104 protein-coding genes (1 of these 104 cut by a window edge) are annotated in these 113128 nt (G+C 73.2%); 42 read left to right on the top strand and 62 right to left on the bottom strand.

Features of this window, described 5'->3' with window-relative positions; all coding sequences use genetic code 11:
• Together dinB and J2X64_RS14885 are read right to left on the bottom strand one after the other, a co-directional pair.
• Positions 1 to 282 carry the beginning of a DNA polymerase IV gene (dinB, locus tag J2X64_RS14890; RefSeq protein ID WP_310156197.1) on the bottom strand. The gene continues 981 nt to the left of window position 1, outside the view, so the window shows 282 of its 1263 coding nt (coding positions 1–282); it begins with the start codon at positions 280 to 282; its stop codon lies beyond the left edge, outside the window.
• Positions 283 to 372: 90 nt separating this feature from the next.
• Positions 373 to 1146, bottom strand: coding sequence for a methyltransferase domain-containing protein (locus J2X64_RS14885; RefSeq protein ID WP_310156195.1), 774 nt, complete (start codon positions 1144 to 1146; stop codon positions 373 to 375).
• A 256-nt stretch (positions 1147 to 1402) separates the two neighbouring features.
• Between J2X64_RS14885 and J2X64_RS14880 the strand changes: the two genes are divergently transcribed.
• Positions 1403 to 2497 (top strand): HNH endonuclease family protein, encoded by a 1095-nt coding sequence (locus tag J2X64_RS14880; protein ID WP_310156192.1) that lies wholly within the window; start codon positions 1403 to 1405, stop codon positions 2495 to 2497.
• Between the two features lie 25 nt (positions 2498 to 2522).
• Here J2X64_RS14880 and J2X64_RS14875 read toward each other — a convergent pair whose 3' ends face one another.
• Genes J2X64_RS14875 through J2X64_RS14865 form a run of 3 tightly spaced genes read right to left on the bottom strand, consistent with a single transcriptional unit; the run spans position 2523 to position 7339 of the window.
• A complete protein-coding gene (locus J2X64_RS14875) occupies positions 2523 to 6548 on the bottom strand; it encodes a DNA polymerase III subunit alpha (RefSeq protein WP_310156190.1) in 4026 nt (1341 codons plus the stop codon).
• Positions 6545 to 7012, bottom strand: coding sequence for an SAV_6107 family HEPN domain-containing protein (locus tag J2X64_RS14870; RefSeq protein ID WP_310156183.1), 468 nt, complete (start codon positions 7010 to 7012; stop codon positions 6545 to 6547). The genes J2X64_RS14875 and J2X64_RS14870 overlap by 4 nt, the downstream gene beginning before the upstream one ends.
• Before the next feature lie 12 nt (positions 7013 to 7024).
• Complete coding sequence (locus J2X64_RS14865; protein ID WP_310156180.1) at positions 7025 to 7339, bottom strand: DUF6504 family protein; 315 nt, start codon at positions 7337 to 7339, stop codon at positions 7025 to 7027.
• 309 nt (positions 7340 to 7648) lie between these two features.
• On the opposite strand from J2X64_RS14865, the gene J2X64_RS14860 reads away from it, so the two are divergent.
• Positions 7649 to 8209: a YbaK/EbsC family protein gene (locus tag J2X64_RS14860; protein WP_310156177.1), complete on the top strand. Its 561-nt coding sequence runs from the start codon at positions 7649 to 7651 to the stop codon at positions 8207 to 8209.
• A gap of 72 nt (positions 8210 to 8281) precedes the next feature.
• Here the strand turns inward: J2X64_RS14860 and J2X64_RS14855 are convergent, their stop codons facing one another.
• From J2X64_RS14855 to J2X64_RS14845, 3 genes are all read right to left on the bottom strand, one after another.
• Positions 8282 to 8512: a DivIVA domain-containing protein gene (locus J2X64_RS14855; protein WP_310157555.1), complete on the bottom strand. Its 231-nt coding sequence runs from the start codon at positions 8510 to 8512 to the stop codon at positions 8282 to 8284.
• Positions 8513 to 8709: 197 nt separating this feature from the next.
• A complete protein-coding gene (cysM, locus tag J2X64_RS14850) occupies positions 8710 to 9597 on the bottom strand; it encodes a cysteine synthase CysM (protein WP_397444083.1) in 888 nt (295 codons plus the stop codon).
• Between the two features lie 71 nt (positions 9598 to 9668).
• A complete protein-coding gene (locus J2X64_RS14845; RefSeq protein ID WP_310156169.1) occupies positions 9669 to 10058 on the bottom strand; it encodes a VOC family protein in 390 nt (129 codons plus the stop codon).
• A 118-nt stretch (positions 10059 to 10176) separates the two neighbouring features.
• Between J2X64_RS14845 and J2X64_RS14840 the strand changes: the two genes are divergently transcribed.
• Positions 10177 to 10989: an HAD-IIA family hydrolase gene (locus J2X64_RS14840; protein WP_310156166.1), complete on the top strand. Its 813-nt coding sequence runs from the start codon at positions 10177 to 10179 to the stop codon at positions 10987 to 10989.
• Positions 10990 to 11079: 90 nt separating this feature from the next.
• Here J2X64_RS14840 and J2X64_RS14835 read toward each other — a convergent pair whose 3' ends face one another.
• The gene (locus J2X64_RS14835; protein ID WP_310156164.1) at positions 11080 to 11418 is read right to left on the bottom strand and encodes a helix-turn-helix domain-containing protein; all 339 of its coding nucleotides are present in this window, start codon (positions 11416 to 11418) and stop codon (positions 11080 to 11082) included.
• Positions 11419 to 11560: 142 nt separating this feature from the next.
• Here J2X64_RS14835 and J2X64_RS14830 point away from each other — a divergent pair, with 142 nt between their 5' ends.
• On the top strand, positions 11561 to 12793 hold the full coding sequence (locus tag J2X64_RS14830) for an MFS transporter (RefSeq protein WP_310156162.1): 1233 nt from the start codon (positions 11561 to 11563) through the stop codon (positions 12791 to 12793).
• A 261-nt stretch (positions 12794 to 13054) separates the two neighbouring features.
• On the opposite strand, the gene metF is transcribed toward J2X64_RS14830, so the two are convergent.
• A complete protein-coding gene (gene metF, locus J2X64_RS14825) occupies positions 13055 to 13966 on the bottom strand; it encodes a methylenetetrahydrofolate reductase [NAD(P)H] (RefSeq protein ID WP_310156158.1) in 912 nt (303 codons plus the stop codon).
• Between the two features lie 89 nt (positions 13967 to 14055).
• Here metF and J2X64_RS14820 point away from each other — a divergent pair, with 89 nt between their 5' ends.
• Positions 14056 to 15144, top strand: a complete 1089-nt coding sequence (locus J2X64_RS14820; RefSeq protein WP_310156155.1) for a polyprenyl synthetase family protein — start codon at positions 14056 to 14058, stop codon at positions 15142 to 15144.
• Positions 15145 to 15188: 44 nt separating this feature from the next.
• On the opposite strand, the gene J2X64_RS14815 is transcribed toward J2X64_RS14820, so the two are convergent.
• The gene (locus J2X64_RS14815; RefSeq protein ID WP_310156153.1) at positions 15189 to 15593 is read right to left on the bottom strand and encodes an Rv2175c family DNA-binding protein; all 405 of its coding nucleotides are present in this window, start codon (positions 15591 to 15593) and stop codon (positions 15189 to 15191) included.
• A 167-nt stretch (positions 15594 to 15760) separates the two neighbouring features.
• Between J2X64_RS14815 and J2X64_RS14810 the strand changes: the two genes are divergently transcribed.
• The 3 genes from J2X64_RS14810 to J2X64_RS14800 all read left to right on the top strand — a co-directional run bounded on the left by J2X64_RS14810 (position 15761) and on the right by J2X64_RS14800 (position 20167).
• On the top strand, positions 15761 to 17080 hold the full coding sequence (locus J2X64_RS14810) for a LysM peptidoglycan-binding domain-containing protein (RefSeq protein ID WP_310156150.1): 1320 nt from the start codon (positions 15761 to 15763) through the stop codon (positions 17078 to 17080).
• A 91-nt stretch (positions 17081 to 17171) separates the two neighbouring features.
• On the top strand, positions 17172 to 19172 hold the full coding sequence (pknB, locus tag J2X64_RS14805) for a Stk1 family PASTA domain-containing Ser/Thr kinase (RefSeq protein ID WP_310156147.1): 2001 nt from the start codon (positions 17172 to 17174) through the stop codon (positions 19170 to 19172).
• Between the two features lie 38 nt (positions 19173 to 19210).
• Positions 19211 to 20167, top strand: coding sequence for a DMT family transporter (locus tag J2X64_RS14800; protein WP_310157552.1), 957 nt, complete (start codon positions 19211 to 19213; stop codon positions 20165 to 20167).
• 87 nt (positions 20168 to 20254) lie between these two features.
• Here J2X64_RS14800 and J2X64_RS14795 read toward each other — a convergent pair whose 3' ends face one another.
• From J2X64_RS14795 to J2X64_RS14775, 5 genes are all read right to left on the bottom strand, one after another.
• On the bottom strand, positions 20255 to 21316 hold the full coding sequence (locus tag J2X64_RS14795) for a GntG family PLP-dependent aldolase (RefSeq protein ID WP_310156145.1): 1062 nt from the start codon (positions 21314 to 21316) through the stop codon (positions 20255 to 20257).
• Positions 21317 to 21444: 128 nt separating this feature from the next.
• Positions 21445 to 22794, bottom strand: a complete 1350-nt coding sequence (locus tag J2X64_RS14790) for a class II 3-deoxy-7-phosphoheptulonate synthase (protein ID WP_310156141.1) — start codon at positions 22792 to 22794, stop codon at positions 21445 to 21447.
• A gap of 85 nt (positions 22795 to 22879) precedes the next feature.
• A complete protein-coding gene (locus J2X64_RS14785) occupies positions 22880 to 23557 on the bottom strand; it encodes a response regulator transcription factor (RefSeq protein WP_310156138.1) in 678 nt (225 codons plus the stop codon).
• Complete coding sequence (gene macS / locus J2X64_RS14780; RefSeq protein ID WP_310156135.1) at positions 23554 to 24729, bottom strand: MacS family sensor histidine kinase; 1176 nt, start codon at positions 24727 to 24729, stop codon at positions 23554 to 23556. Before macS ends, J2X64_RS14785 begins: the two co-directional genes overlap by 4 nt.
• Before the next feature lie 13 nt (positions 24730 to 24742).
• Positions 24743 to 25714 carry a lysophospholipid acyltransferase family protein gene (locus J2X64_RS14775; RefSeq protein WP_310156132.1) on the bottom strand — a complete coding sequence of 324 codons (972 nt, stop codon included), beginning with the start codon at positions 25712 to 25714 and terminating at the stop codon, positions 24743 to 24745.
• Between the two features lie 191 nt (positions 25715 to 25905).
• Here J2X64_RS14775 and J2X64_RS14770 point away from each other — a divergent pair, with 191 nt between their 5' ends.
• Together J2X64_RS14770 and J2X64_RS14765 are read left to right on the top strand one after the other, a co-directional pair.
• Positions 25906 to 26505 carry a hypothetical protein gene (locus J2X64_RS14770; protein ID WP_310156131.1) on the top strand — a complete coding sequence of 200 codons (600 nt, stop codon included), beginning with the start codon at positions 25906 to 25908 and terminating at the stop codon, positions 26503 to 26505.
• 93 nt (positions 26506 to 26598) lie between these two features.
• Complete coding sequence (locus J2X64_RS14765) at positions 26599 to 27420, top strand: hypothetical protein (RefSeq protein WP_310156128.1); 822 nt, start codon at positions 26599 to 26601, stop codon at positions 27418 to 27420.
• A gap of 25 nt (positions 27421 to 27445) precedes the next feature.
• On the opposite strand, the gene J2X64_RS14760 is transcribed toward J2X64_RS14765, so the two are convergent.
• The 6 genes from J2X64_RS14760 to J2X64_RS14735 are packed head-to-tail and all read right to left on the bottom strand — an operon-like array spanning position 27446 to position 31719.
• Positions 27446 to 28207: an endonuclease/exonuclease/phosphatase family protein gene (locus tag J2X64_RS14760; protein WP_310157550.1), complete on the bottom strand. Its 762-nt coding sequence runs from the start codon at positions 28205 to 28207 to the stop codon at positions 27446 to 27448.
• 5 nt (positions 28208 to 28212) lie between these two features.
• The gene (locus J2X64_RS14755) at positions 28213 to 29184 is read right to left on the bottom strand and encodes an ROK family glucokinase (protein ID WP_310156124.1); all 972 of its coding nucleotides are present in this window, start codon (positions 29182 to 29184) and stop codon (positions 28213 to 28215) included.
• Positions 29181 to 29687 carry a hypothetical protein gene (locus tag J2X64_RS14750; protein ID WP_310156121.1) on the bottom strand — a complete coding sequence of 169 codons (507 nt, stop codon included), beginning with the start codon at positions 29685 to 29687 and terminating at the stop codon, positions 29181 to 29183. Before J2X64_RS14750 ends, J2X64_RS14755 begins: the two co-directional genes overlap by 4 nt.
• Complete coding sequence (locus tag J2X64_RS14745; protein WP_310156119.1) at positions 29680 to 30894, bottom strand: ArsA family ATPase; 1215 nt, start codon at positions 30892 to 30894, stop codon at positions 29680 to 29682. Before J2X64_RS14745 ends, J2X64_RS14750 begins: the two co-directional genes overlap by 8 nt.
• 17 nt (positions 30895 to 30911) lie before the next feature.
• Complete coding sequence (locus J2X64_RS14740) at positions 30912 to 31358, bottom strand: SRPBCC family protein (RefSeq protein ID WP_310156117.1); 447 nt, start codon at positions 31356 to 31358, stop codon at positions 30912 to 30914.
• 10 nt (positions 31359 to 31368) lie between these two features.
• Positions 31369 to 31719: a hypothetical protein gene (locus J2X64_RS14735; RefSeq protein ID WP_310156114.1), complete on the bottom strand. Its 351-nt coding sequence runs from the start codon at positions 31717 to 31719 to the stop codon at positions 31369 to 31371.
• A gap of 155 nt (positions 31720 to 31874) precedes the next feature.
• Here J2X64_RS14735 and J2X64_RS14730 point away from each other — a divergent pair, with 155 nt between their 5' ends.
• Positions 31875 to 33677 carry an AMP-dependent synthetase/ligase gene (locus J2X64_RS14730; RefSeq protein WP_310156109.1) on the top strand — a complete coding sequence of 601 codons (1803 nt, stop codon included), beginning with the start codon at positions 31875 to 31877 and terminating at the stop codon, positions 33675 to 33677.
• A 27-nt stretch (positions 33678 to 33704) separates the two neighbouring features.
• Positions 33705 to 35120, top strand: a complete 1416-nt coding sequence (locus J2X64_RS14725) for a glycosyltransferase 87 family protein (protein ID WP_310156106.1) — start codon at positions 33705 to 33707, stop codon at positions 35118 to 35120.
• Here J2X64_RS14725 and J2X64_RS14720 read toward each other — a convergent pair.
• From J2X64_RS14720 to J2X64_RS14710, 3 genes are read right to left on the bottom strand one after another with little or no spacing between them, the layout of a single operon-like run.
• Positions 35006 to 35506, bottom strand: coding sequence for an NUDIX domain-containing protein (locus tag J2X64_RS14720; RefSeq protein WP_310156103.1), 501 nt, complete (start codon positions 35504 to 35506; stop codon positions 35006 to 35008). The two genes, J2X64_RS14725 and J2X64_RS14720, sit on opposite strands and share 115 nt — an antisense overlap.
• Positions 35503 to 36819, bottom strand: a complete 1317-nt coding sequence (locus tag J2X64_RS14715; protein WP_310156101.1) for a hypothetical protein — start codon at positions 36817 to 36819, stop codon at positions 35503 to 35505. The genes J2X64_RS14720 and J2X64_RS14715 overlap by 4 nt, the downstream gene beginning before the upstream one ends.
• Before the next feature lie 38 nt (positions 36820 to 36857).
• Positions 36858 to 37088 carry a hypothetical protein gene (locus J2X64_RS14710; RefSeq protein WP_310156100.1) on the bottom strand — a complete coding sequence of 77 codons (231 nt, stop codon included), beginning with the start codon at positions 37086 to 37088 and terminating at the stop codon, positions 36858 to 36860.
• A 238-nt stretch (positions 37089 to 37326) separates the two neighbouring features.
• Between J2X64_RS14710 and J2X64_RS14705 the strand changes: the two genes are divergently transcribed.
• A complete protein-coding gene (locus tag J2X64_RS14705; RefSeq protein WP_310156098.1) occupies positions 37327 to 39045 on the top strand; it encodes a DEDD exonuclease domain-containing protein in 1719 nt (572 codons plus the stop codon).
• Here J2X64_RS14705 and J2X64_RS14700 read toward each other — a convergent pair.
• On the bottom strand, positions 39042 to 39587 hold the full coding sequence (locus J2X64_RS14700) for a hypothetical protein (protein ID WP_310156096.1): 546 nt from the start codon (positions 39585 to 39587) through the stop codon (positions 39042 to 39044). The genes J2X64_RS14705 and J2X64_RS14700 overlap by 4 nt on opposite strands.
• A 45-nt stretch (positions 39588 to 39632) precedes the next feature.
• On the opposite strand from J2X64_RS14700, the gene J2X64_RS14695 reads away from it, so the two are divergent.
• The 3 genes from J2X64_RS14695 (at position 39633) to J2X64_RS14685 (ending at position 44009) form a co-directional block, all read left to right on the top strand.
• Positions 39633 to 39917, top strand: a complete 285-nt coding sequence (locus J2X64_RS14695) for an Lrp/AsnC ligand binding domain-containing protein (protein ID WP_310156095.1) — start codon at positions 39633 to 39635, stop codon at positions 39915 to 39917.
• A gap of 111 nt (positions 39918 to 40028) precedes the next feature.
• Positions 40029 to 42539: a zinc ribbon domain-containing protein gene (locus tag J2X64_RS14690; RefSeq protein WP_310156092.1), complete on the top strand. Its 2511-nt coding sequence runs from the start codon at positions 40029 to 40031 to the stop codon at positions 42537 to 42539.
• Between the two features lie 93 nt (positions 42540 to 42632).
• Complete coding sequence (locus tag J2X64_RS14685; protein ID WP_310156089.1) at positions 42633 to 44009, top strand: pyridoxal-dependent decarboxylase; 1377 nt, start codon at positions 42633 to 42635, stop codon at positions 44007 to 44009.
• Between the two features lie 123 nt (positions 44010 to 44132).
• On the opposite strand, the gene trpD is transcribed toward J2X64_RS14685, so the two are convergent.
• Both trpD and J2X64_RS14675 read right to left on the bottom strand, forming a co-directional pair.
• On the bottom strand, positions 44133 to 45191 hold the full coding sequence (gene trpD, locus J2X64_RS14680; protein ID WP_310156086.1) for an anthranilate phosphoribosyltransferase: 1059 nt from the start codon (positions 45189 to 45191) through the stop codon (positions 44133 to 44135).
• A 2-nt stretch (positions 45192 to 45193) separates the two neighbouring features.
• On the bottom strand, positions 45194 to 45646 hold the full coding sequence (locus J2X64_RS14675) for a hypothetical protein (protein ID WP_310156083.1): 453 nt from the start codon (positions 45644 to 45646) through the stop codon (positions 45194 to 45196).
• Positions 45647 to 45755: 109 nt separating this feature from the next.
• Here J2X64_RS14675 and J2X64_RS14670 point away from each other — a divergent pair, with 109 nt between their 5' ends.
• From J2X64_RS14670 to J2X64_RS14650, 5 genes are all read left to right on the top strand, one after another.
• Entirely contained in the window at positions 45756 to 46427 is a 672-nt protein-coding gene (locus tag J2X64_RS14670) for a heme-copper oxidase subunit III (RefSeq protein WP_310156080.1), read from the top strand.
• A gap of 55 nt (positions 46428 to 46482) precedes the next feature.
• On the top strand, positions 46483 to 47265 hold the full coding sequence (locus tag J2X64_RS14665; RefSeq protein ID WP_310156077.1) for a cytochrome c: 783 nt from the start codon (positions 46483 to 46485) through the stop codon (positions 47263 to 47265).
• A 67-nt stretch (positions 47266 to 47332) separates the two neighbouring features.
• Positions 47333 to 48427: a Rieske 2Fe-2S domain-containing protein gene (locus J2X64_RS14660; protein ID WP_310156074.1), complete on the top strand. Its 1095-nt coding sequence runs from the start codon at positions 47333 to 47335 to the stop codon at positions 48425 to 48427.
• Positions 48424 to 50181 carry a ubiquinol-cytochrome c reductase cytochrome b subunit gene (locus J2X64_RS14655; protein ID WP_310156071.1) on the top strand — a complete coding sequence of 586 codons (1758 nt, stop codon included), beginning with the start codon at positions 48424 to 48426 and terminating at the stop codon, positions 50179 to 50181. Before J2X64_RS14660 ends, J2X64_RS14655 begins: the two co-directional genes overlap by 4 nt.
• 110 nt (positions 50182 to 50291) lie before the next feature.
• Positions 50292 to 50645, top strand: coding sequence for a metallopeptidase family protein (locus J2X64_RS14650; protein ID WP_310156068.1), 354 nt, complete (start codon positions 50292 to 50294; stop codon positions 50643 to 50645).
• A 55-nt stretch (positions 50646 to 50700) separates the two neighbouring features.
• Here J2X64_RS14650 and J2X64_RS14645 read toward each other — a convergent pair whose 3' ends face one another.
• The 5 genes from J2X64_RS14645 to coxB all read right to left on the bottom strand — a co-directional run bounded on the left by J2X64_RS14645 (position 50701) and on the right by coxB (position 56354).
• Entirely contained in the window at positions 50701 to 51768 is a 1068-nt protein-coding gene (locus J2X64_RS14645) for an alkaline phosphatase family protein (protein WP_310156065.1), read from the bottom strand.
• A 10-nt stretch (positions 51769 to 51778) separates the two neighbouring features.
• The gene (locus J2X64_RS14640; protein WP_310156063.1) at positions 51779 to 53008 is read right to left on the bottom strand and encodes an Ig-like domain-containing protein; all 1230 of its coding nucleotides are present in this window, start codon (positions 53006 to 53008) and stop codon (positions 51779 to 51781) included.
• Between the two features lie 321 nt (positions 53009 to 53329).
• Positions 53330 to 53731 carry a cytochrome c oxidase subunit 4 gene (locus tag J2X64_RS14635; protein WP_310156060.1) on the bottom strand — a complete coding sequence of 134 codons (402 nt, stop codon included), beginning with the start codon at positions 53729 to 53731 and terminating at the stop codon, positions 53330 to 53332.
• A 2-nt stretch (positions 53732 to 53733) separates the two neighbouring features.
• The gene (gene ctaD / locus J2X64_RS14630) at positions 53734 to 55533 is read right to left on the bottom strand and encodes a cytochrome c oxidase subunit I (RefSeq protein WP_310156058.1); all 1800 of its coding nucleotides are present in this window, start codon (positions 55531 to 55533) and stop codon (positions 53734 to 53736) included.
• Positions 55533 to 56354 (bottom strand): cytochrome c oxidase subunit II, encoded by an 822-nt coding sequence (gene coxB, locus J2X64_RS14625; RefSeq protein ID WP_310156054.1) that lies wholly within the window; start codon positions 56352 to 56354, stop codon positions 55533 to 55535. Before coxB ends, ctaD begins: the two co-directional genes overlap by 1 nt.
• 171 nt (positions 56355 to 56525) lie before the next feature.
• On the opposite strand from coxB, the gene J2X64_RS14620 reads away from it, so the two are divergent.
• Both J2X64_RS14620 and J2X64_RS14615 read left to right on the top strand, forming a co-directional pair.
• Complete coding sequence (locus J2X64_RS14620; RefSeq protein WP_310156051.1) at positions 56526 to 57707, top strand: aminotransferase class V-fold PLP-dependent enzyme; 1182 nt, start codon at positions 56526 to 56528, stop codon at positions 57705 to 57707.
• A gap of 14 nt (positions 57708 to 57721) precedes the next feature.
• Positions 57722 to 57988 (top strand): sulfurtransferase TusA family protein, encoded by a 267-nt coding sequence (locus J2X64_RS14615; protein WP_310156046.1) that lies wholly within the window; start codon positions 57722 to 57724, stop codon positions 57986 to 57988.
• Here the strand turns inward: J2X64_RS14615 and aat are convergent.
• Positions 57981 to 58670, bottom strand: a complete 690-nt coding sequence (aat, locus tag J2X64_RS14610; RefSeq protein ID WP_397444065.1) for a leucyl/phenylalanyl-tRNA--protein transferase — start codon at positions 58668 to 58670, stop codon at positions 57981 to 57983. The two genes, J2X64_RS14615 and aat, sit on opposite strands and share 8 nt — an antisense overlap.
• Before the next feature lie 3 nt (positions 58671 to 58673).
• The gene (locus J2X64_RS14605) at positions 58674 to 59660 is read right to left on the bottom strand and encodes a carbohydrate kinase family protein (protein ID WP_310156043.1); all 987 of its coding nucleotides are present in this window, start codon (positions 59658 to 59660) and stop codon (positions 58674 to 58676) included.
• Positions 59661 to 59820: 160 nt separating this feature from the next.
• Here J2X64_RS14605 and J2X64_RS14600 point away from each other — a divergent pair, with 160 nt between their 5' ends.
• The 3 genes from J2X64_RS14600 (at position 59821) to J2X64_RS14590 (ending at position 61525) form a co-directional block, all read left to right on the top strand.
• Positions 59821 to 60531 (top strand): flavodoxin family protein, encoded by a 711-nt coding sequence (locus J2X64_RS14600; RefSeq protein ID WP_310157544.1) that lies wholly within the window; start codon positions 59821 to 59823, stop codon positions 60529 to 60531.
• A gap of 116 nt (positions 60532 to 60647) precedes the next feature.
• Positions 60648 to 60998 carry a PadR family transcriptional regulator gene (locus J2X64_RS14595; protein WP_310156040.1) on the top strand — a complete coding sequence of 117 codons (351 nt, stop codon included), beginning with the start codon at positions 60648 to 60650 and terminating at the stop codon, positions 60996 to 60998.
• Positions 60995 to 61525, top strand: a complete 531-nt coding sequence (locus J2X64_RS14590) for a hypothetical protein (protein WP_310156037.1) — start codon at positions 60995 to 60997, stop codon at positions 61523 to 61525. The genes J2X64_RS14595 and J2X64_RS14590 overlap by 4 nt, the downstream gene beginning before the upstream one ends.
• Before the next feature lie 91 nt (positions 61526 to 61616).
• Here J2X64_RS14590 and J2X64_RS14585 read toward each other — a convergent pair whose 3' ends face one another.
• The 3 genes from J2X64_RS14585 to J2X64_RS14575 all read right to left on the bottom strand — a co-directional run bounded on the left by J2X64_RS14585 (position 61617) and on the right by J2X64_RS14575 (position 65043).
• A complete protein-coding gene (locus J2X64_RS14585; RefSeq protein ID WP_310156033.1) occupies positions 61617 to 61997 on the bottom strand; it encodes an iron-sulfur cluster assembly accessory protein in 381 nt (126 codons plus the stop codon).
• Positions 61998 to 62092: 95 nt separating this feature from the next.
• Positions 62093 to 63259: a glycerate kinase gene (locus J2X64_RS14580; protein WP_310156030.1), complete on the bottom strand. Its 1167-nt coding sequence runs from the start codon at positions 63257 to 63259 to the stop codon at positions 62093 to 62095.
• A 158-nt stretch (positions 63260 to 63417) separates the two neighbouring features.
• Positions 63418 to 65043 (bottom strand): DEAD/DEAH box helicase, encoded by a 1626-nt coding sequence (locus tag J2X64_RS14575; RefSeq protein WP_310156027.1) that lies wholly within the window; start codon positions 65041 to 65043, stop codon positions 63418 to 63420.
• Between the two features lie 198 nt (positions 65044 to 65241).
• On the opposite strand from J2X64_RS14575, the gene J2X64_RS14570 reads away from it, so the two are divergent.
• Entirely contained in the window at positions 65242 to 65466 is a 225-nt protein-coding gene (locus J2X64_RS14570) for a hypothetical protein (RefSeq protein WP_310156024.1), read from the top strand.
• Positions 65467 to 65491: 25 nt separating this feature from the next.
• Here the strand turns inward: J2X64_RS14570 and J2X64_RS14565 are convergent, their stop codons facing one another.
• Entirely contained in the window at positions 65492 to 66601 is a 1110-nt protein-coding gene (locus J2X64_RS14565; protein ID WP_310156021.1) for an alpha/beta hydrolase-fold protein, read from the bottom strand.
• A 153-nt stretch (positions 66602 to 66754) separates the two neighbouring features.
• Between J2X64_RS14565 and nadA the strand changes: the two genes are divergently transcribed.
• Entirely contained in the window at positions 66755 to 67951 is a 1197-nt protein-coding gene (nadA, locus tag J2X64_RS14560) for a quinolinate synthase NadA (protein WP_310156018.1), read from the top strand.
• 50 nt (positions 67952 to 68001) lie between these two features.
• On the opposite strand, the gene J2X64_RS14555 is transcribed toward nadA, so the two are convergent.
• The 4 genes from J2X64_RS14555 to J2X64_RS14540 form a co-directional block, all read right to left on the bottom strand.
• Positions 68002 to 69255, bottom strand: coding sequence for a saccharopine dehydrogenase NADP-binding domain-containing protein (locus tag J2X64_RS14555; protein ID WP_310156015.1), 1254 nt, complete (start codon positions 69253 to 69255; stop codon positions 68002 to 68004).
• The gene (locus J2X64_RS14550) at positions 69252 to 70274 is read right to left on the bottom strand and encodes a glutathione S-transferase C-terminal domain-containing protein (protein ID WP_310156012.1); all 1023 of its coding nucleotides are present in this window, start codon (positions 70272 to 70274) and stop codon (positions 69252 to 69254) included. The genes J2X64_RS14555 and J2X64_RS14550 overlap by 4 nt, the downstream gene beginning before the upstream one ends.
• Before the next feature lie 88 nt (positions 70275 to 70362).
• Positions 70363 to 71811, bottom strand: coding sequence for a beta-glucosidase (locus J2X64_RS14545; protein ID WP_310156008.1), 1449 nt, complete (start codon positions 71809 to 71811; stop codon positions 70363 to 70365).
• On the bottom strand, positions 71808 to 73172 hold the full coding sequence (locus tag J2X64_RS14540; RefSeq protein WP_310156005.1) for a dipeptidase: 1365 nt from the start codon (positions 73170 to 73172) through the stop codon (positions 71808 to 71810). Before J2X64_RS14540 ends, J2X64_RS14545 begins: the two co-directional genes overlap by 4 nt.
• Positions 73173 to 73256: 84 nt before the next feature.
• Here J2X64_RS14540 and J2X64_RS14535 point away from each other — a divergent pair, with 84 nt between their 5' ends.
• On the top strand, positions 73257 to 73838 hold the full coding sequence (locus J2X64_RS14535; RefSeq protein ID WP_310156002.1) for a DUF3043 domain-containing protein: 582 nt from the start codon (positions 73257 to 73259) through the stop codon (positions 73836 to 73838).
• Between the two features lie 11 nt (positions 73839 to 73849).
• On the opposite strand, the gene J2X64_RS14530 is transcribed toward J2X64_RS14535, so the two are convergent.
• A complete protein-coding gene (locus J2X64_RS14530) occupies positions 73850 to 74065 on the bottom strand; it encodes a hypothetical protein (protein ID WP_310155999.1) in 216 nt (71 codons plus the stop codon).
• A 71-nt stretch (positions 74066 to 74136) separates the two neighbouring features.
• On the opposite strand from J2X64_RS14530, the gene J2X64_RS14525 reads away from it, so the two are divergent.
• Positions 74137 to 75768 (top strand): ATP-binding cassette domain-containing protein, encoded by a 1632-nt coding sequence (locus J2X64_RS14525; RefSeq protein WP_310155996.1) that lies wholly within the window; start codon positions 74137 to 74139, stop codon positions 75766 to 75768.
• 45 nt (positions 75769 to 75813) lie between these two features.
• Here J2X64_RS14525 and J2X64_RS14520 read toward each other — a convergent pair whose 3' ends face one another.
• The 3 genes from J2X64_RS14520 to gcvT form a co-directional block, all read right to left on the bottom strand.
• The gene (locus J2X64_RS14520; protein WP_310155993.1) at positions 75814 to 76677 is read right to left on the bottom strand and encodes an LLM class flavin-dependent oxidoreductase; all 864 of its coding nucleotides are present in this window, start codon (positions 76675 to 76677) and stop codon (positions 75814 to 75816) included.
• 127 nt (positions 76678 to 76804) lie between these two features.
• A complete protein-coding gene (locus J2X64_RS14515) occupies positions 76805 to 77284 on the bottom strand; it encodes an OsmC family protein (RefSeq protein ID WP_310155992.1) in 480 nt (159 codons plus the stop codon).
• Between the two features lie 3 nt (positions 77285 to 77287).
• Positions 77288 to 78394 carry a glycine cleavage system aminomethyltransferase GcvT gene (gene gcvT, locus J2X64_RS14510; RefSeq protein WP_310155989.1) on the bottom strand — a complete coding sequence of 369 codons (1107 nt, stop codon included), beginning with the start codon at positions 78392 to 78394 and terminating at the stop codon, positions 77288 to 77290.
• A gap of 123 nt (positions 78395 to 78517) precedes the next feature.
• Here gcvT and J2X64_RS14505 point away from each other — a divergent pair, with 123 nt between their 5' ends.
• Positions 78518 to 80035: a leucyl aminopeptidase gene (locus tag J2X64_RS14505; RefSeq protein WP_310155986.1), complete on the top strand. Its 1518-nt coding sequence runs from the start codon at positions 78518 to 78520 to the stop codon at positions 80033 to 80035.
• A gap of 69 nt (positions 80036 to 80104) precedes the next feature.
• Here the strand turns inward: J2X64_RS14505 and J2X64_RS14500 are convergent, their stop codons facing one another.
• Together J2X64_RS14500 and J2X64_RS14495 are read right to left on the bottom strand one after the other, a co-directional pair.
• Positions 80105 to 80293 carry a DUF5302 domain-containing protein gene (locus tag J2X64_RS14500; RefSeq protein WP_310155982.1) on the bottom strand — a complete coding sequence of 63 codons (189 nt, stop codon included), beginning with the start codon at positions 80291 to 80293 and terminating at the stop codon, positions 80105 to 80107.
• An 82-nt stretch (positions 80294 to 80375) separates the two neighbouring features.
• A complete protein-coding gene (locus tag J2X64_RS14495) occupies positions 80376 to 80651 on the bottom strand; it encodes a hypothetical protein (protein WP_310155979.1) in 276 nt (91 codons plus the stop codon).
• A gap of 263 nt (positions 80652 to 80914) precedes the next feature.
• Between J2X64_RS14495 and lpdA the strand changes: the two genes are divergently transcribed.
• The 3 genes from lpdA (at position 80915) to J2X64_RS14480 (ending at position 85262) form a co-directional block, all read left to right on the top strand.
• Complete coding sequence (lpdA, locus tag J2X64_RS14490; RefSeq protein ID WP_310155976.1) at positions 80915 to 82294, top strand: dihydrolipoyl dehydrogenase; 1380 nt, start codon at positions 80915 to 80917, stop codon at positions 82292 to 82294.
• A gap of 37 nt (positions 82295 to 82331) precedes the next feature.
• Positions 82332 to 84242 (top strand): 2-oxoglutarate dehydrogenase, E2 component, dihydrolipoamide succinyltransferase, encoded by a 1911-nt coding sequence (gene sucB / locus J2X64_RS14485; protein ID WP_310155974.1) that lies wholly within the window; start codon positions 82332 to 82334, stop codon positions 84240 to 84242.
• Positions 84243 to 84362: 120 nt separating this feature from the next.
• Positions 84363 to 85262, top strand: a complete 900-nt coding sequence (locus J2X64_RS14480; RefSeq protein ID WP_310155971.1) for a TIGR01777 family oxidoreductase — start codon at positions 84363 to 84365, stop codon at positions 85260 to 85262.
• Between the two features lie 13 nt (positions 85263 to 85275).
• Here the strand turns inward: J2X64_RS14480 and J2X64_RS14475 are convergent, their stop codons facing one another.
• Positions 85276 to 87003, bottom strand: coding sequence for a serine/threonine-protein kinase (locus tag J2X64_RS14475; RefSeq protein ID WP_310155968.1), 1728 nt, complete (start codon positions 87001 to 87003; stop codon positions 85276 to 85278).
• Positions 87004 to 87071: 68 nt separating this feature from the next.
• On the opposite strand from J2X64_RS14475, the gene J2X64_RS14470 reads away from it, so the two are divergent.
• The 5 genes from J2X64_RS14470 to J2X64_RS14450 all read left to right on the top strand — a co-directional run bounded on the left by J2X64_RS14470 (position 87072) and on the right by J2X64_RS14450 (position 90940).
• Positions 87072 to 87806, top strand: a complete 735-nt coding sequence (locus J2X64_RS14470; RefSeq protein WP_310155965.1) for a peptidase E — start codon at positions 87072 to 87074, stop codon at positions 87804 to 87806.
• 25 nt (positions 87807 to 87831) lie between these two features.
• Positions 87832 to 88473 carry a lipoyl(octanoyl) transferase LipB gene (gene lipB, locus J2X64_RS14465; RefSeq protein WP_310157542.1) on the top strand — a complete coding sequence of 214 codons (642 nt, stop codon included), beginning with the start codon at positions 87832 to 87834 and terminating at the stop codon, positions 88471 to 88473.
• Positions 88474 to 88552: 79 nt separating this feature from the next.
• On the top strand, positions 88553 to 88963 hold the full coding sequence (locus J2X64_RS14460) for a hypothetical protein (protein WP_310155962.1): 411 nt from the start codon (positions 88553 to 88555) through the stop codon (positions 88961 to 88963).
• 188 nt (positions 88964 to 89151) lie between these two features.
• Positions 89152 to 90189: a lipoyl synthase gene (lipA, locus tag J2X64_RS14455; RefSeq protein ID WP_310155960.1), complete on the top strand. Its 1038-nt coding sequence runs from the start codon at positions 89152 to 89154 to the stop codon at positions 90187 to 90189.
• A gap of 16 nt (positions 90190 to 90205) precedes the next feature.
• Positions 90206 to 90940 carry a DUF4191 family protein gene (locus J2X64_RS14450; protein ID WP_310155956.1) on the top strand — a complete coding sequence of 245 codons (735 nt, stop codon included), beginning with the start codon at positions 90206 to 90208 and terminating at the stop codon, positions 90938 to 90940.
• 33 nt (positions 90941 to 90973) lie between these two features.
• On the opposite strand, the gene J2X64_RS14445 is transcribed toward J2X64_RS14450, so the two are convergent.
• The 5 genes from J2X64_RS14445 to J2X64_RS14425 form a co-directional block, all read right to left on the bottom strand.
• Positions 90974 to 91999 (bottom strand): LacI family DNA-binding transcriptional regulator, encoded by a 1026-nt coding sequence (locus J2X64_RS14445; RefSeq protein WP_310155953.1) that lies wholly within the window; start codon positions 91997 to 91999, stop codon positions 90974 to 90976.
• A 5-nt stretch (positions 92000 to 92004) separates the two neighbouring features.
• Positions 92005 to 93360, bottom strand: a complete 1356-nt coding sequence (locus J2X64_RS14440; RefSeq protein WP_310155950.1) for a GH1 family beta-glucosidase — start codon at positions 93358 to 93360, stop codon at positions 92005 to 92007.
• Positions 93361 to 93362: 2 nt separating this feature from the next.
• Complete coding sequence (locus tag J2X64_RS14435) at positions 93363 to 94316, bottom strand: carbohydrate ABC transporter permease (protein WP_310155947.1); 954 nt, start codon at positions 94314 to 94316, stop codon at positions 93363 to 93365.
• A 7-nt stretch (positions 94317 to 94323) separates the two neighbouring features.
• Positions 94324 to 95286: a sugar ABC transporter permease gene (locus J2X64_RS14430; protein WP_310155943.1), complete on the bottom strand. Its 963-nt coding sequence runs from the start codon at positions 95284 to 95286 to the stop codon at positions 94324 to 94326.
• 115 nt (positions 95287 to 95401) lie between these two features.
• Entirely contained in the window at positions 95402 to 96703 is a 1302-nt protein-coding gene (locus tag J2X64_RS14425; RefSeq protein ID WP_310155939.1) for an extracellular solute-binding protein, read from the bottom strand.
• A gap of 331 nt (positions 96704 to 97034) precedes the next feature.
• On the opposite strand from J2X64_RS14425, the gene J2X64_RS14420 reads away from it, so the two are divergent.
• Both J2X64_RS14420 and J2X64_RS14415 read left to right on the top strand, forming a co-directional pair.
• The gene (locus tag J2X64_RS14420; protein WP_310155936.1) at positions 97035 to 97880 is read left to right on the top strand and encodes a DUF4097 family beta strand repeat-containing protein; all 846 of its coding nucleotides are present in this window, start codon (positions 97035 to 97037) and stop codon (positions 97878 to 97880) included.
• A complete protein-coding gene (locus J2X64_RS14415) occupies positions 97877 to 98482 on the top strand; it encodes a PadR family transcriptional regulator (RefSeq protein ID WP_310155933.1) in 606 nt (201 codons plus the stop codon). Before J2X64_RS14420 ends, J2X64_RS14415 begins: the two co-directional genes overlap by 4 nt.
• Positions 98483 to 98575: 93 nt before the next feature.
• On the opposite strand, the gene J2X64_RS14410 is transcribed toward J2X64_RS14415, so the two are convergent.
• Complete coding sequence (locus J2X64_RS14410; protein WP_310155930.1) at positions 98576 to 99052, bottom strand: RDD family protein; 477 nt, start codon at positions 99050 to 99052, stop codon at positions 98576 to 98578.
• A 126-nt stretch (positions 99053 to 99178) separates the two neighbouring features.
• Here J2X64_RS14410 and glnA point away from each other — a divergent pair, with 126 nt between their 5' ends.
• A complete protein-coding gene (gene glnA, locus J2X64_RS14405) occupies positions 99179 to 100603 on the top strand; it encodes a type I glutamate--ammonia ligase (protein ID WP_310155926.1) in 1425 nt (474 codons plus the stop codon).
• 171 nt (positions 100604 to 100774) lie between these two features.
• Here glnA and J2X64_RS14400 read toward each other — a convergent pair whose 3' ends face one another.
• The 6 genes from J2X64_RS14400 to dnaE all read right to left on the bottom strand — a co-directional run bounded on the left by J2X64_RS14400 (position 100775) and on the right by dnaE (position 112870).
• Positions 100775 to 101617, bottom strand: a complete 843-nt coding sequence (locus J2X64_RS14400) for an SDR family oxidoreductase (protein ID WP_310155923.1) — start codon at positions 101615 to 101617, stop codon at positions 100775 to 100777.
• A gap of 71 nt (positions 101618 to 101688) precedes the next feature.
• Positions 101689 to 104259 carry an ATP-binding protein gene (locus J2X64_RS14395; RefSeq protein WP_310155920.1) on the bottom strand — a complete coding sequence of 857 codons (2571 nt, stop codon included), beginning with the start codon at positions 104257 to 104259 and terminating at the stop codon, positions 101689 to 101691.
• Between the two features lie 213 nt (positions 104260 to 104472).
• On the bottom strand, positions 104473 to 104616 hold the full coding sequence (locus tag J2X64_RS14390; protein WP_310155918.1) for a hypothetical protein: 144 nt from the start codon (positions 104614 to 104616) through the stop codon (positions 104473 to 104475).
• 214 nt (positions 104617 to 104830) lie between these two features.
• Entirely contained in the window at positions 104831 to 106954 is a 2124-nt protein-coding gene (locus J2X64_RS14385) for a serine/threonine-protein phosphatase (protein ID WP_310155915.1), read from the bottom strand.
• A gap of 81 nt (positions 106955 to 107035) precedes the next feature.
• On the bottom strand, positions 107036 to 109186 hold the full coding sequence (locus J2X64_RS14380; RefSeq protein ID WP_310155912.1) for a S9 family peptidase: 2151 nt from the start codon (positions 109184 to 109186) through the stop codon (positions 107036 to 107038).
• A gap of 96 nt (positions 109187 to 109282) precedes the next feature.
• The gene (dnaE, locus tag J2X64_RS14375; RefSeq protein ID WP_310155909.1) at positions 109283 to 112870 is read right to left on the bottom strand and encodes a DNA polymerase III subunit alpha; all 3588 of its coding nucleotides are present in this window, start codon (positions 112868 to 112870) and stop codon (positions 109283 to 109285) included.
• Positions 112871 to 113128 lie beyond the last annotated feature (258 nt).

Below are 113128 nucleotides of genomic sequence, written 5' to 3'. Positions count from 1 at the left end.
GTGGTCGGGGGCGATGACGGTCGCCTGCGGGCACAGGCGCCGGGCCCGCGACATGGGCATGGCCGAGGCCACCCCGAACCGCCGGGCCTCGTAGGTCGCCGAGAGCACCACGCCGCGGTTGCCGCCGCCGATGATGACGGGGGTGCCGACGAGCTCGGGCCGGCTCAGCAGCGAGGCCGAGGCGTAGAAGGCGTCCATGTCGACGTGCAGGACGGTGCAGCCGGTGTCGTCGGGCGGCCCGGCATCCCCGCGCTGCGGCAGGGCGTACTGCCGCCGGCTCACGGGGCGGTCCCTGCGGTGGGCCGCCGACCGGTGGGGTCGGGGGCTGGGTGCGCCGCGTGTGTCGGCGCGTGCGCTGGCATCGGCAGCCCGCTAGCGATGGGCGAGGAGGTGCACGGCTGATCCGAGCTGTCCGAGGAAGGCGAACTGCGGTGAGTCGGCGACGGCCTGCTCGAGGCGCAGCAGCGCCACCCGGTCGGCGTCGGTGTCGACCAGGGCCGAGGGCACGAGGTCGCTGAACGTGCGGACGCCGTGCACGGCGTCGACGACGAGCCCGGTCTGCTCGACCATGGCCCGCAGCGCGTCGGCGTCGAAGCGGCGGGGCAGCGGGTCCTGGCTCCCCCAGCGCCCGTCGGCGCTGGTGAGGGCCTGCTCGGCCTGGGCGAACTGGCCGGCGAGCGCGCGCGCCAGCACGACGGCGAGCCGCTGGGCGGCGACGAGGCTGAGCGAGCCGCCGGGCGCGAGGACGTCGGCGAGGGCGGAGAGGGTGGTCTGCGGGTCGTCGACGACCTCGAGGGTGCCGTGGCAGCAGACGAGGTCGACCGGGTCGGAGCCCACGACGGCGGCGAGGCTGTCGGCGTCGCCCTGGACGGCGTGCACCCGGGCCGCGACCCCGCGCTCGCCGCTGCGGCGCGAGAGGGAGGCGAGGGCGTCCGGGCTCGGGTCCACCACGGTGACGTCGTGGCCCAGCTCGGCGATCGGGACGGCGAGGCCGCCGGTGCCACCGCCGAGGTCGAGCACCCGCAGCGGCCGGCCGATCTCGGCGGCGCGGCGCTCGACGATGTCGTGGACCGCGGCCCAGACCGCCGAGGTGCGCAGCGAGGTCTCGACGCCGCCACGACGGGTGCGCCACTGCTCGTCGACCACGCGGTCCTCCTCCACAGACATCGGGACGGGGCAGCGCGGCGGCCTGGGGCGCCACGGGTCTGCCTCGACGGCCAGCCTAGTCGGCGGGGCTGACGGTGGTCGGCACGTCCGGGCCCGCGGCACCCTCGACGAACGTCCGCTGCCGGGCATCGTCCGTCCGGTCCGTGTCGTCCGGAACCTCCCACTCCGGGCGCCTCCACGCGGCTAGCGTTCACGCGCTCCGTCACCGTCCGATCCCCCGAGGACCCGCCACACCGTGCCCCCGCTCCGCCTGCATCCCACCGCCTCCGGCCTCCGCGCCCGGGGCGGCCTCGCCGTGGCGGCCGTGGTCGCCGCGCTGGTCGCCGGCTGCGGGCCGGCGACGACCTCGACGGCTCCCTCGGGCTCGGTGCGCCCGACCGGCAGCTCGACGGCGACCGGGTCCGGCGGGTCTGCCGGGAGCGCGGCGACCGCCACGAGCGTCGCCCCGGCTGCGGCCTCGGCCCCGTCCACCCGCTCGACGGGCGGCGCCGCACCCCAGGCGCCCCCGGGGACGGCACTGGCGCTGCTCGGCACCCTGGTCGTCAAGGGACGCGGGCCGATGACGGGGTACGCGCGGGACCAGTTCGGCGCCGCGTGGACCGACACCGACCGCAACGGGTGCGACCAGCGCAACGACGTGCTGCGGCGCGACCTGCGCGGGATCCGCCTCAAGGCCGGCACGCACGGCTGTGTCGTCCTGTCCGGGACGCTGCTCGACCCGTACACCGGGCGCACGATCGCGTTCACCCGCGGACCCGGCACGTCGGCGGCGGTGCAGATCGACCACGTCGTGCCCCTCGCCGACGCTTGGGTCAAGGGAGCGGCGCGGTGGGACGTCGGCACCCGGACCGCCTTCGCCAACGACCCGCTCAACCTGCTCGCCGTGGACGGTCCGGTCAACGCCGCCAAGGGCGCCGGGGACGCCGCGACCTGGCTGCCGCCGGCCAAGGGGTACCGGTGCGCGTACGCCGCACGGCAGGTCGCCGTGAAGGCGAGGTATGCCGTCGCCGTCACCGCGGCCGAGCGCGCCGCGCTGGCGCGCATCCTCGGCACGTGCCCCGGGACCCCGGTGCCGACCGCAGCACCGGTGGCCCTCGGGGGCTGGCCGGTCGCTGCCGCCTCGTCCCCGACGCCGCGTCCGACCGCGTCGATCAGCACGAGCACGTCGTCGCCGAAGCCGTCGGGCACGTCCACCTCCGCCGTGGTGCAGGGGGTGCACCCGGGCGCCTTCTGCTCCCCCGAGGGCGCCCTCGGCCGCACGAGCGCCGGGACGCTGATGCGGTGCAGCACGACCGCGACGGACCCCCGCGCCCGGTGGCGCAGGGCCTGACCTCCCCAGCCGTCGTGCGCCGGCGTCAGTGGCCGGAGCTGCCGGGGCTCGAGTGCCACAGCTTGCGCGGCGGGTCGAGCCGGTCGGCACCCGGACCGCCGGGCACCGCGGCGCCGCGCGCGAGCCGGTGCGAGCCACGGACGTCCTCGCCGGGCGGCTTGGTGTCGGCGTAGGGCGACTGCCGGAACCCCGAGGCGTGGACGAGCACCCGCCGTCCGCCCCGCAGCGCCGCCTCGTGGGCTGCCTCCTCCGCCTGCGCCTGCTCGGCGGCCGCGCGCTCGGACTCCTCCATCGCGGCATACACCGCCTCCACCCCGCCCCGCTGCCACGCCTCCCACAGCGGCGGGAGCTCCCACGCCCCCGTCGCCCGCAACGAGATTCCCCGTGGACCGGTACGTCGCACCACCCCGCGCACGAGCAGCATCCACGAGTGGAACACCGTTGCGGCGTAAGGGCCCTGGACGTCCTCGAAGAACGTCGCGTCGACCGGTCCGGTCGAGTCGTCGAGGGTGAGGAAGACGACGCGCCGGCCCGAGCGGATCGGCGGGGTCTGGGTGGCGACCTTGACCCCGCAGGCCCAGACCGTCGACCGGCTGCGGGCCGAGAGCAGGTCGCGGCTGCGGGTGACCCCGAGCGCGTCGAGCATCGGCGCGTAGAACTCGACGACGTGCGCGCTCGCGTCGAGGCCGAGGATGTCGAGCTCGGCCCGGACCCGCTCGGGGCCGCTCAGCTCGGGCAGCCCGGTGCCGGTGGTGAGCTCGGGGCGGTCGCCGAGGTCGAGGGTGAGCTGGGTGGGCTGGAGGTCGGCCGCGGTCACCGGGGCGGCCGCCTGCGACTGCGCCGCGGCACGGCCACGCACCTGGTCCCCCGCGAGCACGTCGGGCAGGGTCGACGCCTCACCGCGCGACCGGCCACGGGGAGCGACCCGGCGGCTCGAGCGGCCGACGGCGCGGGTCCAGCGGTCGAGCTCGGCGAGGTGGAGCAGCAGGTCGCGCCGGGTGGTGCGGCCGCGCCGCCCCAGGCCCGCCGTCGTCGGACCGGACGTCAGGCCCGGCACCCCGCCGGAGACCGCACCGATGCCGTAGAGCCGGTCGAACGCCCCTGCCAGGACGAGCCGCTCGGCGACCGGCCGCGACACCCGGGCGCGGTGCCAGAAGTCGGACAGCCCGGCATACGGCTGGCCGGCGACGATGCGCGCCACCTCGGCGTCGCTGATCCCGCGGACGTCGGCGAGCGAGAGGCGGATGCCGTAGTCACTGGCGTCGGGCAGGTCACCGGTGAGCACGTCGGCCGCGGTCCTGTCGCCGGGGCCGCCGGGGAGCACCGGGCGCGCGCCGAGGGGGTCGAGCCGCTCGACCCGCTCGACCCGGTAGGTGCCGGTGGAGGCGTTGACGTCCAGGCCCAGCACGGTGATGCCGAGCGAGCGGGCGTCGTCGAGGATGAGCCGCTTGGGGTACATGCCCGGGTCGTGGGTGAGCACCCCGGCGAGGAACGCCGCCGGGTGGTGGGTCTTGAGCCACGCCGAGTGGTAGGTCGGCAGGGCGAACGCGGCGGCGTGGGCCTTGCAGAAGCCGAACGACGCGAACGCCTTGAGCACCTCCCAGATGCGGTCGGTGTCCTCGCGGCTGTAGCCACGGGCCAGCGCCGCGGGACGCCACCACGCCTCGATCTCGACCTGCCCGCCGGGGGTGCCGAGCGCGCGCCGGACCTCGTCGGCCTGCGCCAGCGAGACGCCGGTCGTCTCGGCGACGATCATGAGCACCTGCTCGTGGAACACCACGACGCCCTCGGTCTCCTCCAGCGCCGCGATGAGGGTGGGGTGCAGGTACGAGGCGGCCTTCCAGCCGTGCCGGGCCTCGAGGAACGGCGTGATCATGTCGGACTTCACCGGCCCGGGGCGGAACAGCGAGATGTCGATGACGAGATCCTCGAACCGCTGCGGCCCGAACTTGCCGATGAGCTCGCGCTGCCCCGGGCTCTCGATCTGGAAGCAGCCGAGGGTGTGGCTGGTGCGGATCAGCCGGAAGGTCGCCTCGTCGTCGAGCGGCACCTGCGCCTGGTCGTCGAGGTCGACCGTGACGCCGTCGACGCGCTCCACCTCGGCCACGGCGTGCGCCATCGCGGACTGCATCCGGATGCCGAGCACGTCGAGCTTGAGCAGCCCCATCGTCTCGACGTCGTCCTTGTCGTACTGGCTCATCGGGAACCCCAGCCAGCTCGCCTCGACCGGCGTGCGGTCGAGCAGGCTGCCGTCGGACAGCACGACCCCGCACGGGTGCAGCGCGATGTGGCGCGGCAGCCCGTCGAGCCGCTCGACGAGGTCGAACAGCGCGCGCAGCCGGGGGCTGTCGAGCCCGCGGGAGCGCAGCTCGGGCAGCTCGGCGATGGCGTTGCGGACGTCGCGGGCGCGGATGTGCGGGAACGCCTTGGCGATCTCGTCGACCTCCACCGGGGCCATGCCGAGCGCCGCGCCGACGTCGCGGATCGCGTGCCGGACCTTGTAGGTGTCCATCATCGACACGCAGGTCACCCGGTCGCCGCCGAACCGCTCGAGGACCTTCTCGTAGACCTCGGTGCGCCGGGCCGACTCGACGTCGATGTCGATGTCGGGCAGCTCGGCGCGCAGCGGGCTGCAGAACCGCTCCATGATGAGGCCGTAGCGGATCGGGTCGACCCCGCTGATCCCGAGCAGGTAGTTGACCAGCGACCCCGCCCCCGACCCGCGTGCGGCGACCCGGACCCCCATCTCCCGGATGAGGTCGACCACCTCGGCGACGGTGAGGAAGTACGAGGCGTACCCGAGCTCGGCGATGACCTTGAGCTCGTCGACGAGCCGGGTCTCGACGGCGGACAGCTCGCGCTCACCCAGCCCGGGGTACCGCCAGGCGAGCTTGCCGCGGCAGCGCTGCTCGAGCCGGACCTGCGGGCTCTCCCCTGCCTCGATGCCCAGGACCTCCGGCTCGGGCAGGTGGACCGACCCGATGCCCAGGTCGTGCCGGGCGCTCTGGGCGCACGCCAGCCCCAGGGCGAGGGTGCGCTCGAGCAGGGCGTCGGCCCGGGTGCGGTCGCCGCCGGTGACCGCGAGCGCCACCTCGCGCATGGCGTCGGTGCTCGCGAGGTGGGCGGCGTCGGTGACCCGGTCGAGGTGGCGGGTGTCGAGGGCGACGAGCCGGCGGGCCGCGTCGAGGACGTCGACGACCGCGGACTCGGCCGGGTCGACGTGGCGGACCGCCGCGGTGAGCACCGCTGGCAGGCCTGCCTCGTCGGCGAGCCCGAGCATCCGCGCGGCGTGGACGCGTGAGGCCGGGGTGCCGGACGGGCCGCCGTGGCAGACCACCTCGACCACGAGCGCGCCGGCCGGCAGCCGGTGCTGCCACCGGGCGAGCAGCGCCCGAGCCCGGTCGGGCCGCCCGGCGAGGACCGCCCGGCCCACGTCGGAGTCCGGGCCCAGCAGGACGACGAGCGGGCTCGGGTGGCCGTCCGGGGCGGCGCACCGTGCGGCGACGGTGTCGAGCGAGGTCACCGGGCTCCCCCGCTCGCCGCGCAGGTGGGTGTCGGTGACGAGCCGGCACAGCGCGGCATACCCCACACCCCCGGGCAGTCCGCTCCCGCGCCCGCGGGCGAGCACGGTGACGCGCGGGTGGCGCGGGTCGACGACGGCACCGCCGCGCACCGGGGTGCGTGGCCGGGCCACCGGCGGGAGGTATGCCGCGTGCCCGCCACCGCGGTCGGCGTCACCGAGCACCCGGTCGGCGAGGGTCCGGTCGACGGGTCGGGGTCCACCCCGGGCGGGGTCGTCGGGACCGGCGCCGCGCGCGCCGGGACGGTCCGGGTCGGGGCCGACCGCGAGGTCGACCCCGAGCACCGGGGAGATGCCGGCGGCGGTCGCCGCCCGGACGAACCGGACCGCGCCGTAGAGCCCGTCGCGGTCGGTGAGCGCGAGCACCGGCTGGCGGTGCTGGGCAGCCCGCTCGACGATCGCCTCGGGCGTGGCGGTGCCGTAGCGCATCGAGAACCCCGAGGCGACGTGGAGGTGGACGAAGTCGGTCACGGCGACCCCCCGCCACGGACCGGCGCCCCGGATGCCGTGGAGGCCGCGGACGCCGCGACGGTGGGCACGAGCACGTCGCGGTCGACGGCGGTGACCGGCAGGCCGAGGGCACGGCACACCAGCTCGAGGAACGTCTCGGACTGGCGCAGCAGGTCGTCGGCCTCGCGGGCGGTGTGCGGGCCCGGCCGGGCCGCGACCAGCTCGAAGAAGCCGGCCCACTCGGCGAGCTCGGGCGCGACCGACGGCACCAGCTCCCAGAGGCTGCGCGGACCGGCCGGTCCACCGGGACGGGTGCGGGCAGCGACCACGGCGGCGGCCGCGCGCAGGGCCGCGAGCTGGGCCTGGCGGTGGCGCTGGACGATGTCGCGGGTGTGGCAGGCCTCGAGCAGCGAGTGCCGGGAGCGGTCGAGCAGGTCGAGGGCGCTCGCCGCCGCGCTCGGGACGGGGGTGGGGGTGGGAGTCATCGGCAGCCGTCCTCAGTCCGCGACCCGCAGCAGGCGCCAGCCCGGGCCGGCCGGGTCGTCGCCGAGGTCGTAGACGCCCGTCCCGGCGGCGCGACCCGCGCTCGCCTCGACCCGCCACACCCGGCGTTCGCGGGCATCGGTGAGCACGTCGGCGCCCTCCCGGGCGTCGCGCCACCACGGCCGGCGTTCCTGCCAGGAGTCCAGGACGGTGCGCACGACGTACAGCCGGCCGCGCCACACGAACGCGTCCGGGTGCGTGGCCACCGCGGTGCCACCCCCGTCGGTGCTCTCGCGGACCTCGATCGGCTCTTCGTACCGGCGCACCACGGCATGGCTCCTTCGCTCAGGCAGGATGGGATGAGGTGGGGCCCTGGCCCCGACCGGCGGGGTCGAGGCGCCGGCCACGGGGCCAGGGCCGGCCGCGGCCCGGTGGCGACGGGCGGCTCGGCACGGGGCCGAGGACCGCGGGTCGCCGGTCGTCCGGACCCGGCATTCGAACATCTGTTCGATATCCAGAACGGTACACCCGGCCTCGGACAAGCCGTCAAGGGGAACGCTGGAGCCCGTCCCGGCCCCGCCGTGAGACGGGCTCCGGCAAGTCTGGTGGCCCGCTCCCCCCGGCCCTACTCTTCGAGCATGCCGCCCGACGCGCCAACGCCCCCGGCGCCCAGCCCGACCGCCAGCCGGGCCACCGGCGTGGCCCCGGACCTGAGCGGCCACCCCGGCGTGCAGCGCGTGCTGGCGGCGCTCGCGGTGCACCACGTGGTCCCCGAGGTCGTCACGCTCCCGGACGCCGTCCGCACCGCGGCCGCGGCCGCCAGCGCCCTCGGGATCACCCCGGCCGAGATCGCCAACTCCCTGGTGTTCCGGGCGACGTGCGCCTCGGGCGGGACCTCCCCCGTCCTCGTCCTGACGTCAGGGGCGCACCGTGTCGACCTGGTGAAGGTCGCCGACCTCGTCGACGACGTCGAGCACCTCGAGCGAGCCGACGCCGACTTCGTCCGGGAGAGCACCGGCTTCGCGATCGGCGGGGTCGCCCCGGTGGGCCACCTCCAGCCCGTCCCGACGTACGTCGACGTCTCGCTGAGCCGGTACCGCTACGTCTGGGCCGCCGCCGGCCACAGCCACACCGTCTTCCGCACCACCTACGAGGAGCTGCTCCGCGTCACCGCCGGCCGCGCCATCGAGGTCGCCTGACGTTCGTGCCGATCCGACGGCACACCGCCGCGAGTGCGTAGCGCCCATGGACACACCCGCGAGTACGCGCTCTCAGGGCTTGGAATCACCTCGAAGCCAACGGGCGGCTCGACTTCCGAGGCTTTCGGGCGCCGGCGGGGTTGGCGAGGCGGGTGCCTGCGGACCCGGTCGACCACCCTGCTCGTAGTAGCGGAGGGTCTCGACCACTTGATCCAAGAAGTCGTCAACCTCGCGCTCGTCGTACCCGCGCCGCAGTGATGTAGGAGTGAAATTGCGGCTCATGACTTCGTTGGACGTGAGCATGTTGAACATCATGGCGTTCTTCGATCGCCCGGAGGTCTGAGTAGCCGAACGAACCCCCGGTTGTGTCCTTCCGCCGCGAGCCGGGCGGACCCAGCGCGCCCGTCCTTCCGCCGCCCGGACGACAATGGCGCGGTAGGGCGGCGGAGAGAGGGCCGGTCTCACCCCGGTCGAATATCTCTGGGCGTCGGCCGCAGCCCTCAGGCGGGGAAAACGCCGCTGGAGAGGTACCGGTCCCCGCGGTCGCAGACCACGAAGACGATCGTCGCTCCCTCGACCTCCTTGGCCACCTGCAGGGCGGTCCAACACGCGCCGGCCGCGGAGATGCCGCCGAAGATGCCCTCCTGGCGGGCCAGCTGGCGGACCGTCTCCTCGGCGTCGGCCTGCGTGACCTCCATGGTCCGGTCCACCGCCGACGGGTCGAAGATCTTCGGCACGTACTCCGGTGGCCAGGCGCGGATGCCGGGGATCTTCGATCCCTCCGCGGGCTGTGCCCCGACGATCTGGACGCCGGGGTTGCGCGACTTCAGGAACCGCGAGACCCCGGTGATCGTGCCAGTGGTGCCCATCGCCGACACGAAGTGCGTGATCCGTCCGCCGGTCTGGTGCCACAGCTCCGGGCCGGTCCCCTCCTCGTGGGCACGAGGGTTGTCCGGGTTGGCGAACTGGTCCAGGACCCGGCCGCGGCCCTCCCGCTCCATCCGAGTCACGACGTCGCGGGCCTCCTCCATGCCGCCGTCCGCCGGGGTGAGGACCAGCTCGGCTCCATACGCCTTCATCGTCTGGATCCGCTCGGTGGAGGCGTCCTCGGGCATCACGATGACCAGTGGGTAACCGCTGATCGCCGCCGCCATCGCCAACCCGATCCCCGTGTTGCCGGACGTGGCTTCAAGCAGCGTGTCGCCCGGGGAGATCTCCCCTCGCTCCTCGGCACCCCGGATCATGCTGATCGCGGGCCGGTCCTTCACGGAGCCGGCCGGGTTGTTCCCCTCGAGCTTGGCGAGCAGCACGTTGCCGCGGCGTTCGTTCTCCAGCCCCGGCAGACGCTGCAGACGCACCAGCGGGGTGCCACCGATGACGTCTTCCATCGTGGGGTACGGCGCAGGGTTGCTCACCGCCGGAGTCTACGGCGGCGGCCGCCGACCAACCGCAGCCCGGGTCAGGCCGGGGGCGCGCCCTCGTGCACGCACAGCACGTTGCCGTCCGGGTCCCGGAACCACGCCGCCCGGTCCGATCCCGTCGTCGCGATGTGGTCCACCGTCGTGAGGCCGGGCAGGTCGTAGTCGTCGAACACGACCCCGCGCGCCTCGAGGTCGCGCACCTCCGCGGCGACGTCGGGCACCTCCCAGCTGAGCGCTGTGCTCGGGTTCTGCGTCCCCGCCTCACGGGGCAGCAGCATGAGCACCGTCCCACCGGCGAGGTCGTACACCAGGCTGCCCTCGTCGTTCGTCCCCTGGAACGACAGGCCGAGCCGGTCGTAGAACTCCTTGGCCCGACCGGTGTCGGTGACGGGCAGCATCGTCGCGATCGAGCTCGTGGCGAGGGACATGACGAGACCTCCTCGTTCGGCTGCGGCCCCGGCGGTCGCAGGCCACCTCCCAGCATGCGCCGCGCCCGGTCCGTGGCGCTCCGCCACAAGGGTGAGACGGGCTGGGCAGAATGGGCCCATGACCCCACCCCGGCCGGTCGACTGCTGGCTCACCGACATGGACGGCGTCCTCGTGCACGAGGAGAACGCCATCCCCGGAGCCGCCGAGTTCCTCCGGGCGCTCGTCGACAGCGGCCGGCGGTTCCTCGTGCTGACCAACAACTCGATCTACACCCCGCGGGACCTGCGGGCCCGGCTGCGGGCCAGCGGGATCGACGTGCCCGAGAAGGCCATCTGGACCTCTGCGCTCGCGACCGCCCAGTTCCTCGACGACCAGCGACCGCACGGGAGCGCGTTCGTCGTCGGCGAGGCCGGGCTCACGACCGCGCTGTACGAGGTCGGCTACACGATGACCGAGCGGGACCCGGACTACGTCGTGCTCGGGGAGACCCGCACGTACTCCTTCGAGGCCATCACCAAGGCCATCCGGCTGGTCGAGGGCGGCGCGCGCTTCATCGCGACGAACCCCGACGTCAGCGGCCCCAGCCAGCAGGGCACCCTGCCCGCGACCGGGTCGGTGGCGGCCCTCATCAGCGCCGCGACGGGTCGCCAGCCCTACTACATCGGCAAGCCGAACCCGCTCATGATGCGCAGCGCACTCAACCGCATCGACGCGCACAGCGAGTCGACCGTCATGGTGGGCGACCGGATGGACACCGACGTCATCAGCGGTCTCGAGGCCGGCCTGCGCACGGTCCTGGTGCTCAGCGGGTCGACCTCCCGCGACCAGGTCGACACCTTCCCGTACCAGCCGACCCGGGTCGTCGACTCGATTGCCGACCTCGTCCCGCTCGTGGGCGAGCTGCGCCCGCTCGCCGGTCCCGCCGCCTAGCGCCGCGGGCAGTATGCCGTCTTGCGCCGCGGGCGGTGTGCCGCGTGGCACCGCCGACGGTATGCCGCCCGGCGTGGCGCGCCGGCCCGCCTAGCGCCGCGGGCGGTCCCGCTCGGGGTCGGCCCCCAGCACGCTGTCGAGCAGCCCCGGGAACGCCTCGTCGAGCTCGGCCCGGCGCAGCGACACCAGCCGCTGCCTGCCGTGCGGCTCGTTGCGCACGACCCCGGCCTCGCGCAGCACCTTCATGAGGTGGGACTTGGTCGACTTCGGCAGGGCCGGGTCGGTCGCGCCGCACTGCGCCATCTCCAGCGGCCCGTCCGCGAGGTCGCGGACGATCCTCAGGCGCGACGGGTCGCTGAGGGCGAAGAGGACGTCGGTGAGCGCCACGTCCCGCAGGTCGGGATGGGGCAGCTCGGAACTTCCTGGCATGGTTCGATTCTATTCGAACCGTGATGGGCCGCGACGACCCCGGCCCCCGGGGAGGCGCGAGCCACGCCCGCGGGAATGCCGGGCGGTCGCCGACTGTTCGATAAGTTTCGAACCGTCGTTTTCGGCCCGGAAGGCACCCCCCATGAGCGCGACCAGCACGACGAACTCCGCCACTGCCCCCGTGGCCGGCACCCTCGACACCGCCCGGGCGCGCCGCTCGGCCGGCTTCCCCCTGGCCCTGGCGGCGGTCGTGGCCCTCATGGTCGGCGCGAGCGCGCCGTCCCCGTTCTACCCGGTGCTCCAGGCCCGGATCGGCTTCTCCGCCGGCACCATGACGACGATCTTCGGCGTCTACGCCCTCACCCTGCTCGCGACGCTGCTGGTCACCGGCTCGCTGTCCGACCACGTCGGTCGCCGACCCGTCCTCGCCGCCGGCTTCCTCGTCCTGGCCGCGAGCATGGTCGGCTTCTGGCACGCCACGGACGTCACGACACTGATGGCCTCCCGCGCCGTCCAGGGCGTGGCCGCAGGACTGCTCATGTCGACCCTGTCCGCGGCCGTCGTCGACCTCGAGCCCGAGCAGCGCGCCGGCCTCGCGGCGACCCTCAACAGCGTCACACCCCTCGCCGGCCTGGCCGCCGGCGCGCTCGTCGCCGGCGCCCTGCTCGACCGGGCCCACCACGCGCTGCCGCTGGTCTTCGGCACGCTCACCGCGGCATACGTCCTGCTCGCCCTCGCCGTCCTGGCCCTGCCGGAGACCTCGCCCCGGCACGCGGGCTGGGCGCGCTCGCTGCGCCCCCGCGTCGGCATCCCCTCCCCCGCACGCGCGGCGTTCACGCGCAGCGCCCCGGCGGTGTTCGCGGGCTGGGCCACCGGCGGCCTGTACCTGTCGCTCGGTGCTCCCCTCGTGGCGCTCCTCGGCGGCCGGGAGCACCTCGCCCAGGGTGCCGTGGTGGCGATCCTCACCGGCGTGGGCGCGCTGAGCTCTGCCCTCGGCGGGCGGGCCGGAGCGCGCCGCACCACGCTCTACGGCACGACCATGCTGGCCGTCGGCACCGTGCTGACCCTGGTGGCACTGCACGCCGGCTCCCTCATCGGCTTCCTGCTCGCCGCGGTCGTGGCCGGGTCGGGCTTCGGGACGTCGTTCCTCGGCATCATGCGGTCGATCACCCCGACCGTCGGGCCGGACCAGCGCGGCGAGCTGTTCTCGTCGGTCTTCGTGGTCAGCTACCTCGCGTTCGGGCTGCCCGCCGTGGCCGCCGGGTTCGCCGTCCCGCACCTCGGCCTGCTGACCACCGCCACGGTGTACGGCGTCGTGGTCGCGGTGCTGTCGACCGTCGCCGCACTGACGCGCCGGTTCGGCACCCGCGACTGACACCCGCGACCGACCACCGGCACCGACCACAGGGCCCCCAGAGGGGTGGGACCAGAGGGGTCGGACCAGAGGGGTCGGACCAGAGGGGTCGGACCAGAGGGCCGACAACCGGGGCCGCAGCGGGCATCTGAGTAGTCGCACCGATGCCCGTGCCGCCCACGGCCCGGCAGGCTCGTCGCGCCGCAGTCGGGGACAGCGGCGGCGGGGCGCGGGCTCCGGTCGGCCGGGGGACGGTCGGCCGGGCCCGCGCCCCGCGCCGGCTCAGAGGCCGAGGTTGCGGTGGACCTCGAGGGTCGCGGTCGAGCGGTTCATCGTGATGAAGTGCAGGCCCGGGGCACCCTCGGCGAGCATCCGCTGGGCGAGCTCGGTGGCGATCTGCACGCCCACCTCGCGCGTGGCCACGGGGTCGCCCGACACCCGCTCGAGCCGCTCCACGACCTGCGCGGGCAGCGGCGTCCCCATGAGCTGGGACATCCGGGCCACCTGCTTGAAGTTCGTCACCGGCATCAGGCCCGGCGTGATCGGCAGGTCCCGGCGCTCGGCGACCCGGTCGCGCAGCCGCAGGTAGGTGTCGGCGTCGAAGACCATCTGCGTGATCGCGAACGACGCACCGGCGTCGGCCTTGCGCACGAGCACCTCGACGTCGTGGTCGAGGTCGGGCGAGCTGGGGTGCACGTCGGGGAAGGCCGCGACGCCGATGGTGAAGTCGCCGAGCGAGCGGACGAGCTCGACGAGGTCGGTGGCGTGGTTGAGCCCCTCGGGGTGGGGCGTCCACTCCCCTCCCGGGTTGCCCGGCGGGTCGCCGCGCAGGGCGAGGATGTTGCGGACGCCGCTCGCGGCATACATCCCGATGACCTGGCGCAGGGCGGCGACGGACGCGCCCACACAGGTGAGGTGCGCCAGAGGCGTCAGGGTGGTCTCGAGGGCGATGCGGCCGGTGACGCGGACCGTGCGGTCCTGGCTGGTGCCGCCCGCGCCGTAGGTGACCGAGACGAAGTGCGGCCGCACCGACTCCAGCCGGCGGATGGCGTCCCAGAGGACCTCCTCGCCGGCGTCGTCCTTGGGCGGGAAGAACTCGAAGCTGATCGAGGGCTCGGTGCGCGCGAGCATGCCGGGGATCGACCGGGTCTGCGACTCCGGCCGGGCCAGCCGCGACGGTCGCCCGAGTGCCATGGCGGTGAGACTAGTCGAGCGTCCACGCCGTAGGCTCAGGTGCAGCACCGGGTGAGACGCCCTGTGCCGCCGACGATCTGGAGGAGCACGTGGTCGCCAGCCCGCTCGATGCCGCCGCACTGCGCGAACGCGTGCAGCGCTGCGTCGACGTCGTGCTCGCGCGCCAGGACGGCGTCCTCGCCGAGGTGGGCCCCGACGCCCAGGAGCTGCTCGCGGCGGTGGCCCGGCTGCTCACCGGTGGCAAGCGGCTGCGCGCCGCCTTCCTCTACTGGGGCTACCGCGGCACGGGGCAGCCCGACTCCGACGCGATCGTCCAGGTCGCGACCGCGATGGAGTTCTTCCAGGCGGCCGCCCTGATCCACGACGACGTCATGGACGACAGCGACACCCGTCGCGGTATGCCGGCGGCGCACCGCTCGCTCGCCGCGCGCCACGAGCGCGAGGAGTGGGCCGGCGATGCCGGCCGGTTCGGGGTGGCCGGCGCGATCCTGGCCGGCAACCTGTGCCTCAACTGGACCGAGGAGCTGTACGCCACCTCCGGGCTGGCGCCCGAGCACCTGGCCCGCGGCCGCGACGTCTTCGACCGGATGCGCACCCAGCTCATGGGTGGGCAGTTCCTCGACGTCGTGGAGTCGGCGCGGTCCTGGGAGGGCGTGCCGACCCCGGAGCGGATCGAGCGGGCCGAGCGGGTCATTCGCTACAAGTCCGCCAAGTACACCGTCGAGCACCCGCTGCTCATCGGCGCCACCGCCGGTGGGGCGAGCGAGGAGGACCTCGCGACCCTGTCGCGCTACGGCCTCGACCTCGGCCACGCATTCCAGCTGCGCGACGACCTGCTCGGGGTGTTCGGCGACCCCGCCACCACGGGCAAGCCGGCCGGGGACGACCTGCGCGAGGGCAAGCGCACGGTGCTGGTTGCGCACGCCCTCGAGGGCACCGACGAGGCCGGGCGCGCGCTGGTCGCCCGGCTCCTGGGCGACCCGGCCCTCGGCGACGACGAGGTCGAGGAGCTGCGGCGCGTCATCATCGACAGCGGTGCCGTCGACGCGGTCGAGGCCGACATCACCCGGCTGGCCGGCTCCGCCCGCTCCGCGCTGAAGTCGACGACCAGCCTGACCGACGAGGCCGTGGACGTGCTCGACGCGCTCATCGACAGCGCGACCAGCCGCCAGTACTGAACGGGGCCACGCGCCGGCGCTGACCGGGACCCGCAGCCTGCGACCTAGAAGGCCGTCTCCATCGCGCGGCGGCGCACCTCGGTCTTGAACCCGTCCCGCAGGGCGTCGACGGGCGTGCCACCGCGGCCGAGGGTGTCGTCGGCGGTGAACAGCCACCGCACGACCTCGTCGTCGTCCATCCCGCCGTCGGCGAGGACGGTGATCGTGCCGCGCAGGTGGTGCAGCACGGTCTCGTCGAGGAACGCCTCGGGGACCTGCAGGATCCGCCGCTCCCCCACGCGCATCCCGAGCAGCTCGCGCTCCTCGAGCATCCGGCGGACCTGCGACAGCGGCACGCCGAGGCGCTCCGCGACGTCCGGGACGGGCAGCCAGGACCCGACGAGGGCCTCGATCGACGTCGTTGCGCCGTCCTGCGTGTCCGCGCCGGGACCGGGGTTCTGCTCGCTCACGGGGCCAGCCTGCCAGCCGCCGCGGACAATGCAAATTACATCGATGTAAGTCAATATCCCTGTCCCGGTTTGGTGTACTGTCACACGGGCCACAGTCGTCACACCGACACCATCCGCACCCGTCGTACCTCCCGCCCCGCGGGAGCCGCCCGAAAGGCACCCCCTCCATGCCACCAGTGATCGCCCCGGCCGCCGTCCCGCCCGCTGCCGTCTCGGCCCCACCGGCGGTCGTGCAGAAGGCCAAGCCCGCCCCCTACGGCTGGGCCACCTACACCGTGCGCAGCGGGGACAACCTGTCCGCGATCGCGGACCGCACCGGGACGACCGTGGGCGCCCTGGTCGCGCGCAACCACCTGCGCGACGGCGGCTCGCGACTGTCGGTCGGCCAGCACCTGTCGGTGCCCAAGACGGCCGCGCAGGCCCGCGCCGAGGCCGCCCGCGCCAAGGCGGCGGCTGCCGCCCGGGCCGCGGCGATCCGGCGGGCGACCTACGTCGTGCGCTCGGGCGACACGCTGTCGGCCATCGCCGCCCGCAAGGGGGTCTCCCTCGCCTCCCTCCTCAAGGCCAACCACCTCTCGACCCGCTCGGTCATCCACATCGGGCAGAAGGTCCGCATCCCCGGCGCCGGTGCCGCGAGCACCGCGCGCCCGGCGGCCTCCGCCCCCACGACCGCGACCTACACCGTGCGTTCCGGCGACACGCTCAGCGCGATCGCCGCCCGGACCAAGACGCCGCTCGGCACGCTCTACAAGCTCAACCGGCTCTCGGCCCGCACCGTGATCCACCCCGGGCAGCACCTGCGGGTGCGCGGCACGTCCGCGAGCGCCGCCCGCGCGGCCAGCACCACGGCATACACCGTCGTCTCGGGTGACACGCTCTCCGGGATCGCCGCGCGCAAGGGCGTCCCGCTGGCCTCGCTGCTCAAGGCCAACCACCTCTCCGCCCGCACGGTGATCCACGTCGGCCAGAAGCTGCGCGTGCCCTCGACCGCCAAGCCGGTCAGCCCGAGCACCAACAGCTTCGCCGGCCGGACCTACCCCCAGGCCACGGTCAGCGCCGCGAACCGCAACCGTGAGGCGCTCGCCGCGGGCTCGGTCCCGAGCCGCACCCAGACCCGGGCCATGATCGTCGCGACCGCACGACGCCACGGCGTCGACCCCACGCTGGCGCTGGCCGTCGCGTGGCAGGAGTCCGGCTGGAACCAGCGGCAGGTCTCGGTCGCCAACGCGATCGGCGTCATGCAGGTGATCCCCTCCTCCGGCGAGTGGGCCTCGCAGATGGTCGGGCGCCGGCTCAACCTGCTCAACACCCAGGACAACATCACCGCCGGTGTCGCCATCCTGCGCTCGCTGACCCGCTCGGCGTCGAACACCGACCAGGCCATCGCCGGGTACTACCAGGGGCTGGCGTCGGTGCAGAGGAACGGCATGTACGCGGACACCAAGTCCTACGTCAAGGCCGTGAAGTCGCACCGCGGCCGCATGTGAGCCCGCGCGTGGAGCCCTGCCGGCCGTCCCGGGTCGTCCACCCCGGACCTGCCTGCACGGGATGACCCGTCCGGTCTCCTACACTTTGCGGGTGTCTTCCGGTGTGACCGAGTCCCTCCTCGGCCGTGTGCTCGACGGGCGCTACCGCGTCCAGTCGCACATCGCCGACGGCGGGATGGCGTCGGTCTACCTGGCCCTGGACACCCGCCTGGACCGCGACGTGGCGCTCAAGGTGCTGCGTGCCGACCTCGCCCAGGACGAGGCGTTCGTCACCCGGTTCCGGCGCGAGGCGCGCTCGGCCGCCCGCCTGTCCCACCCCAACGTCGTTGCCGTCTTCGACCAGGGCGAGGACGACGGGCTCATGTTCCTCGCGATGGAGTACGTCCCCGGCCAGACCCTGCGCGAGGTCATGCGCGCCGAGGGGCCGCTGACCCCGCGGGCCGCGCTGGACATCCTCGCCCCCGTCCTGCAGGCCCTCGGGGCCGCCCACCGGGCCGGCATCATCCACCGCGACGTCAAGCCCGAGAACGTCATCCTGCGCGAGGACGACGGCACCGTGAAGGTCGCCGACTTCGGGCTGGCGCGCGCCGTCTCCGCCCACACCGTCACCTCGCAGACGGGCGTGCTCCTCGGCACGGTCGCCTACCTCTCCCCCGAGCAGGTCGAGCGCGGTATCGCCGACGCCCGCAGCGACGTCTACGCGGCCGGGCTGATCCTGTTCGAGATGCTCACCGGCACCAAGGCGTTCACCGGCGACACCCCGATCCACATCGCGTACCAGCACGTCCACGGCTCGATCCCCGCACCGTCGTCTCGGGTCCCCTCGGTCCCGCAGGAGCTCGACTCCCTCGTGGCGCTGGCGACCTCCCGCGACCCCGACCAGCGCCCGTCGGACGCCGCCGACTTCCTCACCCAGGTGCGTGCGTCGCGCGCGATGCTCACCCCGGCCGAGCTCGACCGCCGCCCCGAGGGGCCCGCGTCACTCGCCGGCGGGTCCAGCACCGTGGCCGTCGAGCGCACGAGCGCGCTGCCGGTCGGGGACGACGACTCGGAGCCGGCCGGGCAGGACGACGCCGCGCCCGCACGGCGCAGGGTCCCCCCGGTGGCGCTGCCCATCGACCACACGCCGACCGTGCCGCCCGGGGCCGAGCTCGCCTCGCGGCGCGGTGGGGCGCTCGAGGGACGCGTGGTGGGCGAGGACGACCGGCGCGGCCTGCCGTGGCGCTGGGTCGCGGTCGTGCTCGCCGTGCTCCTGGTGGCCGGCCTGAGCGTCTGGTGGTTCGTCGCCGGGCCGGGCTCCCCCACCGTCGTGCCGCGCACGACCAACCTCGCGTACGCCAGGGCCGCCTCCGCCCTCGAACGGGCGCACCTCACGCCGAAGCGGCAGGACCAGTTCGACGAGAGCGTGCCCAAGGGCGTCGTCATGTCGACCGACCCTGGCGCCGGCAGGGAGGTGTCGCGCGGCACGGACGTCACCGTGACCGTCTCGCGGGGCCCCGAGCGGTATGCCGTGCCCGACGTCGCGGGTAAGTCCAAGGCCGAGGCGACGGACCAGGTCACCGCCGCCAAGCTCGTGGTCGGCGCGGTCACCCAGGCCTACAGCGAGTCCGTGGACCCGGGGCTCGTCATCAGCACCGACCCCAAGGCCGGCACCGAGCTGAAGCGGGGCGCCGACGTCGCGCTCGTCGTGAGCAAGGGCCGTCAGCCGATCGCCGTGACCGACTGGACCGGCAAGCCCGCCGACCAGGCCGTCAACGACCTCACCGGCAAGGGTCTGCAGGTCGACGCCACCGAGCAGGCGTTCAGCACCGACGTCGCCAAGGGCAGCGTCATCTCCCAGACGCCGGCGGGCGGCACGCTCTACCGCGGCGACCCCGTCAAGCTCGTGGTCTCCAAGGGACCGGAGATGGTCGCGGTGCCGGACGTGCAGGGCAAGCAGGAGGCGGAGGCCGAGAAGATCCTCACCGACGCCGGGTTCAAGGTGCAGAAGGACCGGTTCATGGGCGGTGTCTTCGGCACCGTCCGCAGCCAGAGCCCTGCCGGTGGAGGCAAGGCCCCCAAGGGCAGCGTCGTCACCCTCGTCATCGTCTGACCACCCGCCCGGCGACCCCACTCCCCGAAGGCCCTGCCCTGTCCACCAGCACGCCCCCCGCCGGCCCGTCGGCCACCTCCCGCACGAGGCTGCCGGCGACCCGGCTGGCGACCCTGCTGCTCGTCTCCGTGACGGCCGTCTGGGGCTCGACGTTCTTCCTCATCCGCGACCTGGTCGCGCACGTGCCCTCGGCGGACTTCCTCGCCGTGCGGTTCGCGATCGCGGCGGTCGTCATGGCCGTGGTGTTCCGGCGGCAGGTGCTGGCCCTGAGCCGCCGCGAGGTGGTGGTCGGGGTCGGGCTGGGCGTGCTCTACGGCCTGGCCCAGCTGCTGCAGACCGTGGGGCTGGAGCACACGGATGCCTCGGTGTCCGGGTTCGTCACCGGCACCTACGTCGTGCTCACCCCGGTGCTCGGGGCTGTGCTGCTCCGCGACCGCCTCCCGGGCAGCACCTGGCTGGCCGTCCTGCTGGCGACGGCCGGGCTGGCCGTGCTGTCGCTGCGTGGCCTGTCGGTCGGGTACGGCGAGGCGCTGACCCTGGGCTCCGCGGGCCTCTACGCCCTCCACATCCTCGGCCTCGGCCGGTACTCGACGGCGTCCGCAGCGACCGGCCTGGCCACCGTGCAGGCGTTCGTCATCGCGGTCGTGGCGTTCGTCGCCGCGCTCCCGGGTGGGATCACGCTGCCGTCGACCGGGGGCCAGTGGACATCGCTGCTCTACATGGCGCTGGTCGCCGGTGCCGTCGCCCTGTGGGCGCAGACGTGGGCCCAGTCGCACCTGCCCGCCGCTCGCGCCGCGATCGTCATGACCATGGAGCCGGTGTTCGCGGCGTTCTTCGCGGTCCTGTTCGGCGGCGAGACGCTCACGCTGCGGATGCTCCTCGGCGGCGGGCTCGTGCTGGCCGCGATGTACCTCGTCGAGCTGCTCGGGCGACGCTCCCCCGGCGCGACCGCCGAGCAGGACCCGCCGGCCGAGCTGCTCCACCACGAGGTCTGAGCGCGCCCTCCCGTCCGGCCCGGGGTCTTTGAGCGATCCCGGCGGTCACCACCGCCGGGATCGCTCAAAGACCCCGGGCCGGAGGGGTCAGGCGGCGGAGGGTCCCTGCTCGAGCAGCGGCGCGAGCGCGTCGACGGCGAGCGCGGTCCCGGCGTCGTCCACGTCGAGGTGCCACACCAGCCGGACGGCCGTGGGGCTCACCGGGTAGATCCGGACGCCGCGCGCCGCCGCCGCCTCGACGAACCCGGCCGCCGTCCACCCGGCGCCGGACACGTCGAGCACCACGATGTTGGTCTGCACCCGGGCCGGGTCGACCGAGCCGGGACGCGCCTGCGCGGCGGCCTCGGCAAACCGCCGGGCCCGGGCGTGGTCGTCGGCCAGCCGCTCCACGTGGTGGTCGAGCGCGTGCAGCCCCGCGGCCGCGAGGATCCCGACCTGGCGCATGCCGCCGCCGAACCGCTTGCGCCAGATCCGCGCCTCCTGCATGTGCGCCGACGAGCCGACGAGCACCGACCCCACCGGCGCGCCGAGCCCCTTGGACAGGCACACGCTCACGGTGTCGAACAGCCCACCCCAGGTGTCGAGCGGGGTTCCGGTCGCGACGTGCGCGTTCCAGAGCCGGGCACCGTCGAGGTGCATCGCGACGCCCCGCTCCCGGGTTCCCGCGCGCAGGGCCTGGACCTGGTCCAGCGGCTGCACGGTGCCACCGCCGAAGTTGTGCGTGTTCTCCACGACGACGAGCCGGGTGTTGACCTGGTACGCCCCGCCGTCGGGGATCATCAGCGCCAGCGGCTGGGCGGCGTCCAGCTCCCCGTGCTGCGCCACCCAGGACCGCGACGAGATGCCCGAGAGCACCGCGGCCGCACCCATCTCGGCCCGCAGCACGTGCGCGAGCGAGTCGGCGACGAGCTCCTGCCCCGGGGCGACGTGCAGCCGGATGCCGAGCTGGTTGGCCATCGACCCGGACGGGGTGAACAGGCCGTCCTCGTGGCCGAGCATCCCCGCCACCCGCTGCTCGAGCTCGCGGACGGTGGGGTCCTCGCCGAACACGTCGTCACCGACGGGTGCGGCAGCCATCGCCGCACGCATGGCGTCAGTCGGCTTGGTGAGGGTGTCGGAGAGCAGGTCGACCTGGGGGGCATCGGGCATGCGAGCAGCCTAGGAGGTGCTCCCCGGGCCGGGACGCCCGGTCACCACCACGACGACCCGCCGCGTGTCACCACCCGGCGCTCCCGGGTGCGCGCCCGCTCCGCACCCGGCCCCGCGGCATACGCGCGTCAGCTCTTGGCGAGCATCTCCGCGGTGAGGAACGCCAGCTCCAGGCTCTGCTGGTGGTTCAGGCGCGGGTCGCACACCGTCTCGTAGCGCTGGGACAGGTCCGCGTCGAGGATCTTCTCCGCGCCGCCGATGCACTCGGTGACGTCGTTGCCGGTGAGCTCGACGTGGATGCCGCCGGGCACCGTCCCGAGGCCGTGGTGCACCTCGAAGAAGCCGCGCACCTCCTCGACGACGTCCTCGAAGTCACGGGTCTTGTAGCCGCTGGAGGACTCGAAGGTGTTGCCGTGCATCGGGTCGCAGATCCAGGTGACCTGGGCACCGCTGGCGGTGATCTTCTCGACCAGCGTCGGAAGCGCCTCGCGGACAGTGCGCGCGCCCATCCGGGTGATGAAGGTCAGGCGGCCCGGCTCGCGGTCGGGGTCGACCTTGTCGATGAGCCGCAGGACGTCGTCGACCTCGGCCTTGGCCGACAGCTTCACGCCGATCGGGTTGAGCACCTTGGAGACGAAGTCGACGTGCGCGCCGTCGAGGTCGCGGGTGCGCTCGCCCACCCAGATGAAGTGGCCGCTGGTGTCGTAGAGCTCGCCGGTGCGGCTGTCGACGCGGGTCAGCGGGCGCTCGTAGTCCAGCAGCAGCGCCTCGTGGGCGGAGAAGAACTCGGTCGTGCGCATGGCGTCGAAGTCCGCGCCACAGGCCGACATGAACTTCATCGCCTTGTCGATGTCGTGGGCGAGCCGCTCGTACCGGCTGTTGGCGGCGTTGGCGACGAAGCCGCGGTTCCAGTCGTGCACGTGCCGCAGGTCGGCGAAGCCACCCTGGGTGAAGGCGCGGACGAGGTTCAGCGTGGCCGAGCTCGCGTGGTACGCGCGGACCAGCCGCTGCGGGTCCGGGATGCGGGAGGCCTCGGTGAAGTCGAAGTCGTTCACCATGTCGCCGCGGTATGCCGGGAGCGTGACGCCGTCGCGCGTCTCGCTGCCGCTGCTGCGCGGCTTGGCGTACTGCCCGGCCATGCGGCCGACCTTGACCACGGGGACGCTGGCGCCGTACGTGAGGACCGCGGCCATCTGCAGGATCGTCTTGACCCGGTCGCGGATGTTGTCCGCCGTCGCGGCCGCGAAGGTCTCGGCGCAGTCGCCGCCCTGGAGCACGAACGCCTCACCGCGGGCGGCGGCCGCCATGCGGCTCTTGAGCACGTCGCACTCCCCCGCGAACACCAGGGGCGGGTAGGACGCCAGGGTCGCGACCGCGTCGGCGAGGGCCAACGGGTCGGGCCACTCGGGCTGCTGCGCCGCCGGGAGGGCGGCGCCGGCCGCGAGGCTGGCGAGGGCGTCGTGCTGGGCAGTGCTCACGCGTCAAGGATAGGTGCGCCGCCGACCGGCCCGTCTCGCAGCCCGCATCGCGGTCACCTGCCCTCGTCGCGCGGCCGTCAGACGCCTAGGCCTCGGGGGTGTCGAGCCCCTTCGCGATCGCGAACCGCGCGAGCTCGACCCGGTTGTGCAGCTGCAGCTTGCCCAGCGTGTTCTGCACGTGGTTCTGCACGGTGCGGTGGCTGATGAACAGCTCGGCCGCGATCTCCTTGGACGACATGCCCGTCGCGACGAGCCGCAGCACCTCGGTCTCGCGCTCGGTCAGCTCCGGGATCGGCCGGGACGGGTCCACCGACGGCTGGGTCGACATCTTGCGGAACTCCCCCAGCACCAGTCCTGCGAGGCCCGGCGTGAACACGGCCTCCCCGCGCGCGGTCGCGCCCACCGCCGCGACGATCTGCTCGCGCGTGGCCGACTTCACGAGGTACCCCGTGGCCCCCGCCTTGACCGCCTCGAGCACGTCCTGCTGCTCGCCGCTGGCCGACAGCACGAGTACGCGGGTCTCCAGCGCGCCCAGCGCCTGGCAGACCTCGTGCCCCCGCAGACCCGGCAGGTTGAGGTCGAGCACGAGCACCCTCGGCCGCGTCGCCCTGGTCCGGTTGACCGCCGACGGCCCGTCGTCCGCGGTGGCGACCACGGAGTACCCGGCGTCGGACAGGTCGGCCGCCACGGCGTCGCGCCACAACGGGTGGTCGTCCGCCACGACCACCGTCACCGGTGCCGCTGCGGTGTCCTGCTCGCTCATCGATCTCCCTCCGGCGCGCCGCCCCTCGGCGCGCGCATCTCGACCGTGACCCCGGAACCCTCGCGGCCCGAGTACCTCGCTTCTCCCCCGAGGTCCGCCAGCCTGCCGCGGATGCTCGAGGACGCGCCCAGGCGCCCGGCTGCCGCGGCCTGCTCGAGCCGGCCGGACGGCATACCGACGCCGTTGTCGCGCACGGTGATGACCACGTCGTCACCGGCGTCCTCGAGCAGCACCCACGCCTGGGCGTCCTCGCCCGCGTGCTGGCGCACGTTGTCGAGGGCGGCGCCGACGGCGGCCGCCAGCTCACCGGCGACTCGAGGTGGCACGGGGACGGGGTCGGCCGGGGCGACGAGCTGGACGCGACCACCGGCGTACCGGGCGAGCGACTGGCGCAGGTCGGTGTCGCCGGTCACGGCGGCCTCGGTGTCCTCGGGGCTCGTGCCGCTCACCAGCGCGCGCAGGATGCGCTCCTGCTCGGCGGCCATGGCGCCGAGCACGGCCGACTGCTCGCCGAGCTCGCCGCCGCGCCGGTTGATGAACGCCAGCGTCTGCAGGACGCCGTCGTGGACGGTGCGCGCGAGCCGCTCCCGCTCGCGCACCCGCGCCTCGAGGACGAGCGCCTCGCGCAGCTTGGCGTGGCCCTCGCGGGCCAGGTCGCAGGCATACCCGATGAGGGCGCCGATGAGCAGCAGCAGCACGATGTTGTTGACCGTGTTGGGCGTGGCCTGCCGCACCTCCACGACGTCGACGACGCCGATGAACACGGCAGCGGGTATGCCGCCGCGCCGCCCGAGCAGGACGGCCGCCGACACGACGCCCGCGGCCGGCCAGAACGTCGGCAGGGTGCGGGCGCCGGCGGCGATGGCGGCGTCGGTGTCGACCAGACGGGTGGCCAGGATCGCGGCCGCGCCGAGCCCGAGCTCGACCAGGACGAGCCACAGGCGGCGCCGCCGGTAGGCCACGAGGAACACGGTCCACGCCCCCAGCACGGCGAGGACCGACCACGCCAGGGCGGGACGGGTCAGGTCGGTGGGCCGGTCCCACAGCGAGTACGCGGCGTAGAGCAGCGCGATCGGGCGGAAGACGTCGATGCCCTTCCAGAACGCCGACACCACCTCCGGCTGGGAGGACGGGTCGAGCACCGCCGACCGGCGTGCCGGCACGGAGAGCACGCCGGGACCCGGGTCAGGATGCGGCGCGGTCGACGGAGCCGCTGCCGGCCTCGCCCCCCGGGCGCTCGTCGTGGCTGCCCGCGTCGTGCGCCTCCGCGTCGTGCGCCTCCGCGTCGTGCGCCTCCGCGTCCCCGGCCTGGCCGTCGCGTCCGGTGCGCTCGTCGATGTCGGCGGCCGCGTCGTCCACGGAGCGGCTCGCCGTCCGCGACGAGGACTCCTCGCCGGCGGCGAGCGCCTCCTCGAGCTCCTTGGCCGCGGCACCCGGCAGGGCGGCCTCCTGGAGCTCGCGGGCCTTGGTCTTGGCGGCGGCGAGGATCCGGTCCTTCATCGACGTGGCGTACATGTCGACGTACTCCTGGCCGGACAGCAGCATGAGCTCGTACATGATCTCGTCGGTGACCGAGCGCAGGACGAACCGGTCGTCCTCCATGCCCTCGTAGCGGGAGAAGTCGAGCGGCGTGCCGATCTTGATGCCGATCCGCATCAGCCTGGGCACCTTCTTGCCCGTGGGCTGCGCCTTGTCGGTGCCGATCATCGCGACCGGCAGGACGGGGACGCCGGCCTCGAGCGCCATGCGGGCCACCCCCGTACGGCCGCGGTAGAGCCGGCCGTCGGGGCTGCGGGTGCCCTCGGGGTAGATGCCGAGCAGCTCGCCGCGCCGCAGCACCTTCAGGCCCTGGCGCAGCGCCGCCTCACCGGCGCGGCCGCCGGAACGGTCGATCGGCAGCTGGCCGACGCCCTTGAAGAACGCCGCGGTCAGCCGGCCCTTGATGCCGCGCCCGGTGAAGTAGTCCGACTTCGCGAGGAACGTCATCCGCCGGGGAACCATGAGCGGCAGGAAGATCGAGTCGGAGAAGGAGAGGTGGTTGCTCGCGAAGATCGCGGCCCCCTCGTCGGGGATGTTCTCCTCGCCCTCGACCCACGGCCGGAAGAGCAGCTTCAGCAGCGGCCCCAGCACGACCGTCTTGAGAACCCAGTAGAACACCCCATACCTCCTGTGACGCGAGGAACTCTACGACACCAGTGGTGTGCACCGCTGCCCGTCGGGATCCCCAGGGCTCGGCCGGATTCGTCGGGCGGACGGCCCTCGCCTCCGGGCCGGGCGCCACGTATCGTGGTCGCGTCGGTGGGAACGGTCGCAGCGCGCACGGTCCCCGGTCGGAAGCAGAGGGGCCCATGGGCGACAAGGACGTGGACGCGCAGTTCGCGGACATCATCGCGCACTGGGACGACGTCGCCGTGGTGCCGGACCGCCCTGCGGTCGACCGGCCGGCGGTCGACGGCCCCTCGGTCGACCGGCCCGCTCCCGAGCGTCCCGCGCACGACGGGCCGGCAGCGGACCGCCCGACGCCCGAGCGTCCTGGGCCAGAGCGTCCTCCACACGGGTCGGCGGTCAACCCGCCCCTGCACCCCGAGGGCAACCCGACCAACCCGCCGCCGATCCGCCCCTTCGTGGTCTGGCGCGGCGTCGAGCCGACCGAGGCGGACGACCCCGACCCCGACGAGCTCACCGCGCTCGACGAGGACGACGAGCACTTCGAGCCGGGCCCGGTCGCGCCGCTGCCCCCGCAGGAGGACCTGCAGTTCTGGGGCATCATCGTCGGCCTGGTGGCCGGTCCGCTGCTGCTGCTCTGGATCGTCCTGTTCGACCAGGACATGGGCCTGTGGTGGACCCTGGGCGCGCTGGGCCTCATGGTCGGCGGGTTCGTCCTGCTGGTGCTGCGCCAGCCGCACGCGCGCGACGAGGACGACCCCGACAACGGCGCCCGCGTCTGACCTCATCCGTTCGGACGGCGCTGCCGGGTTTCCTCCGTGCCCCGGGCCGTCGGGCCCCTAGGTTGCCTGCGACCCACGACCGCAGGAGGCCCCGTGGCACGGTTCACGATCACCACCGACCGGATTGGCGTCGGGGCGTCGCCGTCCGAGGCGGTGGCGGGCGACCCCACCGCGTTCGTCCTGCCCCTGCCGCGCGGGACCGCCGCGGTCGCTGTGGCCGGGCCGGCCGTCGCGCTCGCCTTTGCGGCGTTCGTCGCCGTCATGGCGCTGCTGCACCTCTCCCTGGGTGGGCTGCTCATCGCGTGCGTGGTCGCGGGTGGCGCCTGGATCGCGCTGCAGCAGGGCCTGCGCCGGTCGTCGGTGCCGCAGGTCGCGGCCGGACCCGGCGGTCTCTTCCTGAGCGGCTTGGGCATGTACACCGACCGATGCGCCCGAGTGGTGCCCTGGGCCCAGATCGAGCGCATCGTGGTCTGTCGCTCGGTCGAGCCGACGGGGAGCCACGGCGTCCTCACGACCCTGCGTCCCGCCCTGGCCCTCGTCGCCGCGGGTGGGGCCGAGGGAGCCGCGGCGCTCGTTCCCCCACCGACGCCCGGCCACGAGGGACTGACGCCGCTGGTCCCCGGCTCGGTGGACGTCTCGGCGTTGGACCCCCGGGCGCTGGAGCAGCCGCGCCGCGAGCGTCCTGACGTGGCGGCGCTGTTGGGGGCCGCTGCGGCCCGGCCCGCCGGGAGCACTCCCGTGCCGGGCGCCACGGCACGCCTGCCCTACCAGAGGCTCGCCCACGAGCTGGAGGCCCGGCAGCGCGCCGACCTGACCGACGCGGTCCACCGCTTCGCCCCACACGTCCAGGTCGTGGACGGCCCTGACGTCGACACGCGGGGACCCGCCGTGTGGGTGGGTCGCCCCACGGGCTGAACGTCCCGGCGTCATCTCCCGGCGGTCAGGAGGGGAGGCCGCCGGCCGCGCTCGCCTCCGCGTCCTCGACCACGGACGCCGGGACCTCCGGGCCGGTCTCGACCTCCGCGCTCGCGGGGTGCGCGGGCCTGACCTCGACGTCCACCCACACCGGGCGGTGGTCGCTCGCGGCCAGCAGGTCCGCTTCGGGCAGGGGCACGTCCCGGTGCGGCAGCACCGTCAGCCCCGGTGAGGCGAAGACGACGTCGAGCAGCCGCCGCGGCGCCGGGGCCGGGTAGGTCGGCGTCGTGGGCGACACCAGCCGGAGCCCGGAGGCGAACCGCTGCCACGCCCGGCCGGACTCGCCCTCGTTGAGGTCACCGGCCAGCAGCACCTGGCCGCCCCCGGCGACCGTCTGGAGGATCTGCGCCGCGTGCCGCTCGCGCTCCGCCGCGTCGAGCGACAGGTGGACCGAGGCCACCACCAGTGGCTGGGAACCCGCGGGCCCGACCCTTGCCACGGCATACCCGCGGGTGCGCTGCAGCGCCGCCACCCGAAGCCGGTGGTGGCGCGACTCGGACACCTGAACCCGCAGGGAGGTGAGGATCGTCGTCCCCCCGCTGCCCCGGTGCCGGCCCGACCAGTACATCCCGCACTCGGCCGCGAAGGCCGACACCCGCCACGCCCCGAAGAGGCGGCGCGGCACCTCCTGCAGGCACAGCACGTCCGGGTCGATCGCGCGCACGACGCGCGCAGCCGCGTGCCGGTCGAGGGTGAAGTCCTTGAGGTTGTAGGACGCGACGCGCATCCCGGTCACGCCGGTGCCCCCACGCCGTCCCGGGCCAGGTCGGCCGCCCCGATGAGCCCGGCCTCGTTGCCCAGCTGGGCCAGCACGATCCGCGCGAGGGGGCGGTAGCCGCGGCCGGTGAGGCTGCGACGGAACATCGTCGTCGCGGGCTCGAGCAGCAGGTCGCCGGCCGCACTGACACCGCCGCCGATGACGAACATCCCGGGGTCGAAGGCGGCAGCGAGGTTGGCGATGCCCACGCCGAGCCAGTGGCCGATCTCGGTGAGCAGCTCCGTGGCCGTGGGGTCGCCTTCCCGGGCCGCCTCGGTGATCATCGGACCGGTCAGCGCCATCGGGTCCCCACCCGCCCGTGCGAGCAGGTCGGTGGCGATGGGGCTGTTCGCGGTCATCAGCGAGCGGGCCTCGCGGACCAGGGCGTTGCCGGACGCGTACTGCTCCCAGCAGCCCTTGTTGCCGCACTCGCACCGCTGGCCGCCGGGGACGACCTGCATGTGCCCGAACTCGCCGGCGATCCCGAACTGGCCGCGCAGCACGTGCCCGTCGAGCAGGAGGGCGCCGCCGATGCCGGTGCCGAGGTTGACCATGACGACGTTCGACTCGCCCCGGGCGGCGCCGAAGCGCCACTCGGCCCAGACGGCGGCGTTGGCGTCGTTGTCGACGCTGATCGGCACGGGGACACGGCGCTGGAGGTTGGCCTGCAACGGCTCGTCCCGCCAGGACAGGTGGGGTGCGAAGACGACGGTCGCCCGGTCGGCCGCGACGAAGCCCGCGGCGCCGATGCCGACGCCCACCACCTCCTCGTCGGCGAGCGCCAGCAGCTCGTCGACCACCTCGACGATGGTGTCCTCGACGACGGCCGGGCTCTTCGAGCGGTGCGGGGTGTCGCGGCGGGCCCTCCCCACCACCGCCCCCTCGGCCGTGACGAGGCCGCCGGCCACCTTGGTGCCACCGATGTCGATGCCGATCGCGAGGCTCACGACGTGGCCGTCGTCTCGTCCTCGACCGCGATGTCCTGGACCCGCGACTGGGTATGCCGGGTGCCTGCGTCGGCCGGCGTCGTCCCGGCGGGTGCCGCCCCGGCCGAGGCCTGGCCGGCGCGCCGGTGGTCGGCGAGCTCCCGCAGGGTGTCGGCGAGCGCACCGGCGAGGTCGGCGAGGCGGTCCACGGTCTCCGGGCGGACCGAGCGGAGCAGCCCGATCCCCTGGCAGACCGGGCACAGCCGGCAGACGACCGCTCGGCCCGCGCCGTTCTCGGCGCCGCAGTGCTCGCAGTGGCCCTCGCCGCCCGGCGTCGGTCCCGAGGTCGCGCTCGTCCCGTCCCGGGTGTCGCCGGCAGGCGGGCGCCCGGGGCCCTCGGCGCTGCCTCGCGACGGGGCGCCGGCGGCATACCCGCTGCTCGCGGCCCAGCCACCGAGGGCGTCGAGCAGGCGCGCGGCCTCCTCCGCCACCGAGCCCACGGGCGCTCGCTCCTGGTCAGCCACGCGGCCACACCTCCTCGTCGGGGACGAACCGCACCGCCAGCCTGCCCTCGCGGACTGCGGCGCGCTCGACCACGCATCGTTGCAGAGCCGCGGGCAGGGTCAGCACGCGCCGGTGCTCCCCCAGCGTCACGAGCAGCTCGTCGCCGCGCCGCTGCAGGACGAGGTCGGCCGCGTGGGCCCCGGGCAGCGGCAGGGTGAGCAGGAAGCCGTCGCCGTCGCGGTCGACGGACATGCCGCGGTGCGCGACGGGAGCCAGGAGGTCGTCGGGGCCGCCGTCCTGCTCGGCGGCGAGCTGGGCCAGGGCGTCGGGGCCGATGGGCTCGGCGGCCAGGTACGGCGTCACGTGCACCGCGAGCCCGGCGAAGGAGTCACGCACCTCCTCGAGGCCCTGCTGCTGCGTCGTGTTCCACCCCGCCCGCCACGGGTCCGGAGTGCGCCGGCCCGCGTCGGCGACGGCATCGGGGAAGACCCGGTTGACCACGACCGCGTCCACGACGAACCCGTACAGCGACAACGACGTCCACGTCCGGCGGGACTCGGCGATCACCACGCGCTCGGGCGTCAGGACCAGCCGCACGGACGTCTGGTCGCCGGTGAGCAGCCGGTGGACCTGGCGCATCTGCCGGTGCCACCCCGTCACGGCGTCGACGACGGCGGGCTCCGGCAGCGGGACGCCCGCGGCGGCAGCAGCCGCCGGGCGCAGCGTGCGGATGAGGCCGCGCTGGGCCGGGAGCAACCGCTCGAGGTGCCACGCCAGCGCCTCCGGCAGGGCAAGCAGCCGCAGGGTCTCGGCCGTGGGGGCGCAGTCGACGACGACGAGGTCCCACGGACCGGACTCGACCTGCGCACGCAGCTCGAGCAGGGCGGCGACCTCCTCGGCACCGGGCAGGCGGGTCAGCTCCTCCGCCACCACCGGGTCGACGCCGACGGTGCCGAGGACGCTGAGCAGGTAGTCCTGGACCACCCGCCACGACGCCCCGAGCAGGTGCGGGGGGCTGACCTGCAGGGCGAAGAGCCCGGGCTCGACCTCGAGCGGCGCACCCGGCCGACCGGCCAGGTCGACGTCGAGGGCGTCGCCGAGCGAGTGCGCCGCGTCGGTCGACATGACGAGCGTCTTGACGCCGGAGCGGGCCGCGCGCACGGCGGTGGCGGCAGCCGTCGTCGTCTTGCCGACACCGCCCTTGCCGGTGAAGAGGAGAACGCGCATCGTGTCGCGACCGGGCCTCAGCCCTCGACGCGCTTCTTGAGCTCCTTGAGCGCGGTGTCGATGATGACCTTCTCGGCCTTGCGCTTGAGCATCCCCAGCATGGGGATCTTGACGTCGACCGCGAGCCGGTAGGTCACCGTCGTGCCGGCGGATCCCTTGGCGGACAGGGTGTACGAGCCGTTCATGGTCTTGAGGACCGACGCCTCGACCAGGCCCCAGGACACGACGCCGGTGCCGTTGCGGGTGACGTCCCACTCGTAGTCCAGGACGTAGGTGTCCTTGATCGCCCCCGCGTCGAGGGTGAAGCGGACCTGGTCGGCCCAGCCGTCGCCCTCCTCGGTGAGGACCTCGACCTTCTTCACCTCGGTGGCCCACTGCGGGTAGCTCTCGAAGTCCGCGATGACGTCGAGGACCTCGCCGGGCTTGGCGGCGATGTCGATGCTGGACTCCGTGCGGTCGGCCATGCGCGGAAGGCTACCCCGAAGTGCGTTCGAGCGAGTCCTTGAGCGCGTGCACCGCGAGCTTCCACCGGAGGGTGTGCCGGGCGGCCACGTCACGGGGTGCGCGGGGGCCCGTCGTGCCCCGAAGGTAGTGGTGCACGACGGCACCGTCCCACCACGGCTCGATCCACACCTCCATCTCGCCGACGACCTGCCCGGCGACGGTCCAGCGAAGGCCCTTGATCCCACGGTCCCGCTGGAGGGTCCGGGTCAGGTGCGGCCAGACGCGGTCGCACCAGGCCGCGTCGTCCAGGCGGGTGCGGACCCGCTCCGGCGCGGCCCGGATGTACGTGTCGTCGACGACGTCGACGCGACGCTCGCGCATGGGACCAGTGTTCCGCACGTCACTCCCCCGGTCCGGACGCACCTCCCCGCAGGCCCCTACCGGTCGGTAGTCTGAGCTCACGAGGACCGGTGCCGCGCCGCCACCACCGTGGGTGCCCCGGCGATCCCACCGGTCGAGCCGTCAAAGGAGACTCCGTGCAGGAACACGTCGCGCCCCCGCTCGTCCCGCCGACGACGGAGGGCAGCCTCGCGGACCTTCCCGCGCGCAACGCCGCGTCCAACCCCCACGCGGTGGCGTTCGCCCGCAAGGAGGACGGCCGCTGGGTCGACGTCACCGCACGGCAGTTCAACGACGACGTGCGCGCGCTGGCCAAGGGCCTGGTCGCGAGCGGGATCCGCCCCGGCGACCGGGTCGCCATCATGAGCAAGACCCGGTACGAGTGGACGCTGACCGACTTCGCGATCTGGACCGCCGGTGCGGTGACCGTCCCGATCTACGAGACCTCGTCGGCCGAGCAGGTGGCGTGGATCCTGTCCGACTCCGGCGCGAAGGCGATCATGCTCGAGACGCCCTCGCACGAGGCGGGCCTCGCCGAGGTGCGCGACCAGCTCAGCGGCGTCGAGCACGTGTGGCAGATCGACGCCGGCGCGATCGCCGAGCTCCAGGCCGCGGGCGCCTCCGTCAGCGACGAGGACCTGGCCGGGGCCACGGCGGGCATCGACCGCAGCAGCACCGCGACGATCATCTACACCTCGGGCACCACCGGGCGCCCCAAGGGCGTCCAGCTGACCCACGACAACTTCCTGGCGCTGGCCGACAACGCCATCACCAAGCTCAAGGCGGTCGTGCAGGCCGACGGCGCCTCGACGCTGCTCTTCCTGCCGCTGGCCCACGTGTTCGCGCGCTTCATCCAGGTCCTGTGCGTCGCCGGCGAGGCGAAGATGGGCCACAGCGCCGACATCAAGAACCTCCTGGACGACTTCGCCGCCTTCAGGCCGACGTTCATCCTGTCCGTGCCGCGGGTCTTCGAGAAGATCTACAACTCGGCCGAGGCCAAGGCGACCTCCGAGGGCAAGGGAAAGATCTTCGCCACGGCAGCCGACACCGCGATCGCGTGGTCGAGCGCGCAGGACACCGGCGGCGCCGGGATCGGCCTGCGGGTGCGGCACGCGCTGTTCGACCGGCTCGTCTACTCCAAGCTGCGTGCCGCGATGGGTGGGCAGGTCATGTATGCCGTGTCCGGCGGCGCGCCGCTCGGCACCCGCCTCGGCCACTTCTTCCGCGGCATCGGCGTCACCGTGCTCGAGGGCTACGGCCTCACCGAGACGACCGCCCCGGCCACCGTCAACGTGCCCGACCGCGTCAAGATCGGCACCGTGGGCGCGCCGCTGCCCGGCGTCGGCATCCGCATCGCCGACGACGGCGAGATCCTCATCCGCGGCAACAACGTGTTCGCCGGCTACCACAACAACGACGACGCGACCTCCGACGCGGTCCGCGACGGGTGGTTCCACACCGGCGACATCGGCGAGCTCGACGAGGACGGCTACCTCAAGATAACCGGCCGCAAGAAGGAGCTGCTCGTCACCGCCGGCGGCAAGAACGTCGCCCCGGCGGGTCTCGAGGACCGCCTCCGTGCGCACCCGCTGGTGTCCCAGTGCATCGTCGTCGGCGACCAGAAGCCGTTCATCGCGGCGCTGATCACCCTCGACGCCGAGATGTACCCGGCATGGGCCAAGAACAACGGCATCGACGACGTCCCGTTCGAGAAGGCCGCCACCAACGAGGTGGTCCTCGCCGAGCTGCAGAAGGCCGTCGACGACGCCAACAAGTCGGTCTCCAAGGCCGAGTCGATCCGCAAGTTCGCCGTTCTCGACGGCGACTTCACCGAGGAGAACGGCTACCTCACGCCGAGCCTGAAGCTGAAGCGCAACATCGTGATGCGCGACTTCCAGGACCAGGTCGAGGAGCTGTACGCGGGGGCACCGGCGACGTGACCGGCGGACCCCCGTAGGGTCCTGCCCATGCCCGAGCGCCACCGGCCCGTCGTCCGTGCCCGGTGGCGCTCGCGTGTGCCGGGTGCGGGAGGGGTCGTCCTCGCGGTGGCCTGGCTGGCGTACTTCGCCGTGCTGCAGTGGAGCGTCGTGCGCTACCGCATCCCGATCGTCGCCGTCCTCACCCTGGCCGCCGTCGGCCTCGCCCTGTGGCAGTGGCGCGGCTGGCGGGTCTCCCCCAGCCGCGGCGGCGTCATGCTCATGCTGGCCGGCTCGGCCCTCGCCACCGCAGCCGTCCCCCTGTTCAGCTACCTGGCCCCGACGGGCCTGGCGGTGGCGACCAGCGCGCTCGTCGTGGCACCGCTCGCCTGCGCGGTCGCCCTGTGGTCGGGCCGCGGGCGCGGCGCGACGACCGCCCTCGCTGCCGCCGTCGCCGGGTATGCCGTGGCCGCCGCGACCGCCGTCGTGTCCTCGCCGCGACCGCGCATCGACGTGTGGGTCACCCTCCAGCAGGCCTCGGACGGCCTCGCGGGCCTCGAGAACTTCTACGCGATGACCTGGACGGGCTCCCCCGGCATCCAGGACGCCTTCACCTACCTGCCCTGGACCGTGGTGCTGCTGGCGCCGGGCCGGTGGCTGGCCGGCGACGTCCGCTGGGCGCTGGCCGTGTGGACCCTGGTCGCGGCCCTGGCCGCGGTGGTCCTGGCCCGTCGCGCCGCGACACCTGCGGGGCGGGAGCCTGCTGCGAGTGCGGCCGAGGAGGACGCCGAACCGCACGGGTGGTGGACCGCGGCCGTCGTCGTGTGCCTCCTGCTCCTGGCACCCGGCACCCTCACCCAGCTCGACCAGGCCTGGACCGAGCCGCTGCTGCTGGCCGGGATCGCCTGGTGGGCGGTCCTCGTCCGCCGCGGCCACGCCTGGTGGGCCGTCGTCCCGCTCGCACTCGCGTGTGCGAGCAAGCAGCACCTCGCGCTGCTGCTGCCGGTGCTGCTCCTGTGGCGGCCCTTCGGCTGGCAGCGGACTGTCGCCACCGGCGCGCTGACCGGGGTGCTCATCGCACCGTGGTTCCTCGCCAGCCCTGCCGACTTCGTGCACGACACGGTGAGCCTGCTCGTGACGTTCCACCCCATCAAGTTCGCGAACACGCTGTACCTGTTGGCGTACAACACCTTCGGCGTCACGCTGCCGTTCGCGGTGACCGGCTTGGTCGTCCTGGGCACCCTGGCCGCCGTCTGCCTGACGGTGTGGCGACGACAGCCCGACCTGGCGTCGCTGCTGCGCTGGCTCGCCCTCGTCCTGCTCGTCGCGAACCTCGTCAACAAGCAGGCGTTCTACAACCAGTTCTGGCTCGTCGGGGCGCTGGTGGTGCTCTCGCTCGCGGTGCCGGAGGGCCGGTCGAGCAGCCCGACGAGCCCCTCCGGATACACCGTCTCGCCCCGCCGCTGACGCTCCTGCGGGTCCACCCAGTCCACCTCGAGGGTCGAGCGGACCTCGGTCTCCTCGAACGCCACCGGCCGCGCGGCATACCGGGGCACCTCGAGCAGGTAGTAGACCTGCTGCTGGACGACGGTCCGGCCCTCGAAGGGGAACACCACGTCGTCGGCGTGCACCGGGCCGACCAGCCGGGTCGGGTCGACGCGCAGGCCGGTCTCCTCCCAGACCTCGCGCACGGCGGCCTCGAGGTCGGACTCCCCCTCGTCGACGCCGCCGCCGATCGTGTACCAGTAGGTGGTCGCCGGGTCGTGCGGGTCGAACCCGTGGATCATCAGGACGGTCCCGCCCGGCTCGACGACGAGCACACGCACCGCCCGGCGCCGGACGACGTTGCTCATCCCGCGGCCGCTGCCCGGATCGAGGCGAGCCACTGCCGGGTGAACGCCGCGACGGTCGTGTGCAGGACGACCTGGAAGGCACGCGCCGTGGCGGCGTCGACCTCCGACGCGCTCGCGTCGGCGGAGGGCGCCGAGGCGGCGGCCCGGTAGAAGCGCACGAGGGTGGACGTGCCGTACCGGTCGGCGACCTGGCGCACGGCCAGCCACGCCGCGTTGTAGGTCGGGCCGATCGTCGTGTGGGCCGGGTCGAACTCCTCCGCGCTGGGCAGCGCCGTGGGCCCACGGCCCGCCCGGACCTGGGCGAACAGGGCCGCCGCCACCTGCTGCTCGGTGGCGTCCACGTCGCGGTACCCCACGTAGTCGGCCATGCCCTCGGACAGCCACAGCGGGACGGGCCGGGTCGTCGTGGCACGGATGGCCACGTGGGTCGCCTCGTGGGTGATCACGACCTGCTGACCCCGGCGCTGCAGGCCCGCGAAGGCGGTGGGGTTGACCACCACCCGGTCGGCTCCGGCCCTCCCCGAGGAGTCGAACGGCCCGTCGGTGACGGCGGCCACCTGCGTGACGGAGCCGGCCTGCTGGCCCACCAGCTCGGCCATCTGGGCCGGCGTCCTGGGGACGACGAGCACGAGCCGGCCGTTCCACGTCGAGCCCGTCCAGACGTCGCGCACCTGGCCGACCGCGTGCTCGCCGAGGGCGAGGTAGGGCCGCAGCCGGCTCGCGGGTCCGCTGCCGAGGACGAGCGCCCCGTCGCCCTCGACCACCGTGAAGTCGGGCAGGTCCCACGCCTGGGTCTGGGTCCCGCCGTCGGTGTCGTCGGCGAGCAGCCAGCGGCCGTCGCGGCGGACCACGGTGAAGTAGGACTCGAAGCCGCGGGTCGCGGTGTCGTACCCCTTGAGGCTGTAGCGGCCCTCGACCCGGGCCACCCAGGCGTCGGGGCCCAGCTGGGCCAGCCGGTCGGCGCCGAGGGCGGGCGCTGCCTCGGGCGTGCCGTACTCGAACCGGCCGATCGGGAGCTGGTCGAGGGCGTCGAGCTGGGCGAGCTGCCGCAGCCCGAACCCCGAGGTGGTGCTCGCCAGGGTCGCGGCGAACGCCGTGCGGTCCCGGTCGCGGACCGCCGCAGCGCGACGCGCCAGCAGCGCGCTGAGCGCCTCCTCGCGGGCGACGGACGGCTGGGCCGAGTCCTGCTGGGTCGTGGTGGCGGGTCGCGCGGAGGCGGACGGGTGCGGAGCCGTGCCGGTGCCGGTGCCGGAGCAGCCGGCCAGGGCGAGGCAGGCGACCGCCAGGACCGTCCCCATCCGCTTGCCTCGCATGCGGTCATCGTAGGTCGCGACCGCGGGGTTCCCGCAGGTCAGCCGACTGCGCGGGTGTGGGCTCCCCACGGCTCACGGCGCGCCTGCACCGACGAGGCCTCGGGCACCGACACGAGGCCGGCCTCGACGAACCGGGTCACGGCGGCCCGCTCGGCCGCGTCGAGCGGAAGCTGGGCGTCCTGGAAGGCCAGCAGGGCGGGCACCATGCAGTCGGCGCAGTGCAGGTCCCGCACGGGGCAGGTCTGGCAGTCGATGATCACGTCGATCACCTCTCTCGTGGTCGGGTCCTGTGGTCGGTCTGCGGTCGGGGCGTGGTGGCCGGTCGTGGTGGCCGGGTCGTGCCGGCCGGCACTCGGGACGGCCGCCGGGGCGGTCGTCCACCTGCCCACGACGCTAGGTGCCACCACCGACAACGGTTCGCGGACGGCATACCCGCACCCACGTCGTGGCGGTCCCGGGTGGCGCGCCTGCACGGGGCTGTCACCCCGCCGCCCTACCGTCAGGTCCATGCAGATGGTCCAGGGCACCTTCGACGACTTGGGCACGGCTCTGGCCGATGTCACCTTCGTCGTCGTCGACCTCGAGACCACCGGTGGCAACCCGAACGACAGCGCCATCACCGAGATCGGCGCGGTCAAGGTGCGGGGCGGGCAGGTGCTGGGCGAGTTCCAGACCCTGGTCAACCCGCACCTGCCGATCCCCCCGTTCATCCAGGCCCTGACCGGCATCACGACCGCGATGGTCGCCGACGCCCCGCGCATCGAGGCGGCGCTGCCGGCGTTCCTCGAGTTCGCGCGCGGGTCGGTCCTCGTGGCCCACAACGCCGGCTTCGACGTCGGCTTCCTCAAGGCGGCCGCGCGCCAGCAGGGCATCGAGTGGCCGCGCCACGCCGTGGTCGACACGGTGCACCTCGCCCGCCAGCTCGTCAGCCGCGACGAGGCCCGCAACCACAAGCTGTCCTCGCTCGCCGCGCTGTTCGGCGCCACCACGGTGCCCGACCACCGCGCGCTGCACGACGCCCGGGCGACCGTCGACGTGCTGCACGGCCTCATCGAGCGCGTCGGCAACCTCGGCGTGCGCACCCTCGAGGAGCTGTCCTCCTACACCTCGCGGGTCAGCCCGGCCCAGCGCCGCAAGCGCTGGCTCGCCGACGGCCTGCCCGACGCCCCCGGCGTCTACCAGTTCAAGGACGGCCAGGGCCGGGTCCTCTACGTCGGGACCTCGGTCAACATCCGCACCCGCGTCCGCAGCTACTTCACCGGCTCCGAGCAGCGCACCCGCATGTCCGAGATGGTGCGCATCGCCGAGAGCGTCACCCCCATCGTGTGCGCCACCACCCTCGAGGCCGAGGTGCGCGAGCTGCGGCTCATCGCCGAGCACAAGCCCCGGTACAACCGCCGGTCCAAGTCCCCCGAGCGCGCGACCTGGGTCAAGCTCACCGTCGAGGCGTTCCCCCGTCTGTCGATCGTGCGCGAGGTGCGCGGCGACGGCGCCAAGTACATCGGCCCGTTCGGCAGCCGCGCGTCCGCCGAGGCGGCGGTCGCCGCCGTCCACGAGGTCATCCCCCTGCGGCAGTGCGTCCAGCGGCTCTCCCCCACCCGCCGGGTCGGCTCGTGCGCGCTGGCCGACATGGGGCGGTGCGGCGCACCGTGCACCGGCGCCCAGAGCGTCGAGGAGTATGCCGTGGTCGTGCGCGACGCGGTGCACGCCCTCGTGGGGGACTCCCGGCAGGTCGTGACCGCCCTGCGCTCGCGCATGGGGACCCTCGCCGACCAGGAACGCTACGAGGACGCCGGGGAGGTCAGGGACCGCCTGCTCGCCCTCGTGCGCGGCATCGCCCGCGCCCAGCGCATCGCGCCCCTCGCCGCCAGCCCCGAGATCGTCGCCGCCCGGCCCGCGCCCGCCGGTGGTTGGGAGGTCGTGGTCGTCCGCCACGGGCGCCTCGCTGCGAGCACCGTCGCGCCACGCGGCGCCGACCCCATGCCCTACATCGACGCCGCCCGCGCCAGCGCGGAGATGGTGCTGCCAGCCCCCTGGCCCGCGCCGGCTGCCATCCCCGAGGAGACGGAGAAGATCCTGCGCTGGCTGGAGACCCCCGGGGTCCGCCTCGTCGACCTCGACGGCGAGTGGACGTGCCCGGTGGGCGGCGCCGGCGGGGCCCGCGCGGCCCTCGAGCCCGACGCCGTGGCACGCCGCGCCGTCCCGGGGTTCGTCGCGGCGTCCTAGACCGCTGACCGGGACCCTGCCTGGGGTGGGCCCAGGACGACCGCGAGCTGGAGGGCCAGGATCGCGAGGACGAAGCCGGCGGCGTACCGCTGCTGGTCCAGCCCCGCACGCACCCACACGTCACGGGTGACGCAGGCCAGCACCCTGCCGTGGCTCCCCAGCGGGAACGGGCATCCGGGCAGGGCGCCGCGAGGGCCGCCCACCGGCATCGACAACAACCCCGAGCCGGCGGCGACCGCCCCGGCCACGGCGAGCACCCCGCACAGCGGCCCCACGCCTGTACGCAGCGCGCGTGCGTAGGATCTCGGCGCCACGTACCGGCCCCTTCGGGGAACCCTGCCGAGCACGCAGGCCTCGCCCAGGGCGAGCACCATCACCGCCGGGACGACCACGGCCGGCCCCATGGGCAACGGCTGGTGCCCCACGAACGACCAGCCCACCACCGTCGCCGCGCCGACGAGCCCCAGCGCGAGCAGCACTGCCACGGGCCGGGGCAGCGCTGCCCGGCCCGCCGCCCGGGGACCACCCGCAATCAGTGCCACCCCGTCATGGTGCCCCGCAGTGAGGCGGCCGGTTACTGTTTTCCCGTGATCACCGCCATCGTGCTCGTCAACGCCGACGTCGACCGCATTCCCGAGGTGGCCCAGGCCATCGCCGAGCTCGACGGGGTGTCGGAGGTGTACTCCGTGGCCGGCGACGCCGACCTCATCGCCATGGTGCGGGTGCGCGAGCACGAGGAGCTCAACGACGTGATCGCCGGCCGGCTGAACAAGGTGCAGGGCGTCATCGGCACCAACACGCACATCGCCTTCCGCACCTACTCGCGGCACGACCTCGAGGCAGCCTTCAGCCTGGGCCTCGACGGGGACTAGTCCGCCGAACGGCTCATCTGGGTACCAGGCCCCATCCGCTCGCGGCGCGCCGCGGGCACACTCGCTCCCGAGGGCGCGCCATCCGGTGCGCCACCGGCGCGAGAAGGACCGATGGCCTCGATCCCCTGCCCCTCCTGCGGCACCGACCTGCCACCCAGCCCGCAGCAGTGCCCCCGCTGCGGAGTGCGGCTCACCGGCCCCGACGCCGTCCGGCTGTGGGAGGTCGACCAGGCGCTGGCCCGGCTCTCCAGCGAGCGCCGCGCCCTCCTCGCCGTGCTGTCGGCGCCCGTGACGACGCCGGCCGGGGTCGCCGGCACCGGGGTCGCCCTCAGCGGCTCCACCGGCGTCGCCGCGGGTGCCACCGCCACGACGCCGGGAGTCGCGCCCGCCGGTGCGCCGCAGGGGTCCGCGCCTCTCCAGGCAGCCGAGGCACCCCGGCCGCCGCACCGCTCGTGGACGACGCAGCAGACGCTGCTCGCGGTCGGTGTCCTCCTGGTCCTGGTCGCCGGGTCGATCGCCCTGGCCGTGGCGTGGTTCGTCATCGGGCGCTGGGGCCAGGTGCTGGTGATGGGTGGACTCACGGCACTCGCCTGCCAGACCTCGCTGGTGCTGTCGCGGCGCCGCCTGCCCAGCAGCGCCGAGGCCCTCGCCGTCGTTGCGGGCGGCCTGCTCCTGCTCGACGCGTCCGCCGCGCGCCGGTTCGGGCTCGCCGGTCTCGACGGCCTCGACCTCCACGCCTACACCGCCGTATCCGGCCTCCTGGTGGCTCTCGTCCTCGCCGCCCTGCACCAGCGGGACCGCCGGGTCGCGGCCTTCGGGGTGCTCTCGCTCACCTCCGCCTCGGTCGCCTGGGGCGCGGTGGTCACGGCGCCGGACCAGGCACTGCCCGCCGCGGTGCTGGCGATGCTCGGCGCCGCCTTGTTCGCGCTGCTGCACCTGGCGCTGCCCGCCACCCTCGGGGTCGTGCGCCGGGCCGCCACCGGTCCGGCGGCGGGCTGGCTCGTCGTCGGGTCCGCCATCGCCGCCGCGGTCGCGTCCGACGTGGAGCCCGGGGACCTCCGGCCGAGGGCCATCGCGGCCGACGGGCTGCTGCTGGCCGTCGCCGTGCTCGGTGCCCTCGTCGTCGCCCGCGTGGTCCGGGTGCGGTCGACCCGGCTCGGCTCGCGGGCCGCGGTCCGTGCCGACTGGACGGACCGGTGGTTCACCGGCGACTGGCGCGCGGTCGGCGTCCTCGCCGCGGTCGCCAGCGGCACCGCCCCGCTCGCGGTCCTGGGCCTGTCGGTCCAGCTGCCGCCGGTCGCGGCGGCCGCCCTCGGCGTGCTGCTCGCCGCGGTCGTCGTGGCCGGGGTGGCCGTGCGTCCCCTGCGCAGCCGGGTCGGGCAGCTCTGGCTGGAGGCCGAGGCGGCCGCAGCCGTGGTCGCCTCCTTCCTGGCCACCGTCGTCCACGCCTCGCAGCCGGCGCAGGCATGTGTCCTCGCCGGCGTCGCTGTCGCGGCGGCGGCCGTCGCCGTCCTGCGCCACCCCTGGCGGGCCCCGGCGTCCGGCGTCGCTGCGGTCTGCGCGGTCGGCGCCACGTGGCTCACCGCCGACCTCGTGGGCGAGGCCACGGCGGTCCTGGCGGTCGCGGTGGCCGGCATGGCCCTCGTCGCGGCAGCACTCGCGCGACCACGACGGGCCGAGGAGGTGTCGCTGGGCGCGGTCGGCGCCGTGGCCCTGGTGGCCGCGCTGGCCGACGCCGTCAGCCAAGGAGTCGACCGGCCTGTCGTCGTCGCCGTCCTCGCGTGCGCCACGCTCGGCGGGGGTGCCACCGCGGTGCTGCGCACGGCCCTGCGCCCGGCTGCCACTGCCGTCGCCGTGGTGACCGGCACCGCACTGGCCCGCGAGGTCGGCCTGCTCGTCTCCTCCTACGCCGAGTGGGCGTCGCTGGCGCTCACCGCCCTCGTCCTCGCCGGCCTGACCGCGTGGCGGCGCCAACGGCCCGAGGAGCCCGTCCTCGGCGGCTTCGCGGTTGCCGTCGGCGTGGCCGCCCTCGCCCTCGGCCTGGACCGCGGGCTCCCCCACTCCACGGCGGCTGCCGCGTTCCTCTACGCCCTCGCCGCCCTGGGCACCTCGGTGCCCGCGAGCCGGCGTCCCGTCGTGCTGGTCGCGGTCGCAGCCGCCACCACGGCCACCTGGGTCGAGCTGCTGCACGCCGACGTATCGACGCTCGAGGCGTACACGCTTCCGCCTGCCGCGCTCCTGCTGGCAGCAGGCCTGTGGTCCGCGCAGCTCCTGGGTCGCCGCTCGTGGCTGGTCGCCGGTCCCGGCCTGGCAGTCGGGCTCCTCCCCTCAGCGCTGTTCACGGCGGTCGACGACGGGCTGGTGCGGCCGCTGCTGGCCGTCACCGTCGCCGTGGCGGTGCTCGCCGTGGGCGCGTGGCGCCGCTGGCAGGCGCTCGTGGTCGTCGGTGCTGTCGCCGCGGTCGTCGTGGGGATCACCCAGCTCGGCCCGTATGCCGTGCACCTGCCGCGGTTCCTGACCTTCGGCACGCTGGGCGTGGCGCTCCTCGCCATCGGGGCGCGGTACGAGCAGCGGCGCGAGGACGCACGGCACGCGATCAGCTGGCTGGCCTCCATGAGCTGAGCGCAGCACGCCTGGCGGGCGCGGTCGCCGCGGTCCTGGGGAGTCGTCCGCCGGGCGGATCCCGGTGGCGCCGTGCGCGCGTAGCGTCTGGCCATGGACTCGATGCACGCCCTGTTCCGCCGGGCCGCCGACGTCGCGGCCGACCACCGGGCCGCGGTCGGCTCACGCCCCGTACCGGCCCCGGCCACCCTCCCCGACCTGCTCGCCGGCCTGGACACGACGCTGCAGGACGACCCGCGCGGCGCCGAGCAGGTCCTCGACGAGCTCGTCACCGGTTTCGGACCCGGTGTCACGGGCAGCGTCGGACCCCGCTTCTTCGGGTACGTCATCGGCGGCGCGACCCCGTCCGCGACGGCAGCCGACATGGTGGCCGCCGGCTGGGACCAGTGCGCGTTCAACGCGACCCTGTCACCGGCGGCCGCGGCTGCCGAGCAGGTCGCCGGCCGCTGGGTCACCGACGTGCTCGGCCTCCCGGCCCGCGCCTCGGTGGGGTTCGTCACCGGGGCCCAGGGGGCCAACACCGCCGGGCTCGCCGCCGCGCGCCACCACGTGCTGTCGCGGGCGGGCTGGGACGTCGAGCGTGACGGCCTGCTCGGCGCCCCGGCCGTGCGCGTGGTCGCGAGCGAGGAGCGGCACGCCACCATCGACCGCAGCCTGCGCCTGCTGGGGCTGGGGACGTCCAGCGTGCGCGCGGTCGCCGCCGGGCCGAACGGCGCGATGGACACCACCGCGCTCGCCGACGTCCTGGCCCGGGGCAGCGGCCCGGTGATCGTGTGCCTGCAGGCCGGGAACGTGAACACCGGCGCCACGGACGACCTGCGGGCCGCAACCGCGGTGGCCCGCGCCCACGACGCGTGGGTACACGTGGACGGGGCGTTCGGCCTGTGGGCGGCGGCGTCGCCTGCCACTGCGGGACAGCTCGACGGGGTGGAGCTCGCCGACTCCTGGTCGTGCGACGCGCACAAGTGGCTCAACGTCCCCTACGACGTGGGCCTCGCGATCACCGCCCACCCGGAGGTGGCCGCGGCCACGCTGTCGTACACCGCGGCATACCTCACCGGGCACTCGGGCACGACCCCTCTGCTCGGCGACGTCGTGCCGGAGTCGTCCCGGCGTGCCCGGGGCTTCGCCGTCTGGGCCGCGATGCGCGAGTTGGGGCGCACCGGGATCGCCGACCTCGTCGACCGCTGCTGCGCCCACGCGCGCCGCTTCGCCGACGGCCTGGCGGCCGGTGGGGCCGAGGTCGTCAACGACGTCGTCCTCAACCAGGTGCTCGTGTCCTTCGGTGACGACGCGCGCACGGACCGCGTGGTCGAGGCGGTCCAGGCCGACGGCACCTGCTGGCTGGGCGGCACCACCTGGCACGGTCGGCGGCTCATGCGCGTGTCGGTCTCGAACGCCACCACGACGCCGGACGACGTCGACCAGTCGGTGGCCGCGATCCTGCGGGCGGCCGCAGCGGTGGCCTGACACCTCACGCCGACAGGTAGCCGCCCTCCGCGGGGAGCTGGTCGCAGCCGGCGCGCGGCCTGTCCCAGTCGCGGTGCGGGGCGTCGCAGCCGCCGTGCGCAGGCTCGGCGACGGTGCGGCAGGTCAGCGGCGGGTGGCTGCTGCCCAGGCCTCGAGCCGCTGCTGGGCGGCACCGGAGTCGAGCGCGTGCTCGGCCCGGTCCATGCCGGCCCGGACCTGCGCCGTGAAGTCGGCGTCGGACGACCCGCGGTCCGGCTCGGTGAGGGCCAGCGCGAGCCCGGCGTTGAGGACCACGGCGTCGCGGGGCGCACCGGGCGCACCGGCGAAGACGTCCCGCGCGACCTGGGCGTTGTGCACCGCGTCGGCACCGCGCAGAGCCTCGATCGGCTGCAGCGCGAGTCCGAGCTGCTCCGGGTCGACCGTGCGCTCCACCACGCGCCCCCCGCGCACCCACCACACGTGCGACGTGGTCGCCAAGGTGAGCTCGTCGAGGCCGTCGTCCCCACGGAACACGGCCGCATCCGTGCCCCGGCCGGCGAAGACGCCTGCCATGAGCGGCGCCTGCCCGGCGTTGGCGACGCCCACCGCGGCATACGTGGGCCGGGCCGGGTTGGTCAGCGGGCCGAGAGCGTTGAACGCGGTGGCGACGCCCAACCCGCCGCGGGCCGCGGCGGCGTGCCGCATGGCCGGGTGGAAGGTCTGGGCGAAGCAGAAGGTGATCCCGGCCTCGTGGGCGACCTCGGCCACACGCTCGGGCGACAGCGTCAGGTCGACGCCGAGGGCCTCGAGCACGTCGGCCGAGCCCGAGGATGACGACGCGGCGCGGTTGCCGTGCTTGACGACACGCACCCCGCTCGCGGCGATCACGACGGAGGACATGGTGGAGATGTTCACCGTGTGCGAGCGGTCGCCGCCGGTGCCGACGATGTCGAGGCTGGGTCCCGGCACGTCGATGCGGTTCGCGTGCTCGAGCATCATGTCGGCCAGACCGCGCAGCTCGTCGACGGTCTCGCCCTTGGCGCGCAGCGCCACGAGGAACCCGGCCAGCTGGACCGGCGACGCCTCGCCGCGCATCACCTCACCCATCGCCCAGGCGGCCTGGTCGGTGGTGAGGTCCCGGCCCGCGATGAGCTCGGTGAGCAGGTCCGGCCACGTGAAGGCGGCCGGAGCCGTGGTGTCCACGGTCAGCCGGCGGTCGGGCGCCCGCCGCGCCCCAGCTGCGCGACGGCGTTCGCCAGCGCGACCGGGTCCAGCGGGTGCGGCACGGCCAGGTCGGCGAGCGACCAGGTGGCCAGCCAGCCGTCCTGCGGCCGACCGGTCAGCACGAGGATCGGCGGGCAGTTGAAGATCTCGCTCTTGAGCTGGCGGCACAGGCCGAGCCCGCCGGTCGGTGCCGCCTCGCCGTCGAGGATGAGGACGTCGAAGCGGGCGTTCTCCACGGCCTCGATGACCGCCGCGGCGGTGGCGCACTCGCGCCAGGAGGTGACCTCCACGTCGCGGGCCGGACGCCGGCCCACGGTGACGCGCACGGCGTCACGGGTGGTGCGGTCGTCGCTGTAGAGCAGCACCGAGATCTGGCGGGCCGAGGCGGCCGACGAGGTCGCCGGGTCGGCGGCGGGGGCGTGCGGAGCGGTCATGCGCCCGATGCTACCGGTGCGGTGTCCGGGATCCCGCGGGCGCCCGCCCCACGCGCGAGGCGCACCTCACGGGGGGCCGCCGGTGTGCCGCGATGCGAATGTGGCAATAATGGCGCACGTGGCGACAGCATCCGCAGTGACTTCAGAACCCTCGCGCCCGGCGAGCATCCCCGGACATGGCCCCGTCTCCCGGCCCAACATGGTGTCGGTCGGCACGATCGTGTGGCTGGCCAGCGAGCTGATGTTCTTCGCCGGCCTGTTCGCGATGTACTTCACGATCCGCTCGGTCGAGCCGGAGCTCTGGCGCACCTCGACCAGCGTGCTCAACGTGCCGTACGCCAGCGTCAACACGCTGATCCTCGTCATCTCCTCGGTGTGGTGCCAGCTCGGCGTCCACGCGGCCGAGCACGGCAAGGCCCACCGCGGCAACGCGAAGCTCCTCGACCTCAAGGCCTGGGGCATGCGCGAGTGGTACGTCCTGACGTACGTCTTCGGCGCGATCTTCGTCTCGGGCCAGGTGCTCGAGTACTCCGAGCTCGTCCACGAGAACATCACGCTCTCCTCGAGCGCGTACGGCTCGGTCTTCTACCTGACCACCGGCTTCCACGCCCTGCACGTGACCGGCGGCCTGCTGGCCTTCCTGCTCATCATCGGCCGCACCTTCACGACCCGGCACTACAGCCATGCCCAGGCAGCCGGCGCGGTCGTGACCTCGTACTACTGGCACTTCGTCGACGTGGTCTGGATCGCGCTGTTCGCGACCATCTACCTGCTGAAGTGACTCCGAACTCCCCCATGCCCCTCGCCGCTCCCGCCACCACCGACAGGACCGCACCGTGAACGCACTGGCCGCCCGTCGCCGCCACCCGGCCGCCATCGCCCTGCTGATCCTCCTGGGGCTGGTCGTCACCGGCCTCGCCTACTCGGCCTTCGCCCCCAAGCCGGCCAGCGCCGCCACGGCCTCCGCCGACCAGGTCCAGCAGGGCAAGAAGCTGTTCCTCGCCAACTGCGCCACCTGCCACGGCCTGCAGGCCCAGGGCACCAAGGCCGGCCCGTCGCTCGCCGGTGTCGGTGCGGCTGCCGTCGACTTCCAGGTGGGCACGGGTCGTATGCCGATGGCCGCACCGAACGTGCAGGCCCCCCGCGCGGTGGTCCGGTTCAAGCAGGACGAGATCTCGGCCATGGCCGCGTACGTCGCCTCGCTGGCCCCCGGGCCCGCCGTCCCGGACGCCCAGTACTCCAGCGGTGAGGGCGGCGACGTCGCCAAGGGCGCCCAGCTCTTCCGCGTGAACTGCGCCATGTGCCACAACTTCGCCGGCTCCGGCGGTGCGCTCACCCGTGGCAAGTACGCCCCGAGCCTGCGCAACGTCGAGGGCAAGCACATCTACGAGGCCATGGTCACCGGCCCGCAGTCGATGCCGGTCTTCAACGACCAGAACATCTCCCCCGAGAGCAAGAACGACATCGTGGCCTACCTCCACGCGGTCGACAAGGAGGAGAACGTCGGCGGCATGAACCTCGGCAACCTCGGCCCGGTCTCCGAGGGCCTGTTCGCCTGGGTCTTCGGCCTCGGCATCATGGTGGCTTTCGCGGTCTGGCTGGGGAAGAAGGCCGCATGACGCCCGCCCCGGCCGCCCGGCCCCACTCCGCAACCCACTCCTGCAACTCGACGGGATCGACGACACGATGAGCGAACACGACACGCCCCGCGGCGAGGTCGTCCCCAGCGACGGCAACGGCTACGGCGCGAACGCCGTCCGGCTCGACCAGGGCCACATCGAGGGCACCGGCGGCCTCCCCGCCCGGTTCGAGAACCCGGGCCTGCCGCCGCACGTCGCGCGCATGAGCGACCTCGACGAGAAGGCCGCCAAGCGCGCCGAGAAGCAGGTCGCGACGCTCTTCGGCATCTCGAGCCTGGCGACGGTCCTGTTCGTCATCGCCTACTTCGCCATCGACCCGGAGCAGGCCGCGTTCCTGCCCGGCATCGGCAAGGCGAACCTCTACAACGTCGTCCTCGGTGTCTGCCTCGCGTTCGCCCTGCTCGGCGTCGGCGTGGGTGCCGTCCACTGGGCCAAGACGCTCATGCCCGACACCGAGATGGTCGAGGAGCGCCACCCGCAGCGGGCCAGCGACGAGGACCGCAAGCGCGCGGTCGACAACTTCGTGGGCGAGGGCGGCAAGTCCCAGATCGGGCGCCGCCCCCTCATCAAGTTCTCCCTGGCGGGCGCCCTGGCGCTGCCCCCGATCGCGCTGATCCTGCCCCTGGTCGGCGGCCTCGGCCCGCTCCCCAAGGACGAGCTCTCCAAGACGATGTGGAAGAAGGGCGACCGGCTGGTCCGCGACCCCGAGCGCACGCCGATCCGCGCCGACCAGGTCACCATCGGCTCGGTCTTCCACGTCCTGCCGGAGTCGATCAAGGACTCCCAGCACGTGCTCGAGGACAAGGCCAAGGCCGCCGTCCTGCTGATGCGCCTCAACCCCGATGACATCAAGCCGCAGAAGGAGCGCGACTGGGGCCACGAGGGCATCGTCGCCTACTCCAAGATCTGCACCCACGTCGGTTGCCCGGTCGGGCTGTACGAGCAGCAGACGCACCACCTGCTGTGCCCGTGCCACCAGTCGACGTTCGACGTCACCAACGACTGCAAGGTCATCTTCGGACCGGCCAAGCGGCCGCTGCCGCAGCTGAAGATTACAGTGGACTCTGAGGGATACCTGGTGGCCGACGCCCCGTTCCGCGAGGCTGTCGGCCCGAGCTTCTGGGAGCGTGGACACGCATGAGCACCACATCAACCGCACGCGGGGCCGACCGGCTCCGCGCTGACGACCCGAAGCACGAGGCTCCCCACTCCCCCGGTGCCAAGGCCATCGGGGGCGTAGCGGGCTGGCTCGACGACCGCACGGGTGCCGCGAAGCCCTTCGGCTACCTGATGAAGAAGGTCTTCCCGGACCACTGGTCGTTCATGCTCGGCGAAGTCGCCATGTACTCGATGATCATCTGCCTGCTGTCGGGCACGTTCCTCACGTTCTGGTTCGTGCCCAGCGCCGGCCAGGTCGTGTACGACGGCTCGTACCTGCCGCTCAAGGGCATCACGATGTCCGAGGCGTACCGCTCGACCGTCGACATCTCCTTCGACATCCGCGGTGGCCTGCTCATCCGGCAGATCCACCACTGGGCCGCGCTGATGTTCATCGTCGCCCTGTCGGTGCACATGCTGCGCGTGTTCTTCACGGGCGCGTTCCGCAAGCCGCGTGAGATCAACTGGGTGATCGGCTGCATCCTGTCGATGCTGGCCCTCGTCGAGGGCTTCGCCGGCTACTCCCTGCCGGACGACCTGCTGTCCGGCACCGGCCTGCGCGCCGCCGAGGGCTTCATGCGCTCGGTGCCCGTCATCGGCTCGTACCTGTCGTACTTCGTGTTCGACGGCCCGTTCCCCGGCGAGGCGATCATCCCCCGCCTGTACGCCGTCCACGTGCTGCTGCTGCCGGCGATCCTCGTCGGCCTGTTCACCGCCCACATCGGGCTCGTGTTCGTGCACAAGCACACCCAGTACCCCGGCCCGGGCCGGACCAACGACAACGTCGTGGGCTACCCCGTCATGCCGGTGTACGCCGCGAAGGCCGGTGGCTTCTTCTTCATCGTCTTCGGTGTCGTCGCCCTCATCTCGGCGGTGGTGACGATCAACCCGATCTGGGCGTACGGGCCGTACGACCCCTCGCCGGTGACGGCCGGGTCCCAGCCGGACTGGTACATGGGCTTCGCCGACGGTGCCCTGCGACTGTTGCCCGGCTGGCTCGAGTTCACCGCGTTCGGGTTCACCTTCAGCTTCAACGTCATGATCGGCGCCATCCTGCTCATCCCCGTGATGTACGGGCTCATGGCCGCCTACCCGTTCCTGGAGTCCTGGGTCACCGGTGACAAGCGCGAGCACCACCTGCTCGACCGCCCGCGCAACAACCCGACGCGCACTGCCCTCGGCATGGCCGCGATGACGATGTACGGCGTGCTCATGTTCGCCGCCGGTAACGACATCATGGCGATCAAGCTGCACCTGTCGATCAACGACATCACCCACATCCTGCGGGCGTCGTTCTTCATCGCGCCGGTCATCGTGTTCTGGGTGACCAAGCGGATCTGCCTGTCGCTGCAGCGCCGCGACCGCGACCTGGTCCTGCACGGCCGCGAGACGGGCCGCATCATCCGCACCGCGGACGGGCAGTTCTTCGAGCAGCACGAGCCGCTCGACGCGTTCACGCGCTGGAACCTCGTCCAGCACGACGCGCACGAGGTCCTGCAGCTCGAGGCCGCGACCGACGAGCACGGGGTGGCCTCCCCCACCGCGCGCAAGGACAAGGCCCGCGCGGCCCTGTCGCGGTTCTACTTCACCGACCGCATCGACCCGGTCACCCCGGCCGAGCTCGCCGCCGCCCACCACGACGGCCACGGCCACGAGGCGATCGAGGCCGCTCCGCAGGAGCAGGAGACCCGTCCCGGGCTCGAGACCGCCAACCGGAAGCCGCCGCAGCGTCCCTGACGCCCGCACCGGCTCCCCGACGCCGTATGCCGCCCGCTCACCTCGAGCGGGCGGCATACGGCGTTCTGGGGGCCGTCTCGCGGACGTGGAGGCCGTGGGAGGCTGGGCCCGTGGTGGAGATGGGGCGCGCGGAGTTCGAGCAGGCGGTGGACGCCGCCCTCGACGGGGTGCCGCCCGAGCTGCTCGCCCTCATGGACAACGTGGTCATCTTCCTGCAGGACGAGCCGCCGGAGCAGGAGCCCGACCTGCTCGGGATCTACGAGGGCGTGCCGCTGACCGAGCGGGGTGAGGCGTGGGCGGCCGGCGCCCTCCCCGACCGCATCACGGTCTTCCGAGGTCCGCTGACCCGGATGTGCGACACCAGGGACGAGCTGGTCGAGGAGATCGCGGTGACGGTCGTGCACGAGATCGCCCACCACTTCGGCATCGACGACGACCGTCTGCACGAGCTCGGCTGGGGCTGACTCCCGCCACCGGACGGGCCCCGCTCCCCTGCCGCCGTCCGGCCCGAGACGGGCGTCAGCGTGGCAGCGGCAGCCCGAACGCCCTGGCCATCGAGGCGGCCCCTGCAGCACTGCCCAGCGGGGCCGTGCGCGTCACCTCGGCGTAGAGCCGGGTGAGCGAGTAGTGGTCGAGCGGAGCCGTCACGACCACGTGGTGCAGGGACGGGTGCGCCACCACGGTGAGCACCCGGTTGCCGGAGGACTGGTCGTCCTCGTCGGCGGTCAGCACGACGACGAGCCGGCCGGAGCGCCAGTCGGGACCGGCCTCGATGCGCGTCATCCACGCGCGGAACCAGTCGTCGGCGACGCCGAGGGCACAGTCGTGCGCATCGTGGCACAGGTCCGGCACGACCATGCCGGCTGCCGGGAGCGTCCCACCGGCGATGGCCGCCGGCAGCGCGTCGAGCGGCAGGTCGTGCTGGTCACAGGCCGCCTGCTCCGCCGGGAAGTACGCCCACGGGTTGTGCTTGACGGCATACCGGCCGTCCGACCCGGCCTGGCAGGGGCGTCGCATGCCCTCCGCGTAGACGGCGGCGGTCGAACCCGCCGCCAGCGCCCGACCGAACACGGTCGCGCCCGTCAGGGCGTGCTGTGCGGGAGGCGCGTCGTCGGCGACCCCGTGGGTGCTCCCCGACGCGATCGCCAGGTAGTTCGGCAGCGACGGGTGCCGCACCGCCGACCACGCGGTGGCGTAGCCGTACCGCTGCGCCAGGGCCTCGGTGTAAGGCATCTGCGCCCGCATCTGGGCCAGCGAGTGGTTCTCCATGACGACCACGAGCAGCTTGCTGGGCCCCGCCGAGGTGGTGTCCGCCGTGGTGCCTGCTGTGCTGCTCGGCGGAGCGCCGGCGGTGGTGGTCGTGGTGCTCGACGGACCCGAGCCGGCGCTCGTCGACGGCGACGCGGTCGCGGAGGCTGCGGTCGTGGGCGCGGGCGTGACCGGGCGCTCGGCGCGGTCGCGCGCACCGCCGGTGCAGCCCGCCCCGACGGCCACCAGACCGGCCAGCGCCGCCCCGAGGAGGATGCGCGACACCGGACGGGGCCGGGCGGCGCAGGTCGCTGCTCTGCGGCCGTCCGGGCGGCTCACGCGAGGCGCCTCAGGCGAGGGCGCTCTGCTTGACCCAGTTGGCGTAGGAGTACTGCCAGACCCCGATGCCCTCGGTCGGCTGGAAGACCCGGCTGGAGCCGGTGAAGACGACCACGTCGCCCGCCTTGGAGATCGAGTACATCCACGCGGCCTCGCTCGGGGACATGTTGACGCAGCCGTGGCTCACGTTGGAGCTGCCCTGCGAGCCGACCGACCACGGGGCCGAGTGGAGGTACTCCCCCGTCCAGGTCACGCGCATGGCCGACTCGGTCTTGATCTTGTAGTAGCCGGGCTGGCCCTTCTTGATCCCGATCGTGGTCGAGTCCATCACCACGGTCCCCTCCTTGCGGATGATGACCTTGATGCCCGAGCGGGTCTCGGTCTTGGGGCCGGGGCGACCCGCGCTGATCGGGATGGTGCGCAGGACCGTGCCGCCCTGCGTGACGGTCATGACGTGGCGCTTGATGTCGACGGTGGAGACCATGGCGGAGCCCACCGTGAAGCTGGCGCTGTCGTCGTTGGCGATCCACTTGCCCGGACCTGTCTGCACCCCGCTGAGGGGCGCGTTGACAGTGACCTTGGTTCCCGGCTTCCAGTAGGTCTTCGGGCGCCACATGAGCTGGCGGCTGTCGAGCCAGCCCCAGTGCCCCTCGACCTTGGGGGTCGTCGTCACGGTCACCAGCTTCTCCACCTGCGCACGCTGCTGCGGCGTCACGACCGGTGAGTCGAACTGGATGGAGGCCGGCATGCCGATCCCGACCGTCTGGCCGGCGTAGAGGATGCCGTAGGTCGCGGTGACGGCGGGCTTGAGCGTGCGGAAGGTCGACGTGCTGGTGCTGGGGGTGTCGTCGGACCCGGCGGCGGTCATCGACACGGTGTACGTGCTGTCGGGAGCGAGGCGGCCCGTGGAGGTCCAGGTGCCGTTCTCGAGCGAGCCCTGGAGCTCACGGCCGGTGGCGTCCTTGACCGTCACCGACTTCAGCGTCCCGGACTTGGCCTCGACCACGACCGGCGAGCTCGGAAGGACACCGCTCGCACCGTCGGCGGGCGTGACCGAGAGGTCCGCCGGGACGACCGGGGCGCTGCTGGAGCTGGAGGAGGACGAGGACGAGGGGCTGCCGGCGACGTTCCCGGTCGACTGACCGGTCGCCGAACCGGAGCACCCGGCGACGAGCACGGCTGCCGTGACCAGGGTCGCCGCGGCGACGAGCTGTCGGCGTGCCCGAAGAGTCCTACCCACCACTGCTGCTCCTGTGCTCGCACCCTCAGGTGCGTTCCTCGCGTTCGTGTCCTGTCTCGGCCGGGCCGGGCGCACGGCGCCGGTCCACCCCGTCAGACGCCGTACGGCCCCGTCCGGTTGGCTGTCGGCGCCCGTGATCGGCCAGGCGGTTCGACCGCGTCAGGCCCCCATGGGGACGGCCCGCTGGCGCGGACCGTCGCTCCATGGTACCCCGGGGACCCTGACAGCCCCGCCACGCGCGCGAAGGCCCCGCTCGACAGCGACGAGGCGGTGCGGCACCCGGTCCGGGTGCTGCACCGCCTCGGCTGGTGTCCGCGCAGGTCAGACCGCGTGCGGACCCTTGAAGTACTCGAACGTCCAGCCGACGAGGGCCACGACGCCGAAGGCCGCGCCGATGATGAACAGCCACCACCCGACCGCGAGGCCGAGGAAGCAGACCGCGGCGGCACCGGCCAGCGGGAGCGGCCACCAGGAGTGCGGGCTGAAGAAGCCGTACTCGCCCTCCTGCTCGTCGATCTCGCCGGCGGGGTTGTCCTCCGGGCGCTCGGGCAGGCGTCGCCCGGTGGCCCAGAGGTAGAACGCGATCATCGCACCGAGGCCGGCCGACAGGAACAGGCCAGCCGGACCGACCGGCTCGCGCCAGTGGGTGAAGATGCCGTAGAGGAGACCGACGGGGGCGAAGAAGATCGCCAGGATGACGAAGAGCTTGAACTCGATCTTCATGCTCAGTCGCGCTCCTCGTGGAATCGGGGGTTGAGGTCGTGGTCCAGCTCACCAGTGTGGTGCGCGTCCGGGCCGTTGCCGTCCGGGCCGCCGATGATCCGCGTCAGGGTGTCGGGGTCGGCCGGCAGGGTGGCGAACGGTGCCGCCTCCGGGTGGTGCAGGTCGAACGCCGGGCGCTCGGAGCGGATCCGCGGGATCACGTCGAAGTTGTGCCGCGGCGGCGGGCAGGAGGTCGCCCACTCCAGCGAGGCGCCGTAGCCCCACGGGTCGTCGGTCTCGACCAGCGGAGCGGTCCGCCAGGTCTTCCACACGTTGTAGAGGAACGGCAGGGTCGACGCACCGAGCAGGAACGAGCCATAGGTCGAGACCTGGTTCATCCAGGTGAAGCCGTCCTCGGGCAGGTAGTCGGCGTAGCGACGGGGCATGCCGTCGACACCGAGCACGTGCTGGATGAGGAAGGTCGTGTGGAACCCGACGAACAGCATCCAGAAGTGGATCTTGCCCAGCGTCTCGTCGAGCATCCGGCCGGTGAGCTTGGGCCACCAGAAGTAGAAGCCCGCGAACATCGCGAACACGACCGTGCCGAACACGACGTAGTGGAAGTGGGCCACCACGAAGTAGCTGTCGGAGAGGTGGAAGTCGAGCGCCGGGCTGGACAGGATGATGCCGGTCAGGCCGCCGAAGAGGAACGTCACGAGGAAGCCGATCGCCCACAGCATCGGCGTCTCGAAGGAGAGCTTCCCGCCCCACATCGTGCCGATCCAGTTGAAGAACTTCACGCCCGTCGGCACGGCGATGAGCATCGTCATCACCGCGAAGAACGGCAGCAGCACCTGGCCGGTCGCGTACATGTGGTGCGCCCACACGGTCACGGACAGCGCGGCGATACCGATCGTGGCGAAGACCAGGGTCTTGTAGCCGAAGATCGGCTTGCGGGAGAAGACCGGCAGGATCTCGCTGATGATGCCGAAGAACGGCAGGGCGATGATGTAGACCTCTGGGTGCCCGAAGAACCAGAACAGGTGCTGCCACAGCATGGGCCCACCGTTCTCGGGCTGGAACACCTGTGCCCCGAACTTGCGGTCGGCACCCAGGGCCAGCAGCGCGGAGGCCAGGACCGGGAAGGCCATCAGCACGAGCAGCGAGGTGATCAGCACCGTCCAGGTGAAGATCGGCATCCGGAACATGGTCATGCCCGGTGCGCGCATGCAGATGATCGTGGTGATGAAGTTGACCGCACCGAGGATGGTGCCGAAGCCACCGAGGGCGAGGCCGAAGACCCAGAGGTCACCGCCGAGGCCCGGGCTGTTCGAGGCGTCCGAGAGCGGGGCGTACGCGAACCAGCCGAACGACGCCGCACCCTGGGGCGTCAGGAAGCCCGCCGAGGCGATGAGGCCACCGAACAGGTACAGCCAGTAGGCGAACATGTTCAGGCGCGGGAACGCCACGTCGGGCGCACCGATCTGCAGCGGCATCAGCGCGTTGGCGAATCCGGCGAACAGCGGCGTCGCGAACAGCAGCAGCATGATCGTGCCGTGCATGGTGAAGAGCTGGTTGTACTGCTCGGGGTTGTCCACCACCTGCAGTCCCGGCTCGAAGAGCTCGGCGCGGATGAGCAGCGCGAGCACCCCACCGAACATGAAGAAGATGAACGAGGTGATGAAGTACAGGTTGCCGATGACCTTGTGGTCGGTCGTCGTCATCCACTTCACGACGGTCTGGCCCTTGGTGAGCCGACGGGTCGAGGTGCCCTGCGTCGAGCGCAGGTAGGTGCCCGCGGTGGATTCGGTCGCCGCTGCCATCACTTGCTCCCAGTGCTCGGGACGAGGTTCTGCTGGTTGTTCATGATCCGCTCGGAGTTGAGGCTGTTGTCGAGCTGGCCGGTGTTGCCCTTGGCCTTGAGCTCGGCGATGTGGGCGTCGTAGGTGGCCTGGTCGACGACCTTGACGTTGAACAGCATCTGCGAGTGGTAGGCGCCGCAGAGCTCGGCGCACTTGCCCTTGAAGTCACCGGTCTCGGTCGGGACGACCTGGAACTTGTTGACCCGGCCCGGGATCATGTCGAGCTTCTGCAGGAAGGCCGGCACCCAGAACGAGTGGATGACGTCGCGCGAGGTCAGGACGAACTCGGTGCGCTTGCCGACCGGGAGGTACAGGGTCGGCAGGGACGCCTCGGCGCCCGCCTTCCCCGTGAGCTCGGCCTGCGTGCCGCTCTCGTAGGTGTCCTCGTTGACGTAGTTGAAGTCCCAGGACCACTTCTTGCCGATGACGTTGACGACGACGTCGGGGTTCTTGCTGGTGTCCAGCAGGGCCGACTCGTCACGCTGCGTGTAGTAGAAGAGCACGGCGATCATGAACACCGGGACGACGGTGTAGAGGATCTCCATCGGCACGTTGTAGCGCAGCTGCACCGGGAGCTCGTTGTCGTCCTTGCGGCGGCGGTAGGCAACCACGCACCACAGGATCAGGCCCCAGACGAGGACACCGACCGCGAGGGCGGCGATCCAGGCGCCGTTCCAGAGGGTCGTGACGCGCTCACCACCCTGGGTGGCGGCGCGCGGGAGGAAGCCGTCCTGGACGCGACCGGCGCAGCCCGAGAGGGCGACCGCCAGCAGGGAGGCCACGGCACCCACGGTGGACCTGCGGAGAACTGTCCGCCGGCGCGGGGGGCGCGGCGCAGGGACGTCGTGCTGACGCAACGGTGCACCTTCTTCGAAGCAGTGATGGGCCATTCGCGCCAAACCCTACTCCAGCCGGGAGGCGGTGTCGGGTCGGGGTACGGCTACCGTCAGGGTGTGGCGAATCCCCCTGTCGAGCGCGTCCTCCTCGACGCCGCACCGGGACCGGTGCACCCCGCCGCCCGGGCGACGCTGTTGGCCGCCGTCGACGCCGGCTGGGCCGATCCCCGGCGGCTGCACGCCGAGGCGCGGACGGCGCGCCGGATGCTCGACCAGGCGCGGGAGGTGCTGGCCGCCGGGCTCGGGGTCCGCCCGGCCGAGGTGGCCTTCGCCCCCGACGGGCCGACCGCGGTCCGCTGGGCGCTGGACGGCCTGCGCCACGCCGGGCGCCGCCGGGGTGCCCGGACGGTCGCCTCCGCGGTCGAGCACTCGGCCGTCCTCGTCCCGGCGAGGCACGAGGCCGACCGCGCGGGCGACGCCGGCCTGCTCGCGGAGGTCCCCGTGGACCAGCTGGGACGTGTGGACCTCGACGCGTGGAGGGAGGCCCTGGCCGTCCCGGGCACGGTGGCGGCGGCCCTTCAGCATGCCAACGGCGAGGTGGGCACCCTCCAGCCGCTCGAGGAGGCCCACGAGGCCTGCCGCGCGGCGGGCGTGCCTCTGGCGGTCGACGCCCAGGCGTCGCTCGGTCGGGTACCCGCCCCCACGGCATACGACGTGCTCGCGGGCGACGCCCAGTCCTGGGGCGGTCCCGGCGGCCTCGGGGTCCTCGTCGCGCCCGAGCGCACGCGGTGGCTGCTGCCCGGGGCCACCGACCCGGACGCGGCGCTGCACGGCGCGTCGCGCCACACGCCGTGGGTGCCGCTGGCCCTCGCGGCGGCCGAGGCGTGGCGGCAGACGGAGGCGGTGCGCGAGGAGGACGCGGCCGAGGCTTTCGCCCTCGTCGGGCACCTGCGCGAGGCGGCGGCCCGGCTGCCCGACGTCGACGTGGTCGGTGACCCGCAGGGCCGGCTTCCGCACGTCCTCACCTTCTCCGCGCTGTATGCCGACGGCGAGGCGCTCGTGCGCGAGCTCGACCGGGCGGGCTTCGCCGTGGCGTCGGGCTCGGCCTGCACTGCGAGCACGCTGGAGCCGAGCCACGTCCTGGCTGCCATGGGTGCGCTCACCCACGGCAACGTGCGCGTGACCCTCCCCCTCGCCGCCGTCGCACCCGACCGGGCCGCCGGCGTGGCCGGGTTCGTGCGCGCGCTCCCCGGCGCCGTCGAGCGGGTGCGCGAGGAGCTGGGGGCCCGGCGGCTGTGAGCGGGGACGACGCTGTGGACACGGACGACGCTGTGAGCGCCGAGGACGTCGTCGACGCGCGCGGCCTGCGCTGCCCGCTGCCGGTCATTCGGCTGGCGCAGCGGGCCCGCGACGCCCCGCCCGGGACCGAGCTGGAGGTGTGGTCCACCGACCCGGCCGCGGCGACGGACGTCCCCGCGTGGTGCCGGATGCGTGGCCACACGTTCGTGGAGGCGCGGGACTGCGGCGGGCACACGGCATACCGCGTCCGGCTCGGGGGGCCGGCGACCCCGGTCAGCTGACCGCGAAGGCGGGCGGCTCGAGGTCGATCGCGTGGGAGAGCCGGCGCAGGTACTCCCTGCGCGGGATGCTCACGATGCCCAGGGTGCGCAGGTGGTCTGTGGCCCACTGCACGTCGATGATGCGGCGGGGGTCGCCGTCGGCGAAGACGTGGCCGGCCATCGCGACGACGGCGGCCTTGGAGGCGTCGGTGACGTGGTGGAACATCGACTCACCCGCGAACAGGCCGCCGACGCACAGGCCGTAGAGGCCACCGACGAGCTCGCCGTCCTGCCACGTCTCGATGCTGTGCGCCCAGCCGAGGGCGTGCAGCTGGATGTACGCGTCGGCGATCTCGGTGGTGATCCACCGGCCGTCGCGGGAGGGGTCCGCGCACGCGGCCACGACCTCGCGGAACGCGGTGTCGACCCGGATCTCGAACCGTCGCAGCGACCGCCGCAGCGACCGGCTGGCGTGCACCCCGCCGGGGAGCAGGACCCCGCGCGGGTCCGGTGACCACCACCCGATCGGCCGGGCGCCGTGGTCGCCGAGGCCCATGGGGAAGACGCCCGTGCGGTACGCCTCGAGGATCGTCCCGGCGCGCAGGTCACCGCCGACGGCGACCAGGTCCTCCCCCTCGTCGACCCCGGACAGGTCGAAGACCCAGCCGCTCGGCAGGGGCTCGACGGGCTCGGGGGCGACCACCGGTCAGGGGGCCACGCAGGCGATGTGCGGCTCGATCGCGTCGGCGGAGTCCTGGCCGTACGCCTCGGCGAGCCGGGCGAGGAACGTGGACTTGCCGAGGGTGTACTCCTGCGTCCCCACGGTCTCGATGACGTAGGTCGCCAGCATCGAGCCCAGCTCCGCGGCGTGGCGCAGGCCGAGGTCGGCGGCCAGGCCGGTGAGGAACCCGGCGCGGAACGCGTCGCCGACACCGGTCGGGTCGGCACGGCGCACCTCGCGGGCGACCGAGACGTGGACCGGGTCCTCGCCCTTGCCCTCGATGGTCACGCCGTCCTTGCCCTTGGTGACGACCCGCGTGTTGACCCGAGCCGCGATCTCCTCGGAGGACCAGCCGGTCTTCTGCTCGGTGAGGGCGGCCTCGTACTCGTTGGTGAGCAGGTAGTCGGCGCCGTCGATGAGCTGGCGGATCGTCTCCCCGTCGGCGAACGCGAGCTGCTGGCTCGGGTCGGCGGCGAACGGGATGCCCCGCGAGCGGCACTCCCGCGTGTGCCGCAGCATCGCCTCGGGGTCGTTGGCCCCGACGACGACGAGGTCGAGGCCGCCGACGCGCTCGGCGATGGGGCCGAGCTCGATCGCCCGCGCCTCGCTCATGGCGCCGGCGTAGAAGGTGGCGATCTGGGCCATGTCCTCGTCGGTGGTGCACACGAACCGGGCCGTGTGCCGGGACTCCGAGACGTGCACGGACGCGCAGTCCACGCCGTGGCGCTCCAGCCAGCTGCGGTAGTCGGCGAAGTCCTCGCCGACGGCGCCGACGAGGATCGGCCGCTGGCCCAGGTTCGCCATGCCGAAGGCGATGTTGGCGGCCACTCCCCCGCGGCGGACCTCGAGGTCGTCGGCCAGGAAGGACAGCGAGACCTTGTCGAGCTGCTCGACCACGAGGGAGTCGCGGAACCTCCCCTTGAAGGTCATGAGGTGGTCGGTGGCAATGGACCCGGTGACGGCTATACGCACACCGGAAACCTACCCGTTGCCGTTGCGGTCGGCAGCGCCGCGGTGGACAGTTCGGTCCATGACCGACACGGGGGCAGGGACGGGGACACAGGTGGGCACGGAGCCGGGGGCGGCGACGGGGGCCCAGACGGCGACGGGCACGCAGACGGCGACCGAGGCGATGCGGGCCCTGGACTTCGGGGGGCTGCGGGCGACGTTCGTCAACTGCACGCTGAAGCGCTCCCCCGAGCGCAGCCACACCCAGGGGCTCATCGACGTCAGCGCCGGGATCATGCGCGACCACGGGGTCGACGTCCGCGAGTTCCGCGCCGTCGACCACGACATCGCCACAGGCGTCTACGTCGACATGACCGAGCACGGCTGGGACCGCGACGAGTGGCCGACGATCTTCGCCGAGATCCTCGAGTCGGACATCCTCGTGGTCGCCGGCCCGATCTGGCTGGGTGACAACTCCAGCGTCACCAAGCGCGTCATCGAGCGGCTGTACGGCGGCTCGTCGATGACCAACGCGGCCGGGCAGTACGTCTACTACGGCAAGGTCGGCGGCGCGATCATCACGGGCAACGAGGACGGCATCAAGCACTGCGCCTCGAACATCCTCTACAGCCTGCAGCACGTCGGGTTCACCATCCCACCGGGCGCGGACGCGGGCTGGATCGGCGAGGCCGGGCCCGGGCCGTCGTACCTCGACGAGGGCAGCGGCGGCCCCGAGAACGAGTTCACCCGGCGGAACACCACGTTCATGACGTTCAACCTCATGCACCTTGCGGCGATGTTCACGGTGGCGGGCGGCTTCCCCGTCGGCGGCAACCAGCGGGTGGCGTGGGACGCCGGCGACCGGTTCGACTCCCCCAACCCCGAGTACCGCTAGCAGCCGCGGGTCCACCAGCCCCGGCCTGCGGGCTCCTCGTCGCCCAGCAGCCCTCCCCTGCGGGCACGGCGCTCGAGGTACTTGGCAAAGCCAGGTACCTGGCATACCTTTTCTCCATGACCCACGACCCGCAGATGCTCAAGGGAGTGCTCGCGCTGCTCCTGCTGAGCGTGCTGCGGGAGGAGGCGGGGTACGGCTACGGCATCGTCACCCGGCTCAAGGCCGCGGGGTTCGAGGACCTCGCCGAGGGGACGGTCTACCCGGCCCTGAGCCGACTGGAGTCGGCCGGCCTCCTGGAGTCCCGCCTGGAGCCGTCGGCCTCGGGCCCGGCGCGCAAGTACTACCGCACGACCCCGGCGGGAGTGGCCGAGCTGGCCGCACGCGGCCGGGCCTGGCGGTCGCTCGTCGCGGCCGTCGACACCGTCACGGGCGCCGCACCGCCCGTCACCGAGGGGGAGACCGCATGAACATCGTCGACCGTTCCCGCATCGCGGGGGCCGTGGCCCGCTACGACTTCTGGATGGACTTCCGCGGGGTGCCCGGCCGCCGGCGCAAGGAGCTGCGCACCGAGCTGCGCGCCAACCTCGACGAGGCCGCCGGGCGCGAGGGCACGACGCGGGCGCTGCTCGCGATCGGGTCGCCGAGGGCGATGGCGTATGCCGTGGCCGAGACCTACCGGGACCGGCCCCGGTGGGCGTTCGGCGGGTACGTCGCGCTGGCCACGTGGGTGGTGCTCCAGCTGCTGTGGACGTTCTCGGTCCTCGGCTTCGTCGAGGGCGTGCGTGCCAGCGGGGTGACCGGGCGGCCCGTCACCGGGTCGGTCCCGCCCCTCGTGTCGGAGGCCACCGCCGAGTTCGGCGCCGCGGGCGACCCCGTGGCGATGGCGGGGGTGCTCCCCCTGTCGGTGCTCCTGGTCGCCCTGGTCGTCTTCGTCCTCGCCGCGGGGCCGTGGCGGCCGCTGCTGCACCGCCGCTCCGGCGCGGTGCCCGCCTGACCAGCCCGCCCCGGGCACGACGAAGGGCCCCGCACCAGCTGGTGCGGGGCCCTTCGCGACGGCCGACCCGGGGGGCCCGGGTCAGGTCGGCTCAGCTGAAGCTGTCACCGCAGGCGCACGAGCTGCCCGCGTTGGGGTTGTCGATGGTGAAGCCCTGCTTCTCGATGGTGTCGGCGAAGTCGATCGTCGCGCCCTCGAGGTACGGGGAGCTCATCCGGTCGACCACGACCTCGACGCCGCCGAAGTCGCGCACGAGGTCACCGTCGAGGGTGCGCTCGTCGAAGTAGAGCTGGTAGATGAGGCCGGAGCAGCCACCGGGCTGCACGCCCACGCGCAGGCGCAGGTCGTCGCGACCCTCCTGCTCGAGCAGGGACTTGACCTTGCCCGCGGCGACATCGGTCAGCAGCACGCCGTGCGTGGCCTCGGCGGGAGTCTCGGTCGCGGCCGGAGCGGTCTGGTCCTGAACACTCATGGTGATGCGTCCTTCATGTCGGTGGAGGTGGGCCACTGGGGCCAACCCACGGTCGGTGCGGATTGTTCCCGCACCCCATCCACTGTACGTCGTCCTCAGCGCTGGGGTGACCAGGTGGCCGCCACCCGGGCCGCGCGCCGGGCGAGCGTGCCCACGGGGTCGGCCATGGCGGCCTCCACCTGCTCGGCCGTCTCGGCCACGGCATACGTCCCGGAGAGCCCGAGCGTCATCGCCTCGCGGCGCCCCACGAGGGTCTGTCCCGCCAGGACCACGCTCGGGGTCGCGGTCTCGAGGGCGAGGCCGGCCACGCCGGCCACGACCTTGCCCTGCAGGCTCTGCCAGTCGAAGCTGCCCTCCCCCGTCACGACGAGGTCGGCGGCGGCGAGCAGGTCACGCAGGCCAACGGCCTGCAGCACCTCGGCGACACCGCTGACGCGGGTGGCCCCGAGCAGGTAGAGCCCGTAGCCCAGCCCGCCGGCCGCCCCTGCGCCGGGCTCCTTGTCGAGGCGCCGCGGCTTCCCGCTGAGCAGGTCGGTCTGCTCGGGCACGGTGCGGCGCACCACCTCGACGAACCGGCCGAGCGCCCCCTCGAGGGCCTGTGCCAGCTCGGGCGAGGCGCCCTTCTGCGGGCCGAAGACCGCCGAGGCGCCCTGCAGGCCGAGCAGGGGCGACTCCACGTCGCTGGCGAGCACCAGCTCCACGCCCGCGAACCGGCTGCGGGCCGCGTCGAGGCCGCCGAGCGCGTCGTCGCCGATCTCGGCGAGCGCCAGGCCGCCCCGGGCGAGCTCCTCGGCCGCCCCGATGCCGAGGGCCGCCAGCATGCCGGCGCCGGCGTCGTTGGTGCCGCTGCCGCCGAGGCCGACGACGATGCGGGTGGCACCGGCCTCGAGCGCGGCGTCGAGCAGCTGCCCGACGCCCCAGGTGCTCGTGACGGCCGGGTTGCGCTCGTCGGCGGCCAGCAGGTGCAGGCCGGCGGCCTGCGCGGACTCGAGGTATGCCGTGCGGCCGCCGTCGGTGTCGACCAGCAGCACGCCCGCGGGGACCTCACGGCCCAGCGGGTCGGCCACCGTCACGACGACCGTCTCGGCCTCCGGGCGCGCGCTGGCGAGGACATCGATGAAGCCAGGGCCGCCGTCGGACAGCGGGACCAGGGTCAGCAGGTCGTGGGGCGCGGACTCGCGCCAGCCCTGGGCCATGGCCTCCGCCGCCTGCTGGGCGGTCAGCGTGCCGGTGAAGCAGTCAGGGGCGATGACGACGTGCACGCGACGAGGCTACCGGCGCCGGGTTGTCCCCCGGCACCGGTCGGCTCGCAGGGTCACCGACCCCGCTGCTGCGCCGAAGTCCCAGACTTCGGCGCTTCGACCCCGCTTGTGCCCCGAAGTCCCAGACTTCGGCGCGACAGCGAGAGGCGTGGGGTCGGTCAGCGACCGCGGCGCGACCCGGCGCGGCTGCCGGCCGAGAAGGCTGCGGCCCCACCGGAGCCGGGGGTCGAGGTGGAGTACGCCGTGGTGGAGCCGGCCGACCGGCCCGAGGACGTGCGCCCCGTGCCGGAGCCCTGGCTCCCACCGCGGCGCGCGCCTGCGCGGCCACGGGCGTCGCCGGCGCCCCGGGCGCCCGCACCGGACTCGGCCTTGCCGCCGGGACGACCCGCGCCACCGCGACCCGAGCCGCCCGCGGCGGAGCCGGAGCGGCCCGAGCCCGTGCGACCAGACCCGGGACGGCCCGAGCCGCCGCCCGATGCGGAGCCGTCGGCCGCGCCACCGCGCCCACGACCGCGGCCGGGGCGTCGGCTGCCGGTGCCGGGCTGCGAGGAACCGCCGCCCTGCGACCCCGCACCGGAGGACGAGCCACCGGCCGGCTGGAACGCGCCAGCGAAGGTCCGCTCCCCCTGCGCCACCTCGGCGAGCAGAGGGTGACCCAGGTGCACGCGGGTCGTCGTCGGGTTGATGCCCGCCTTGCGGGTCAGGTCACGCACGTCGCGGACCTGCTCGTCGGTCATGAGCGTGACCACGGTGCCGCTGGAGCCGGCGCGGGCGGTGCGGCCCGAGCGGTGGAGGTACGCCTTGTGCTCGACCGGCGGGTCGGCGTGGATCACGAGGCCGACGTCGTCGACGTGGATGCCGCGGGCCGCGATGTCGGTCGCGACCAGCGTCGTCGCGCTGCCGTCGTGGAAGGCCTCGAGGTTGCGGGTGCGGGCGTTCTGGCCGAGGTTGCCGTGCAGCTCGACCGCCGGGACGCCCGAGGAGTTGAGCTGGCGGGCCAGCTTCTTGGCGCGGTGCTTGGTGCGGGTGAAGACGACCGTGCGGCCCGGGGCCGCGGCGAGGTCGAGCAGGACCGGGAAGTGGGCGTCCGGGCGCAGGTGGAACACGTGGTGCGTCATCTGCGCGACCGGCGACTGCGCCGAGTCGGCCTCGTGCGTGACCGGCGAGCTGAGGTAGCGCTTGACCAGCACGTTGACCCCGCTGTCGAGGGTCGCCGAGAACAGCAGCCGCTGGCCGCCGGCGGGGGTCGCGTCGAGCAGCCGGCGCACGGCGGGCAGGAAGCCGAGGTCGGCCATGTGGTCGGCCTCGTCCAGCACGGTGACCTCGACGGCGTCGAGGTTCACGTGCCCCTGGCCGATGAGGTCCTCGAGCCGGCCGGGGCAGGCGAGGACGACGTCGACCCCGGCCTTGAGGCCGCGGACCTGGGGGTTCTGCCCGACACCGCCGAAGACGGTCTGGCTGCGCAGCCCGAGGGCGTCGGCCATCGGGGCCATCGCGGCCTCGATCTGGAGCACGAGCTCACGGGTCGGGGCCAGGACCAGCGCGCGGGGACGGCCGGGGCGGCGGGCTGTGCCACTGGCCGCGAGCCGCGTCAGCAGGGGCAGGAGGAAGGCGTACGTCTTGCCGGAGCCGGTGCGGCCTCGGCCGAGAACGTCGCGGCCGGCCAGCGAGTCCGGGAGGGTCGCGGCCTGGATCGGGGTGGGGGTGGTGATGCCGCGCTCGGCGAGAAGGTCGACGAGCGTGGTGGGCACGCCGAGGCGCGCGAAGGTGGTGTCAACGGACACAGGTGGGTACTCCAGAGGTCAGAGAGGCGTTCCGCCGGGCGGGCCACAGTGGGCCGCAGCACACAGGAGGGAAATCGCGAGGCGCCCGTGGCGAAACTGTCCGGGCGACCCCCTGAGTCTACCTGCCGGAGCGCCTGCGCCACGACGTGGAGGGGGTGGCGCACGCGAACCGTCCGGAATGGGTGGACACTGGGAGGCATGTCCACTCGCCCCCCGAGCAAACGCCCCCACCTGCAGAACAGCCCGTTCAACCGGGACACCGAGCCGGTCGTGCACCCCACCTTCGCCGTCGGCGACCGCGTCTCCCACGACCGCCACGGCCTCGGGTCCGTGGTCAAGCTCGACGACGACCGCGTCGTCGTGCGCTTCGGCGACCAGCACGTCAGCGTCGCGCGCAGCAGCCCCAAGATCCACCTGCTCTGAGGCCGCTGGGCGCGCCCCGGGACGGTCAGTGGGGGGCGAAGCCCGGCACGTTCTGCCCCAGCCACTTCAGCGCGCCCGGCAGCTCGGAGGCCCACAGCATCTCGCGGTGGCCGCCCGTCTTGAGCAGGTCCGTCGTCACCGACAGCGGCGCCTTCACCTGCTTGAGGAAGGCGGCGGTCGGCGGGTAGGAGTACCCGTCGCGCTTGCTCGACTGCACCCACATGGCCAGTGCCGGTGGGTGCCGGTGGGCCAGCGTCACCAGGTCGTACCGCGACGGCAGCGTGCGCCCGAACGGCTGGTACGCCCGGGTGAACTCCGGCCGGAACGTGCCGCTGAAGACCAGGTCGCCACCGAACACGTCCGGGTGGAGCATCCCCACCATGGCCGAGCACCAGCCGCCCTCGGAGTACCCGGCGACGGCCCAGGACGCGCGGTCGGTCGCCACCCGGAAGTGGGACGTGACGAACCGCGGCACGTCCGTGGCCAGCCACGTCTCCACCTGCGGGGTGCCGGGCGGCCCGTTGACGCACTCCCCGTCCAGGGAGAGCGGGAAGTTGACCTGCGGCAGCACGACGACGCTCGGCGCGATGGCGTGCGCGGCGACCTGGCTGTCCAGTGCGGTCTGCAGGTCCATCCCGGTGAACCACGAGGAGGGCGTGGCCGGTATGCCGTGCAGCGCCTCGATCACGGGGTAGCGGCGGGGCGAGGTCGGGTCGTAGCCCGCCGGGAGCAGGACCAGCACCTGCCCGGTGAGTCCACTGCGGGGTCCGGCGACCGTGAGGGTCTGCAGCCGTCCGGAGGAGCGCAGCGCCGGCAGCACCGAGGGGGGTGGGGTGAGCGGGCTGCGCATCCGCTGCGTCGCCGCCGTACGGGCCGACGCACCGTGGTGGGTGACGGTGACCGGCGAGCGCGCACCTGCGAGGTCGGACCAGCTCACGTAGAAGCCGAAGTGGTCGTTGGCGACGACGCCGACGAGGCAGAGCACCACGACGTTGAGCACCGCGATGCCGCCACCGCGGGTCGCCATCGCGGCCCACCGCCTGCGCACCTGCGGGATCCCCGCCACCAGCAGGCCGAACAGCACGAGCGCGACCACGGCGAGGACCACGGGCAGGGCGGTCCCGGTCAGCGACATGGTGGCATCGTCCCCCTCGGGGCTCGGCTGCGTCTGTACGAAGCCTGTGAGTTCCCCGGACGCCCGCCACGGGCCCGCTGTGCCGGCGGCCCTGCGGGAGCAGCGTGCGACGCCACGACCGGGACGTCCGGCAGCACGGCATACGATGCGGGCGTGAGCACCACCTCCGCGACGCCGCGCAACGCCCCGCTCCCCCTGCTGGTCCTGGGCCACGGGACCGACCTGCACACCGAGCGAGGGGTCGAGTGCCCCGGCGACCTGCCGGCACCGTCCGACCCCGGCCTGGTCGAGCGGGCGCGGGCCGCGAAGGCGGCGCTCGGCGACCGGGTCTTCGTGCTCGGGCACCACTACCAGCGTGACGAGGTCATCGAGTTCGCGGACGTCACCGGCGACTCGTTCAAGCTGGCCAAGGACGCCGCGGCACGCCCGGACGCGCCGTACATCGTGTTCTGCGGCGTGCACTTCATGGCCGAGTCGGCCGACATCCTGACCAGCGACGAGCAGACGGTGATCCTGCCGGACCTCGCCGCCGGGTGCTCCATGGCGGACATGGCCGCGATCCAGCAGGTCGAGGACGCCTGGGAGGACCTCGTCGCGGCGGGCGTCGCCGACCGCACGGTGCCGGTGACCTACATGAACTCCTCGGCGGCCATCAAGGCCTTCACCGGGCGCCACGGCGGCACGGTCTGCACCTCCTCGAACGCGAGGACGGCGCTGTCCTGGGCTCTGGAGCAGGCCGGCGAGGGCGGCAAGGTGCTGTTCCTGCCCGACCAGCACCTCGGCCGCAACACGTACGTGCGCGACCTCGGTGGCGCGCTCGAGGACTGCGTCGTCTGGGACCCGCACAAGCCGAACGGCGGCCTCACCCGCGAGGAGCTCGACGCGGCCACGATGGTCCTGTGGCGCGGGCACTGCTCGGTCCACGGCCGCTTCACCCTCGAGGCGGTCGAGCAGGCCCGGCGCGACATCCCCGGGGTCAAGGTGATCGTCCACCCCGAGTGCCGGCACGAGGTCGTCGAGGCGGCCGACGAGGTCGGGTCGACCGAGAAGATCATCGCGACGATCGCAGCCGCACCGGCCGGCACGTCGTGGGTCGTCGGCACCGAGCTCAACCTCGTGCGCCGGCTGGCCGAGCAGTTCCCCGAGCAGCGGATCGCGTTCCTGGAGAAGAACGTCTGCTACTGCTCGACGATGAACCGCATCGACCTGCCGCACCTGGTCTGGGCGCTGGAGTCCCTCGTCCAGGGCCGCGTGGTCAACCCGATCCGGGTCGACCCGGACGTCGCGCACTGGGCCCGCGTGGCCCTCGACCAGATGCTCGCCCTGCCGGGGCCCACCAGCCGCGACTGACAGCCGCGCGGTGGGACGGCCCCGCAGGCGGGTCGCGTCACCGCGCCGCGTCAGCGGCCGTGCAGCTCCTCCACGGCGATGGTGAAGTCCTGCTCGCGCAGCCGCTCGACGAGCCGGTCGCCGATGGCGGTCGCCGGGGTCAGGACACCGGCTGCCGGCGGCAGCCGGTCGCCGTCCAGCGCCAGCGCCAGCGCGGCCTCGCCCAGCATGACGGCCGTCGCGGCATACCCGGGGTCGCCCTGCGCGGCCACGGTGGCGACGTAGCGCCGCCCGCTCGTCGTGGTGGTGCGCACCTGCATGCGGAACCAGCCGGACTCGCGGGCCTGCTCGCTGGGGCCCTCGCCGGGCTTGGGGGCGAGGCGGTCGACGAGCGGACGCGTCCGCGGGTCGGCCATGCCGGCCATCGCCAGGCCCAGCGCCCCCGTGACGATCGTGGCGCGGCGCCGCCCGGCGAACCCGGTGCCGTAGCCGCTGAGCTCGCGGTAGCGGAAGCGGCGACCGTACGCGTGGCCCAGCAGGGCGTTGCTGCGCCGGACGATCCGCGTGTTGAAGTCCGCCATCACGAACGGTCCCACCCACTGGCCGGTGTCGCGCTCGACGAAGACCGACCGCGGGTCGCGCTCCGGACCGAGGTCGGGCTCGGAGGCGCGGTCGGGGCTGAGCGCGTAGGGGTCGCGCAGGACCTTCGAGAGGGCAGGGTCGGAGCCCAGGGCCTCGAGCTGGGCGCGGGCGGAGTCGATGGTGCCGCCGGAGAAGCCGCCCTTCATCCGGGCCAGCAGCGTGGTGTCGAGCAGGTCGCCCGCACCGTCGCGCTCGGCCCGCTCGTGCAGCACCAGCACCCCGAGGTCGGACGGCACGGAGTCGTAGCCGCAGGCGGTGACGACCCGGGCGCCCGTCGTGAGGGCGGTCCGGTGCACCTCGTCGGCGAGCCGCCGGACGAACAGCACCTCCCCGGTGAGGTCGGCGTAGTGCGTCCCGGCCTCGGCGCAGGCGCGCGCCAGGGGAAGCCCGTACCGCAGGTACGGACCGACCGTGGTCACGACGGCGGTCGTCGAGGCGGCGAGGCCGGCCAGGGACGCCTCGTCGGCGGCGTCGGCCACGAGGACCGGCCAGTCCCGGGCGGCACCCGGCAGCCCGGCGCGGACCGCCTCGAGCCGCTCGCGCGAGCGCCCGGCGAGGGCGACCCGCGTGCCGGCGGGGGCGTGCTCGGCCAGGTAGGCGGCGAGCAGCCGGCCGACGAACCCGGTGGCGCCGAAGACGACGAGGTCGTGCTCGCGGGCGACGGTGCCTGCGGCCGCGCTCACGGCTGGTGCTCCGCCGGGACGCGCTCGTCCTCGCGCACGGGGCCCGGGGGCGTGCCGTCGCCGAACGGCCGGCCACCGAGCTCCTCCCGTCCGTGGGCGGTGAGCCAGCCGCTCAGGTCCGGCCCCTTGGGGACGATGCCGGTCGGGTTGATGTCGTGGTGGACCACGTAGTAGTGCCGCTTGATCTGCACGAAGTCCACGGTGTCGCCGAACCCCGGCGTCTGGAACAGGTCTCGGGCGTAGGCCCACAGCACCGGCAGCTCGCCCAGCGTGGACCGGTTGCACTTGAAGTGGCCGTGGTAGACCGGGTCGAACCGCACGAGGGTGGTGAAGAGCCGCACGTCGGCCTCGGTGATGGTGTCGCCCATGAGGAACCGCCGCGACGCGAGCCGCTCCTCCAGCCAGTCGAGCGCCGTGAAGAGCCGGTCGTATGCCGCGTCGTACGCCTCCTGCTCGCCGGCGAACCCGCAGCGGTACACGCCGTTGTTGACCTCGGTGTAGACGCGCTGCATGACCTCGTCCATCTCGTCGCGCAGCGCCTCGGGGTACAGGTCCGGCGCGCCGTCGCGGTGGAACGCGGTCCACTGCGTCGACAGGTCGAGGGTCAGGGGGGCGAAGTCGTTGGTGACGACCTGCCCGGTGGGGACGTCGACGACGGCGGGGACCGTGATGCCGCGCGGGTAGCCGGGCTGGCGCTTCTCGTACGCGTCCTTGAGGCGCGGGATCCCGAGCACCGGGTCGACGCCGCCGGGGTCGAGGTCGAAGGTCCAGCTGTCCTCGTCGTGCGTCGGTCCGCACAGGCCCATGGGCAACGCGTCCTCGAGGCCGAGCAGGCGGCGCACGATGATGGCGCGGTTGGCCCACGGGCAGGCCCGCGCGGCGACCAGCCGGTACCGCCCGGCCTCCACCGGCCACTCCCCCTCGCCGTCGCCCCGGGTGGTGATGCGGTCGTTGATGTAGCGCGTGTCGCGCTCGAACGACGGCTCGACGTAGCCCTTGCCCTTGCTGCCCTCAGCCATGGGGCGAACCTACCTGTGCGGGCGCGACCCCACCGACCGCGCGGGTGCTGTGGGACGCCGGCCCACCGCGCCCGCGCGGCCCCGTGGCTCAGCGACCGCGCGTGTGCGCGATGAGGTCGCGGTACCAGTGGTAGGAGTCCTTCGGGGTGCGCACCTGCGTGGCGTAGTCGACGTGCACGAGCCCGAACCGCTGGCGGTACCCCTCGGCCCACTCGAAGTTGTCGGTCGCCGACCACGCGAAGTAGCCGCGCACGTCGGCCCCGTCGGCGATCTCGCCGGCGAGCGCCCGCAGGTGGGCGTCGTGGTAGGCGATGCGGCGGTCGTCCGCGACGCGCCCGTCGACCGGGCCGTCGGAGAACGAGCAGCCGCTCTCGGTGATGTAGACGGGCGGCAGCGCGTCGCCGTACCGGTCGCGGAACTGCCGCACGACCTGCGCCAGGCCCTCGGGCACGATCGGCCAGTCGAAGTCGGTGCGCTCAAAGCCCTCGATCCGGCGGCTCTCGAACGGCAGGCCCTCGGGCATCGGCGGCCCGTCCGCCACGACCTCACCGGCGGCGGGTGCCTGCCCGGTGGCAGCGTCGTCCGCCGCGGCGCTGCCGGGGGCGCCGATGCGGGCGGGGTTGTAGTAGTTGATGCCGAACCAGTCCAGAGGCTGGCGGATGGTCTCGAGGTCCCCGTCGCGCCAGGTCGGGAAGCCCTGCTCGGTGCCCTCGACCGGGTAGCGGCCCAGCAGCACCGGGTCCGCGAACATCCAGTTCCAGAGGTTGTCGTAGACCTCGGCGGCCTGCCGGTCCTCCGGGCTGTCGGACGCCGGCCACACGGGTGCGTGGTTGCTCGCGATGCCCAGGTTCGAGCAGCCGGCCGCCCGCAGCGCCTGCGCCGCCAGCCCGTGGCCGAGCAGGAGGTGGTGCGCCACCGGCAGCGCCTCGAAGCCCATCGACCGCCCCGGGGCATGCACCCCGAGCGCGTAGCCGAGCATGGTGACGACGTTCGGCTCGTTGAGCGTCATCCAGCGCGCGACCCGGTCACCGAGCCGCTCACCGACGACCGAGGCGTATGCCGCGAAGTGCTCGGCGGTGTCCCGGCTCGCCCACCCGCCGGTGTCCTCGAGTGCCTGCGGGGTGTCCCAGTGGAACAGGGTCGCGGCGGGCTGGATCCCGGCCGCGAGCAGCTCGTCGACGAGCCGGTCGTAGAAGTCGAGCCCGGCGGCGTTGACCTCACCGGCGCCGGTCGGCAGCACCCGCGGCCACGCGACCGAGAAGCGGTAGCTGTCGACGCCGAGGTCCTTCAGCAGCGCGACGTCCTCGCGGTACCTGTGGTAGTGGTCGCACGCGACCGCCCCGGTGTCGCCGTTCGCGATCGCGCCCGGCCGCTCGCAGAACGTGTCCCAGACCGACCGGCCGCGGCCGTCCTCGTCGACGGCGCCCTCCACCTGGTAGGAGGCCGAGGCCACGCCGAAGAGGAAGTCCTGCGGCAGCTGCGGGAAGTCACGCGCCTGCTCTCCCTGCCCCGACGGCCCCTGCGACCCCTCGGTCATCGCGGCATCGCCCCGAGCCGGGCGAGCAGCACCGCCTCGGCGACGCAGACCTTCTCGAACTCCTCGAGGTGCAGGGACTCGTTCGCGCCGTGGGCGCGCGTGTCGGGGTCCTCCACACCGGTCACGAGGATCGCCGCGTCCGGGAACTTCTCGGCGAACGAGGCGACGAACGGGATCGAGCCGCCCACGCCGATGTCGACCGGCTCGACGCCCCACGCGTCGGTGAAGGCGGCGCGTGCCTGGTCGTAGACGGGTCCGTCCGCGTCGGCCGCGAACCCGGCGCCCTGGTCGTCGAGGTGCACCTGCACGCGGGCACCCCACGGCGTGTGCGCCTCGACGTGGCGCTGCACCGCGGCATACGCCTCCATCGGGTGCTCGTCGGGGGCCAGTCGGATGGAGACCTTGGCGCTCGCGGTCGGCACGAGGGTGTTGGACGACTTCGCCACGGACGGGGCGTCGAAGCCGATGACGGTGGCGGTGGGCTTGGCCCAGATGCGGTCGAGCAGGCTGCCGGTGCCGATGACCTCGACGCCGTCGAGCAGCCCCGACTCCTCGCGCAGCCGGGCCTCGTCGAAGTCCAGGTCGCTGGCCCTCCCGGACTTCAGCCCGGCGACGGCGACGTCGCCCGCCTCGTCGTGGAACGTCGCGAGCAGCCGGATCAGGGTGGTGACGGCGTCGGGCACGGCGCCGCCGAACATGCCGGAGTGGATGCCGTGGTCGAGCGTGGTCACGGTGACGACCACGCGGATGAGACCGCGCAGCGTCGTCGTCAGGGCCGGCTCGCCTAGCGCCCAGTTCGTCGAGTCGGCGAGGACGATCGCGTCGGCCCGCAGCTTGTCGCCGTGGCGCTCGAGGATGGTCGGCAGGGAGTCCGAGCCGATCTCCTCCTCCCCCTCGACGAAGATCGTCACGCCGACGGGTAGCCGGCCGGCGTGCGCGCGCAGCGCCGCGACGTGCGCCATGATCCCGGCCTTGTCGTCGGCCGCACCGCGGCCGTACAAGCGGCCGTCGCGCTCGGTCGGCTCGAACGGCGCGCTGTCCCAGTCGGCGTCGTCGCCCGGGGGCTGCACGTCGTGGTGCGCGTACAGCAGCACGGTGGGCGCACCCTCGGGCCCGTCCACGTGGCCGATCACGGCGGGCCGGCCGCCCTCGCGCACGATCTCGACCTCGAGCCCCTCGGCCCGCAGCAGCTCGGCGGTCGCCTCGGCGCTCGCCTCCACGTGCGCCTGGTCGAACGCGTCGAGGCTGACGCTGGGGATGCGGGTGAGCGCCTCGAGGTCGGAGCGCACGCCGGGCATCAGGCCCGCCACGGTGGTCCGGAGGTCGTCGATCTGGTCCTGGGTGAGCACGTCGTCGGTCACGGCGGCGAGCCTAGTGGCTGACCTGTCGGCGCCATCGCCGGGCGCGATTCGGGGGGCGGCACCGGCACGGCATACAGTTGCGTCGTGTTTGGACGTGGCAAGACCCTCAACGAGCAGCAGGCCGACACCGTCGCGCGCCCGGAGCGCGAGGGGGCCAAGAACCGGCCGACGCCCAAGCGGCGCGACCAGGAGGCTGCCCGCCGGCGTCCCCTCGTCGAGACCGACCGCAAGGCGGCGCGCGACCGCGACCGCCTCGCCCGCCGCGAGGCCTCGCTCAAGCAGCGCCAGGCGATGGTCACCGGTGACGACGCGCACCTGCCCGCCCGCGACAAGGGCCCGGTCCGCCGCTACATCCGCGACTACGTGGACGCCCGGTGGAACCTGGGCGAGTTCATGCTGCCGGTCATGCTGGTCGTGCTGGCGCTGTCGTTCGTGCGCATCCCGTGGGTCTTCGCCGCGGTCTCGATCGGCGTCTACGCCCTGATCCTCATCGCCGCCGTCGACGGCTTCCTCATGTGGCGCAAGCTGAAGAAGCAGCTCGTGGCGAAGTTCGGCGAGGACAAGGTGGGGCGCGGCCTGGCCATGTACGCCGTCATGCGCGGCTTCCAGATCCGCCGCTCGCGGATGCCCCGGCCGCTCGTCGACCGCGGGAACTACCCGTCCTGAGCCCCCCGGCGCTACTCCGCGGCGCGCAGGCTCATCGGGCCGTAGACGAGCTGCCCCTCGTGCCACAGGTTGACGGCGTCGACGCCCTGCGCCCCCAGCTCGTGCCAGCTCTCCCCGAACCAGTTCTCGGCGTCGGACTGCGACGGAAACGCCGTCGTCACCAGCCCGTCGCCGCTCATCTCGCGGCCGTCGGCGTCGAGGTAGGTCCAGGTCCAGGCGTCGCTCATGCGCCCACTCTAGGCGTGGCGTGCCCGGCGACCGTTGACGGTGGCCGTGGGCCGGTGCGAGGTTGCGGCCCGTGATCGAGCTCGACCGGGTCCTGGTCCGGTATGCCGTCGAGCCCGCCGGTGCGCCCGACGTGGACGTCACCGTCGGGCCGGCTCACGCCGTGTCGGTGCCCGCCCTGTCGGTGCCCGCGCTGTCGGTGCCAGAGGGTGAGCTCGTGCTGGTCGCCGGCCCGACCGGGTCCGGCAAGACCTCGCTGCTTCGGGTGGTCGGCGACGCGAGCCTGCCGGCGCGCGTGCAGGGCCGGGTCGAGGTGGACGGGGAGGAGCTGCACCTGCTCGCCACCGGCGAGCGCGCACGGCTCGTCGGGTACGTCCGCCAGGACCCCGCCCCCCTCGGCCCGACCGTCGAGGACGAGGTGCGCCGAGGGCTGGCGCTGCACCGCGGGGCCGGGTCAGGCTCGGCTCGGCGCCTCGAGGAGACCCTGGACCTGCTCGACCTCGCCTGCCTGCGGGACCGGCCGGTGGACCTGCTCTCCGGCGGCCAGCAGCAGCGGGTCGCGATCGCCGCCGCCCTCGCGGCGGGTCCCCGCGTCCTCGTGCTGGACGAGCCGACGTCGGCTCTCGACCCCGTCGCCGCCGAGGAGGTGCTGGCGATCCTGCACCGTCTCGTGCACGACGTGGGCACCACGGTGGTGGTGGCCGAGCACCGGCTCGAGCGGGTCGTGCACCACGCCGACTCGGTCGTGCTCGTCACCGGTGGCGTGGCGACGGGCCTGCTCGACCCGGCGGAGGCGATGCGCCACTCCCCCGTCCGCCCGCCGCTCGTCGGCCTCGGCCGGGCGATGGGGTGGGACCCGTTGCCGCTGTCGGTGCGGCAGGCGAGACGGGCGGGCAGCGACCTGCGCCGGCGGCTCGACCGGTCGGCCAGGGGCGCCCTCGGTGACGAAGGGGGCGCTGCCGTCGTGGGTCCTGGCGGCGTCGCGCGGGTGGCCGTCACGGGCCTGGGCGTGGTGCGCGGCGACGTGGTCGCGCTGCGGTCGGTCGACCTGCACGTCGCGCCCGGCGCCGTGCTGGCCCTCCTCGGCCGCAACGGCTCCGGCAAGACCACGCTGCTGACGACGCTGGCCGGGCGCCTGTCACCGACCCGCGGTCGCGTGAAGGCGCCTGCCGATGTCGTGCTGACACCCCAGGACCCCTCAACCGTTCTCACCGGGGGCACGGTGTCCGGGCAGCTCGCCCGCGCGAGCGACCCGACGCGGGGACGGGTGCTGCTGGACCTGCTCGCCCCGGGGCTCGCTGACGAGGCGGAGGTGGGCAGCCTCTCGCAGGGGCAGCGGATGGCCCTGGCCCTGGCATCGCTGCTCGCGCGGCCGGCAGACGGGCCGGCGCCCGACCTGGTGCTGCTGGACGAGCCGACACGCGGCCTGGACTACCGGGCCAAGAACGCCCTCGCGTCCGTGCTCGCCGAGGTGGCGCACCTCGGCAGCGCCGTGGTCGTGGCCACGCACGACGTCGAGCTGGCGGCCGAGGTGGCTACGCGGGTCGTCGTCCTGGCGGAGGGCGAGGTGGTCGCCGACGGTCCCGCGCGGGAGGTGCTCTCCGCGTCGCCGGCGTTCGCACCCCAGGTCGCCAAGGTGGTCGCGCCGCTCCCCCACCTCACGGTCGACGAGGTGCTCGCCGACCTCGTCCGCGCGGCGGACTGACCGCCCGCGCCCTCACCGCGCTGAGCCCCTCGGAGCAGCGGGTGCTCACGCCGGCGGTCCGGCCTCGATCCGTCGGCGCACCTCGGCCAGACCCTCCGGTCCCGGGTCGACGCTCCACCAGCTCTCGACCCACCACGTCGCACCGACGTCGGCCCAGTCCTGCGGCCTGCCCTCGAGCCGGACGAACTCGCCTGTGCTGTCCGCCTCGACGACGACGTCGTAGCCGTTCCACGGCAGACCGGCCTCCGTCCGCATCTTCCGCACCCTGCCCACCACCTCGCCGTAGGTGCGCAGGTCGTAGGCCGTGCCCGGCTCCAGCGGCTCGTCGCCCGCCACCGACACGAGCAGGCCGTCCCAGCGGGATGCCCGTTCGAGCGACGGCTGCGGGGTGCGGCCGCGGCGCCAGGCGCCGACGACCCAGACCGGCGGGTGCGGCCGCTGCGCAGGCGGGGGCGGTCCGGGCGGTGCGCCCTCGCCCATCGCGCGCACCGGGTAGTGGCGGCCCTCGAAGGTGAACCCCTCGTCGGCCAGGAGGCCGGCGAGCACCTCCAGCCCCTCGTCGAGCTTCTCGGCGCGGGTGCGGCGACCCTCGTCCGGCTCGAACCGCGTCCACCCCGGGTGCAGGGCCCCGAGCCCGACCGACATCACGACGCGTCCGCCGCTGAGGCGGTCGACGGTGGAGACCATCGACGCGAGGTCCCAGGGCCGGTGCCGCGACGCCGGCGTCAACAACGTCCCGAGCCGGATGCGGGAGGTCGTCATGGCAGCGGCGCCCAGCACCACCCAGGCGTGCTCGCCGTACAGCGACTCCCACGTGAAGATGCCGTCCCACCCCCGCTCCTCACCGAGGGCCGCGAGCTCGGCGAACTGGCGGGCGTCGGCGAACGGGACCACGAATCCGTAGCGCATGACCGGACCCTAGGCGCGACCCCCGACAACGCCCCGCCACCCGGAGCTCTGCGCGCAGACCCGCGTCCCACTGCGCAGGGAGCGGATCCGCGCGCAGCCACACGGAGGTCTGCGCGCAGACCCGCGGTCAGGACGGAGAGGTCGGCGCCACGACCACGGGCTCGAGCACCACGTCGGTGGTGAGGGAGCTCGCGATGTAGCACTCGTCGTGCGCCTGGTGCAGCAGCCGCTCGACGACGACGGCATCGGTCCCCGGCGCGACGGTCACCCGCGGGTGCAGCACGATCCGGGTGATGCGCAGCGGCACGGCGTCGTGCGGCATCTCGCCCTCCGCGTCGTCCTCGTAGCCGACGACGTCGACCCCCGCCCGGGCCGCCACCGCGAGGAACGACAGCAACTGGCAGGACGAGGCGGCGAGGACGAGCAGCTGCTCGGGGTTGGGCAGGTCTGCGTCACCGCGGAAGTGCGGGTCCGCGGACAGGTCGAACCCCTCGGTGGCCGGCGGCACCCACGCCGAGTGCGCCCTCGGGTAGGCGCGGTAGCCCGTGCCCGTCGAGCCGGCCCAGCGCACCTGGGCGCGGTACCGGTGGTCGGTGCCACCCGGCATACCTCAGCCCTCGCGGACGTCGACCTCGACGAACGGCGGGCGCACGACGGTCGCGGGCACCTCGCGCCCACGCACGTCGATGACCACCTCGTCACCGGCGGCGACGTCGGGCGACAGCAGCGCCAGGGCGATCCCGTTCTTCAGGGTCGGGCTGAACGTCCCCGAGGTGACCTCGCCGACGACCTCGTCACCGCGCTTGACCGCGCAGTGCGCACGCGGGATGCCGCGGCCGGTCGCGAGCAGGCCCCAGGCGACGCGCTTGGGCCCGGCCTCCTTCTCGGCGACGAGGGCGTCGCGGCCCCAGAACTCGTCCTTCTTCCAGCCGACGGCCCAGCCGACGCGTGCCTGCACCGGCGTGATGTCGACGGAGAGCTCGTTGCCGTGCAGCGCGTAGCCCATCTCGGTGCGCAGGGTGTCCCGGGCACCCAACCCGCACGGCAGGCCGCCGAACGGCGCGACCGCCTCGGCGAGCGCGTCCCACAGCTCGCCGGCGACCTCCCACGCGGGGACCAGCTCGTAGCCGCGCTCCCCCGTGTACCCGGTGCGGCAGACGATCACCGGGTGCCCGTGCCAGTCGGTCTCGACGAACGACATGTACTCGTGGCCGGCCGGCAGCTCCAGCGCCTGCAGGACCTCGTCGGACTTCGTGCCCTGCACGGCGATGACGCCGTACGACTCGTGCAGGTCCTCGACGGTGATGCCCTCGGGCGCGGCCGCGGAGAGCATCCGCACGACCTCGGCCGTGTTGGCGGCGTTGGGGATGAGGAAGACGTCCTCGTCGCTGCGCAGGTAGGCGATGAGGTCGTCGACGACACCGCCGGACTCGTTGCAGCACAGGGTGTACTGCGCCTTGCCCTCGGTGATGCGGCCGAGGTCGTTGGCGAGGCAGCGGTTGACGAAGTCGCGCGCCCCCGGCCCGGAGACCCGGGCCTTGCCCAGGTGCGACACGTCGAAGATCCCGACCGACGTGCGGACCGCAGTGTGCTCGCGGACGACGCCCCCTCCGGGGTACTCGATCGGCATCTCCCACCCGCCGAAGTCGGCCATCTTCGCGCCGAGGGCGACGTGGCGGTCGTGCAGGGGCGAGGTCTTCAGGGCGGCGTCGCTCATGGCGCGAACGCTACCGCCCGAGCACGGGAACGCGGCACGGGCCGGGCTATCCTGCGGCGAGCAGGGCCACCAGCCCCAGGGCTCCCACGCCCGTCGCGACCTGAACACGAGAAAGAGAGCACCGTGACGACCGTCAACGTGACCGACCGTTCCGCCCACGACGTCAAGGCCGACGTCCTCGTCCTCGGCACGATCGGCCAGGACGGCGAGGCCTCGCTCGCCCCCGGTCACGGGCTGCCGCGCGGTGCCGCGAGCCACCTCGCGAGCCAGCTGTCCGCGCTGCACGCGACGGGCGCGGCCGACGAGGTGCTCACGGTCGCCGGCGTGCCCGGTGTCGCGGCCCCCGTCGTCGTCCTCGTGGGCCTGGGCAAGGCCGGCGCGACCACGACGAGCTTCGGCCACGAGGTGCTGCGCCGCGCCGCCGGCTCCGCACTGCGGTCGGTGAGGAAGTCGCGCAAGGTCGCCGTCGCCCTGCCCGCCACCGGCGTCGAGTCGGTCGCCCCCGTCGCCGAGGGCGCCGCCCTCGGGGCCTACCGGTATGCCGGGGTGCGCGGCCCCGCGCCGAAGGGCAAGGACGCCAAGGGCTCCGAGCCCGTCGCGACCATCACGGTGGTCACGCCGGACGGCCGCAGCAAGGCGGCCAAGGACGCCGCGACGCGCGCCACGGTGCTCGCCGACGCCAAGGCATACGCCCGCGACCTCGTGAACACCCCGCCGAACAAGCTGTTCCCCCAGTCCTTCGCCGAGTCGGTCAAGGAGCGCGCGGCTGCGGCATCCGCGAAGGTCAAGGTCTCGGTGCTCGACGAGAAGGCGCTCCTCAAGGGCGGCTTCGGCGGCATCGTGGGCGTCGGCCAGGGCTCGGTCAACCCGCCCCGCATCGTCACCCTCACGTGGAACCCGCCGAAGGCGCAGGGCTCGGTCGCCCTCGTCGGCAAGGGCATCACGTTCGACTCCGGCGGCCTGTGCATCAAGCCCCCGGCCTCGATGCTCACCATGAAGTCCGACATGGCCGGCGCCGCTGCCGTCGCCGCGACCGTCTTCGCGGCGGCCGAGCTGGGCGTCCCCGTGACGGTCACCGGCTACCTGTGCCTGGCCGAGAACATGCCCAGCGGCAGCGCCCAGCGGCCCAGCGACGTCGTGACGATGCGCAACGGCACGACGGTCGAGATCCTCGACACCGACGCCGAGGGCCGCATGGTGCTCGGTGACGGCATCTGCCTGGCCGGCGAGTCCACCCCCGACGCGATCGTCGACATCGCCACCCTCACCGGAGCGCAGATGGTCGCCCTCGGCGCCCGCGTCGCCGGGATCATGAGCAACGACGACGCCTTCCGCGACCGCGTCCGCGCCGCCGCCGACGCCTCGGGCGAGGCCGCGTGGCCGATGCCGCTGCCGACCGACCTGCGCGCGCAGCTCGACTCCGCGGTCGCCGACCTCGCGCACAAGGGCGAGCGCTGGGGCGGCATGCTCACCGCCGGACTGTTCCTGCAGGAGTTCGTGCCCGAGGGCACGCCGTGGGCGCACGTCGACATCGCCGGCCCGTCGTTCAACGAGGGCTCCGCGTGGGGCTACACGCCCAAGGGCGCGACCGGCTACGGCGTCGGCACGCTGCTGAGCCTCGTCGAGGGGTATGCCGGCTGATCGCCGCGCGGCGCGACGAGGCCCGCCCGGGTCCACCCCGGGCGGGCCTCGTCCGTCGAGATCGCGCGCTCAGCCGCTCTTGCGGCGGAACATCTGCTGGGTGGCGTTCGTCGCCGCGTTCTGGGCGTGGTCGACCTTGCCGTGCTCGTGGTCGTCGGAGACGTCGCGGCCGGCGTGCGCCTGCTTCTTCTCCAGGGCCTCGCGGAACTTGCGCTTGACGTCCTCGCTCGGTCCCTGGGACCCGGACTTGCCAGTCATACCGCCTCCTGGTGGCTGGGGTGTGCTCGTCCCTCCCACCCTTGCATCCCGGGCAGGCGGTCACCAGTGCTTTCGGCGCGTGTCAGCTCTTGCCGCGCTGGCGCGAGTTCCACTCGCGCATCCGGCTCGGGTAGCCGGTCTGCAGCACGTCGTACACGGGCACGCCGAGCCCGGCCGCGAGCTCGAACGCCGCCTGCCGCGAGCCGGCCGCGCGGCGCGTCCACTCGCCGTCGTGGGCGATGAGGATCACCGTCGTCGCAGTCACGTTGGTGGGCGGTTCGACGTACGCCTCCACCCCGCGGCGCGAGGAGACGAACTCCGACAGGTGCCGTCGCACCGCCTGCTGGTCGACCGCCATGTTGGGTCCGTCCGAGGGACCCCGGCGAGCCTTCCTGCCGCCCCGTCTCCACCACGCCATGCACCAACGATACGGGCACGACACCGCCGTCCCCGTGCACCGGACACGCCGCGACGACCGCGCGTCCGCAACCGCGAGACCTGCTTGCGCCCCCTCCTGCAAACAGTGACAAGATGCACTGTGTCGATCCGCGCCCGGCCACGACCTGGCCCTGTCGCAGGCTCGGCACGACCGTCCGATGCCCACGACGCAAGGGAGCGAGCATGCCGGCTGAGGCCGAGACCACCTTCGATGTACTCATCCTGGGTGGTGGCAGCGGCGGCTACGCCTGCGCCTTCCGCGCGGCCGAGCTCGGGCTGAGCGTCGCGCTCGTCGAGAAGGGCAAGCTGGGCGGCACCTGCCTGCACGTCGGCTGCATCCCGACCAAGGCGCTGCTGCACGCCGCCGAGGTGGCCGACACCGCGCGCGAGGGCTCCCGGTTCGGCGTGAAGACGACGTTCGAGTCGGTCGACATGTCCGGCGTGAACGCGTACAAGGACGGCGTCGTCGCCCGCCTGTACAAGGGACTGCAGGGCCTGGCCAAGGCACACAAGATCGAGCTCGTCGAGGGCGAGGGCCGCCTGGTCGACCGCTCCACCGTCGAGGTCGCCGGCCGCCGGGTGACGGGACGCAACGTCGTCCTCGCGACCGGCTCCTACGCGAAGTCGCTGCCGGGCCTGGAGATCGGCGGCCGCATCATGACGAGCGAGCAGGCGCTGTCGCTGGACTTCGTGCCGCCGCGCGTCGTCGTCCTCGGCGGCGGCGTCATCGGCGTCGAGTTCGCGTCGGTCTTCCGCTCCTTCGGCTCCGAGGTCACCATCGTCGAGGCGCTGCCCCGGCTCGTGGCCGCCGAGGACGAGGCGGTCTCCAAGACGCTCGAGCGCTCGTTCCGCAAGCGTGGCATCGCCTTCCGCACCGGTGTGCGGTTCGAGGGCGCCACCCAGTCCGGCGACACCGTGACCGTCTCGCTCGAGGGTGGCGACACCATCGAGGCGGACCTGCTGCTCGTGGCCGTCGGCCGCGGTCCGGTCACCGACGGGCTCGGGTATGCCGAGGCCGGCGTCACCCTCGACCGCGGCTACGTCGTCACCGACGAGCGCCTGCGCACCGGCGTCGAGGGCGTGTACGCCGTGGGCGACATCGTGCCGGGCCTGCAGCTCGCGCACCGCGGCTTCGCCCAGGGCATCTTCGTGGCCGAGGAGATCGCCGGGAAGTCTCCCGCCGTCATCGACGAGGCCGGCATCCCGCGCGTGACCTACTGCGACCCCGAGATCACGTCGGTCGGCCTCACCGAGGCCCAGGCCCGCGAGAAGTACGGCGAGGTCGAGACCTACGAGTACAACCTCGGCGGCAACGGCAAGTCCCAGATCCTGCAGACGCAGGGCTTCGTCAAGCTCGTCCGCGAGAAGGACGGACCCGTCGTCGGCGTCCACATGATCGGCGCACGGATGGGCGAGCAGGCCGGCGAGGCCCAGCTCGTCTACAACTGGGAGGCCCTGCCCGAGGACGTGGCGGGTCTCATCCACGCGCACCCCACACAGAACGAAGCGCTCGGCGAGGCCCACCTGGCCCTGGCCGGCAAGCCCCTGCACGCCCACAACTGAAACGCAGCACATTTCCAACCAAGAGGAGAACGATCAGATGTCCGAACGCGTGACCATGCCGGCTCTGGGTGAGTCCGTCACCGAGGGCACGGTGACGCGCTGGCTGAAGAACGTCGGCGACACCGTCGCGGTCGACGAGCCCCTCCTCGAGGTCTCGACCGACAAGGTCGACACCGAGATCCCCTCCCCCGTGGCGGGTGTGCTGCAGGAGATCCTCGCGAACGAGGACGACACGGTGCCGGTGGGCGCCGACCTCGCCGTGATCGGCGACGGCAGCGAGGCCGGTGGCTCCGACGCGGGCTCACAGGACGCAGGCCAGCAGGACGGCGGCCAGCAGGCGCAGGAGGCACCGCCGGCCGAGGCCCCCTCGACCGCGCAGGAGCCGCAGCCCGCGACCTCCGAGCCCGAGCAGCACCAGGCCCAGCAGTCGGAGCAGCCGCAGCAGTCCGGCGGCGACCAGGGCGGCCAGCAGTCCGGTGGCGGCGAGACCGTGACCATGCCGGCGCTCGGCGAGTCCGTGACCGAGGGCACCGTCACCCGCTGGCTCAAGGCCGAGGGCGACACCGTCGAGGTCGACGAGCCGCTGCTCGAGGTCTCGACCGACAAGGTCGACACCGAGATCCCCTCCCCCGTGGCCGGCGTGGTCACCAAGATCCTCGTCCAGGAGGACGACACCGTGCCGGTCGGCGGCGAGCTCGCCGTCATCGGTGGCTCCGCCGGCGGTTCGGGCGAGCAGGCCGCGCCGCAGCAGGAGCAGCCGGCCCAGGAGGCCGCCCCGCAGCAGGAGGCGCCCCAGCAGGCGCAGCCGCAGCAGGAGGAGGCTCCGCAGCAGCAGGCCCCGGCACAGGCGCAGGCGGACACCGCCCAGGCCGCCGCCGAGACCGCTGCGAACCAGCCGGCCGGCTCCTCGCCCGCCGAGCAGGCCGAGCGCGCCGCGGCCCCCGCCCCGGCGCAGGCACCCGCGCAGTCCCAGGCCCCCGCCCAGCCGACCTCGGGCGACGCCCAGGACGCCTCGGCATACGTCACCCCGCTGGTGCGCAAGCTGGCCGCGGAGAACAACGTCGACCTCGCCAGCATCAAGGGCACCGGCGTGGGCGGTCGCGTCCGCAAGCAGGACGTCCTCGACGCCGCCAAGGCGGCCCAGGAGGCGGCTGCCGCTCCCGCACCCGCACCCGCCGCAGCACCGGCGGCGGCTCCTGCCGCAGCGTCGAGCGCACCGGCCGCCTCCGGTTCGGTCTCGCCCAAGCGCGGCACCACGGAGAAGATGTCGCGGCTGCGGCAGACGATCGCCAAGCGCATGGTCGAGTCGCTGCAGGTCTCGGCCCAGCTGACGACCGTGGTCGAGGTCGACGTCACCAAGATCGCCCGGCTGCGCGCGCGGGCGAAGGCCGACTTCGAGCGGCGCGAGGGCACGAAGCTCAGCTTCCTGCCGTTCTTCGCGCTGGCCGCGGTGGAGGCGCTCAAGGAGTACCCGCAGGTCAACTCGAGCATCGAGGGTGACCAGATCACCTACCACGGCCAGGAGAACCTCGGCGTCGCCGTCGACACCGAGCGCGGCCTGCTCGTCCCGGTCATCAAGAACGCCGGCGACCTCAACATCGCCGGCCTCGCCCGGGCGATCGCGGACCTCGCGGACCGCACTCGCAACAACAAGATCATGCCGGACGAGCTGTCCGGCGGGACCTTCACGCTGACCAACACCGGCAGCCGCGGGGCGCTCTTCGACACGCCGATCATCAACCAGCCGAACGTCGGGATCCTCGGCACCGGCGCGGTCGTCAAGCGCCCGGTCGTCGTGACCGACGCCGACGGTGGCGAGACGATCGCCGTCCGCTCGATGGTCTACCTCGCCCTGTCGTACGACCACCGGGTCGTCGACGGCGCGGACGCCGCCCGGTTCCTCAGCACCATGAAGTCGCGCCTCGAGGAGGGCAACTTCGAGGTCTGAGCCGGCGCCAGCCGACCCAGCACGAGCGGGCACGGCCCGGGTTTCCGCCCGGGCCGTGCCCGACCCCGTTCCCCACCACCTGACCGCACGCTCCGACCACAGCACCCGCAGGAGACCCCCATGCCGCAGCGCGTAGCCATCACGGGTTCGACCGGACTGATCGGCAGCGCGCTGTCCGCAGCCCTGCGCGGGCGCGGCGACGAGGTCGTCCGGCTCGTCCGGCGCGCGCCCACGGCCGCCGATGAGGTGCAGTGGGACCCGGCCGCCCGCCGCCTCGACCCCGGCGCCCTCGAGGGGGTCACCGCCGTCGTGAACCTCGCGGGGGCGGGCGTGGGTGACAAGCGCTGGACCCCCTCGTACCAGCAGCTCATCCTCAGCTCGCGGGTCGACTCGACCGCCACGGTCGCTCGGGCGCTGGTCGAGCTCGGCGCGCCCGTCCGCCTCGTCTCGGCGTCCGCCGTCGGCTACTACGGCGACCGCGGCGACGAGGTGCTCACGGAGGACTCCGCCCCCGGCGACACGTTCCTCAGCGACGTGGTGCGCGCCTGGGAGGGCGCCGCCGACCCCGCCCGCGACGCCGGGCTCCCGGTCGTCCACCCGCGGACCGGACTGGTGCTCGCGCCCGGTGGCGGCGCGATGGCCAAGATGCTGCCGCTCGCCAAGGCCGGCATCAACGGGCCGCTCGGCAACGGCCGCCAGTGGTGGCCGTGGATCTCGTTGCGCGACACCGTCGCCGGCCTGGTGCACCTGGTCGACCACCCCGAGGTCACCGGCCCGGTCAACCTCGTCGGCCCGCACCCGGACCGCCAGGTCGAGGTGGCCCGCGAGCTCGGCCGCCAGCTGCACCGTCCGGCCGTGCTGCCCGCGCCCGCCTTCGGCATCCGGCTCGTCCTCGGCGGCTTCGCCGACGAGGTCCTCCACAGCAAGCGCGTCGTCCCCGGTCGCCTCACCGACAGCGGCTTCACGCACACCGACGGGGACGTCGCCTCCGCCCTGCGCTGGGTGCTCGAGCAGGCCTGAGCGACTCCCGCGCTTACCCGTCGGACGGGTCGGTCACGGAGTCCACCTTCCACCTCCCGTCGTGCCACACGAGGAGGAGCCGCACCGGCCGACCCTTCGCTGCCGGGCGGTGCTCGACGCGCCCGTTGCCGACCACCTCGTATGCCGCCGTGTCGACGGACGCATCGATCGTCGCCTTCGTGGCCGAGACCGTCACGAGCCGCACGGTGCGCGCGGTGAGCCGGACGCCGGCGTACCGCTCGTGCCGGTCGGCCAGCTCGCGCAGGGCGTCGGTGTCCTGGCGCAGCGCCGTCGAACCCGGCGCGTCGAGGTCACCGAGCCGGGCCCGGTCGCCCACCACCACCAGGCGCGCGCGCTCGTCCGCGAGCGCCTGGGCCAGGCCCCTCGCGTCGCGCTGGGGAGCGCGCCGGTCCGTGAGCGGGTCCCGCGCCGGCGACGGCGAGGATGCCGTTGCCCGTGGGGCTCCGGCGGTCCGCGCGTCACCGGGCAACCACCCGGGAGCGGACACGCCGCCGGCGACGACGACGCCGGCGGGCACGACGACCGCCGCGACGGCAGCGAGCAGCAGCACCGTGGTGACGAGGCGACCGCTGGGCGCCCTCCGCACGGACCACCGCGGAGCGGACAACCGCGGGGCGGACAACCGCGGCGTGGACCACCGGGCCGCGGGCAGGCGGCTCAGCGCCACACTCACGACGCCCACGGCAGCGCGAACCGTCCCACCCAGCCCCTCGTGGTGCGGGTCGGTGGACGTCGACGCCGCGACGTCGGAGGGGCGCCCGGCGTCGCGGATGCGCTGGGTCAGCAACGAGGTCTCGTCCGTCCCCACGGTCATCCGCAACGGCTCGCAGGGCACCGCGTCGAAGTAGCCCAGCGCCAGCTCGGCGGCGCTCGGCCGGACGCCCGGGTCGCCGGCCAGCGCGCGGGCCGTCAGCCGGCGCCACGCCTCCGGGAGGCCCGGGAGGACCTCGTCGACCGGGGCCCGCAGTGCACCCGGGCCCGGCGGCTCGCCCGTGGCGCACCACCAGGCGAGCGCACCCACGGCATACACGTCGGCCGCAGGTCCCGGACGCTGGCCCTCGAGGACCTCGGGGGCGACGAAGCCCTGGGTGCCCCAGAGCTCGTCGGGACCCGAGCCGGCCACGCTCGCCACCCCGAGGTCGGCGAGCAGCGGCCGGCCGTTGAGCTCGAGCAGGACGTTGCCGGGGCTGACGTCCCCGTGCACCACGCCGGCGGCGTGCAGGCCCGCGAGCGCCCTCGCCACCGGGGCGAGCACGGTGACCGTCTCCCCCGCGCTGAGGTGGCCGCGTGCGGCGACGACGCCCGCCAGGGGGCCTCCCCTCACCCGGTCGAGCACCACGGCCACCGCCGGTGGTTGACCGTCGAGGCCGACCGCCTCGCGGAACCGCACCAGGCCCTCGACCTCGACCCGCGCGAGCACGGCCAGCTCACGGGCCGCGACGGCCGCCTGCGCGCCGGTGCCGACCGGCACGACCTTGACGGCCACCGGTGCGCCGTCGGGGCACCGCGTCGCCGCCCACACGCACCCTGAGCTCCCGCGCCCGAGGAGCTCGCCCACGTCGTAGCCGGGCACCTCCGGCGACGCCATGCCGATCCCCCGCACACCGCTCCCCTGCACGTCGCCCACCGGGACGCCCGCACCCGTCACGCCAGCCGCCGGCACCGCCTCCGCCTGCCAGCCGGACCCGCTCTCGAACCCGTCGTCGCCGAACGCCTCCATGCCCTCGAGTCTGCCGGCCGGCGGGGCCGCCTCCGCCGTTGTCCACAGCCCGGCATAGGGTCCGGGCCATGCCCTCCGACCAGCCCACGATCCTCGCGACGTCCGGCGGCTACCGCTTCGGCGACCGCACCCGCTTCGAGTTCGACGGCCTCGTCCACCACGCGGTCGAGCTGTCCGGCGCGACCGGCCGCCGACCGCGCGTCACGGTGCTCGGCACGGCGAGCGGCGACCAGCGGGCGTTCGCCGACGACCTGCACGAGGCGGGGCGCGTGGCGGGCTTCGACCTCACGAACCTGCACCTGTTCCCGATGCCGAACCTCGACGACGTCGAGGGCCACCTGCTCGAGCAGGACGTCGTCTGGGTCAACGGCGGCTCGGTGGCGAACCTGCTCGCCGTGTGGCGGGTGCACGAGCTCGACGCGGTGTTCCGCCGGGTCTGGGAGGCAGGGGTCGTCCTCTCGGGCGTCTCGGCCGGCTCGATCTGCTGGTACCTCGGCGGGACCACCGACTCCTTCGGTCCCGAGCTGCGCGCCGTGACCAACGGCCTGGGCTTCCTGCCGTACGGCAACGGGGTCCACTACGACTCCGAGGCCAGGCGGCGCCCCCTGGTCCACCGCCTCGTCGCCGACGGCACGCTGCCGACCACGCACTGCACGGACGACGGCGTCGGCCTGGTCTACCGAGGCACCGAGCTCGTCGAGGCGGTCACCGAGGCCGACGGCAAGGGCGCCTACGTCGTGACCCGTGAGGGCGACGAGGCGCGGGAGGAACGCCTCGAGCCGCGCCGGCTGCCCACTCCCTGACCCGCCTGGGACGCGGCGTACCGTGGTGCCCATGCGGTTCGAGCACGTGGGCTTCGCGCCCGACTTCGTCGACTACCAGGCCGGCTGGGCGCACCAGCGCGAGGTGCACGCGTCGGTGGTGGAGGGCGGCGAGGACACCGTGCTCCTGCTCGAGCACGCGCCCGTCTTCACCGCCGGGAAGCGCACCGAGGAGCACCAGCGGCCCAAGGACGGAACGCCGGTCGTCGACGTCGACCGCGGCGGCCTCATCACGTGGCACGGCCCGGGCCAGCTCGTCGGCTACCCCATCGTGCGCCTGCACGGCGTCCCGATCGACGTGGTCGCCCACGTGCGCCGGCTCGAGGAGGTCATGATCCGCACCTGCGGCGAGTTCGGCGTCGAGACCGTGCGCGTCGAGGGCCGCTCCGGCGTGTGGGTGCTCGCGGACGAGCGCGGCCCCGACCGCAAGCTCGGCGCGATCGGCGTGCGGGTCAGCAGGCAGGTGACCATGCACGGCTTCGCGCTCAACTGCGACGCCGACCTCTCGTGGGCGGACAACATCATCGCCTGCGGCATCGAGGACGCCGGGGTGAGCTCCATCAGCCGCGAGGCCGGGCGTGTGGTCACCGTGCAGGACGTGCTCCCGTATGCCGAGAAGCACCTGACCGAGGTCCTCGCCTCCGCGTAGGCGCACCGGGACCTCCGTCCCTGCTGGGCACCCGCCCCTCCCGATGGGATGGGGGTGGACCTCGCGGAAGGAGGACCCCATGTCGACCCTGACGCCACCCCGCGCAGCCGGACGCCCGGTCCGCAACCACCGGCAGCTCGCCCAGTTGTCCCTGCTGATGCTGCCGGCGTTCCTGCTCGTCTTCTGGCTCACCGACGTGATCGGCACCTTCCTGATGCTGCCGCTCCTGGGGCTGCACGAGGGCGACCTGCCCCTCATGGCGCGTGACCTCGCCGGGTGGACCGTGGAGACCCTGCTGTTCCTCGTCGCCGTCGCGGTGCCCGCGCTCGGCCTCGGGCTGGCACGGGCGGCGCTGCGGCGCGGTGGCCGGGGCGGAGCCTGGGCAGCGCTGGTCCTCAACGCGGCCACGGCGCTGCTCATGGTCTACGTGTTCGCCGACGCCGTGCGGATGACATACTTCCCGCAGGTCACCTTCCCCTTCGGCGGCTGAGGGCACGCTCCGGCCGACACGTCACCCCTCGCCGGCGCAGGCCCGCACCCGACCGGGCGGCGGAATACGTCACGGAGCGCAGGCGTAGTCTTGGAGGACGCCCGGGAACCTCCGGGCGCCCCCGTGCCCCACGGCATACCGGCTGGTGGTGGCGCGCCGGACGCACAACGCAAGGCAAGGGAGTCTTCGTGACCGTCGCACCCGAGGGCCGCCGGCTGCTGCGTGTCGAGGCACGCAACGCCGAGACGCCGATCGAGCGCAAGCCCGAGTGGATCCGGACGACCGCCAAGATGGGCCCGGAGTACACCAAGCTGCACTCGATGGTGAAGACCGAGGGCCTGCACACGGTCTGCCAGGAGGCGGGCTGCCCCAACATCTTCGAGTGCTGGGAGGACCGCGAGGCGACCTTCCTCATCGGCGGTGACATCTGCACCCGCCGCTGCGACTTCTGCGACATCGCCTCCGGCCGCCCGCTGGCGCTCGACCTCGACGAGCCGCGCCGCGTGGCCGAGTCGGTCGCCCAGATGGGCCTGCGCTACTCGACCGTGACGGGCGTGGCCCGCGACGACCAGCCCGACGGCGCCGCGTGGCTGTACGCCGAGACGATCCGCCAGATCCACGAGAAGAACCCCAACACCGGCGTCGAGATCCTCCCGCCCGACTTCGGCGCCAAGCCCGAGCTCGTCGGCCAGGTCTTCGACGCCCGGCCCGAGGTGTTCGCCCACAACCTCGAGACCGTGCCCCGGATCTTCAAGGAGATCCGGCCCGCGTTCACCTACGAGAAGTCCCTCAAGGTCCTGTCGATGGCGCGCGACGCCGAGCTGGTGACCAAGTCCAACCTCATCCTCGGCATGGGCGAGGAGGACCACGAGGTCGAGCAGGCCATCCGCGACCTGCACGACGCGGGCTGCGACATCCTCACGATCACCCAGTACCTGCGCCCCTCGAAGCTGCACCACCCGATCGACCGCTGGGTCAAGCCCGAGGAGTTCGTGCACTGGAGCCAGGTCGCCGAGGAGATGGGCTTCAAGGGCGTCATGGCCGGCCCGCTCGTGCGCTCGTCCTACCGCGCCGGCCGCCTCTGGGCGACGGCCATGAAGAAGTGGGGCCGAGAGATCCCCGAGCACCTGCAGCACCTCGCCGACGCGGCCGGCGATCCGGCCCGCCAGGAGGCCGCCTCGCTCGTCGCCGCGCGCACGCCGGCGGCTCTGGGCACCTCCGCCTGACGGTATCCTGACCCCCATGGCTCGCAAGGAGAAGCAGCAGTCCGGCACGCCCAAGGAGCCCGGTCGCCTCGCGCAGGTCCGCCAGGTCTACACGGCGGCGCGTCAGGTCGACCGGACCATCCCGTGGTGGATGCTGCTGGCGTTCCTCGGGGTGCTCGTCGTCGGCGTCGGCATCGGCGCCCTCCTCGGCCACTGGGTCTACGCGCTCGTCCTGTCGATCCCGCTGGGGCTGCTCGCCGCCGTCCTCGTCCTGAGCCGCAAGGCCGAGCGAGCCGCGTTCCGCAGCATCGAGGGCCAGCCCGGCGCCGCCGGCGCCGCCCTCGGGGCCCTGCGTCGCGGCTGGTACTACGACCAGCAGCCCGTGGCCGTCGACGGTGCCCGCGGCACGCGCCCGGAGGACATGGCCGGCGCGGCGTTCGTCTACCGCGCGGTCGGCCGCCCCGGTGTGGTGCTCGTGGCCGAGGGCCCGAACGCCCGCCGCTCCAAGCTGGTCGCGCAGGAGCGCAAGAAGGTCGAGCGCGTGGCGCCGGGCGTCCCCGTGACGACGCTGGTCGTCGGCGACGAGGCCGACCAGGTGCCGGTCCGCAAGGTCAGCGCCAAGATGACGCGGATGAAGCCGGTCCTCACCAAGGAGGAGGCGGCCGCCGTCAACAAGCGGCTCAAGGCCCTCGGTGGCGTCCGCCCGCCCATCCCCGCCGGCATGGACCCGATGCGTGCCCGTGTCGACCGCAAGGCCATGCGCGGCCGCTGAGCCAATCCCGGGCCACCCAGCCTGCGAGCGACCTCAGGCAGAGGCGCGGGTGACCAGGTGCGTGTCGAGCACGACGTGCGAGGGACCCGGCTCCCCGGCGCCGTTGATCCGCGACAACAGCATCGTCGCCATCTCGCGCCCGAGCTGCTCCATGGGCTGGTGCACCGTCGTGAGCGCCGGCTCGGCGACCGCGGCCACAGGACCGTCGTCGAACCCGACCACCGCCACGTCGCCCGGCACCGAGCGACCGGCCTCCCGCAGCACCCGGATCGCGCCCAGCGCCATGAGGTCGCTCGAGGCGAACACCGCGTCGACGTCGGGACGGCGCGCCAGCAGCGCGCGCATCGCGGCGGCCCCGCTCGCCTCGGTGAAGTCGCCGGTCTCGACGAGGCTGTCGTCGACACCGACGCCTGCGTCGCGCAGCGCCTGCTGGTAGCCCTCGAGGCGGTCGCGACCGGCGATCATGTCCTGCGGCCCGGCGATGAGCGCCACGTTCCGGCGCCCCTCGGCCAGCAGGTGCGCCGCCGCGGCCCTCGCGCCGCCGACGTTGTCGACGTCGACCCAGCTGAGGGCCTGCTCGCTCGTCGGCCGACCACACAGGACGATGGGGAGCCCGCGGCCCTGGATGCGCCCCGGGAGCGTGTCGCTGTCGTGGGCCGAGAGCACGAGGACGCCGTCGACGTGCTGCGGCGTCAGGTAGCTGTCGAGCCGCTCGGCCTGCTCGCGGTTCTGCACGAGGGCGAGCACGAGCTGGCGCGAGGACTCCCCCACCACCGTCGTGATGCCACGCACCACCCCGGCGAAGAACGGCTCGCCGAAGATGCGCTCCTCCGGCTCGGAGATGACCAGGGCGATGGCGCCCGTCCGCCGGGTGACGAGCGCCCGGGCGGCCATGTTGGGCACGTAGCCGAGGTCGCTGACCGCCCGCATCACGCGGGCGCGGGTGCGCTCGGAGACCTGCGGTGACCCGTTGATGACGCGCGACACGGTGCCCCGCCCCACCCCGGCGCGGGTGGCGACCTCCTCGAGGGTGGGCTGGCCACCGCGCGCACTGCTCATGGGCGTCAGTATGGCGTGCCGGTCAGGAACTCCGAGTACCACCGTCCGCTGTCCTTGACCGTGCGCTCCTGCGTGCGGAAGTCGACGTGGACCAGACCGAACCGCTTGGCGTACCCCTCCGCCCACTCGAAGTTGTCCATGAGCGACCAGGCGAAGTAGCCGGCCAGCGGGACCCCTGCCTCGACCGCCCGGCGCCCGGCGTCGAGGTGGCCGCGCAGGAACTCCACGCGCTGCTCGTCGTGCACGCGCCCGTCGACGAGGACGTCGTCGAACGCCGCACCGTTCTCCGTCATGACCAGCGGCAGGTCGCCGTAGTCGCGCGTCACCCGGGTGAGGATGTCGAAGAGCCCGTCGGGGTCGACCTCCCAGCCCATGGCCGTCGTCGGCATACCGCGCCCCTGGAAGTCCACGTCGACGGTCCCGGGGAAGGCGCCGGGGGCAACCACGTGGCGGGTGTAGTAGTTGACGCCGAGGAAGTCGAGCGGCGCCGAGACGACGTCGAGGTCGCCGTCGTGGACGAAGGAGAGGTCGCTCAGGTGCCGCACGTCCTCGACGACGTCCTTGGGGTATGCGCCGCGCAGCACCGGGTCGAGGAACCAGCGGTTGGCGAGGCCGTCGACCCGGCGAACGGCGTCCGCCACACCGTGGCCGTCGTGGGCACCGTCGACCGGGTACAGATTGAGCGTGATGCCGACCTGCGCCGTCGGGGCCGCAGCCCGGATGGTCTCGACGGCCAGCCCGTGGCCGAGCAGCAGGTGGTGCGAGGCCGCCAGTGCCTCGGCGGGGTCCGAGCGCCCCGGCGCGTGCCGGCCGCTGCCGTAGCCGAGGAAGGCCGAGCACCACGGCTCGTTGAGGGTGATGAAGTGCCCCACCCGGTCGCCCAGCTCCTGGGCGACGTGCCCGGCATACTCGGCGAACCGCTCGGCCGTGGCGCGCACCGGCCAGCCGCCCGCGTCCTCGAGCGGCTGCGGCAGGTCCCAGTGGTACAGCGTCGCCCAGGGCGTGATGCCGCGGGCGAGGAGCGCGTCGACGAGGCGGTCGTAGAAGTCCAGGCCTGCGACGTTCACCGGGCCCGAGCCGGTCGGCTGCACCCGCGGCCACGCCACGGAGAACCGGTAGGCCTCGACGCCGAGGTCCGCCATGAGCGCGACGTCCTCCTCGTACCGGTGGAAGTGCTCGACGGCCACCTCGCCGGTGTCCCCGTCGACCACCCGGCCCGGTGTGCCCGAGAAGGTGTCCCAGATCGAGGGACCGCGGCCGTCCTCCTTCGTGCCGCCCTCGATCTGGTAGCTCGACGTCGCCACGCCCCACGTGAAGTCCGCGGGAAATGCGTTTCGCGACAACGGGTCCTGTCCGGTCATGGTCATCCTTTGACTCCGCCCTGCATGATGCCGCCGATGATCTGGCGGCCGAACACGATGAAGACCACGACGAGCGGCAGGGTCCCCAGCAGGGTCCCGGCCATGACGAGCGCCTGGTCGGTGTAGTAGCCACCCGAGAGCCGCGACAGCGCCACCTGCACCGTGGGGTGGTCCGCGTCGAGGGTGAGGTAGGGCCACAGGAAGTCGTTCCAGCGCTCCATGAACGTCAGCAGCCCCAGCACCGCAGCCGCCGGTCGCAGGACCGGGAAGACGACGGAGAAGAAGATCCGCGTCGTCGAGGCGCCGTCGACCCGCGCGGCCTCGATGAGCTCGGTGGGGATCGACTGGGCGGCGTACTGCCGCATCATGAACACGCCGAACCCGCTGACGAGGAAGGGCAGCAGCGCCGACCACAGCGTGCCGGCGAGGCCCAGCTTCGACATCAGCATGTAGAGCGGGACCAGGCCCAGCTGGACCGGCACCATCATGGTCGCGACGACGACGAGCAGCAGCGCGTTGCGGCCGCGGAACCGCAGCTTGGCGAACGCGAAGCCGGCGAGCGAGGACAGGACGACGACCGACACGGTCGCGGCACCGGCCACCAGCAGCGAGTTGAGCATCGCCCGGCCGAACAGCACGTCCTGGTTGGCGAAGACGCGCGAGATGTTGGTGCCGAGGTCGCCGCCGGGCGTCAGCGGCGGCGGGATCGACGAGATGTCGCTGTTGGGCCGCGACGCCATGACGACCATGTAGTAGAGCGGGCCGGCCGACAGCAGCACCGACACCGCGAGGCAGAGGTAGACGAGCCGGCTCGCCGGGGTCGCACCGGTGCTGCGGGCGGCCGCGCCGCCGAGGGTGCGGGCCCGGTGGGCGCGACGGGGTCGCCTGCCCACGGATGCCGGCGGCTCGACGCCGCTCGCGGCGGGCACCACGGCGGGAACCTGGGTCTGTGTCATGGTGTCCTCACTCCGCCGACCGGATGCGCCGCAGCAGCAGCACGTTGACTGCCGAGAACGCGGCGATGAACAGGAACAGCACCCACGCGATGGTCGCGGCGTACCCGAACCGCTGGCCGGTGAACGCGTTCTGCACGAGGTACATGGCGGCCGTCTGGAACTGGCCGGTCGTGCCCCCGTTGATCGAGTTCGCCCCGGGGTTGAACAGCAGCGGCTCGGTGAACAGCTGCGTCCCGCCGATGGTGGCCACGATGGTGACGAAGATGAGGGTCGGGCGCAGCATCGGCACCGTGATCGACCAGAAGGTGCGCCAGCCGTTCGCTCCGTCGATGCGGGCCGCCTCGTAGATCTCCGTCGGCACCGACTGCAGCGCGGCCAGCAGGATGAGGGCGTTGTACCCGGTCCAGCGCCAGTCGACCATCGTGGAGATGGCGATCCAGCTCGACCAGCGGTGGTCCTGCCAGGCGATCGGGTCGACCCCGACGTGGCCGAGCAGCCAGTTGAAGAGGCCGAAGTCGCGGCTGAACATCAGCGTGAAGATGATGCCGACGGCGGCGACCGACGTGACGTTCGGCAGCAGGATCCCCATGCGCCAGAACGTCGCCGAGCGCAGGCGGGAGTTCAGCATCTGCGCCAGGACCATGGCCAGCACCAGCTGCGGCACGGTCGCGATGACGAACATCGCGAACGTGTTGAGCATGGCGTTCCAGAAGTCCGAGTCCTGCATCAGCTCGGCGTAGTTGCCCAGTCCCACCCAGCCCTGGTCCCCCGCCAGCAGGCTCCAGTCGTGGGTGCTCACCCATGCCGTGTAGAGCAGCGGGAAGAGGCCGAAGACCGCGAACAGGATGAAGAACGGCGAGACCATCGCGTACGGCGTGAGGCCGGCGTCGGCGCGCCGGAGCAGGCGCCGCAGGCGACCGGGGGGCGCTGCCCGGGTCGGGAGCGTGGAGGTCGGCGTCGTGGTGGTCACGGGCGTCCCCTTCCGAGGTGGCTGGTGGCGTTCCGAGTGGTTGGTGGCGGTCGGGCGCCGGTACGCGAGAGGACCGGCGCCCGACCGCAGTCGGGGTGGCGGGCGGGAGCCCGACCTACTTGGCGGCCTTCTCGGCAGCCGACACGGCTTCCTTCCAACCGTCCGCGGCACTGCGCTGGCCGCCCTCGACGCTGCGCATGGCGTTCTCGACCGCGTCGCGCACGGGCTGGTTCTTCGCCCCGAGGAAGACCGGCTTGAGGTTGGCCGCGCCTGCCACGAAGAGCTCACCCACGGGCGCGTTGTTGAAGTACTCGTTCTTCGCGTCCTTCAGCGCCGGGTCGGTGTAGAGCGTCGGGTTCGAGGGCAGGTTGCCGACAGCCTTGAAGGCGGCGAGCTGGCTGGACCCGCTCGTCAGGAACTTGGCGAGCTCGACGGCCTCCTTCTGGTGCTTGCTCTGCTTGGGAACGCCGAGCCACGAGCCACCCCAGTTGCCGCCGCCGCCAGGGACGGTGGTGATGTCCCACTTGCCGCTGTTCTCGGCACCGGCCTGGTCCTTGATGTAGCCGGTCATCCACGCGGGACAGGCGAGCGTCGCGAACGAGCCGCTCTTGAAGCCGGCGTTCCACTCCGGGGAGAACGACTTGAGCTTGGCCGACAGGCCCGAGTCGACCATCTTCAGGCTCTCGTCCCAAGCCGCCTTCACACCGGGGTTCGAGTCGATGACGAGCTTCTCGTCGCGGTCGAAGTAGGTGTGGTCCGAGGACTGCATGAGGATCGAGTTGTAGGTGTTGGTGGCGCTGTCCACGAAGTGCGACTTGGGGTCCTTGATCCCGGCCTCGTAGCGCTTGCCGGTGGCGATGTAGTCGTCCCACGTCGGCCAGAGCTTGGCCACCTCGGCGCGGTCGGTGGGCAGCCCGGCCTTCTGGAACAGGTCACGGCGGTAGCACATCGCCAGGCCGCCGACGTCGGTGCCGAGGCCGATCGTCGTCTTGCCGTCGCCCGTCGTGGCGTTTGCGTACTTCCACGGGAGGAAGTTGCCCTTGAGGTCGTTGCTGCCGTAGTCCTGCAGGTTCACGAACTTGTCCGCGCTCTGCAGGAACCCGACGATCTGGCCCTCCTCGAGGGCGACGACGTCGCCGGCGCCGGAGCCGGCCGCGATCCGCTGGATGAGCTGGGTGTTGTACTTGCCGAGGTCACCCTCCGCCGTCTCGACGACGGTCACGTTGGGGTGGTCCTTCATGTACTGCTTGTACAGGTCGGTGTAGCCGAACTTGCCGAAGGTGCTCACCCGCAGGGTGACCTTCTCCTTGCCGGCCGTGCCGGCGCCCCCGTCGTTGCCACCGCACGCGGCGGTGGAGAGGGCGACCGTTGCGAGAAGTGCGGCTGACCCGATCAGCCTGCGCGAGGGGATGTGCACCGTTGCACCTTTCCGTCGGGCCCCCTTCACTGGGAGCGCTCCCGAGAATGGAGCCGTATGCCGGTGGAGCCGGTCAAGGGGCAGTGTGGGAGCGATCCCATTTCGTGACCTCTTCGTGACCTTGTCAGCGCTTACATCGGTCATCTGCGCCTCTCGAGGCGCCAGGCCGGTGGCGCACCCCACGGGCCCCGACAGGCACGCCCGCGACCCCGAGCCGGGCACCCCGCGACCCGGGCGCCACGGTGCCACCGTCCGGGGTCTTGCGTCACCGGCATACGCGATATAACGTGTTCGCAACGCGATATAACGCGACAGGACGAGAGGAACTCCCATGGCCCAGGAATGGACGCTCGACAGCCCCCGGGTGCTCGACATCGGTGGCGAGGGCGAGCGCGTCAGCAGACTCAGCGTCGCCGTGGTCGGTGGTCAGGTGGACGTGGTCACGCACACCGACTCCCCCACCGCCCGGCTCGAGGTCTCCGCGATCCGGGGCACGCCGCTGCGGGTGGTGTGGGACGGCTCGCTGCTCAAGATCACCCATGGCGTCGAGGGCGACACCATCCTGGGCAAGCTGCGCCAGAGCGTGGAGTGGTTCGACCGCAACCGCGTGACGCTGAGCCTGTCCGTGCCGGAGGAGGCCGTCACCTCGGTGAGCACGGTGAGCGCGAGCGGACTGCTCGCCGGGCTGCGTGCGGGCGCCAAGGTCAACACGGTCTCCGGGACGATGACCCTGGACGACGTCACCGGCCCGGTCGACGTCAACACCGTCTCCGGCGAGGTCGAGTGCGGGAACCTGCACGGGCTGCTCAAGGTCAACTCCGTCTCGGGGGCGGTGACCGCCCGGCACAGCGACCTCGAGGAGGTCGGGATCCACACCGTGAGCGGCGACGTCACCCTCGACCTGACCAACGCCGGGCCCACGATCTCCTCGAGCTCGGTGTCCGGCGACGTCACGGTGCGGGCGCCGCACCACGGCTACGACGTCAAGGCCAGCACGGCCACCGGGTCGGTCGTCATCGACGGCCTCACGATCGACCGCAACTCCCGCCGGAACGGCGGCCGGCTCACCGCCGGGGACGGCGGCCTGCGGCTGAAGGCCAACGCGGTCTCCGGCGACGTGGTGGTGCTCCAGCCCAGCGGTGCCGGGCCCGACACGACTGCGGGGGCCGGCGCGTGAGCCCGGTCTTCGCGCACGGCCAGCTGCGCCTCTACCTGTTGGCCCTCCTCGACGACGGGCCCCGGCACGGCTACGAGGTGATCCAGGACCTCGAGCAGCGGTTCAACGGCCTCTACTCCCCCAGCGCCGGCACCGTGTACCCGCGCCTCGCCAAGCTCGAGGAGGAAGGGCTCGTCGAGCGCACCGACGAGGGGCGCAAGGCCGTCTACCGCATCACGGACGCGGGTCGCGCCGAGGTCCGTGCCCGCCAGGACGACCTCGCCCACCTCCAGGTCGACCTCGACGACTCCGTGCGCCAGCTCGCGCAGGAGGTGCGCTCACGCGTGCGGGGCGAGACGAGCGACCTGCGGGCCGAGCTCAAGGCGGCCGCCCGCGAGGCGAGGCGCACCGCCACCCCCGCCGGGGGCGGGGACGCCTGGAGCAGCTGGACGGGTGGTGACGCGCAGGCGTTCGGCGACCTGGAGAAGGCCGTGCAGCAGCTGCGCCGCGACGCCCGGGACGCGTGGAAGCGGCACGGGGTCACCGCGGAGCAGAGCCGGGAGATCGTGGCGATCCTCGGCGAGGCGTCCGAACGGATCCGCGCGGTGCTCGTCCGCCGCTGACCGCGGTCCCTGCGGTCCACCGCGGCCGGAGGGACCCACCCGGTTTGCCGTGGTGCCGCCTCAGGTGCCCACCCGGTATGCCGTGGTACCGCCTCAGGTGCGGACGATGACGGTGCCGGCGGCCTTGTCGTGCAGGCCGCGGCCGTCCTTGTCCCAGAACATCGCCGGGAGGAAGAGGCACAGCAGGACGGTGCGCACGAGCACCTGGAACGGCCGCGCCGGACGGCCGTCGAGCGAGACCACCCGAAGTCCGACGAGGCGGTGGCCGAGCGTGCTGCCGAGGGTGCCGACGAGCAGCAGGTTCTCCACGGCGAAGACGGCAAGCAGCAGGAACGAGTCCGACCCGGTGGCCACACCGCGGAACGGCAGCGGGACGTGGAAGAGCGCGCTGGCGATGAGCTGGCAGACGACCCAGTCGATGACGACACCGACGAGGCGACGCCCGAAGCGGCCCACGGACCCGGCGCCGCTGGCCGGCATACCCAGGCGCTCACCGGGGTGCCCCGACGGCTCGCCGGTCCGTGCACCCGGGCCCTCGAGCCAGGAGCCGATGTCCTTGCGGTCGACCACGGAACCAGCCTCTCACGGCGTAACACCGGCGAAACATGCGGGTCATGCCCGGGCAATGCTGCCCCGCTAGGGTCGGTGGCGACCCCATCGGGCACGTGTGCCCGGACCACCACCAGGAGGCCCCTATTGTTCAGCAACGCTGACGAGGTCCTGAAGTTCATCAAGGACGAGGACGTCAAGTTCGTCGATGTGCGGTTCTGCGACCTGCCCGGCGTCATGCAGCACTTCAACGTGCCGGCCGAGACCGTGGACGCGGACTTCATGAAGAACGGCCAGATGTTCGACGGGTCCTCGATCCGCGGGTTCCAGGCCATCCACGAGTCCGACATGAAGCTCATCCCGGACCCGACGAGCGCCTACCTCGACCCGTTCCGGAAGGAGAAGACCCTCATCCTGAACTTCTCCATCGTGGACCCGTTCACGAACGAGGAGTACTCCCGGGACCCGCGCAACATCGCGGCGAAGGCCGAGGCCTACCTGAAGTCGACCGGCATCGCCGACACCGCGTACTTCGGCGCCGAGGCCGAGTTCTACGTCTTCGACGACGTGCGCTTCGAGACCAAGCAGAACGCCGGCTACTACTTCATCGACTCGGTCGAGGCGGCCTGGAACACCGGTCGCGATGAGGAGGGCGGCAACAAGGGGTACAAGACCCGCTACAAGGGTGGCTACTTCCCCGTGCCGCCGGTCGACCACTTCGCCGACCTGCGCGACGAGATGTCGCTGGCACTCAACGCCGCCGGGCTCTCCGTCGAGCGTGCGCACCACGAGGTGGGCACCGCCGGCCAGCAGGAGATCAACTACCGCTTCAACACCCTGAAGCAGGCCGCGGACGACGTCCTGAAGTTCAAGTACATCATCAAGAACGTGGCCTGGGAGGGTGGCAAGACCGTCACCTTCATGCCCAAGCCGCTGTTCGGCGACAACGGCTCCGGCATGCACAGCCACCAGTCGCTGTGGAAGGACGGCGAGCCGCTGTTCTACGACGAGCGCGGCTACGGCGGCCTGTCGGACCTCGCGCGCTGGTACATCGGTGGCCTGCTGAAGCACGCCCCCGCGGTGCTCGCGTTCACGAACCCGACGGTGAACTCCTACCACCGCCTGGTCCCCGGCTACGAGGCCCCGGTCAACCTGGTCTACTCGGCCCGCAACCGCTCGGCCTGCGTGCGCATCCCGATCACCGGTGACAGCCCCAAGGCCAAGCGCATCGAGTTCCGCGTGCCGGACCCGTCGGCCAACCCGTACCTCGCGTTCTCCGCGATGCTCATGGCCGGCCTCGACGGCATCAAGAACCGCATCGAGCCGCCGGAGCCCGTGGACAAGGACCTCTACGAGCTGCCGCCGGAGGAGCACGACGCCATCGCGCAGGTCCCCGGCTCGCTGCCCGAGGTGCTCGACGCGCTGGAGGCCGACCACGAGTTCCTGCTCGAGGGTGACGTCTTCACCAAGGACCTCATCGAGACCTGGATCGAGTGGAAGCGCAAGAACGAGGTCGACCCGATCCGGTTCCGCCCGCACCCGCACGAGTTCGAGATGTACTACGACATCTGACCGCTCCCGGACCCCTGCGCGGGTCCGACCGTGACGCACACGAGCCCCTGTCGGAACTCTCCGGCAGGGGCTCGGTCGTGTTCACCGGCTCGAGGGAGGGCCGATCAGAGGTAGCCGCCCCAACCGACGGTGAGGGCCCAGTTCACCTACCGCCGGGTGATCGGTACCGACTCAGACGATCCAGGTCGAGGTCGTCCCGACCACGCGGGACCCGTCGAGGTCGGCGAGCGACAGCCCGACGAACTGCTCCGCCTGGGCGGACGTCTGCCACCGGAACCTCGGCTGGTGGGTCGTCGCCGCCTCCACGATGACCTCGGCCGCCTGCTGCGACGTCTGCGCGTCGTCGAACGCGCCCGCCGTGCGCCGCAGGTATGCCGCGAGCAGCCCGGCATACGGGTCGCCGTCTTCGGCCCCGGCGTCCGCGCGGTGCACGTTCGCCGTGAACTCGCTCGCCACCGCCCCGGGCTCCACGACGCTGACGACGACACCGAAGGAAGCGGCGACGGGCGCGAGCGACTGCATGAGTCCCTCGACGGCGAACTTGGCACCGCAGTAGGCGTCCGCGAACGGCTGCCCCACCGCTCCCCCGACGCTCGTGACCGTCACCACGCGTCCGCGCCCCGCTGCGCGCATCCCCGGCAGCACCAGCCGCGTCAGGCGCGCGACGCCGAGGTAGTTGACGTCGAGCTGGGCCTGGAGCTGCTCGTCGCTGAGCTGCTCGAGGGTGGCCACTGCACCCCGTCCGGCGTTGTTGACGAGGACGTCGACGCCGCCGTGGTCGGCGACGACCCCGGCCACCGCCTCCACGGACTGGTGGGCGTCGGTGACGTCGAGGGCTCGCACGTCGACCTCGACCCCTGCCTCGTCGGCGGCGCGGCGCAGGTCTGCGTCCTTGGCCGTGTCCCGCATCGTCGCGACCACGGTGAGGCCGGCGCGGGCGAGGCCGATGGCGGTGTGCAGCCCCATCCCGCTGGAGGTGCCGGTGACGAGGGCGACATCCGCTCGACGGGTCATGCCGGGATCGTAGACCTGCGTCGGCTGCCCGGCCCGAGGACGCGGCGCGCCCACGTGGGCGCGGGGGGCCGTCAGTCGGAGTGCTTCGCGGTGGACCGTGCCAGGGGCAGCCTGACCGTGAACGTCGACCCCGCGCCCTCCTGCGACTCCACGTCGACGGTGCCACCCAGGCCGTCGACGACGGCCTTGACGATGGACAGCCCGAGCCCCGTCCCGGGCACGGCCCGGTCGGTCGCGGCCGCCGAGCGGTAGAACCGGCGGAACACCTGCCCGCGGTCACCGTGTGGGATGCCGATCCCGGTGTCGCGGAAGGCGATCCGCGCCATCGGGACGCCCTGGCCCCAGTGGGCCACGCCGCGGTCGACCCCACCGTCCGGGCCACCGACGGTGGGCTGCCCCTCGGCCGCGAGCACGAGCTCGACCCGGCCTCCGTCGGGCGTGAACTTGACGGCGTTCGAGAGCAGGTTGGTGACCACCCGCTCGAGCGCGGCGGGGTCGCCCTCGACGACGACGGGCCCTTCGGGGAGGTCGAGCCGCAGGTCGAGGTCGCGGTGCTGCGCCTGGACGACGGCCGCGTCCCACACGGTCTCCACCACGGGCACGAGGTCGCACGGCACGTGGGCGAGGTCGAGCTGGCCCGCCTCGATCCGCGAGTTGATGAGCAGGTCCTCGATGAGGGCCAGGAGCCTGCGCCCGTTGCGGTCGATCCTGGCGACCACCTCGTTCTGGCGCGGCGACAGCGGCCCCGCGCCGCCGTCCTCGAGCAGCTCGGTGTAGCCGAGCACGCTCGCCAACGGGGTCCGCAGCTCGTGGCTGACCGCGGAGAGGAAGTCGGTCTTGGTGCGGTCGAGCGCGGTCAGCTCCTCGACCGCCTCCCGCTCCCGGGCGAGCGCCTGGGCGGTGGCCAGGTCCGCCTCGCGGCGCTGGGTGACGTCCTCCGCCACGGTGAGGAAACCGGTGACCCGGCCCGAGGGGTCGAGGATCCGGCTCGTGGTGTGGTCGACGACGATCCGCTGACCGTCGCTCGTCAGCCAGGTCCAGTCGCGGTTCCGGCTCTCCCCCGTGCGCAGCACCTCGTGCACGATGACCTCGGGGCCGGGTTCGACGCCCTGCTGCCGGGCCGCCTCCTCGATCTCATCCGGGTCGTGCAGCTCGACCCAGTTGAGCTCACCCACCACGTCCTCCGCGGCACGGCCGAGCAGGTTCGTCGCCCCGGCGTTGAACAGGGTGATGACACCGTCACGGTCGGTGCCGATGATGGCCGTTGCGGCGGCCGAGTTGAGCACCGTCTCGATGAACAGCCGTGAGGCGAGCTCTTCGGTGACGTCGGTCCCCGTGCGGACCTCGTGTGTGCGCCTGCCGGCCTCGTCGGTCAGGAAGCCCCTGGACCACACCATCCGGCGCACTCCCAGGCCGTCGACGTCCCAGTCCTGCTCGCGCGGCCCTGCGTCCACGCCCTCAACGCCCTCGGCGCCCGGGACCGCCGAGCTGGTCGCCGGGTCCGCCGGGAACACCTCACCGACCGGCACCCCCACGACCTCGCTCTCCTGGCGACCCAGGTAGCGCGCGGCCATCGCGTTCACCCTCTCGACCCGCCCGTCGGGACCCACCACGACGATCGAGCTGGTGACGCTGTCGAGGACGACCGATGCGAACTGGGCTTCCCTGCGCAGGGCCTCCAGGGCGGTCCGGCGCTGGACGGTGGAGACGGCCAGGGCCAGCGTCGTGACCGCGGCGGTCACGAGGAACGCCTGCGTGAGGGCCCCGACCGTCTCCGGCCGGTACCCGCTCTGGCGGGCCGCCGTCGCGAAGGGCCCGTCCCCGCGGTTGGTGAGGACGATGACGACCACGCTCACGACCAGCAGCTGGGCTGCCACGGTGCGCAGGTGCAGCCTGGTCGCGCCCCACACGAGCACGGGCAGGGGGAGGAAAGCCAGCGGCACAGCGCGAGTCGTTCCGAAGACGGCGAGCGTGACGCCGATCAGGGCCACCCACTGCAGGACGTCCTCCAGGCGGAGCCGCTGGCTGCGTCGCGAGCGCACGACCACGCCGAGCGGCGCGATGACCAAGACCGCGGCAGCGTGCGAGGCCGCCACGGCGTATGCCGTCGGCAGGAACGTCCCTGCCAGCGTCAGCTCCACGGCCGCGCCCGCCAGCAGACCGAAAGTGGCCGCGCCCGCCACGGTGGCGAGCAGCAGGCGCCCCAGGTCCTCCAGGGACCCCAGCCGCGGTCGCCGGCCGCTGCCCGCCATGCAGGCCCAGAACACCGCCGACTCGGCCGCGTTCGCCACGCCGAAACAGGCTGCCGCGAGGGGCGGTCGGCCGCCGTACCAGTTGGCCAGCCCGGTGGCGACCAGGACGCCCAGCACCACCAGCCCGGCGCGGCGACGGTCGGGTCCTGTCGCGAGCAGGAAGGCCGCCGCCAGGCCAGCGGCGGGCCACCAGACCGCCACGGACGACCCGGCCGGGGCGAAGCGCACGGCCACGCCGCCCAGCACCACGACGCCGACCAGCACCAGCAGGAGGGCCGCGAGCCAGCTCCTGCTCAGCGGAGCACGTTCCCCGGGCGAGGCGAGCCGACGCAGCACCCCCGTCGAGGACAGGAGTGCCCCGCGCGCGAGGGCTGGGCGCCTCGGTGGCATGCCTCATCCTTGCGCACGTTGGGGCCAGACGCGCCCAAACCGGCCGAACCGCACCCGACCCGCCGAAAATGACCCCCGACCGAGGGGCAGGGAACGAACGCGCAGCGGCAGAACGTGCCGCCGCCGAGGATGTGCAGCGACCGAGGATGTGCAGCGACCGAAGGCGCAGCGGGCGGCCTCAGCGGCGGCTGGTCTCGTCGTTCAGCCGGGGCCTCAGCGGCGGCTGGTCTCGCTCTGCACCGGGCGCGTCGCGGGCCGCCTGTCGGCCACCTGACCGCCGACGCCGTCGCGGCGGTCGAGCTCGGAGAGGTCCTCGTCCATGACCGGGGCGATGCGGTCGAGGATGCGCTGCCACACGGTGACCGGACCGTCCTTTCGCGAGGATCGACGTCGTTTGCTGCGTACGTCTCCCACGGTCTCGCAGGAGGGCGCCGACCGCATGTCGGAACCCGTCGGGTCCTCCTTTGGTCCGCCGGGGCCGCCCGTTCGGCGGACCTGTCCCCGGCCCGTGCCGAGGTGCCGGGCGGACCGTGCACGCGCGCCCCTGTCCGTCCTCACCCGCGTCGCCACCTCATGCGAGGCGCACCGTCGTCGGGAGGCTGGCCGACTCGACCGTCACCTCGAACCACACGGTGGTGCCCGCCGAGGTGCGGTGGGCACCGAAGGCGTCACTGATCGCACGCACGAGCGACAACCCACGCCCGCGCACGGCCATGGGGTCGCCGCCGGTGAGCAGCGGCTCGCCACGGTTGCCGCTGTCGGCGACGGTGACCGTGAGCAGACCCGGCTCCATGTCCATGCTCAGGTGTGACTCCGTGCCCGCGTGCAGCACCGAGTTGGTGATGAGCTCGGAGATCCCGGTGACGACGGTGTGCTGGTCGCCCTCGCTGACGCCCCACGAGCTGAGGTTGTCCCGCGCCCAGTCGCGCGCCGCCCGGACCGACTCGGGCAGCGGGGGCACGACCACGGAAGCCCGCCGGTGCCCAGACGGGGACCGCCCGACCGCCAGCACGGCGCAGTCGTCCTCCTGGCCGGACGTCTCGATCATGGCGTCGATGACGTGCTGCGCGACGCTGCGCGGGCTGCCAGGCGGCACCTCGCCGAGGACGGCGAGGAGCCGGCTCTCCCCTGCGTCGAGCGCCTCGCCGCGGCGCTCGATGAGGCCGTCGGTGAAGCTCAGGAGGATGTCGCCGACGTCGAGCCGCAGGCGGTGCACGGGTCGGTCGCCCTCGATCCCGAGCGGTGGGCCCACCGGCATCGACAGGAGCCGGGCCCGGGGCAGCCCGTCGGCGCGGGACAGCCGGCCCGACAGGAGTGCGGGCAGGGGGTGCCCCGCGCTGGCGAGCACCAGCTCACCGGAGGACGGGTCGATGGTGCCGAACAGCATCGTGACGAACAGCTCGCCCCCGAACGACAGGCCGGGGCGGGCCCCGCTCGAGCCCAGTGGGAGCGACGCGGGCCACAGGGCGTTGAGGTCGGTGACGACGCGGTCCAGCGCCTTCATCACGGCGGCGGGCCGCGAGTCCGTGAGGGCGGCGCCACGGATCGCGGCGCGCACCTGCCCCATCACGGTCGCGGCCATCACCCCTCTCCCGGCCACGTCGCCGATCACGAGTGCCAGCCGGCCGTCGGGGAGGAAGAACGAGTCGTAGAAGTCGCCGCCGGCCACCGTGCCCTCGGAGACGGGCTCGTACCGGGCGGCGATGCTCACCTCGTCCGGCTGGGGCAGGTTCGGCGGCAGGAGGGTCCGCTGCAGCAGCTCGGCTGTGGTCCGCTCCATGTCGTACACCACCGCCCGGCGCAGGGCCTCGCCCACGAGGTCGCGGAACGGCGACACCACGGCCAGCACGTCCTGCGGGACCCCCGACGACTCGCGGCTCAGGGTGAGCACGGCCTCGATGTCCCCGCCCGGCAGGGCGATGGCGACGTGTTCGCCCTGCTCGCTGACGTAGGTGCCGCCCTCCTCGGCCGTCCGCTGCACGAGCTCGAGGACGTCATCGCCGACCTCGGACCAGATGAGCGGGAGCCGCTCCTCGTCCGGTGACAGGTTCTCGATGCGGTGCCGTCGCGCCATCCGCCAGCCCGTGGGGCCGGGCGACGGCAGGCACACCGTCGCGGAGAGGGCGTCGAACGCGGCCATGCTCTGGCGCAGCACCACCTTGCACACGTCGTCCACGGTGACGGCGACAGCGAGCGAGGTGGCGAGCCGGGCGACGGCCCGGGCGCGGCCGATCGCCGACGTCGTCTCGATCGCCACGTGGAGGACCGCCAGCAGCGAGCCGTCCTCGTCGGGCACGGGCCAGCCGGCGCGCATGAAGTAGCCCGTCCCAGGCTCGGAGGACCGCCACGGCAGATCGAGCTGGGCACCCTCCTGGAGGAAGGACGTGCCGCTGTTGAGCACGCCCTCGAACTCGGGGCCGACGAGCAGGTCGCCCCACACCTCGGGCGCGACGTCGGCCGCGGCCCGGCCGAACGCCGACGGGTGGCGGTCGCCGAGCAGCTCGGCGAACGCGTCGTTGTACAGCAGGGCGAACGACGGCCCGCACAGCAGCGCCATCGGCACCGGGCAGCCGACCACGAGGTCCCACGCGGCGACGAGGCGGGCGGGCCACTGCTCGCGGGCGCCCAGCGGCGTCTGGTCCCGGTCCAGCCGGGTCACCAGGCTCCGCACAGCGAACGCCGATCCCTCACTCACGAACAGTCCCATCCACGATCACGTCGACGTCCATCCGGCACCGCACCCCCAGCCTAGGACCCGGCACGGGAAAGACACGGCTTACGAAGCATTTTGCGCCGGCGCGTCCACCACGCGGTCACGTGCCCCTGCCTGGTCGGCGAGGAAGGCCCACTCCCAGGCCACCTGGCGCCAGCTGTCGTACCGGCCGCTCTTCCCGCCGTGCCCGGCCGACATCTCGGTCCGCAGCAGCACCGGGCGCTCCACCGGGTCGCTGGTCGTCTCCTCGCGCAGCCGTGCGACCCACTTCGCGGGCTCGGTGAAGTACACCCGTGTGTCGTTGAGGGATGTCGTCGCGAGCACCGCGGGGTATGCCGCGCGCCGCACGTTCTCGTACGGCGAGTAGGACTTCATGTACGCGTACACCTCGGGGTCGTGCAGCGGGTTGCCCCACTCCTCCCACTCCACGACCGTGAGCGGCAGGCTCGGGTCGAGGATCGTGGTGAGGGCGTCGACGAACGGCACCGCCGCGTGCACGGCCCGGAAGAGCTCCGGCGCGAGGTTGACGGCTGCGCCGATGAGCAGGCCGCCGGCCGAACCCCCTTCTGCGACAAGCCGGTCGGGCGCGACCCAGCCGGTGTCGACCAGGTGCCGGGCGCAGGCCACGAAGTCGGTGAAGGTGTTCTTCTTGGACCCGAGCTTGCCCTCGTCGTACCACGCACGACCCATCTCGCCGCCGCCACGGACGTGCGCGATGGCGTAGACGAAGCCCCGCTCGAGCAGGGACAAGCGGGCCACCGAGAAGTACGGGTCCGAGGACAGCTCGTAGGAGCCGTATGCCGTGACGAGCCCCGGGTGCGACCCGTCGGGGACGGCGCCGGCGCGGTGCACGACGGAGATGGGCACGCGGGTGCCGTCTGGGGCGACGGCCCACTCGCGGCGCTGCTCGTAGGCCGAGGGGTCGTACCCACCGAGGACGGGCTGCTGCTTGAGCAGGGTCAGCTCGCGGGTCCGGATGTCGTAGTCGTAGACGGTCTTCGGCGTGACGAGCGACTCGAAGCCGACCTGCAACGTCCGGGTCGCGGGCTCGGGGTTGTCGCCGAGCCACACGTGGTGGACGGGCTCGTCGAGCTCGATGTCGTGCCAGGCGCCGTAGCCGGTCTCGCTGGACGGGTCGCGGTCGACCACCCGCAGGGCGGTCAGGCCGTTGCGCCGCAGGGACAGCACCGCCACGTCGTCGAACGCCTCGATCCCCTGGAACCGCTCGCCCTCGCCGGAGCGCATCAGCGGCTGCCACTGGTCGGCGGAGGTCGCGTCGAGGGGGGCCCACGCCAGGTCCGAGTCGATCGAGTCTGCGTTGTGGACGATGAGCAGCCGGTCGGCGGCGGGCTCCACGTCGTACTCCACGCCGTCCCGGCGCGGCGCCACCACGCGGAACTCCCCGAGCGGGTCCGCGGCATCGAGCAGGTGGACTTCGGAGGTGGTCTTCGAGCCCAGGCCGAACATCAGCCAGCGGTCGTCGCGGGAGGAGCCGAGCCCCATCCAGAACCGCTCGTCGTCCTCCTGCAGGACCAGGACGTCCTGCGCGGTGGGCGTGCCCACCTCGTGCCGCCACACCTGGTGCGGCCGCCACTGCTCGTCCACCCGCAGGTAGAACACGAACCGCCCGTCGAGGGAGAAGACCACGCCGTACCCGATCCCGGACACGGCGTCGTCGAGCACCTCACCGCTCTGCAGGTCCTTGACGCGCAGGGCGAACCGTTCGTCGCCCTCGGTGTCGACGGCATACGCCAGCCGCTGGTGGTCCGGGCTCACGGTGAGCGCACCCAGCGAGAAGAAGTCGTGCCCCTTGGCCTCGACGTTGCCGTCGAGCAGCACCTGCTCCCCCGGCACCGGCTCGCGGGCGTCCAGGGACGGCCGCGGCTGCCCGTCCACGCGGGGCGCGCGGCACTCCACGGAGTACTGCGACCCCTCGAAGCTGCGCGAGTAGTACCACCAGGGCCCGCTCGCGACCGGCACCGACAGGTCGGTCTCCTGGGTCCGCGAGCGGATCTCCTCGAAGATGGCCTGGCGCAACGGCTCGAGCGAGGCGGTCCTCGCCTCGGCGTACGCGTTCTCGGCCTCGAGGTGCGCGCGCACCTGCGCGTCGTCCTTGTCGCTCAGCCACGCGTAGGGGTCGACGACGACGTCGCCGTGGTGCTCTCGGGTGCTCTCCCGGCGCTGGGCGCGGGGTGCGTCGGGGGTGCTGCTCACGGAGCCACCCTAGGAGATCGGCGGTCCCGTGGTGCCCCTCCCCCGCCGCACGGTCGCGCCACACGAGCGGTCGGGACCGCCGCGCCCGCGGCCGACTCAGCCGGCGAGGCAGCGTGGCCCGAGGATCACCTTGAGGTCGCCGAAGAGCGCGTCGGTGGCGTTGACCCGGTACGTGTCCTCGAGCCGCATGAGCACCGACCGCCCGGGCTGGCTCAGCCGGACGTGCACCTCGGTCGAGCCGGGGTGCGAGGACAGGACGGCCTTGAGCTCCTCGACTTTGGTCTGGGTGGCCCGGTTGGTGTCGATGGTGACCACCACCGGCCCGCGCGGGCCCTCGGAGATGTCGGGCAGTGTCAGGTCGGAGGCGTAGATCGACGGGGTGTCGTCGCGCCGGTTGACCCGCCCCTTGACCACGACCACCGCGTCGTGGACCAGGGCGTGCCGCACCGTCTCGTACGCGGACGGGAAGAACAGGCACTCGATCGCACCCTCGAGGTCCTCGACCGTGACGATGGCCCAGAGGTCGCCCTTCTTGGTGCGCTTGACCGACAGGCCGGTGATGAGGCCGGCGATGGTGACCGTCGCGCCCTCGGGCTTGCCGTCCTCCCCCGTCAGGCTGGCAATCGAGGTGTCGGCGTGCGAGGACAGCACGTGCTCGATGCCGAACAGGGGGTGGTCCGAGACGTAGAGGCCGAGCATCTCGCGCTCGAACCCGAGCAGGGTCTTCTTGTCCCACTCCACGCCCGGGATGGGCGGCAGCACCGAGAAGTCGACCGAGGCGCCCGAGTCGTCGTCGCCGAAGCCGCCGAACAGGCTGTCCTGGCCGATCGCCTCCTGGCGCTTGATGTCGACGAAGTTGTCGACGTACGCCTCGTGCACCCGCAGCAGCCCCTGCCGGGTCTCGGCGAGGCCGTCGAACGCACCCGCCTTGATGAGCGACTCGATGGTGCGCTTGTTGCAGACCACGGCTGGGCACTTGGACAGGAAGTCCTTGAACGAGGTGAAGCGGCCCTTCTCCTCGCGTGCCTGCACGATCGCCTCGACGACGTTGTGGCCGACGTTGCGGATGGCCTGCAGGCCGAAGCGGATGTCGGTGCCGACGGCCGCGAACCGCGCCACCGAGTCGTTGACGTCGGGCGGGAGCACCTTGATGCCCATCCGCCGGCACTCGCCGAGGTAGAGGGCGGACTTGTCCTTGTCGTCGCCGACACTGGTGAGCAGCCCGGCCATGTACTCGGCGGGGTAGTTCGCCTTGAGGTAGGCGGTCCAGTACGACACCAGCCCGTATGCCGCGGTGTGCGCCTTGTTGAACGCGTAGTCCGAGAACGGGACCAGGACGCCCCAGAGGGCAGCGATGGAGGCCTCGTTGAACCCGTTGGCCTTCATGCCCTCGGAGAAGGGGACGTACTCGGCGTCGAGCACCTCCTTCTTCTTCTTGCCCATGGCGCGGCGGAGCAGGTCGGCGTTGCCGAGGGTGTAACCCGCGAGCTTCTGGGCGATCTCCATGACCTGCTCCTGGTAGATGACCAGGCCGTAGGTGGTGCCGAGGATCGGGCCGAGGGCGTCGATCATCTCCTGCTGGAGCTTGCCCTCGAGCTGGGGGTCGAGCGGCGTGAGTGCCTGCTTGCCGTTCTTGCGCAGGGCGAAGTTGGTGTGGGCGTTCACGCCCATGGGGCCGGGGCGGTACAGCGCGAGGGCCGCGGAGATGTCCTCGAAGTTGTCCGGCTGCATCAGCTTGAGCAGCGTGCGCATGCCGCCGCCGTCGAGCTGGAAGACGCCGAGGGTGTCACCGCGGGCCAGCAGCTGGTACGTGGCCTTGTCGGTCATGTCCTTGGACAGCGCGTCGAGGTCGATGTCCTCGCCGCGGTTGGCCTTCACGTTGTCGATCGCGTCGTCGAGGATCGTGAGGTTGCGCAGTCCGAGGAAGTCCATCTTGACCAGGCCGAGCGACTCACAGCTCGGGTAGTCGAACTGGGTGATGACCTGCCCGTCCTGCAGGCGGCGCATGATCGGGATGACGTCGATCAGCGGCTCGCTGGACATGATGACGCCGGCCGCGTGGACGCCCCACTGCCGCTTCAGGCCCTCGAGGCCCATCGCGGTGTCGACGACCTCCTTGAGGTGCGGCTCGGACTCGACGAGGGCACGGAACTCGACGCCCTCGCCGTACCGCTTGTGCTCCTTGTTGTAGATCTCCGAGAGCGGGACACCCTTGCCCATGACGTCCGGCGGCATCGCCTTGGTGAGCTGCTCCCCCACCGAGAACGGGTGCCCCATGACGCGAGCGGCGTCCTTGACGGCCTGCTTGGCCTTGATCGTGCCGTAGGTGACGATCTGCGCGACGCGCTCGGCGCCGTACTTCTCGGTGACGTACTTGATGACCTCACCGCGCCGGCGCTCGTCGAAGTCGACGTCGAAGTCGGGCATCGACATGCGCTCGGGGTTGAGGAACCGCTCGAAGATGAGGCCGTGCGGGATCGGGTCGAGGTCGGTGATCCGCATGGCGTAGGCGCACATCGACCCGGCACCGGACCCACGGCCCGGACCGACGCGGATGCCGTTGCGCTTGGCCCAGTTGATGAAGTCGGCGACGACGAGGAAGTACCCGGCATACCCCTTGGAGACGATGACCTCGGTCTCGAAGGCCGCCTGCTTCGTGGCGTACTCGGGGACACCATCGGGGAACCGCTCGCGCAGCCCGGACTCGACCTCCTTGACGAACCAGCTCTCCTCGTTCTCCCCGGGCGGGCAGGGGAACCGCGGCATGAACCGGCCCTCGCCCTCGGTGAAGGAGATGTCGCACATCTCGGCGATGAGCAGCGTGTTGTCGCAGGCCTCGGGCAGCTCGCGCCAGGTGTGGCGCATCTCGGCCGGGCTCTTGAGGTAGAAGTCGTCGGCGTCGAACTTGAACCGGTTCGGGTCCATGAGGGTCGACCCGGACTGCACGCACAGGAGGGCGGAGTGCGCCTTGGCGTCCTCCGGGCTGGTGTAGTGCAGGTCGTTGGTGGCCACCAGCGGCAGGTCGAGCTCACGAGCCAGGCGCAGCAGGTCCTTCTGCACGCGGCGCTCGATGTCGAGCCCGTGGTCCATGAGCTCGCAGAAGTAGAACTCCTTGCCGAAGATGTCGCGCATGTCGCTGGCGGCCTGCAGCGCCTCGCGGTACTGCCCGAGCCGCAGCCGGGTCTGGATCTCCCCCGAGGGGCAGCCCGTGGTGCCGATGAGGCCACCGGAGTACTGACTCAGCAGCTCGCGGTCGACGCGCGGCCACTTGGCGTAGACCTGGTCCAGGCTCGCCATGGAGTCCATCCGGAACAGGTTGTGCAGCCCGTTGTTGTTGCGCGCCAACAGGATCATGTGGGTGTACGCGCCGGAGCCGGACACGTCGTCGCCGGCCTGGTGCTCCTCGCCCCAGCGCACGCGCGTCTTGTCGGTGCGGTGCGTCCCGGGGGTCACGTACGCCTCGACGCCGATGATCGGCTTGACGCCGGTCCCCTGGGCCTTCTTCCAGAACTCGTAGGCCCCGAACACGTAGCCGTGGTCGGTGGTCGCCAGCGCCGGCATCCCCATCTCGGCGGCGCGGTTGAACAGGTCACCGATGCGGGCGGCACCGTCGAGCATCGAGTACTCGGTGTGCACGTGCAGGTGGACGAACGAGTCGGTGCTGGAGGCGTTCTGCGGGGACATCGGGACGATCCTAAGCCAGGGCGGTGACGGTCTTCGGCGTGTCGTCGGACGTGTCGTGGGCGGGTGTCCGCCACCGCCCGTCCGTCCCTCCGTCGGCGGCCATCGGACCTCGTGCAGCGGCCTCGTCGAGGGCGCTCGCAGACGCCCCTGATGGACCGCGGACATGCAAAAGGGCCACCCGTGATGGGTGGCCCTTTTGGTGAAGTATGTTCGGCTGCGTCCTACTCTCCCACACCGTCACCAGTGCAGTACCATCGG

The organism is Phycicoccus sp. 3266, assembly GCF_031456495.1.
Taxonomy (GTDB): domain Bacteria; phylum Actinomycetota; class Actinomycetes; order Actinomycetales; family Dermatophilaceae; genus Pedococcus.
Note: the sequence above shows the minus strand (reverse complement) of the source record. Positions and strands in the feature narration are given on the sequence as shown.

Excerpts from the sequence above, each read along its gene's own strand:
- J2X64_RS14570 (WP_310156024.1), top strand. The coding sequence starts at position 65,242 with ATGTCCACTCGCCCCCCGAGCAAACGCCCCCACCTGCAGAACAGCCCG.
- J2X64_RS14395 (WP_310155920.1), bottom strand. The coding sequence starts at position 104,259 with ATGCCACCGAGGCGCCCAGCCCTCGCGCGCGGGGCACTCCTGTCCTCG.
- J2X64_RS14835 (WP_310156164.1), bottom strand. The coding sequence starts at position 11,418 with ATGCCAGGAAGTTCCGAGCTGCCCCATCCCGACCTGCGGGACGTGGCG.
- J2X64_RS14445 (WP_310155953.1), bottom strand. The coding sequence starts at position 91,999 with ATGAGCAGTGCGCGCGGTGGCCAGCCCACCCTCGAGGAGGTCGCCACC.
- J2X64_RS14705 (WP_310156098.1), top strand. The coding sequence starts at position 37,327 with ATGCAGATGGTCCAGGGCACCTTCGACGACTTGGGCACGGCTCTGGCC.
- J2X64_RS14745 (WP_310156119.1), bottom strand. The coding sequence starts at position 30,894 with ATGCGCGTTCTCCTCTTCACCGGCAAGGGCGGTGTCGGCAAGACGACG.
- J2X64_RS14600 (WP_310157544.1), top strand. The coding sequence starts at position 59,821 with ATGCGGGCCCTGGACTTCGGGGGGCTGCGGGCGACGTTCGTCAACTGC.
- J2X64_RS14515 (WP_310155992.1), bottom strand. The coding sequence starts at position 77,284 with ATGCCGGGTGGCACCGACCACCGGTACCGCGCCCAGGTGCGCTGGGCC.
- J2X64_RS14400 (WP_310155923.1), bottom strand. The coding sequence starts at position 101,617 with ATGACCCGTCGAGCGGATGTCGCCCTCGTCACCGGCACCTCCAGCGGG.
- J2X64_RS14675 (WP_310156083.1), bottom strand. The coding sequence starts at position 45,646 with ATGACCGCTCCGCACGCCCCCGCCGCCGACCCGGCGACCTCGTCGGCC.
- J2X64_RS14770 (WP_310156131.1), top strand. The coding sequence starts at position 25,906 with ATGGGCGACAAGGACGTGGACGCGCAGTTCGCGGACATCATCGCGCAC.
- J2X64_RS14855 (WP_310157555.1), bottom strand. The coding sequence starts at position 8,512 with ATGCTCACGTCCAACGAAGTCATGAGCCGCAATTTCACTCCTACATCA.
- J2X64_RS14830 (WP_310156162.1), top strand. The coding sequence starts at position 11,561 with ATGAGCGCGACCAGCACGACGAACTCCGCCACTGCCCCCGTGGCCGGC.
- J2X64_RS14690 (WP_310156092.1), top strand. The coding sequence starts at position 40,029 with ATGGCCTCGATCCCCTGCCCCTCCTGCGGCACCGACCTGCCACCCAGC.
- J2X64_RS14860 (WP_310156177.1), top strand. The coding sequence starts at position 7,649 with ATGCCGCCCGACGCGCCAACGCCCCCGGCGCCCAGCCCGACCGCCAGC.
- J2X64_RS14520 (WP_310155993.1), bottom strand. The coding sequence starts at position 76,677 with ATGCGCTACGGATTCGTGGTCCCGTTCGCCGACGCCCGCCAGTTCGCC.
- cysM (WP_397444083.1), bottom strand. The coding sequence starts at position 9,597 with ATGGAAGACGTCATCGGTGGCACCCCGCTGGTGCGTCTGCAGCGTCTG.
- lpdA (WP_310155976.1), top strand. The coding sequence starts at position 80,915 with ATGCCGGCTGAGGCCGAGACCACCTTCGATGTACTCATCCTGGGTGGT.
- J2X64_RS14795 (WP_310156145.1), bottom strand. The coding sequence starts at position 21,316 with ATGCCCGATGCCCCCCAGGTCGACCTGCTCTCCGACACCCTCACCAAG.
- ctaD (WP_310156058.1), bottom strand. The coding sequence starts at position 55,533 with ATGGCAGCGGCGACCGAATCCACCGCGGGCACCTACCTGCGCTCGACG.
- dnaE (WP_310155909.1), bottom strand. The coding sequence starts at position 112,870 with ATGTCCCCGCAGAACGCCTCCAGCACCGACTCGTTCGTCCACCTGCAC.
- J2X64_RS14440 (WP_310155950.1), bottom strand. The coding sequence starts at position 93,360 with ATGACCGGACAGGACCCGTTGTCGCGAAACGCATTTCCCGCGGACTTC.
- J2X64_RS14870 (WP_310156183.1), bottom strand. The coding sequence starts at position 7,012 with ATGACTCCCACCCCCACCCCCGTCCCGAGCGCGGCGGCGAGCGCCCTC.
- gcvT (WP_310155989.1), bottom strand. The coding sequence starts at position 78,394 with ATGAGCGACGCCGCCCTGAAGACCTCGCCCCTGCACGACCGCCACGTC.
- J2X64_RS14550 (WP_310156012.1), bottom strand. The coding sequence starts at position 70,274 with ATGGCTGAGGGCAGCAAGGGCAAGGGCTACGTCGAGCCGTCGTTCGAG.
- J2X64_RS14715 (WP_310156101.1), bottom strand. The coding sequence starts at position 36,819 with ATGCGAGGCAAGCGGATGGGGACGGTCCTGGCGGTCGCCTGCCTCGCC.
- J2X64_RS14500 (WP_310155982.1), bottom strand. The coding sequence starts at position 80,293 with ATGACTGGCAAGTCCGGGTCCCAGGGACCGAGCGAGGACGTCAAGCGC.
- J2X64_RS14720 (WP_310156103.1), bottom strand. The coding sequence starts at position 35,506 with ATGAGCAACGTCGTCCGGCGCCGGGCGGTGCGTGTGCTCGTCGTCGAG.
- J2X64_RS14810 (WP_310156150.1), top strand. The coding sequence starts at position 15,761 with ATGCCACCAGTGATCGCCCCGGCCGCCGTCCCGCCCGCTGCCGTCTCG.
- J2X64_RS14565 (WP_310156021.1), bottom strand. The coding sequence starts at position 66,601 with ATGTCGCTGACCGGGACCGCCCTGCCCGTGGTCCTCGCCGTGGTCGCG.
- J2X64_RS14785 (WP_310156138.1), bottom strand. The coding sequence starts at position 23,557 with ATGAGCGAGCAGGACACCGCAGCGGCACCGGTGACGGTGGTCGTGGCG.
- J2X64_RS14595 (WP_310156040.1), top strand. The coding sequence starts at position 60,648 with ATGACCCACGACCCGCAGATGCTCAAGGGAGTGCTCGCGCTGCTCCTG.
- J2X64_RS14655 (WP_310156071.1), top strand. The coding sequence starts at position 48,424 with ATGAGCACCACATCAACCGCACGCGGGGCCGACCGGCTCCGCGCTGAC.
- J2X64_RS14840 (WP_310156166.1), top strand. The coding sequence starts at position 10,177 with ATGACCCCACCCCGGCCGGTCGACTGCTGGCTCACCGACATGGACGGC.
- J2X64_RS14420 (WP_310155936.1), top strand. The coding sequence starts at position 97,035 with ATGGCCCAGGAATGGACGCTCGACAGCCCCCGGGTGCTCGACATCGGT.
- J2X64_RS14725 (WP_310156106.1), top strand. The coding sequence starts at position 33,705 with ATGCCCGAGCGCCACCGGCCCGTCGTCCGTGCCCGGTGGCGCTCGCGT.
- J2X64_RS14735 (WP_310156114.1), bottom strand. The coding sequence starts at position 31,719 with ATGCGCGAGCGTCGCGTCGACGTCGTCGACGACACGTACATCCGGGCC.
- J2X64_RS14760 (WP_310157550.1), bottom strand. The coding sequence starts at position 28,207 with ATGCGCGTCGCGTCCTACAACCTCAAGGACTTCACCCTCGACCGGCAC.
- J2X64_RS14495 (WP_310155979.1), bottom strand. The coding sequence starts at position 80,651 with ATGGCGGTCGACCAGCAGGCGGTGCGACGGCACCTGTCGGAGTTCGTC.
- J2X64_RS14635 (WP_310156060.1), bottom strand. The coding sequence starts at position 53,731 with ATGAAGATCGAGTTCAAGCTCTTCGTCATCCTGGCGATCTTCTTCGCC.
- J2X64_RS14530 (WP_310155999.1), bottom strand. The coding sequence starts at position 74,065 with ATGAGCGACGCCTGGACCTGGACCTACCTCGACGCCGACGGCCGCGAG.
- J2X64_RS14590 (WP_310156037.1), top strand. The coding sequence starts at position 60,995 with ATGAACATCGTCGACCGTTCCCGCATCGCGGGGGCCGTGGCCCGCTAC.
- J2X64_RS14740 (WP_310156117.1), bottom strand. The coding sequence starts at position 31,358 with ATGGCCGACCGCACGGAGTCCAGCATCGACATCGCCGCCAAGCCCGGC.
- J2X64_RS14845 (WP_310156169.1), bottom strand. The coding sequence starts at position 10,058 with ATGTCCCTCGCCACGAGCTCGATCGCGACGATGCTGCCCGTCACCGAC.
- J2X64_RS14585 (WP_310156033.1), bottom strand. The coding sequence starts at position 61,997 with ATGAGTGTTCAGGACCAGACCGCTCCGGCCGCGACCGAGACTCCCGCC.
- J2X64_RS14450 (WP_310155956.1), top strand. The coding sequence starts at position 90,206 with ATGGCTCGCAAGGAGAAGCAGCAGTCCGGCACGCCCAAGGAGCCCGGT.
- J2X64_RS14470 (WP_310155965.1), top strand. The coding sequence starts at position 87,072 with ATGCCCTCCGACCAGCCCACGATCCTCGCGACGTCCGGCGGCTACCGC.
- J2X64_RS14480 (WP_310155971.1), top strand. The coding sequence starts at position 84,363 with ATGCCGCAGCGCGTAGCCATCACGGGTTCGACCGGACTGATCGGCAGC.
- J2X64_RS14475 (WP_310155968.1), bottom strand. The coding sequence starts at position 87,003 with ATGGAGGCGTTCGGCGACGACGGGTTCGAGAGCGGGTCCGGCTGGCAG.
- J2X64_RS14685 (WP_310156089.1), top strand. The coding sequence starts at position 42,633 with ATGGACTCGATGCACGCCCTGTTCCGCCGGGCCGCCGACGTCGCGGCC.
- J2X64_RS14545 (WP_310156008.1), bottom strand. The coding sequence starts at position 71,811 with ATGACCGAGGGGTCGCAGGGGCCGTCGGGGCAGGGAGAGCAGGCGCGT.
- J2X64_RS14670 (WP_310156080.1), top strand. The coding sequence starts at position 45,756 with ATGGCGCACGTGGCGACAGCATCCGCAGTGACTTCAGAACCCTCGCGC.
- J2X64_RS14660 (WP_310156074.1), top strand. The coding sequence starts at position 47,333 with ATGAGCGAACACGACACGCCCCGCGGCGAGGTCGTCCCCAGCGACGGC.
- sucB (WP_310155974.1), top strand. The coding sequence starts at position 82,332 with ATGTCCGAACGCGTGACCATGCCGGCTCTGGGTGAGTCCGTCACCGAG.
- J2X64_RS14460 (WP_310155962.1), top strand. The coding sequence starts at position 88,553 with ATGTCGACCCTGACGCCACCCCGCGCAGCCGGACGCCCGGTCCGCAAC.
- metF (WP_310156158.1), bottom strand. The coding sequence starts at position 13,966 with ATGGCACTCGGGCGACCGTCGCGGCTGGCCCGGCCGGAGTCGCAGACC.
- J2X64_RS14435 (WP_310155947.1), bottom strand. The coding sequence starts at position 94,316 with ATGACACAGACCCAGGTTCCCGCCGTGGTGCCCGCCGCGAGCGGCGTC.